This window comes from Pseudonocardia sp. OZ21, assembly GCF_059359135.1.
Map to the genome: position 1 here is coordinate 114,250 of NZ_JCADBN010000015.1, position 82,097 is coordinate 196,346.

Genomic DNA, 82,097 nt, shown 5'->3' on the forward strand with positions numbered 1-82,097 from the left:
CAGGAGGCGTGAGGGCTGCCGAAGCGGCCCGGTCACGGCTCAGTTGAGGAGCTTTTCCGAAGGCTCCCGGGAATCGCCCGTGCAGTGGGCAGTGGGCGGTTCCCGTTCTCCCCCCGCACGACACCGCACCCGATCATCGTCCAGTTCGTGGCGAGCGCCCCGAGCGCTGGTGCTGATGGCCTGGTCCGCTTTCGGCGGGTGCCGCTCGCATAGCTCCGGTGTTCCGGGACGGCGAGCGGCACAATGCCGGTAACGGTCGTACCGGCAGGGTTCGTGATGGGCCGACGGGATTCCCGGACCCGTTGTCTGTGGGTCGAACTCCGTCGCTCTCGCCGAGTCGCCGCGGAAAGCTCCGGAGCCACGACGAGCACGGCTGCGGTGCTGTCGGCTCCCGGGTGCTGACGATCCCTGCTCGAACGCCTGCTCCGCGGAGTGTCCCATCCACTCACGTCCCGGCGGTGCAGAACCGCCGGGCGTCGGTCGTCGGCACTGTCGACGGCGTCGCCGCCGGACGTCCGGACGGTGAAGATCCCGGAAACGGATCTCGTCAACCGCGTGTCGCTTCTGGTACCGTCGCGCCAGCTTCGATCTTCGGGTCGGGGTGGCAGAGGCAGTCATCGTCAGTTGCTGACGTTGCGCAACGGGCTGTGGCTCGCCACTGCGGAGGCTGCTGGGCGTGACGACAACCGTCCGGCTGCGGGTCGCTGCCTCAGGCGCGACGTGTCACCTCCCTGGCTTTTCTGCGCGTACTCGTGATCTCGTGATATCTGCGTTCGTGTTCCTCCCCGACGCACCCCCGTTCCTCTCCGCGATCTCCTGGAGTCGTATCCCATGCGCTGGCACCCTGTTCACGACGGTGAGGCCCCTGGCCTCGCCGTGCGTGTCGGTGCCTCCGTGCGGCTGCGGCTGTCGCCTCTGGAGCGGTTGTTCATCGTGCTGCGGTGGACGTTCGGATTGGCGGGCGCGGTCGTGGTGCTGTGGACGGGAGCCGCGTTCCTCGCGGCGTCGCCCGCGGCCGCCGCGGTGGCGGTTCCGGTGGTGGCTGCACAGCAGGGCGCGTCGAAGGGAGGCAGCAGCAAGCCCTCTGGCGGTAAGAACGGTTCGGATTCGTCGAGCGGTGAGAAGAAGAAGCCGGACGAGAAGAAGCCGGCGACGACGTCCGGTGGGAAGAAGACCGAGGCGGCATCAACCCCGAATGCGCAGAAGGCGTCCACGAAGAAGTCGGATGACGGGAAGCCTGCGACCGACGCGAAGACGTCGTCCGCGAAGGGTTCCGAGAAGAAGGCCGGTTCCGAGAAGCCGGCCAAGAAGGCGACCGTGACGGCTTCGAAGAAGAAGTCCGACGCCGAGAAGCCGGCCAAGAAGGCGACCGTGACGGACTCGGAGAAGAAGTCCGACGCCGAGAAGCCGGCCACGACAGCTGTCCCCACGACGAAGAAGGCGAAGCCCGCCGCTGAGAAGTCCGAGGCGAAGTCGGGCACGCAGCCGAAGAAGGCGCCGAAGAAGGCGAAGCCCGCGGTCGAGCCGGGGACGAAGTCCGGCACTGCGAAGAAGCCCGCGTCCCGGGCGACGAACGCCGACGCCGACAACGAGCGCGCGAAGACAGCCCCGGCGAAGGCAGGCAAGGTCGACGGCAAGGCGGGAAAGGCCGGCACCACGGCGCCGGCTCAGAAGGTCACCGATAAGGCAGGAAAGGTCAAGAAGGCCGGTGTCGCATCGGCTGACGGAGCCACGACCACGAAGCGCTCGGCGTCCGAGCAGCGCGCCGATCTCGCGGCGGCTGTCTCCGCCGCGCTCGGGGATCGCGCCGGCGCCAGCACCGGTCGGGCGGACGCACAGAAGGTTCGCGATCTCGTGGGCAAGGCGGTGCGGGAGCACCTCGGCGCAGCGGACGCACGGGCGCCGCGCACCGAGCAGAAGGCGGGCGTCCGGGGCCCGGCCGCCCGCGACGGGGAGGTCGCCCGTGCGGTGGGCAAGGCCGTGCAGGCCGCGGCGGGCAGGTCGGGTCTCTCCGAGGCCGAGATCCGCCGGGCGGCGCGGACCGTGGTGCAGCACGCCGTGGCGGCGCGCGACGGCAAGCGATCGGTCGGTACGGCAGCGGCCGACGCCGTGGTGCGCACGGCGCTGCTCGGCACCGCGGCGGCCGGCAAGCACCTCGCGGCGGACGTCGTGGTCCCGGAGCGGGCCGACTCGACGCTCTGCGCCGCCGGTGCCGGCCGCAGCTGTGTGACGAGCCTCCCGCGCTCCCGCGAGCTGTCGGCGGCCACGTCCCGTGGGCCGCCGAGTGGGCACGGGGCACAGCGGTACGACGGCCGGTGGCGCTCCGGTGGCGACTCCGCCGAGCAGACCGAGCGGGTGCTCGAGGGTCGGATCGAGCTGGACAAGAGCAAGTCCCGGCTGGCGGCCGAGGAGAAGAAGGTCACCGCAGGCACGGTGACGAAGGCCGCGCACGCGAAGAACGTCGCCGCGCACGAGAAGCTGGCCGAGCAGGTCGCGGCCGATCGGGACGAGCTGGACCCGGAGCGGGTCGAGCTGGTCGACGAGGTGGTCGACGGGCACCGGCAGCTCGACGAGCGCGAGAAGCAGCTGACGGCCGAGGAGAAGAAGGTCGCGGCAGGCACGGTCACGAAGAAGACGCACGACAAGAACGTCGCGAAGTTCGAGGCGCAGCGCGACGAGGTGTACGAAGCCACCGACGAGCTGATGGCGGCCACCGACCACGACGCCGGTCTCGTGCCGGAGGACGGGTTGCGGGGCGAGGGCTCCGTGTCCGGGTGCGGGTCGAGCGGGGTGTTCGTCGAGTGCGGCTCGGTGAGCGAGAACGCCGACGGGAAGCGGGACCAGGACCGGTGCGTGGCGCTGTCCGGGGTGTCGTCCGGGTGCGGCGTGCAGACGAAGTCCGGCGAGAACGAGGGTTCGGCGTCCTGCGTGCTGAGCGGGGCCGACCAGGGCTGCGGCAGCAGCGCCTCGAGCACGAACGCCGATGGCGAGAAGTCCACCGCCTCGGCACGGTGCTCGGGAGACGCGCGCGAGTGCGGTCAGCACAGCCTGGCGTCCCCCGACGGCGCCGCCACGGCGTGCCGTACGGGCGGCGGGGCGTGCCAGGGCGAGACCACCGGTCCGGAACGGGCCGGCGCGGGACCGACACCCGACAGAACCGCGGCGAAGGCCTCCTGCACCGGCCCGTGTGACCTCACCGGCTACGCCGACTCGTCCGGTGCGCGAGCCGACTGCCACACGGACGCGGGAGCGTGCGACAGCAGCAGCACCGGCAATGCCGACGACCGCAACACCCAGGCTCGTCTCGTCGCTGCCGACCGGACCACGGACGAGGGTGAGGGTCGCGGCCAGGGCAGCGGAACGGCGAAGTGCACGGCGGCGACCGGCGGCTGCGGCACGTCCACCGCGGTCGACGTCGGCGACCGCCGGACGGCGGGTCGGACCACGGCCGACGCCGAGGTCACCTGCGGCGACGACCCCACCGGGTGCACGGGCACCGCCACCACGAAGACCGACGCCGGGCACGAGGCGGCCGGCCAGGACACCGCTGCCGCGCCGGCGGCCGGCACGGCTGCGGCCGCCCGGCCCGCGACGGCCACGAACGCGACCGCGAACTGCGCCGTCGAGGCGGGCGGCTGCCGTGCCCACAGTGGCTCCGAGGCGGGCGGCGAGCACGGCATCCGGGGCGACAGCGAGGCCACCGCGGACGTCGACTGCGGCGCCACCGGATGCGCCGGCTCGGGTGCGGCCGGCACCGGTGGGAAGGCCACCGGCGTCCGGGCCGGCGCCGCTCGGGAGAGCAGCGGCTCGGCCACCTGTGAGTCCACCGGCGGGGCCTGCGAGGCCCGCAGCTCCACCGAGCTGGACAGCGGCGTGGATGTGCAGGAGCAGAACCGCTGGGCACGCCTGACGGGCGGCGCCGCCGACGTCGCGCCCGCCGTGCTGACCGACGGTGACTCGACGGCCTCCAGCTCGGCCGCGGCGAGCGTCGACTGCGCGGACGCCCCGGGCTGCACCGGCAAGGCCACCACGGCAACGAACGGGAAGGTCACCGGCGCCGCCGCCGCGGGCACCCCGGCGGCGGTGCGCACGACCAGCGCGTCCTCCTCCTGCGAGGCCACGGCCGGCCGGTGCGGCACCGAGGTCGGCTCCGAGGTCGGCGACCGCGCCGCCGACTCCGCGCCGTCGTTGCTCGCGGCCGGAACGACCGAGCCGGCGGCCCGGCAGCTCGCCGCGTCGAGCCGCGCCGGTGCGCAGGTCGACTGCGCGAGCGCCGAGTGCCGCGGTTCCGCCGCGAGCACCACCTCGGGTGCGGCGTCGGGAGACGTCACGGGCGTGCGGGAGAGCACGGGCTCCTCGAACTGCACCGCGCACGGGGCCGGTGGCACCTGCACCACGTCCACCGACACCACGGTCGCCGACCGCGACCCGGCGTCGGCCACCGCCCGCGCCGCCGGTGGTGCGGCAGCGGTGTCGGGCCCCGTGAGTGTCTCGAACGCCAGTGCCTCCGTGGAGTGCTCGGGCGGTACCGGGGCGTGCGGCGGCACCGCCGGCTCGTCGACGAGCGCGCGGGACACGGCGGTGTCCCCCCACGCCCGCGGCACGAAGGCCGCTGCCGACTGCACCGTGACCGGTGGGGGCTGCGCCGGAAGCACCAGCTCGGCCGCCTCCAGCGCCCCCGACTTCGTGGCCACCGACCCGGTCACCGGCCTGCCGCTGGCGGGCCAGCCGACCAGCGGGCCGTCGTCGATGTCGTCGTCCAGCGCGAGCCTGGACTGCGCGGCCGGGGCCACCTGCTCGGGCACCGTGCACACCAGCACCGGCGCCTGGGACGGCGCGGTCAACGGTGGAACGCCGCGCACGTCCACCGGCACGGCCGCCTGCACGGGTGGCACCGCCGGCTGTGAGGTGCGGTCGGTGTCGAACGCCTCCACCGGGCCGGGCGCCGCGCTCGCCCTCACCGGTGAGCCGCGGCAGCAGGCCGGCGTGGGGCGGACCGGCGAGGCGCAGCCGGTGGCCCGCAAGACCAACACGGCCCGGCTCCCGGCCGGCCCGTCGGCGGCCTCGGCCGCGGGCGCGGCCCTGTCGTGCGAGGGGCAGGACACCTGCACCGGGCGGGTGTCGAGTGCCGCCACCGCCACCGACCCGTCGGTGTCGCCGGATCCGCGTGGTTCGCACAGCGAGGGCTCCTGCGAGGGCGTCACGGGCGGCGTGTGCCAGGCGGTCACGAACTCCGGTGCCTCGTCCGGGCCGGACGCCAACGTCATCGCGCCGCTGGTGCAGGCCCGCTCCACGTCGAACGCCACCGTCAGCTCCGGCACCACCGGCCCGGCCGAGGAGCCGACCCCGGCCGACGACCGGCGGGGAAGCACGCCGGGCCGGGACCAGCCGGCCACCCCGCCCGCACCGACCGCCCCGGGCTCGAGCGCGAACTCCGGTGGTCCCACGGTGCCCGGCGCGTCCAGCTGGACGATGGCGTCGGCCACCCTCGACTGCGCCGGAAGCGCCACCGGCTGCACCGGCACCGCTCGCAGTTCCGCGTCCGGCAGCGACGGCCCCAGCATCCTGAACGGTGGCGGCGGGGCGCGTGGTCCTCCGGAGGGTGCGTCCAGCACCAGTGCGAGCTGTGCCGGCGGTCGGAGCGACTGCCAGGCGCGGACCAGCTCCACCGCGGGATCCGGCCAGGTCGTGGCCGACATCATCGCGGAACAGCAGAACAGCACCGCCGAGCAGATGGCCGGACAGGCCGAGCAGGCGGAGCAGGACGCCGCCGACGCCGCGCGCACCGCGAGGCAGGCGGGTGCCACCGACGAGCAGAAGAAGACCGCAGCCGACGCTGTGCAGGCAGCCGCCGAGGCGCGGAAGACCGCCACCGACGCAGCCGAACTGGCCGCGCGACCGGTGACGAACGCGCCGGCGACCCTGGCCCAGTCGTCCGCGGCCGCGCAGTGCGCAGGCCCTGGTTGCACGGCGAGGACCACCGGCGCCACGTCCGGTCTCGCAGGCGACTCGCGCACCGAGGCGAGCTGCTCCGCCGCTGAGGGCGGGTGCGCAGTGGCTAGTGACGCCGCAGCCGTGGTCGTCCGCAACGCCGGGCAGACGCAGGGCGCGAAGCCCCGGCCGATCCCCGGCTACACCGGCAACGGGCAGACCAACTCCATGGTCAGCTGCCCGGAGGCCGGCTGCACCGGCAGCGTGACCGGCACCACCGGCGCGACCGCCGGGCCGAGCGGCAGGCAGAGCCGCAGCACCGCAACCGGCACCACCCGCTGCGACGGCACCACGGCGTGCCAGGCGCAGATCACCGCGGGTTCGAGCGTCACAGCGGCCGCCGCCGAGGTGGACGGGGCGAGCCGCTTCGCCACCACCAGCGCGTTCGTGGCCGCCACGTGTGACAACGGCAGCGAGGCGGGCTGCGCGACCCGCACCTCGTCCACCACGGAGGCGACGGCAGCGGCCCGCGCCGCGGTGCGTGCCACCGCCACGGCGACGTGCGCGGCGGCGGGTGGCTGCCAGTCGGCCACCGGCGGGTTCGTCGCGAACGGCAGTGCCGAGGTCACCGGCACCTGCGCCGGCACCGGGTGCCGGACGCACACCGAGGGCGCCGCCACGGCAGCGGCTCCGGGTGGGACGAACCGCGCGGCGTCGCGCACCGACTGCACCGCGGGCGCGAACGGACAGTGCGCAGGGGCCAGCCAGGTCGGAGCGTCCGCGGCGGGGGCCCAGGCCTCGGCGACCTGCCAGGCCGGCGCGGGCTCCACCTGCCGGCGCACCTTCTCGGCGTCGAGCGACGCGTCGAGCTCCACCGGGGGCAACCGGGCCACCGCGAGTGCCGGCTGCGGGACGAGCGGCGGCACCGGCACCGGGTGGTGTGCCACGAGCGCCATGGCCCGGACCGCCGCAGGCAGCGCATTGGCCGCGGCGGAGTGCCAGGGGAGCGAGGGTACGGGGTGCTCCTACCGCTTCCGGGCGCGCAGCGTCGCCTCCGCCGGCGCTGCCGGGGCGAGCGCCCGGGCAACCGCCTCCGGATCGGGATCGGGGACCTTCGGTGGCGGATACGTCGCGACCAACGCGGCCGCCGCGGCGCGGCCCGGCAGCGCGCAGGCCTCGGCGTCCTGCACCGGCAGCGCCGGTGTCCGCTGTAGCCACTCCTACAGCGCGCGCGCCAGCGGATCCGCGGCGTATGGCGGCAACAGGGCGAGCGCGAGCGCGTCCGGCTCCGGGGTCGGTGGCAAGGGCACCGGTGGGGTGGCGGTGTCGGCGCACGCGTCGGCGGGGCCGGGGTACGCGTCGGCGAGCGCGTCGTGTGGCGGCGCGGCGAACTGCCGCTACTCCTACTCGGCCACCGCGTCGGGCTCGGCCTCGTACGACGACGGCACGCACCGCAGCTCGGCGCACGCCTACGCGCGCGGATCGGGCGGCGGCACCGGCTCGGGCGGCGGCGGAGTGTCGGTATACGCGCAGGCCCGAGCAGGCAAGGGGTACGCGAGCGCGGCAGCGGGCTGCAGTGGAGTGTCGAACTGCTCGGCCGGCTACTCCAGCCACGCGACGGCGTCGAAGACGGTGGGAGGCCAGCACGGCGAGGCATCGTCGCACTGCTCGGGCGGCGGTTCGGGCGGATCCTGCGGGTCGTACGCCACCGTCGAGGTCGACTCCGAGCACGCGGTGGCCCAGGCGGCCTGCTCGGGCACCGGGTCCTGTTCCACACACTTCGCGACGAGATCGGCGTCCTCCGGCTCCGGCCCCGGCATCAGCGGAGACGCCGGGGCGAACTGCTCCGGTGGCGGCGCATCGGGCGGGTACTGCGCGACGGGCTCCAAGGCCACCTACGACGAGGCGACCGGCACGCTCCAGCTGTCCTCGTACTGCGGTACCTCGAACGGCAGCTGCAGCAGGTACGCCAACCTGGACATCGACGAGTCCTCCCCGGACAGGTCGATGACCGGACAAGGACGGGTCCGCTGCTCCGGCGGGGAAGGCTCCTGCGGGATCGTCGGGGTGGCCAAGTACTACGAGGCGTCAAAGGACAAGGCCGGCAACGCGGTCCCGCCGACGCTGGTGATCGGCACCGGCTGCGAGACGGAGGGTGGTGGGTCGTGCACGCAGAACTCGCGCGCTGACGCGACGATCACCTCTCAGGACGGTGCGATCACCGGCACGGCGACCTCGGTGTGCGCGGGCACGACGGGATCGTGTTCCACGGTCGTGGCCGGCGGGTTCAACCCGAAGACCGGGCAGATCGACGCCTACTCCGACTGCCAGGCCAAGGGTGCCGGCGCGTGCAGCAGGTCCGAGGCGCACATCAAGGGCCGGGTGTCCGGGCCGGGCGTCGCCGAACCGGGCGCTCCCGAGCAGGGCACCGTCGACGGCAACGGCCACTCCGACTGCGTGAAAACCTCCGGTGTGTGCTCGGTGTCGGGCACCTTCACCTACCACGCCGCGCAGTGGAAGACGGACGAGAAGGGCAACCAGGAGTACCTCAAGGACAAGAACGGCGAGTTCGTCACCGACGCGGACGGCAAGAAGATCAAGGTTGCCGTCCCGGCCTTGGTGAACGTCCAGACCAGCTGTTACCCCGAGGGCTCGCACTGCAGCCAGCAGGCGCGTGTCTCCGGCCTCGTGGACCAGCGCAGCGACAACGAGACCCACAAGGGCACTGCCGTCGCCGAATGCTCCGGCACCTCGGGGGCGTGCAACCTCACCGGGTCGGTTGCCTACAACCCGGAGAACGGCCGGGTGGAGGCGTTCACCGACTGCACGGGCCGGGGGGCCGCCGCCTGCACCCGCTCGGAGACCCACACCTCGGCCTGGGCCGGGTCACCGGACGGCAAGCTGCGCGGCGACGGCAAGGGCGACTGCGCGCAGACCAGCGGGAGCTGCTCCTCGGTGGCGATCGCCAAGTACTACCCGGAGTTCACGAAGTACCCGCCGAAATGCACCAGCCCGCACGGATGTTTCCAGGCGCGTCCGACGACGATCCCGGAGCACGTGGTGTCCGGTGCCGGGTGCGACTTCGGTGCGAGCGATGCCGCCTCGGCATGCAGCTACAGCTTCTCGGCCAGCGGGAACAGGAAGGCCACCGGAGACGACGGCAGGCTGACTGCCGACGCGATGGGCAACTGCTCCGACTCCGGTTCCACGGGCTCCGGCTCGTGCACGCTGGCGGCGGCCGCCACGGTGGATGCCGAGCACCACAAGGCCGACGCCGTGGCCTGGTGCGAGGGCAGCGAGGGCGTGAGCTGCTCGTACTCCGCGAAGACCACAGCCGACCACGAGTCGGGCAAGAACAACGCCGAGTCGGAGAAGAGCTGCGGTAGCGCCACCTCCACGGGCACCTGCTTCCTCAGCGTGAGTGCGTTCACCGCGGGTGGGGACGACGAGCGGCAGGGCCAGGCGATCGCGTCCGGGTCCTGCACCGACTCCAACACGACATGCGCCGGAGAGTTCCGCACCCACGTCGACTCCAACCGCGACACCCTGTCGGACTGCCACTCCTCCGGCAACGGGCTGTGCTTCGGTTTCGCAACCGCGAAGTCCGCCAAGTCCGGAGGCGAGATCGAGGACGGCGGCACGCTCTCCCTGCACTCCAAGGCGCCTGGCCGGGAGGAGAACAAGGAGTGCTCCTCTACCTCGCCGTGTGGTGGCGAGCAGTGGGTCGAGGAGATGGACGGCAAGTACGTCGTCCTCGATCTCGAGACCGAGAAGTCTGCCGGGGGCTTCTTCAAGAACCTCGCCCGGGACGGCGGCTCCGTCGTCGTGCACGCGGTGCCTGGTTTCGTCTCGGCCGTCGGGACCGAGGTGAAGAGCTGGGTCACCCGCGAGGAGTTGGGAGACGGCCTTGCGGGGTATGCCGAGCACCGGCCGTTCACCGGTGGGATCGCCCAGGGCGCTGTCGGCTTCTACGACCGGTGGCTGAACGACGGCGGCAGCTGGGAGAAGATCGGCGACGACTACTACTTCACGCCGGTGTCGACGCTGCTGGAGGACGTCGGCACCGTGGCGCTGGTCGCCGCCGGGGCCGGGGCGATCATCAAGGGCGTCTCGTTGGGCGCCAAGGGCGCCGGTGCGGCCGCTGCCCGAGCGACGGCGACCTCCGGGATACGCGGTGCGCTGGCCTCCGTCGGGCGGTCGGCCGGACGCGCCGCGCCGGCCCTGAACACCGTCGGCACCGGAGTGCTCAAGGCTTCCCTGGTGGGCGGCAATGTCGCCATGGCCCCTCTGAAGCTGAACTTCATGGCCGGGCGATTCGTCGTCGGCCAGGTGGCGAGTCACGTACTCCCACGTCTCGGGAACCGGGCGGTGGCCGGTTCTGCCACCGCGCTGAGCCGAGGCGTCGCGGCGTTCGAGAGGGGCCGACCCGCTACCGGGATGAACTACCTGGGCGCCGCCGGCATGCTGGGTCGCGCGGGGAGCGTGCTCGAGACCGCCGCTTACGTCGGCGGCGTCATCCGACAAGGCGGCGTTCTCGGCCGGGGCACCCGGAAGGGGTACGTCCCCGGCCTGATCGGCACCGTGCGCGCCTACAACACTCTCGGCCTGCCCTTCGGTCGCGCCGTCACCGCCGCGGAACTGAGCACCGCCCGCAACAACGCATCTGTCAGCGCCGGGGCCGTCGACGCCTTCGGCCCGGCCGGCCCGCGGAGCCCGCTCGGCCGCGTCGTGGGCACCGAAGCGGCCAACGCTCTCCGGCAGAACGCCATCGACAAGGCCTACAACGTCGTCCAGTTCGACCGGCTCATGAGAGGCGGGAGCAGCGTCCGCTCCGGCGCGGACGCCACTCCGGCTCAACGAATCGGCAGCGGGCAGCCGATCGTCCGGTCCACCACCGTCGAGGAGCTGACCCCCGCGCAGCTGTCCCAGCGGTCCGGGGTGCCTCTCGATGAGATCACCGGCGCGGGCTGCCGTGGCTTGTGCGTCATCGAAACCGCCAACCGCGACATCGTCAATCGCGACGTCGCAGCCAAGGGCGGTCCGGCCGACCTGATCCTCTACACCCACAACGGGCGCATCTACGTCGACGCTCGGGTCCTGGCCGCGCTGCGCGAGGGCCGCCTGACCTCCGAGGCGTTCACCGGAGTGATCCGCAACCAGCTCGATGAGCTGAGCCGTGGCGACCGGTCCCACCAGGGTTTGCACCCCTTGCCCGACCTGACTCCGCTTGCCGGCGACGTCGCCGCGGCCGACCGGAGCGGTGCCCGGTCCGGGCAGCCCGGTCAGCAGGGCGGCGGGACCAACGGCCAGAACCCGGGGCCGCGCGGGCCCGACCAGAACCCGACCCAGCCGGTACCCCCGGCCCCCGTGCCCACCGGCGAGCGGGTCGGGGGCGGGACACGACCGAAGAGCTCCGGCGGCGGATCCGACCCACTTCCGGGAGAGCCGGGCACCAGCGGTGGGCCGCGACTGCCTCCGGACGAGTCGGCGTCCGCATCGACCCGAACTGGTCACCCCACGAAGCTCGACCCCGCTGCAGGCGAGCTGAACCTGCCACCGCCTGGGCAGGACGTGACGAAACCAGCGGACACCAACTCCGCCGGCACTGTCCGGAACACGTCCGGTCCTGAAGGTCCGCGAGGCGCGGCGGCGTCCGAGCGGCCCATCCAGGCGGGTGAGGGCACGTCGACACCGGTCCGTACGCAGGATGCGTTCACGCCCGAGGTCGCCGAGGTCCACACCTTCTGGGAGAGGTTCCGACGCGTCACGGACGAGCATCTGGCGGACATCTTCGGGCAGCTCGCCGACCAGGTTCGCAGCGGCAAGCGCACTGTCCGAGAGGCCGCCATCGAGTGCACGGCGCTGGCGTGTGAGGCCTCCCGTCGAAACGGAAAGGAGCCGCGTGACGACCAGGTAGCCGGAGCTCTCGCTCTCGTCCGCGAGGACGTCATCGAGATGCTCACCGGTGAGGGCAAGACACTTACCGGATCACTCGCGGTCATCGTCCGCAGCCTGGACGCACGCGATGCCCGAGGTCGTCCGGCCACGGGCAAGGGGGCGCAGTGGCTGACGCTGAACGAGAAACTCGTCACGGACGCTGTCGCCGAGGTCAAGCCGATCGCTGAGCGGCTCGGCCTGACCGTCGATGTCGTGGTGCCCAACCGCTCGCCCCTGGGCAAGGGGGAGGCGTACCGCGCCGACATCTCCGTCGGCATGGTCAGTGAGTACGTGTTCGACGCACTCCGGGGCCGCGACGGCCCGGGACGCCCGGTCCATCAGAACCGTGGCGGGTACCGGCTGCTCGACGAGGTCGACCAGGTTCTGCTCGACGAGGCGTTGACGCCGTACGTGCTCGCCACGGCGGCCAAGAACGGCAAGACGCCGGTGGCCGATCTGGCGTGGTCGGCCCATGTCGCCGCGAAGCTGCAGCCGCGCAGCGGAACCGTCCCCGGCCACTACGCCATCGGACGCAACGGGGTGCGGCTCACCGAGGAAGGCCTCAGGTTCGTCGGTTCCCTGCCCGAGGGCCGCGACCTGACCGCGCGGAGAAACAGGCCGCTCGTCCGGCGCATCGAGAACGCGCTGGCCTTCGACCTGATCGTCAAGCGCGACGTCCAGTACATCCGCGAGGGCGACCGCATCGTCATCGTCGACAAGCACGGCCAGCGGCTGGACGGGCGCCGCTGGAACAACGGGCTGCACGAGGCCATCGAGTACGCCGAGGGCGTCACGGTGGGCAGGCCCACCCGGGTGGCCGACTCGATGACCATCGTCGGCTTCCTCGGCAAGCGCCCGTTCGCCGGGATGACCGGTACCGCAGGTGGCATGCAGGGGCGCGCCGCTTTCGCCCAGCACTACGGCAAGGACGTGGTGCACATCGAGCCGCACAAGGGCATGAACCGGCTCAACTCGACGCTCGACTACCTGACCGCGAAGCAGAAGTGGGACGGCGTCTTCCAGGACGTCGTCGACACGGTCCAGACCGGGCGTCCGGTGCTGGTGGTGGCCGGATCGATCCTCGATGCCGTCCGGTTCTCGTGGCGGCTGCGGGATGCCGGTATCGCGCACGACCTGCTCACCGCCAAGACCTCAGCCGCGCGGGAGGGTCGGATCATCGCCGGCGCCGGACGCCGGGGCCAGGTGACGGTGGCCACGAACCGGGCCGGCCGGGGAATCGACATCAGGCTCGGTGGTGACGTCGAGTTCGTCGCCAGGGGGATCGTGCACCGGGAGCATCCTGGCCTCGCATCCAGTGACCCCGCGCTCTACAAGGCGCGGCTGAACGCGGCGCGCATCGAGGCAGCGGACCTGGTCAGGGCGGCGCACGCCGCGCTCGACGAGGCCGGCGGCCTCCACGTCGTGCTCACCGAGTTCCCCGAGTCGTACCGGATCGAGATGCAGGCCCGTGGCCGCGCCGGCCGCCAGGGCGACAAGGGCACCTCGCGGCTGCACCGCTCGCTGGAAGACCGGATCCTGCAGCAGCCCGGACGGGCTGAGTTCGCCCCTCGCCGTACGGTCGAGGAAGCCCCCGTGGCCCGGCTGGACGCCGCAGGCGTGAACGCGCTGTTCGCGCTGGCCCGCTACGAGGCCGAGCTGACCGCCCGCTACGTGCAGGGCGCCGGCCGGTCGAGCCGGGTGGCTGGGCAGTCCCTGTGGAACTGGGGGCGCCAGGGCAGCAAGCCTGCCAAGACGGTGCTCGCACCGACGGACGTCACCGGGTTGCCCGGGACGCCGGCCAACCCCGCCGGGATCGACCTGCCGTGGCTGGCCGCCGCGCGGCTCGGACACGACATCCCGGGGCTGACCGAGGGGCAGAACCAGCGGCTGCGCGATCTCGTCAACCGCTACGAGGTGGAGAACCACACCACCGGGCAGGAGCGCGTGTATGCCGCTGAGGTCGCGGACCTCATCCCCGCCCGCTCGTTCCAGCCCTACCGGTACACCGAGTCGGACCTGGCCAACCTGGCTGCGCAGCTGCGGACCCAGCGGGAGCTGAACCAGCAGGCACCCGCGAGCCACGGCGGTCCGGACAGGCAGGATGTGGCGGGGCAGGTGCTGGCCATCCTCGCGGGGACGGGTCAAGGCGAGACACCGGCGCGGGGTACCGCCGTCCCCGCCATACCAGGCGCCACCGAGCCCGCGCTGCGCCACGAGCTGGAGCGGTTGAGCGATGGCAGCGCGCCCGAGCAGGTGGTCCGGGACATCCTGGAGCTCGCGGCCCGCGGCGGGATCACCGCGGACGAGCTGCGCGGACTGCTCGCCGTGGGCCGATGGGACGGCCAGGCCCGCCCCGCACAGGCGATCGGCCAGTTCGCCGCGAAGCACGGTCTGGACTGGAGCAAGGGCACCAAGCAGCGGTTCCGGGCCGCCCTGCGAGACCTGCCGGAGGACGGTGCGCGGACACCGGTCCGGGCGGACGTCGGGGTTGCGGCGGGGTCGCTGGAAGTGCTGCTGCTCCGCGCGATGGCGGGACAGCAGCGGCGGCCGGTCGATGAGCTGACCGCCGAGCTCCCGTGGTGGCTGCCGGGCAGCTGGCGGGCCGCGGTGATCGAACGGATCAAGCACGGCGGCGTCGACGGTTTCCGCTACGGGGAGCGGACGGTCAGTGGCACGGTGACCGGGTACGTGCAGCGCACGGCGCCTGCAGCGCAGCAGCCCGGGCAGCGGGGCGAGGGCCGCGGATGGCTGCGCACCGCGCTGGTGACGGTGGCCGCCGCCGCACCTGCGGGTGGGGTGCTCGCGCTGCTCGGCGTCACGAGCGCGGCGGCGCTGACCGGCGGGGCTGCGGTCGCCGCGGTGGTCGCGGTCGCCGTCGGGGCCTACCGGTACGTCCGGGAGAGCCGTGGGCCCCCGCCGTTCACCACCACTCTCGTCAGCACGATGGTGGTGCTGACCACCGGCCTGGGTGTGGCTGGTGTGGGACCGGTCGCCGTCGGGACGGCGACGGCTGGAGCGATGCTGGGTAGCGCCGTGGTGCGGTGGCTGCCTGGTGTGGTCGCCGCGGTGCGGCAGCGGGGCTCGGTGCTCGGCGGGCTGGCCGCGGACGCGGCGCTGACCGGCGGTGGGCCGGTGTCCAGGGCCGCCGCGCGGCTCCGCGTGCTGCACGAAGTGCGTGGTGGTCTCGCGGCGGCGCAGGCGGCGGTCGCGGCGGCTCGGCAGCGGGTGGTGGACGACCGCGCGCTGGTGGCCGACTACGCGACGCAGCTCGACAGCGCGCTGCTCGGGGGCATCCGGTGGCTGCTCAACCCGCCGAACGGGACGGTGCGCGGCGCTCGGTACCGGGCGGCCGTCGCGACGGCGCTCGGTGTGCCGAGGGCGCTCGTGGACTCGATCGCGCTCGACCCCGCCATCCCGGTCGACACGCCGCCGGCGATCGGCGGGGAGGCCGACCGGTTCCAGAGCTTCCGGATCGACCTCGGCCTGGTGCGCACCGCGGTCCAGGGCAGGCGGTCGGCGCTCGAGAAGGCCGAGGTGCGGCTGACGGAGGGCATCGCTGCCGCGCGGGCTGCGGCAGAGGCCGGCCCGGCCGTCGCCGCGGCCACCGGGCAGCGCGCGCTGCGGGAGCTGGCCGTGATCGGCCGCGGTTCCGTCTCCCCATGGTCCGCGCGGCGCGTCGAGGGCCTGGTGGCGGCGGGCGGTGGCGGATCGGGTGGTGGTGGCACGCCGGGTGCGGCCGGTGTTCCGGCTGGCGGTCAGCAGGGCTCGGCGCTCGCCGCGGCAGGCACCGCTCGGCCGGCCACCGCGCCCGTGGTGCGCAGCGGGACCGAGGCGAACTCGATTCGCGGTCCTCCGTCGCTGGAGCGGCTGCGCCGGTTCGGCCCCGGCCGGACGCTGCGGAACGCGCTCGTCGCGCAGGAAGAGCTGCGGACACGACTCGCGACGGCGGACGGCAGGCTGCGGGACGTCCTGCGGGAGAACCGCGAGCTGCGGAGCGCGTTCGAGGAGCAGGCCGGAGGGTTGCGCGCCGTCGTGGACGGCTCGGCCGCGACCGTGCCCGCCGACCGGACGACGCGGCTGGCGCGGTCGAACGACGAGCTCGCCGCTGCGCTCGACGAGCGCAGGCATGCGGAGGCCGATCTCGCCGGGCAGCTGGCCGTCGCGGTGCGCACGGCGGGCGCCGCCGGGATGCAGCACGAGCTGCTGGTTGCCGTCACCGGGCTCGGTGGCGACACGATCTCGATGCTGACCGGTCCGTGGCGGGGCGACCCCGAGCGCTTCGCGCGGGTCGACGCCGTGAACAGCCGGTTGATGCGCTGGTTCAACCGGGGCGCCGAGTTCGGCCTGCCCGACGGGCGGTCCGTGACCGCCGGCTGGCTGCGCGAGCAGCTCGGCGACAAGGGCCGGTTCCTGGTGGTGATCGGCGACGACGGTGCCGTCACGCTGGTCGGACGCAACCGCACGGCGCACTACGACCTGTCCGACGGCCACTTCCACCCGGCGGGCTACGACCACTCCCGGCCGCCGCGTGTCGCGGGGTTGATGACGTGGCTGCGCGCGGCAGGGCACCAGGGCGTGGTGACGTTCCACTTCATCCCGCAGCACGGCAAGGGCTTCGCCCCGCTCGGCGCGACGTTCTACTACCTGGTCAACAGCGTGCTCAACGTCGCGCTGTGGGCGCGCACGCCGATGCTGCAGATGTGGGGCGTCTTCTCCGACGTCCGGCTGGCCCACGAGGTCAGGGCGCTGGCGCCCGAGGACCGCTGGCGAGCGGTCGTCGGGGCCACCGGCGCCCGGATGGACATCCCCGGCGCGCTGGCCTACATGCGGCTGTTCACGCTGCTCAACCCGGACGTCGCAGGGATGATCGGGGAGACCACGATCGCCAAGGAGGCGGTCACCCGGCTGCTGGGCCCGCAGGCGATCCACGCGGTCAACCCGGTGTGGCGGGCGCAGATCGACCGGCTCGTCGCCGCCGCGGGTCTCGTCCGCACCGCGGTCTCCGACGGCCGGGTCGCTGCCACCGACCTCCCGGCGGCGCTGCGGACGATGGTCACCGGCGGTGCCGAGCGGGATCCCGCGCACCTGCTGCCCGTGCTGCTGGGCAACGTCGACGCCGTCCGCTCCCTGCTGAACGCATCCGGGCAGGGCGACGCGGCCCGGGCGCTGCTGACCGCGCGGGAGCTGCGCAGGCTCGACGTCTACAACCCGCACCTGCGCGAGCTGTTCGAGGCCGTGCAGGAGCAGGGCCACGTGATCGTGGTGCACAACGACTTCGGCCTCGCCCGGATCCTGGAGGACTTCCGGTACGGGGCCGAGCGGCCCGACGGCCGGTACGGGATGCCGCTGCTGTCACTGCTGCGCGAGTACCCGGGCGCGACGGTGATCCTGGCCCATCTGGGCATGGGCAAGTTCACCCAGCCCACGCCCGGCTACATCCGGATGTGGCGGCGCATCCTCTCCGACCCGGGCCTGCGCCACGTCTCGACCGACATCTCGTGGAACGAGGTGGCGCGCCACCTGCGCAGCACGCGGGAGATCACCGACGCGTTCATCGACCTGGCCCGCCACCACCACGACCGGATCGTCTACGGCACCGACGCGGTGAAGCCGGAGTCGCTGGCCCAGTACTTCCGTCAGATCCACGACCTCGACCCGGTGCTCGACCGGATCCGCAAGGAGGTCGGTGTCGAGGCCTGGTCGAACATCCGGCACGCCAACTTGGAGCGCCTGCTGGCCGCGGCCCGCCGCGACGTGCAGCAGTGGGCCTACGTCCAGCTGCAGTCCGGGCTCTGGGACGAGGTGCTGGCGGAGGTCCCGGCCGGGCACCGGCGGACCATCGACGCCTGGAAGGTGCGTTACGCGCTCGAGCGTGACGAGAACATGCTCGCGCGGCCGGACTCCGCGGTGCGGGTGGTCGGTCCCGGTGCCTGGAGGAACCCGGCCGGCGAGGCCACCGGTCAGCTGCGCAACCTCCTGCGCTGGCACAACGCGGTCACCCCCGAGGCGGTCGACGGCACGAGACTGATCACCCGGAAGCTGCTGGTCGCGTCGCTGCAGGCGGCGGTGGAGGACCACCAGCGGGCCCGTGCGCGGCGGCTGGCGGAGCGGCTCGAGGGGCGCGGGTCGCCGCGGGCGCACGACACCGCGGCGCTCGGCCTGGTCGATGCGGCGGGCGCGCCGTACACGGTCGACGCGCTGGTGGCGGCCGACCAGGCCGGGCGGGCCCTCGACGATCCGGCGACGACGCGCCTGGTGCTGGACGAGGTACAGCGCACCCAGCTCGCCCAGGACATCGCCGACCGCGAGATGAGCAGGCAGCGCACGCGCTTCCTCGTCAAGGCCGCGGTCGGCGCCGTGGCGGTCGGCGCGGTGATCGCGGTCGGCCTCCCGCTGCTGCAGGTCACCGCGGTGGCCAGCTACGCGGCGTTCGCCCTTCGCGGTGCGCTGACCCTCTACCGCACGGCCTACTCCCAGCAGATCCGCGTCATGATCGAGTCGGTCCTGGAGCGTGACCAGTTCGACCCGAACACCATCGAGCAGCTGATCGCGAAGACCCGCAAGTACGCGGTGCTCAGTGGGACGGGCCCGGTCCGCATGAAGCGGCTCGACCGGACCACCGACGCGTTCCGCGCCGAGATCGCGCAGATCGCCGAGGAATGGGACGCCGTCACCCGCAGTGGAACGGGGTCGGCCGCGGACATCCAGCTCCTGCGCGACCGTGCGCTCGCGGCGTTCTCGGTGATGCTGGACCGGGTCGGGGTCCACTCCGGCATGCAGTACCAGTCGTACCCGTCGATCTCCGCGGACGCCGGGGTGCTCGGCCGGGTGGTCAACGTCGCCCTTGCCGCGACCTACGTCCTGCACTTCACGTGGCACTGGCAGTCGGCTGCCGCCGGCAACGGGCTGGACTTCTGGGTGAACGCCGTCTACGCGGTCACCGACCTGCTGTTCTTCCTCCCCGCGATCGCCTCGGTGGTCACCGGCTTCGCGGGCAAGGACGTCGCGAGCCACCACCCACTCGCGCGCAAGCTCGTCCATCTGCTCGGGCTGCCGATCATCACCGTGGCCAACGCCCTGCTGACCGTGCAGCTCGTCCTCGATCCGGACAAGCTGCTGCTGGTCGGCCCCGCGGTGGTGGTCACCGCCGCCACCGCCTACCTGACGAAGCTCGGTCTCGCCGTCGAGCTCGGCCTCGGCCGCATCGCCCCACGCAAGGGCGCATGGGCCAACGCCGCACTCGCCGGCGGGCTCGTCGGGTTCGGCCTGGTCGGCCTGCTGCCCGCCCACCTGCCTGCCGTGATGTTCGGGTTCGTCGGGGTCGGTGCTCTCCTCCTGGGCATGTCGAAGATCGACACCTGGCTCAGCAGGCGGGCGAGGGGACCGCCTGCGGTGTCGTCCCGACCGCAGCGGGCCGCGACGGCTGCTGACCTGGACCGCATCGCCGCCGAGGCGATCGTTCACCCCGACGGCATCGGGGTCGTGCTGGCGCCGCCCGGCGACCCGCTCCGGGCGTTCGCGCTCGAGCTGCGGGTCGGGACGGGTGACGTCGTCGTCGTTGTCCACGCCGATGCGCGCGGCGCCTACTACCCGGCTGGGGAGGCCGATCTGCGGTTGAGCCCGGCTCAGCTCGCCCAGCTCCTGGAGGGGCTCGACCCGCTCGTCCGGTGGCGCGCGCAACCCGACGGGCCGTCGCAGCTGGTGCTCTGCGCGTGCTCTGCCGCGTCCGCGCCGGACTCCGGGATGCCGGAGCTGTCGGTGCGGCTGGGGATGCCGGTGGTGGGACCGTCGACGACGGTGCTGGTGCACCGGGCGGGGCGGCACGGGGCGCGGGTGGAGACCGCGGGCGGCTGGCAGCGGGTCGACGGATCGGCCCCGATGGAACCCACAGCTGCCCCGCTCGCGCTCGTGCGGCCGAAGGCGGCACCGGGTGCCCGACGTCTCGGGCCGCCGGGTGTCCGGATACCGATCGCACCGCGGGCGCCGCCCGTATCAGCGGGCGACGCGGCGTCGCAGGCGCTGCAGGCTGTCGTCGGCGAGGCGATCGCCCGGCGGGGTGGCAAGGAGCTGAGCAGGGCAGACGGGCGGCAGGCGTTCCTCGCCGACCCCGCCGGCTATCTGGAGCGGACGGGTTGGGTCAAGGCGGCCGCCGGTGACGTCGTCGAGGTGCTCGCCGCTCCGATGCTGGCCGAGCTCGCCCACCGGGACGGCCACGAGCTGCTGAAGAACGTGCAGCTGGAGTACCGGAAGGCATCAGGTGCCAACGCGGGCCCAGTCGACGAGCTCGACTTCCTGGTCCTCGACGCGACGACCGGCCCGGTGCGTTCCATCAGTGCCAAGTCGAGCCCCGGCGCGTTCAACAGGCGCACGGAGTTCCGCAAGCTGGTGAACCTCACGCGCGCGATCCCGACCGGATCGCCGGAGCTGCTGCGCGAGTGGATCGGGAACCAGAAGGCGAAGCGCAGCGCGAGGTGGCTCGCCGAGGTCGTGGACGTCACCGTCCGGTGGGAGGGCTCGGGGGCGCCGATCACGCTGGAGGAGTTCCGCCGGAACCACGTCAGGGGCGCGGACGAGCGCCAGGTGGTGATCGAGGCCGTCACGCCGGCCGGCGCGGAAGCGCCGGGATACCGGCTCGCCCAGACCCGTGAGCAGATCCGGACCGAGATCGAGGCGGCGATCCGCAGGTTCGTCGCGCCGAGCGCCGACGGCGGCCCGCGCGGCGGCATGCTGGCCGTCGAGGACCTCGGCGAGGATGTGACTCGGGCCGTGCTGCACGTCCTGCGCCTGCTCGCGCCGCGGATGCGTCCGCTGGACCCGACGCGTTTCCCCCACCTGCCCCGCGGTCCTCCGGAGTCGGCGCCCGTCGTCCTGCTGGACGCCGACCCGGCCATGGTCGCGGCGCTGGTGGAGGCCGGGATCCCCGACCCCCGCCGGTCGTTCGTCGCCTTCGGCTGGGTGGAGCCCGCGGTCCCGGTCGCCGCCGATGGCGTGATCGTGGTGTTCCGCCACCGGCTCACGGAGCTCGACGCCCTCATCGGCCAGGGGCGCCTGCCCGCATCGTGGTACGCCCGGCTGCTCGCCTACGAGACCGGGTTCCGCATCCACGGCAACGCGGCCCTCGACGGCGAGAGCCGCTCCGTCGTCGCGTCCGGGCTCCTGCGCGACCTCGAGGACGCGCGCCGGGCGCAGCGGCCCGGATCCGCGACGGCCGCGAGCGCGGGTACCCGCCCGGACGGGTATTCGGCCGGCCCGGCAGCGCCCGCTCCCCGGACGGCCGCCACGCCGGCCGCGGCGGCCGACGCCCCACGGCTCGACCCGCCGGGCGTGCGGCTGCCGATCACCCCGCGCGCACCGCCCGCCCGCAGCACGGTCGAAGCGGACGCCGCCGCTGTCGAGGGACTGCTGACCGCCCGGCAGTGGGCGTTCGTCACCGCCCGGATCTCCGCGGCCGGGGGCGAGACCCTCGCGAAGTCGCGGAAGCAGCGTGCCGCGTTCGCAGCCGACCCCCGCGAGTTCGTGCGCACGAACAAGTGGGCAGGCGTGGTGCGCGGGGACGTGGTCGAGGAGCTGGCCCGTCCCGGCCTGGAGGAGCTGGCGGCGGCCAGCGGTGAGCGACTGCTGGCGAACGTCACGATCAACCCGGTCACGGCGAAGGGCGGGCGGCTCGGCGACCTCGACGAGCTCGACTTCGTGCTCGTCAGGGACGGGACACCGACCCGCTACATCAGCGCCAAGTCGAACCAGCGGAACTTCTCGAGGGGCGACGACCTCGAGAAGGTGTGGAAGCTCTTCCGCGACGTCCCGGCAGGCTCCCGGCCCGAGGAGCTCCGGGAGTACCTCGCGGGGACGAACTCGTACGGGAGGGACGCGATCGCCGGGGCCGTCGGCGTCGAGGTGTCGTGGCTGGAGGGCGGCGAGCGGAAGGTCGCCACGCTCGCCGCCTTCCGGGAGACGTTCAGCCCACCGGCCGATCTGGCGGACTTCGCGGTGGAGCTGCTCGCGCCGGCCGGGTCCACCCGCGCCACCCACCAGCTCCACCTGACGCTCGACCAGGTCAACGATGTGCTGGCGGGCGGGATCAGTCGCCATCTCGAGGCAGCCGGGCTCACCGGCCCGGACGACCGGACACGGGGTGCCCACGGGAACACCGCGCTGTCCGTCGCAGGCCTCGTGGGAGGCCTGTCAGGTCTGGTACTCGTACTCGGACGTCCGAGTACCGCTGCCGCCGCGTCCGTCCCGACCGGACCCTCGACGCTCTCCGCCGGAGCGGGCGATCACGCCTGGCTCGACGGCCTCGTCGGTTCGCCTGTGGTCACCGTGGCCGCCCTGGTCGGCGGTGCGGTGGTTGCCGGGGTCGTCGTCCGTGCGGTGCGCGAACGGATCCGGCGCGCCGCCGATGATCCCCGGCACGGGCTCGCGGCGATGCTCCACGACGTCGAGGAGGCGCGCCTGCGCCTCGCCGGCGGCGGCCCCGGTCAGGGAGCGATGGCGCTGGGACTGATGTCGGATGCGGAGCGCGGTCTCGTCCTGCTCGGCAGGCGGTTGTCGGGGCCGGCGGGTCGGGTGCAGTCCCCGCGATGGCGGCGCGCGCGGACCGCGGCGATCGGCGCTGCGCACCAGGAGATCGCGGCGGCCCGCCGCGCCGCGGCGTTGCCCGCCCTCGTGCAGCGCGCGGCCGAACCGGGAGCGGCGTTCTGGGAGCAGGCCTGGACGGTCGTCGGGGAGCAGGAGGTGCTGGCACGCGGGCCGGTCGGCGGGGCGCGGTGGCGTCGGCACCTGCTGGAGCTGCTGGCCCCCGCCTGGGCGCGCCCGACGGTGCCGACCGGGGACTGGTCCTTCCTCGACCGGCACGGACCGGCGGCAGCGGAGGTCGGCGACCGGCTGGCGGTGGCGCTCGCGACCGCGCTCATCGAGCCGGACCTCCCCGCACCTGCCGCCCAGCTGCGCCTGCTCGACGGGGTCGCCCATGGGCTCGCCGCCGCCGTCGTCGAGCTGGACAGCGCGCGCGATGGACGGGGGTACGACCGCGCGGCGGTGGGGCGGCTGGCCGTGGTCGAGCTCGGCGTGACGGCGCTGCGCGTACTGCACGAGCAGGGGGTGCCCCCGGGTGTGAGGGCAGTCGAGAGGGTCGCGGCAGCGCGGCAGGTGCTTGCCGACCCGCTGGTCCAGCAGGAGCTGAGGGACCAGCGTGTCGTCCTGCGGCCCCGGTACGACCGGCCTGCCCATCGGGAGGTGGCGGCCTGGACACGGGACGTGCTCGTCACGCTGGTGCCGGTGCCCACCGACCGGCCGGGACGCGCCGAGGGTGAGGCGGTGGAGAAGCCCAGTCGGCACGGCTTCGACGCCGGCACCGCCGGCCCCGTCGGCGGGCCGTGGTGGCCGGGGAGGCGCGCGGCGCTGGACGGGCTGCGCGCGGCGCTGCGCCGTGCCGAGGCGGTGCTGGCGGAGGCGGCGGCTGCCGAGTCGGAGGCACTGGTCGCGGGCCGGCATGCGGAGGCGGCGCTGCGGCAGTGGGAGCACGATGCCGCCCGGGCCGAGCAGGCCGAGCTGGTCCGGATGGCCGCTCTCGGTGCCCTCATGCCCGGCGGTGACGGCGGCGGGGGCGCGGTCGCGGTGGGTGGGATGGACGGCCCGACGCGCGACGTGGTGGCCGGGCGGTTGCCGGACGCGTTGCCGAACGCCCGTCCGTTGTCCGGGGAGGAGTACCCGAACCTGGCGCGGGGCCCGCCGGAGGCTGTGGCGTTGGTTCGGATCACAGAGGACGACCTCGGCGACGGCGGTGCCCTGATCGCCTTCGGCCTGCGCGACCGCACGCACGCCCCGGAGGGCGTGATCGTCGTGCTCAGCGCGGTCGCACGCGTCGTCGAGCGGCTGATCGGGGTCGACCCGGCGTTCGCGGACTGGTGGGCCAGGCTGTTACGCCACGAGCTCGGCTTCCACATCGACGGCGACGAGCACACCGGCCACCGCCACGACCGCGACGCCGCCGCGCTCGCCGGGGAGCTGCTGCGCACACTGGAGGGCGTGCTGGCCGGCCACCCGGTCCTCGCGGCACTGGGCCTCGGCCCCCTCCCGGTGGCGGCCGCTCACCCGGCCGTCCGGTACGGCGACCACTTCGGCAACCCCGGCTTCCGGGCGTCCGACGAGGACCGTCGCCGTTACCTGGCGGATCCGCCGATCCCGGCCCGGATGGACGCGCTGATCCATCGCGCGGTCGACGAGCTGGGCGAGGTCGTCGACAACATCCCGCGGGCAGAGGTGCACGCGATGCTCGTCTACCTCACGACCCGGTACGCCGAGCCCAACGCGGCGCTGCGGTCCGGCGACGTCGCGCAGCTCGCCCACTACGAGGCGTTCATCCGGGTGGCCGCGTCCGGCTTCAACCAGCTGCACGCCGCCGCGGACGTGACCAGCTACCGCGGAATCGCGCTCTCCCAGAGCGCCATCGCCGACCTGGCACGAACCCACCCGGTGGGTGGACTGGTCGTCGACCCCGGGTTCGTCAGCACCGAGCTGCCCGATCCCCGGCCAGGCTCGGGGTCGGTGGATCCGGCCAGCGGCCTGCGCACGAGCTACTACCTCGAGAGTCCGGTCACGATCGAGGTCCGGTCCCGTACCGGGCGGGACTCCTGGTGGTTGATGCGGGTCATCACCGGCACCCGGTTCCATGAGCTGACCTTCGTCCCCGGCTCCACGTTCCTGGTCCGCGACCTGCGGATCACCCGCGGGCCGGGCGGTGTCGCGCGGGCGCACATCGTCTGGGAGGACGTCAGCCACCTGCGTCCGGCGGGCGACGAGCAGCTGCACGATCTGCACGCCCGGCTGATCGGGGAGCTCACCGCGCTGCGGGACCTGATCGCACCCGGCGAGCGCCGGGAGGGTCGACCGGCGCGGACACCCGCGCTCGACATCGTCGAGGCCCTGCTCACCGCTCGCGCCACTGCTCCGCTCGGGAACCGACCGGACTGCACGGAGTGCGGAGAAACGGGCGACGTGGGCAGCCTGTTCTGCGAGAACTGCGGCGCGACGCTGCCCGATCCGGGCGGCGCGACCGTGATCGGGCCGCACGGGTAGAGCGTCCACCGCCCCCTGCGGTCGGGCCGCCGCATCGATGCCGGCGGCCCAACCGACAGGACCTGTTGCACGCCGCGGCCGCGAACGGCCGCTGCGGTGGCTCAGGCCTCGGCCGGCTCCAGCACGAAGACCGGGATCTGGCGGTCGGTCTTCTTCTGGTAGTCCGCGTAGTCGGGGTAGGCCTCGACGGAGCGCTCCCACCAGGTGGCCTTCTCGTCGCCGGTGACCTCGCGGGCGACGTAGTCCTTGGAGACGGTGCCGTCCTGCAGCTCGACGTGCGGGTCGGCCTTCACGTTGTAGTACCAGACCGGGTTCTTCGGGGCGCCGCCGAGCGAGGCCACGATCGCGTACCGGCCGTCGTGCTCGACGCGCATGAGCGGCACCTTGCGCAGCTTCCCGGACTTCGCCCCGCGGGTGGTCAGCAGGATGACCCGGCGGCCCTTGATGTCGACGCTCTCCGTGGTGCCGGTCTCGAAGATCTTCTGGGTCTGGTCCCGGACCCAGCCGACGGGGCTGATCTCGTACTCACCTGTCAATGGCATATCTGTGGGCAACCCGGGGGCGACCTTGAACATTCCGTGATCTCTGGCGCACCGGGCGTCGCCCAGGTTACGGTCGAGGTATCACGGGAGCTCGCAGCAGCGGGCTGAGAGGGCGGCTGGCGCCGCCGACCGCAGGAACCTGTCCGGGTAATGCCGGCGTAGGGAGGCAACATGGGAGAGCCGACGGTCGGCGTCACACCGCCGCGGGTGCTCACGATCGCGGGCACGGACTCGGGTGGGGGCGCCGGAGTCGCCGCCGACCTGCGTGCGTTCACCGGGTGCGGGGTGCACGGGTGCATCGCGGTCACCGCGGTCACCGTGCAGAACTCCGTGGGTGTCACGGGCGTGCACCCGATCCCGCCGGAGACGGTGGCCGCCCAGATCGAGTCCGTGGCCGGCGACATCGGGCTGGACGCGGCGAAGACCGGCATGCTCGCGAGCCGGCCGATCATCGAGGCCATCGTGGCCGCGTGCGACCGGGTGGGGATCGGCGGCACCGGCCCCATCCCGTTCGTGATCGACCCGGTCGCGGCGTCGATGCACGGCGACCAGCTGCTGGCCGACGAGGCGCTGGACGCCTACCGCACGCTGCTCTTCCCGCGCGCCACCGTCATCACCCCGAACCTCGACGAGGTGCGGCTCCTGGTCGGGATCGACGTCCACGACCGCAGCGGCCAGTACGACGCCGCGAAGGTGCTGCACGGCCTCGGGCCGCAGTACGTGCTGGTGAAGGGCGGCCACCTCGAGGAGGACGTCGACAGGTGCGTCGACCTCCTCTACGACGGTCACACCTTCACCGAGCTGCCCGGACCCCGCTTCGACACCGGCAACACCCACGGCGGCGGCGACAGCATGGGCGCGGCCATCGCGTCCGGGCTCGCCCGCGGCATGGCCGTGCCGGAGGCGGTCGTGTTCGGCAAGCGCTACGTCGTGGAGGCCGTCCGGCACTCCTACCCGCTCGGCGCCGGCCACGGGCCGGTGTCGCCGCTGTGGGCGGTTCGCCACTGGTGGGAGGAGCCCACCCCCTGATCTCCCGGTCGCTCGACCGGTGAGCACAACTCCAGATGACACGCGGGAGCTCGTGATCGAACGGGCTGAGAGGGCGGCTGATCATCGCCGCCGACCGCAGAACCTGTCCGGGTAATGCCGGCGTAGGAAGGACGATGCCATGACGGCACTCGAGGACCGTTCGGTCCGCCCCGAGGTCACCACCGGTCCCATCCGGGGCTCGCACAAGGTGTACCTGGACGGCCCGGACGACCTGCGGGTCCCGGTCCGCCGGGTGGAGCTCAGCACCGGCGAGCACCACGACGTCTACGACACATCAGGGCCGTACACGGACGGCGACGCCACGATCGACGTCCGCGCCGGCCTCCCGGCGCTGCGTGCCCCGTGGATCGCCGCCAGGGAGCCGGTCGGCGGCGCCGCCACCCAGCTGGCCTGGGCACGGGCCGGGGTGGTCACCCCGGAGATGCGGTTCATCGCGATCCGGGAGGGGGTGGACGCCGAGCTGGTGCGGTCCGAGGTCGCCCGCGGCCGGGCCGTGATCCCGGCGAACCGGTGCCACCCCGAGGCCGAGCCGATGATCATCGGCAAGTCGTTCCTGGTGAAGATCAACGCCAACCTCGGCAACTCGGCCGTGACCTCCTCGATCGAGGAGGAGGTGGAGAAGATGGTGTGGGCCACCCGCTGGGGCGCCGACACCGTCATGGACCTGTCGACCGGCAGGAACATCCACGAGACGCGCGAGTGGATCCTGCGCAACTCGCCCGTCCCGATCGGGACGGTGCCGATCTACCAGGCGCTGGAGAAGGTGGACGGCGACCCCGCGAAGCTGTCGTGGGAGGTCTACCGCGACACCGCGATCGAGCAGTGCGAGCAGGGCGTCGACTACATGACGGTGCACGCCGGCGTGCTGCTGCGCTACGTGCCGCTCACCGCGAAGCGCGTCACGGGCATCGTGTCGCGCGGCGGGTCGATCATGGCCGCGTGGTGCCTCGCGCACCACCGCGAGTCATTCCTCTACACGAAGTTCGAGGAGCTCTGCGAGATCCTCCGCGCCTACGACGTCACGTTCTCCCTCGGCGACGGGCTACGGCCCGGCTCGATCGCGGACGCCAACGACGAGGCCCAGCTCGCCGAGCTGCGCACCCTCGGCGAGCTCACGGCGATCGCCCGCGCCCGCGACGTGCAGGTGATGATCGAGGGACCCGGCCACGTCCCGCTGCACAAGATCGCGGAGAACGTGCGGCTGGAGGAGGAGTGGTGCGGCGAGGCGCCGTTCTACACCCTCGGCCCGCTGGCCACCGACATCGCGCCCGGCTACGACCACATCACCAGCGCGATCGGCGCCGCCACGATCGCGGCCCGCGGCACCGCGATGCTCTGCTACGTCACGCCGAAGGAGCACCTCGGCCTTCCGGACCGGGACGACGTGAAGACCGGCGTGATCACCTACAAGATCGCAGCGCATGCCGCCGACCTCGCGAAGGAGCACCCCAGGGCACAGGCGCGCGACGACGCGCTGTCCGCCGCCCGGTTCGAGTTCCGGTGGCTCGACCAGTTCCACCTCTCGCTCGACCCGGACACGGCGCTGTCCTTCCACGACGAGACGCTGCCTGCCGAGCCCGCCAAGACCGCGCACTTCTGCTCGATGTGCGGGCCGAAGTTCTGCTCGATGCGCATCACGCAGGACGTCCGCGAGTACGCGGAGGCGCACGGGCTGACGAGCGTGGAGGCGATCGAGGCCGGGATGTCGGAGAAGGCCGAGGAGTTCACCAGCAGTGGCGGCCGGGTCCAGCTGCCCATCGTGAACGGGTGAGGCCCGTGGCGCCCCGGGAGATCGTGTGACGCGCTGCGCCACGCGATCAGCGCAGCTCGGGACTACGCTCAGCTGCGATGAGCATCATGGGCACGCGCGTCGTCCGAACAGAGGATCCGGTGTTCCTCTCCCGGGGCGCCACCTACACCGATGACCTGACCGACGAGCGACTGAACGGTGCCCTGCACCTCACGCTCGTGCGGTCCCCGCTCGCGCACGCGCGGATCACCGCCGTCGACGTCGAGGCCGCCCGTGAGGCGCCCGGCGTCGTCGCGGTGTTCACCGGCGCCGACGTCGACCTGGCGCCGGCGCTGCTGTTCGCGGGCGCCAACTCCGGCATGGTCCGACCATGGCTGGCCACCGACAAAGTACGGTTCGTCGGTGAGCCGGTGGCCGCCGTGCTGACCGAGCTGGCCTACCAGGGCCAGGACGCCGCCGACCTGGTCGAGGTCGACTACGACCCGCTGCCTGCGGTGGTCGACCCCCGGGCGGCGCTCGCGGACGAGGTCCTGCTGTTCGAGGAGGTCGGCACCAACCTCGCCGGCGGCTTCGGGCACGACGAGGAGTTCGACGAGCACCTCTTCGACGACTGCGAGGTCGTCGTCACGCGGGACATCGTCAACCAGCGCCTCGCCGCCTCTCCTCTGGAGACGCGCGCCGCCGCCGCCGTGTGGGGCGACGACGGGCGCGTCACCCTCTGGGCGTCCACCCAGAACCCGCAGTCCGCCCGGGACGAGATCGCCGGCTGGCTGGGTATCGACGCCGGGCTGGTCCACCTGATCGCCCCGGACGTGGGCGGCGGTTTCGGTGCGAAGATCGGGGCCGACCCCGAGTTCGCGCTGGTGGTGTGGCTCGCCAAGGCCGTCAGCCGTCCGGTGCGCTGGACCGAGACCCGCTCGGAGAACCTCACCGGGATGCTGCAGGGCCGAGCGCAGCTGCAGACCATCACGATCGGCGGCAACCGCGACGGCGACGTGCTCGCCTACCGCCTCGACATCATCGCCGACGCCGGTGCCTACCCGCGTCTCGGCGTGTTCCTGCCGTTCTTCACCCGGCAGATGGCCCCCGGCGTCTACGACATCCCCAAGGTCGAGTCGCGGGCCCGCACCGTGGTCACCACCACCACGTCGACTGGTGCCTACCGCGGTGCCGGGCGTCCGGAGGCCACCGCGGCGATCGAGCGGGCCATGGACCTGTTCGCCGCCGAGATCGGCAAGGACCCGGCCGAGGTCCGCAAGCGGAACGTCGTGCCGCCGGACGCCTTCCCGTTCGAGACCAAGGGCGGCGCCGTCTACGACAGCGGCGAGTACGCGAAGGCCATCGACCGGGTGCTGGAGGGGTCGGGCTACGCGGAGCTGCGCGCCGAGCAGGCCGCCCGCCGCGAGCGTGGCGACGTCGTCCAGCTCGGGATCGGCGTCTCGGCCTACGTCGAGATCACCGGTGGCGGCGCGTTCAGCGAGGACGCGTCGGTCGAGGTGCACGCCGACGGCACGGTCACTGTCCTGACCGGAACCTCGCCGCACGGCCAGGGTCACGCCACCGCGTGGTCGATGCTGGCCAGCGAGCACCTGGGCATCCCCATCGAGAAGATCACGGTGAAGCACGGCGACACCGACCTCATCCCGCGGGGTGCAGGCACCATGGGCTCGCGCAGCCTGCAGACCGGCGGTGTCGCGGTCCACCAGGCGGCAGGCGAGCTCGTCGAGCTGGCGAAACGGCGCGCTGCCGACGTCCTGGAGGCGAGCGTCGACGACCTGGAGGTCGCCGACGGCGCCGTCACGGTCAGGGGCACCGACACGAGCGTCACGCTCGCCCAGCTCGCGGAGAAGGAACCGCTGAAGGTCGACACCGTGTTCGACAGCGGCGCCCCGACGTTCCCGTTCGGCGCGCACGTCGCGGTCGTGGAGGTCGACATCGAGTCGGGCAAGGCGGTGGTCGACCGGATCATCACCCTCGACGACGCCGGACCGATCGTCAACCCGCTGCTCGCCGAGGGCCAGCGCCACGGCGGTATCGCCCAGGGCATCTCCCAGGCGCTGCTCGAGGAGGTCGTCTACGACCCCGAGGGCAACCCGCTCACGGCCACCTTCGCCGACTACGCGTTCCCGTCGGCGGCCGAGCTGCCCAGCTTCACGTTGCTGGACATGGCCACACCCACCAATCTCAACCCGCTCGGCGCCAAGGGCATCGGCGAGGCGGGCACCATCGGTGCCACGCCCGCGGTGCAGAGCGCGGTGATCGACGCCGTCTCCTACCTCGGCGTCCGCCACATCGACATGCCCACCAGCCCGTTGCGGGTGTGGGAGGCCATCAATGCCGCCCGCGGCGCGAGCGGCGGTAGCGACAGCTCCGAGGGAGCGCAGCAGTGACGATCTCAGTGAACACATCCGTCAAGGTCGGCATCACCGTCAACGGCACGGAGACCTCCGCCGACGTCGAGCCGCGCCTGCTGCTCGTGCACTACCTGCGGGACGTGCTCGGGCTCAAGGCCACGAACGTCGGCTGCGACACGACCTCCTGCGGCGCCTGCACGGTGCTCGTGGACGGCGAGTCCGTGAAGTCGTGCACCGTGCTCGCGGTGCAGGCCGACGGGCAGTCGGTCACCACGATGGAGGGGCTCTCCCCGAACTCCACCGAGCTGCACCCGATGGCGGCGGCGTTCCGCGCCGAGCACGGCCTGCAGTGCGGGTTCTGCACGCCCGGCATGGTGATGGCCGCGGTGAGCCTCCTGGAGGAGAACCCGACCCCCACCGAGCGCGAGGTACGCGAGGGTCTCGAGGGCAACCTCTGCCGGTGCACGGGCTACCACAACATCGTGCGCGCCGTGCTCTCCGCCAGCGGGCAGAACCCCGACGCCGTACAGACCACCTCCGTCGACGCGGACGCCGACCAGTCACCGGCCGGCGGCGTCGAGTCCGCGCCGGGCTTCTCCACCGGGAGTGGTGCATGATCCCCGTTGCTTTCTCCTACGCGCGTCCGGACTCCGTGGACGGTGCGCTGGCGCTGCTCTCGGAGCACGGGGAGGACGCCACGATCCTCGCGGGCGGCCACTCGCTGCTGCCGGTGATGAAGCTGCGGCTCGGTGCACCCGAGGTGGTCATCGACATCGGGCGGCTGCCGGAGCTGCGCTACATCCGGGTCCAGGGCGACGAGGTCGCCATCGGCGCCGGCACCCGGCACCGCGACCTGGAGGCCTCCGACGTGCTCGGTTCCGACGTGCCGCTGCTCGCCGCGGTGGCACGCACCGTCGGCGACCCGCAGGTGCGCCACCGCGGAACCATCGGAGGGTCCCTCGCGCACGCCGACCCGGCGTCCGACCTCCCGGCCGCTGTTCTCGCGCTCGGGGCCACCATCGTGCTGCGCAGCCCGCGCGGGGAGCGTCAGGTCCCCGCCACGGGCTTCTACACCGGGATGTTCTCCTCGGTGAAGGAGCCCGACGAGCTGATCGTCGAGATCCGGGTGCCGCGCACGGGCTCGGCCGGGTGGGCGTACGAGAAGTTCACCCGCCGGGCCAACGACTGGGCGATCGTCGGGGTCGCGGTGGTCGACGGCCGCGTGGGCCTGGTCAACATGGGAGCGAGCCCGTTGCGGGCGTCGGCCACGGAGGCCGCGTTGGCCGACGGGGCGTCCATCGACGAGGCGGCGGCGCTGGCTGACCAGGGCACGGACCCGCAGACCGACGTGTCGGCCACGGCGGAGTACCGGCGGCACCTCGCCCGGCTTCTCACACGCCGCGCCCTCACCACCGCCGCCGGCTGACACTCCTGGGGCTGATTCCGCCATTTGCGCATGAATGAGGCGCAATGGGGGAACGGGGACGGCATGGCCCTCGACGAGTCCATGCCGTCCAGGGATCGGGCTGCTGAGCCCCGGGACGGGCGACGGCTCATCGCCGGTCGGTACGCGCTCGGCCGGGTGCTCGGCATCGGGTCGTCCGCGGTCGTCCACCGGGCCCGCGACCTGCGCAGCGGCGACGACGTGGCGGTGAAACGCTTCCACTCCGGGTCGTCGCCGCACGACCTGCGCCAGCAGCACCGGGAGATGACGGTGCTCGCGCGGCTCGACCACCCCGGCCTGGTCGGCCTGCACGACGGGGGCACCGAGGACGGCAGGCCCTTCGTGGTCACCGACCTCGTCGAAGGTCCGACGCTGGCCCAGCGGATCAGCGCGGGCCCGATCGCGCCCGGTGCCGTCCGGACGCTCGGCAGGCAGTTGGCCGAGGCGCTCGCCCACGTGCACAGCGGCGGGATCGTGCACCGTGACGTGAAGCCGGCGAACGTGCTGCTCGACGGCGTGCGGCCGCGGCTCGCCGACTTCGGCATCGCCCGCGCGCTCGACGGGACCGCGGCCACCGCCACCGGGTGCGTCGTCGGCACGGCCGCCTACCTCGCGCCCGAGCAGGTGCGCGGGGAAGCGGTAGGCCCCCCGGTGGACGTCTACGCGCTGGGGCTCGTGCTGCTCGAGGCCCTCACCGGACGCCGCGAGTATCCCGGCCTCGCCGTGGAGTCGGCGACGGCGAGGCTGCACCGCTGTCCGGTGGTGCCGCGCGGACTGTCCGGCGGTCTCAGCGAGCTCATCGCGGCCATGACGAGGGACGATCCCCGGAAACGGCCCACCGCCGCCGAGGTCGCCGCCGTCCTCGCCGCCGACCCGGCTCGTCGGACGCGGCGGGCGCCTGCCGGGCTGGAACACGGGCGGCACCGGGTGCCCGGTCGCGGGCAGCGCAGGCCCGCGAAGCCCCGGCTCGCACTGATGCTGCTCACCGGGGTGGTCGCGGTGCTCGCCGGAACCTCGCCGTCGGACCCGCCCGGCCACGGCACCGTTCCGGACGTCGATCAGAGCGCCGTGGTGCCGGGCATCCCGGGTGCGTCGCGCGGCACCGTGTCCGCGGGCCTGCTGAGCGAGTAGTACGGACGCGTCAGCGCGCGTCGATGATCCGGAGAGCGCGCCGCCAGCACACAGCCGGAGCGCCAGGCCGTCAGCCGACGAGGCCGGCGTCCTGCGCCGCGATGGCCGCCTGCAGCCGGGAACGCAGCCCGAGCTTCGTGAGCACCCGGGACACGTGCGTCTTCGTGGTCGCCTCCGTGATCACCAGCTCCGCGGCGATCTCCGCATTGGACAGGCCGCGCCCCAGGCAGGTGAGCACGTCGGTCTCCCGGGGCGTGAGATCGGCGAGGCCGGCAGGCGGCTGCGGACGGCGCGCCGGTGGGGCGAGGCGGGAGATCACCCGGCGGGTGATCTCCGGGGCGAGCACCCCGTCGCCGCGCGCCACCGCGCGCACGGCCGCGAGCAGCGACGGGGCGTCCACGGACTTGAGCAGGAAGCCGGCCGCCCCGGCGGCGAGCGCGGAGTCGACGTAGTCGTCGAGGTCGAAGGTCGTGAGCACGAGCACCTCGCACACCCGCTCCCGCGTGCCGGGATCCCCCACGAGCCTGCGCGTGGCCTCGATCCCGTCGATGCCGGGCATCCGGATGTCCATCAGCACGACGTCCGGGGCGGTCTCCCGCGCCAGCGCGACGGCCGCGAGCCCGTCGGCCGCCTCTCCGACGACGGTGATGTCCGGCGCGGAGTCGAGGATCATCGTCAGGCCGGTGCGGATCGCCGCCTGGTCGTCGGCCACCACCACCCGAACCGTCACCGCGGCACCCCGTCCGGGACGGGCACGGGCAGCGCGGCGCGGACACTCCAGGTCCGCTCCCGCGGGCCCGCCTCGACCGTGCCGCCCACCGCACCGGCCCGCTCGCCGAGCCCCACCAGGCCCGTACCGCTTCCGGGTGCTGCCGGGGCGTCGGGAACGAGGTCGTTGTCCACCTCGATCACCAGCTCAGCGTCCCGGTGCTGCAGTGTCAGGCGCACCGCGGCGCCGGGCGCGTGCTTGGCCGCGTTCGTCAACGACTCCTGCACGATCCGGTAGGCGGCGAGATCCACGGCGGCAGCGACCGGCTCCGACTCGCAGCGGCGGTCGTCCACGTCGATGCGCAGTCCGTTGGACCGGCCGGCGGCGAGCAGGTCGTCGAGCCGGTCGAGCCCGGCCGGGGAGGTCCGCGGTTCCGCGTCGGCCGAGCCTTCGGCGCGCAGCAGGCCGATCATGGTGCGCATCTCCGCGAGCGACGCCACGCTGTCGCGGCGCACGGCCGCGAGCACCCGGCGCAGTGTCGCGGGGTCGGCGTCGGGCAGCGTGAGCGCGGCCTCGGACTGGATCGCGATGGCCGACAGCTGGCCCGCGATCACGTCGTGCAGGTCCCGGGCCATCCGGGTGCGCTCCGCGGTGATCGCCGCAACCCGGTCCAGCTCGGCCATCCGGCGGGTCTGCTCGGTGCGCTCGCGCTCGGAGTCGGCCGCCTCGCGGTGCCGTCGGACCTCCTGGGCCCACAGCACGGGTATCGCGAGCAGCAGGCCGAGGTTGAGCACGGTGAGCAGGGCAGCCCGGCCGCCGTCGGAGACGAGGCTGGCCAGCCCGAGACCGGCTGCGACCAGCGCGGCGGTGGCCGCCACCGCCAGGCTCGCGCGCCGCGAGGTGAACAGGATGGCGCAGTAGAGCATGTCGCCGAACACCAGCACCGCTCCCAGCGGGCTGCTCCCGGTGGCCAGCATCCCGCCGACCACCGCGGCGCAGGCCACGGCCAGGCCGAGCACGGGCCGACCCCGCCGTTGCGTCTCGCCGAGGCACGCCACGGCGATCACGACCAGCCCGGTCCAGAGCGGCGGTTCTCCCGCGCCGGGACGCGCTGACACCGTGACCTCGGGCAGGACCAGCAGCAGGATTGCGCCGACCGCGAAGTAGCCGATGGCTTGGAACGCGTCCTCGCCCCGCTCCCGTCCCGACAGCCGCACGTGACCATCCCAGCACGGCCGCCCGGTGCGGCGCGTCGGTCGAAGGAGGTACGTCCGGGGCTGCGGAGATCGATCCGACGACGGACGACCGGGGCGGTCCCGGCGGCCAGAGTCTCCCGGCATGGGGGATTTCCTGTCCGAGAACCCGCTGGTGCTGCTCATCGGCGCCAGCGAGGTGGGCTTCTGGGTGCTGCTCGCCGCGGGCCTCGCCGCGCGCTACCTGCTGCGGGCCCGCCGGCTGAGCACCGTGCTGCTGCTGCTCGTGCCCGTCCTCGATGTGGTGCTGGTGTCGGCAGCACTCGTGGACGTGGCCGGTGGCTCGCCGCCGGATGCCACGCACGGTCTGGCCGCGGTCTATCTCGGCTGCACGGTCGCGTTCGGGCACTCGCTGATCCGCTGGGCGGACGCGCGGTTCGCGCACCGCTTCGCCGGAGGGCCGCCACCGCCTCAGCCACCCCGCTACGGCGCCGCGAAGGTGGCGTACGAGTGGCGGGAGTGGGGCAAGATCGTGCTGGCGTGGGGGATCGCGCTCGCCGTGATGCTGCTGACGGCGACCGTCGCCGGCACCGGTGTGCCCGCGCCGCTCGAGTGGTCGGTCGACCCGATGTGGAGTTGGGGTGCCCGGCTCGTGCCGGTCGTGCTGATCTGGTTCGTCGGCTGGCCGCTGTGGACCACGCTCTCCCCGCCCCGCGCACCGGAGACCACCGATGTCCGTGGCTGAGCAGGCGCCGGCCACCGGCCGGATCGCGTCGCTCGACGTCCTGCGCGGCGTCGCGATCCTCGGCACGTTCGCCTCCAACGCGTGGCTGTTCGCCGTTCCGGGGGGCGCCACCGTGTGGCTGTCGGGAGGGCTGCTGGCGAACGACCCGGTGGAGGCGGGGCTGCGGCTGCTGTCCAACGGCAAGTTCCTCGCGCTGCTGACGTTGCTGTTCGGGGTGGGGATCGAGCTGCAGTACCGGGCCGCGCTCCGCCGGGGCACGCCGTGGCCGGGCCGGTATCCGGTACGGGCGCTGGTCCTGTTCGTGGAGGGCGTGCTGCACTACGTGCTCGTCTTCGAGTTCGACGTGCTCATGGGCTACGCGGTCGCCGCGCTGCTCGTGGCGTATCTGGTGGGGCGCAGCGACCGTGCCGTGCTGGCGTGGACGGTGGCCGTCGGCGGTGTCTACGTCGTCGTGCTGCTCGGGCTGACCGCGCTGCTGCTCGCCGTGCCGGACGACGCACCGGCCACGCCGGTGGCGGATCCCGCGGCCACCGCGAGCTGGCCCGCGCAGGTGGCCGACCGCTCGCAGTACCTCCCGCTGTTCCGCATCGAGATCCTGCTGGTCGTCCCGTCGGCCACCGTGCTGTTCCTGCTCGGCGCGCGGCTGCAGCGGTCGGGCACCTTCGCCGGGTCCCCGGCAGGCGCGCGGATCCGTCGCCGGTTGATGGTCGGGGGGTTCGGGGTGGCGCTGCCGCTCAACGCGCTCACGGCGTTCGGCGGGGAGGATTGGTTCCTGGTCGACCGCTACCTGCTGCCGACGCTCGTCGCGCTCGGCCTGCTCGGCCTGGTGACGAGCATCGTGCTGCGGTCTCGGGAAGCACCCGGGCCGCTGCGTCGGGGGCTCGCCGCCGTCGGCCGGACGGCCCTGTCCAGCTACGTGCTGCAGAACGTGCTGGGCAGCGTGCTCTGCTACGGCTGGGGGCTCGGCCTGGCCGTCCGCCTCGCCGATGCGCGGCCGTGGTGGGTGGTGGGGCTGTGGGCCGCGGTCTGCGCGGTCCTGATGGTGGCCGCGTCGCTGTGGCTGCGACGCTTCGACCGGGGGCCGTTGGAACTGCTCGCGCACCGCGTGCAGGGCATCGGCCGGGTGCCGGTCCAGCCCGGAAGGGAGTGACGGAGATCTGTCACGGGCTGCCCGGCTTCCACCCGCTCACCTGCATCGTCGCCCCGTCGACGACGTCGAACGGGGCGGGGCCCTCCCCGAGCGGGACGTCGCCGGGGGCCGCGGTTCCCGGCAGCGTGACGTTCATGGTCTGCGGGGTGTCGTGGTCCGCCGCGGCGCCGTACCCCTTCCAGAACAGGGTGAAGGACGCCGTGCCACCGGGGGCGACGCCGACCCGCTGGGCGGTCGGTGCCTTACCGGATCCGCTCATCGACCCCGGGACGACGTCGAGGCGGAGCGGCCGGCCGCCCTGCGCCAGCGTGACGCCGGCGAACCCGTCGAGATGGCAGGGGTGGGGGCCGTGCTGGGTGGCCACCACGGTGACGGCCCGGGAGCCCATGGTGGCGTCCCAGCCGGCGACGCTCCACGTGAGGTCGCCGGGCAGGCACGGGGTTGCCGCATCGACCGGAGCGGGCGGTGGGGCGGGCGCCGTGGTGCGTCGCGCCGGCTCGGGAGGGAGCGTCGGGAGCACGGCAGCCGGCGGCGGCCCGGCAGTGCCGGGTTCCTCGGCGGAGTCCGGCCACGGCACCGCCAGTGCCACGATGGACGCGACGCCGAGGGCAGCGATGACGGTCCCGGCGACGTTCCGCACCGGCCCTGTCCCGGTCGACTGCTCGCCTCGTGCGGGCAGGACGCGGCCCAGGAGGACGACCGCGGCGAGCGTTCCGGCGTCGGCGATCAGGATCGGCCCGGTGGCCGGCGGGCCACCGTCGATCAGCCACAGCGTCACCCCCACCGTCACGGCGAGGGCCACGGCGCTGCCGACCAGCGCGATCAGCCACTCGACGCGCGCCGAGCGGCGTGGGGGTCCGGTCGCGCGGGCGACGTCGGTCACCAGGCGCGCCTGGAGGAGCCAGAAGATGCAGAGGGCGGCCGGGATGGCCTGCTCGGCGCCGAAGGCGGCTGCCAGCAGGAGGGGTCCGGCCACCGCGCAGAACACCAGCCCGACCAGCGCGACGGCCCCGGCCTGGCCCCACGGGGGCAGCGGGGACCTGGCGGAGGAGCGCGGACCCCGCGGCAGCTGACGCCACGTCAGGACGCGGCCGGCCAGCACCACCAGGAACCCGGCGCCCACCACCCACCACATGGCCCGCAGCATGTGCGCCGCCTCGGGGGTGTCACATGGATCGAGGGGCGGGCATCCCTGGTCGGGGTCGAGCGACCAGGGCGAGTAGCGCCGGGCCACCACGGCGGCGGCGACCATCACGAGCACGCCCGCCGCGGTCACCACCCGGCCCGTCCAGGGTGGGTGGGCAGGCGGGAGGCAGTCAGCGGGCGACACGGATCGGCACTCCCTCGTCTCACGCGGAGCCGGGGCCGTCCGCCGGGCCCGGACTCTAGTGCCGTGCCGGGGGCCGGGACCGCACTGTGCCCACCAGCCGGGTGCCGAGCCGCTGCGGAGTATGTCGCCGATGGTCGTTCTCCCGGCATTCCACCCGCTGGTGACGCGTAACAATTCGGTAAGTGGCACAGCCGATGATCGACGGTTGGCAACCTGCTTGACTCAGTATGTTCAGGGGGTGACGAGGAAGTCGGCGGCGGACGAGAGCGCTGGCCGTAGTGTGGTCCGCGGTGTATTCGCGGTTTTGCGTGAGTTGCAGAACGAGACGGGGCCGCTCGGTGTCAGCGCATTGTCGCGACGTGTCGGGCTGCCGAAGTCGACCGTTCAGCGCCTGCTGGTGCAGATGGCCGCGGAGGGTGCTGTCGAACGTGTGGGGCGGGCTTGGACCATCGGCCTCTCGATGAGGCAGTCCCCGCTGGATACGCGAGCGGTGTCCGGATTGAGGATCGTCACCAGGCCACGCTTGCGGAGGATCGCGCTGGCCACCGGTGCATCCACGTTCCTCTCCGTCGGCGACGCCGCGGGCCCGGTGACCTTGGACCAGGTCAGCGGGGCGCTGATCGACCCGCGGATCTCTCCGGAGCAGCAGATGAGCGCGGCTGCGCACCCCGCGTCGGCCGCGTCGCTCTCCATGACGGCCGGCGGCCCGGCGATCGAGCGTGGTGCGGTGGTGCCGGCGTACGAATGTCTCGCGACGATTTTCCAGCTTCCCGGGGGCGGGGCCGGTGTGCTGACTATGACGCTGCCGCGCGGCCGCAACATCGAGCAGTTCGTGAAATCGTTGCATCGCGTGAGCGAGACCATCGGCGGCGACGTCGAGAATGTCGATCGGGAGGGCGGTTGGTGATCGTTGTGCCGCTGGGTGGCACCGCGCCGAGGGTGCCACGGAAAAGGTGTGCACGCTGGAGACCGGGGTAGTTCCGAGTCATCCGAAGGGCGTGGGAAATGGCCTCCTCGACATCTGTTCACGATTTCGTCATCGTCGGCGGAGGCAGCGCCGGTTGTGTGTTGGCCGCCCGCCTCTCGGAGGACGAGAACGTGCGCGTCCTCCTGCTGGAGGCCGGCGCCGGGCAGCCTCTGGACGCCGCGGTGGTACCGCCGGCCTGGCCCACCCTCCTGGGCTCGTCGATGGACTGGTGCACGAGCACCGTCGAGTTGGCTGCCACCGGGTCGCCGATGCCCTGGCCCCGGGGGCGAGGACTCGGCGGCTCCTCTGCCCTGAACGGCATGGTCTTCACCCGCGGGCATTCCTCCAGCTACGACGCGTGGGCCGAGGCGGGGGCGAAGGGATGGGGTTTCGCCGACCTGCTCCCGTACTTCCGGCGCACCGAGAACGTCGAGGGCCGCGACCCCGCCCTGCGCGGCGTCGGCGGACCGCTGACCGTCCGGCCGGCGGAGCCGAACCCCGCGGTGCGGGCGCTTCTGGACGCTGCTGCCGAGGCCGGCCACCCGGTGGCCACCGACATCAGCGGCGGCCGGGAGGAGGGGTTCGGGCTTCCCGACCTCAACATCCTCGACGGAGCCCGGCAGAGCGCCGCTGACGCCTACCTCCGGCCGGCGCTGCGCCGACCCAACCTCGACGTGGTGACCGATGCACCGGTCCACCGGATCCTCGTCGGGGGCGGCCGCTGCACGGGTGTGGAGTACCGCGTGGGCACCGAGGTGGTCACGGCGGCGTGCACGCGGGAGGTGGTGCTGACCGCGGGTGTCGTCGGGTCGGCGCAACTGCTCCTGCTGTCGGGCATCGGCCCCCGGGCCCACCTCCGCGAGGTCGGTGTCGAGGTGACGCTCGATCTCCCCGGCGTCGGCGCGAACCTGCAGGACCACCCCATGACGACCGTCGTCTACACCGCGAAACAGCCGATGGCCGCCAGCGCGAACAACCACGGTGAGGCGATCGGTCTCGTCCGCAGCGGTCCCGAGACCGATGTCCCTGACCTGCAGATCCTGTTCGTCGCCACGCCCTACTATGACGTCATGACGCTGCCGGGTCCCCGGGAGGGCTACACGATCGCGGTCTCGCTGATGAACCCGCGCAGCCGCGGGACGGTGCGGCTGGCCACGGCCGACCCGACCGCGGCGCCCCTGCTCGACCCCGCGTACCTCACGGACGAGCGGGACCTGCACGTGATGGCCACCGGTGTGCGGATGGCGCGGGAGATCGGCGACGCGCCGGCGTTGGACCGCCGGCGTGCCGTCGAGGCGCTGCCCGGCCTCGACGTGTCCGGCACCGACCGGGTGCGGGAGTACATCCGGAGAAGCCTGTTGCCGTACTTCCACGGGGTGGGCACGTGCCGGATCGGCTCCGACGACACGGCCGTCGTCGACAGCGACCTGAGGGTGCACGGGATCGAGGGGCTCCGCGTGGCCGATGCCTCCGTGATGCCCTCGATCGTCTCCGCCAACACCAACGCCACCGTCTGCGCCATCGCCGAGCGCGCAGCCGTCCTGCTCACCGGGTGACGGGGCTAGCCGCGGCCGCCGCGGTCACGGCGTGAGCCGGGCCGACCAGGAGCGCGCGACCTCGGTGAAGCCGCGGCGCGTGTACCAGTGCCTGGTCCAGTCGTCGATGGCCGCGTTGAGGACGACGAGGTCGCAGCCGGCCCGTGCCGCCATGGCCATCGCCGTGCGGAGCAGGGCGTCGCCGTGCCCGTGCCTGCGATGCTCTGGCTCGGTGCTCACGGCGTCGAGCAGAGCGGTGCCGCCGTCGATCGCGAGGACCGCCGAGGCGACGAGCTCGCGACCGGTGGGGACGGCGAGGTAGCGGACGTCGACGACGGCCTCCTCGAGACGCCTGCCGTCGACGGCCTGGGCGATCTCCTCGTCGCGGATACCGGGCAGGTCGCGTCGCCAGGAGGCGTTGATCAACGGGCGCAACGCGTCGGCGTCGACCTGCTCGACGCGCGCGACCGGTTCCCCGCCCGCCGGCGCCGCCATCCCGACCATCTCCTGCACCTCCCAGCCGCGGCCGGCGAGCCCGGCGGCGGTGTCCGCCAGGTGCGCTCCGGAGAGCAGGGCCCAGCGTTGCGCCCCCGAGTGGTCGAGGACGCGGTCGGCGTCGGCGTCCACCTGCGCGGCGTCCGCCCGGCCGCTCACCAGCAGCTGGTTGTGCGCCGGCGAGGCGGGGACCGCCGCGGTGCGGACGGCGACCCCGCCCGTGACGGGCACCTCGGCGGTGGCCGTCCGCCGCAGCACCGACGGTTCCAGGATGTCGTGGCGCCAGCCGGGGTCGACGGGCCCGAGCTCGGGAGCGTCGAACCCGCCGTCCGGCCGCGGTCGGTACGGCAGCACGGCGAGCACGGCCGCGGCGGGCACGGGGCCGTAGGCGTGCGGGAAGCGCATCGAGGGCGGATCGGTCGGCAGTCCGGGTTCGAAGCGCACCGGGACGACGATCCGGTCGGGGTCGAGCACGAGCAGCACCAGGTCGGTGCGACCGGTGAAGAGCCGCCCGGCCGGTAGCGCCACCTGCTCCGGCGTGGACAGGTGGACGAACCCGACGTCGGCGAGCGAGGGCGGCGCGATCACGCCGGCAGCGAGGGCGGAGCGCCATTCGGCGGGCGTGGTGAGGTGCAGGAGGGGACCGGGCACGGTAGGCAGCATGCCGCCTCCCCGGCGCTGGAGCGGGATCGCCGTGCCGGAATTCGGGACGGGATGCCGTCGAGTCTTGTCATTGGCACCGGGTGCCAATTAACGTTCGGCGGACCACCCCCGTCGACGGCAGGAGGCCTTCCATGCCCCCGATCGAGCAGTCCGAGTCCGCGACCGAGGAGCCCGTCGTCGAGGAGATGCTCGTCGAGGAGGTCTCGATCGACGGCATGTGCGGTGTCTACTGACCACGCTCCGAGCGAGCCGTTCGACCCGGACCGCGGCTATCGCTGCAGCCCGCGGGTGGCGCTGCGCCCCGAGCCGTTCGGGGCGCTCGTCTACCACTTCGGCACGCGCAGGCTTTCGTTCCTGAAGACGCCGCAGCTGGTCGCGGTCGTGTCCGGCCTGGAGCAGCACCACTCCGTGCACGCCGCGATCGACGCGGCCGACGTGGCGGACGCGCAGCGCCCGGCGTACCTGCGGGCCCTGGCCGGCCTGGCCGCCAACGGCACCATCGAGCAGCGGTCGTAGAGACGTCCTAGAGACGGAGTCGCAGTGAAACTGGTCGAGCACTTCCAGTACGGCCTGAACTCACCGATCTGCCTCACCTGGGAGCTCACCTACGCCTGCAACCTGGCGTGCGTGCACTGCCTGTCGTCCTCGGGGCGCCGGGACCCTCGGGAGCTGAGCACCGCCGAGGCCAAGGGCGTGATCGACGAGCTGCAGCGGATGCAGGTCTTCTACGTCAACATCGGCGGTGGCGAGCCGACCGTGCGCTCCGACTTCTGGGAGCTGCTCGACTACGCGGTCGGCCACGACGTCGGCGTCAAGTTCTCGACCAACGGGATCAAGCTCGACGAGAAGCGGGCCCGGCAGCTGGCGGCCACCGACTACGTCGACGTCCAGATCTCCCTCGACGGCGCCACCGCCGACGTCAACGACCACGTGCGGGGCCCCGGCTCGTACGCCACGGCGATCCGGGCTCTGGAGAACCTCGCGGCGGCCGGGTTCGCCCAACCGAAGATCAGCGTGGTCATGACACGGCAGAACGTCGACCAGCTCGACGCGTTCACTACGATCGCCGACGAGTTCGGGGCGCAGCTGCGGATCACCCGGCTGCGGCCGTCCGGGCGCGGTGCCGACGTCTGGGACGAGCTGCACCCCACCGCGGGGCAGCAGCGTCAGCTCTACGACTGGCTCGTCGCGCACGGCGAGGGTGTGCTGACCGGCGACTCCTTCTTCCACCTCTCCGCGTACGGCGAGTCCCTCCCCGGGCTCAACCTCTGCGGCGCGGGGCGCGTGGTCTGCCTGATCGACCCGGTCGGGGACGTCTACGCGTGCCCGTTCGCCATCCACGAGAACTTCCTCGCGGGCAACGTCCGGGCGCCGGGCGGGTTCCAGCAGGTCTGGCAGCACTCGGAGCTGTTCGCGCAGCTGCGTCAGCCGCAGACCGGCGGCGCGTGCCGAAGCTGCGGCTTCTACGACTCCTGCCAGGGCGGCTGCATGGCGGCCAAGTTCTTCACCGGCCTGCCGCTGGACGGTCCGGACCCGGAGTGCGTGCGCGGGTTCGGCGAGGAGGCGCTCGCCGCGCGCGATGAGGGCACCCTGGTCCCGCGGTCGGACGTCGACCACTCCCGCTCGGCGCCGCGCAACACCCGTGGTCCGGTGCCGGTGCAGATCGGCATGCCGAGCCGGGCAGGCGCCACCGCGGGTCCCACGGCGCAGCCGGACCGGGCCTGCGAGACGAGCCCGCTGGCCGGGATGCCCGGCGATGCCTCCGACTCGCGCCTGCGGGTGCCGGTGGCCGGGAGCTGACCTCGAGCCGGCCCACGTCGGAGGCGCACGTGCCACGGCTGGCCGGACCGGTCGTGCTGCGCGGACGCACGGCGCCCAGCCGGGTGCTGTTCGGGCCGCACGAGACGAACCTGGCGTGGCGCCGGGAGCTCTCCGATCGGCACGTCGCCTACTACGCGCGGCGGGCCGCCGGCGGGGCCGGGGTGATCGTCACCGAGGTGGCGAGCGTGCACGGGTCGGACTGGCCCTACGAGCGGGCGCCGCTCGCGGCCGACGCCGGGCCCGGCTGGGCGGCGGTCGCGCAGGCCTGCCGCCCGTACGGCCCGCTGGTGCTCGCCGGTCTCGGGCACGCGGGCGGGCAGGGCAGCTCCGCGTACGGGCAAGAGGCGCTCTGGGGGCCGTCCGGGGTGGCCGACCCCGGCACCCGCGAGGTGCCGATGGAGGTCGGGCAGCCCGAGATCGACGCGCTGGTCGCCGGGTTCGCCGCAGCGGCAGCCTCCGCCGTGTCCGCGGGACTGGACGGAGTGGAGGTCGCCGCCGGCCAGCACTCGATCCTGCGCCAGTTCCTGTCCGGGCTCACCAACCACCGCTGCGACACCTACGGCGCCGACCGCGTCCGCCTGCTCCGGGAGGTGCTCACGGCGGTGCGGGCCGGCCTCGGCGCGGACGGCGTGCTGGGGCTGCGGCTGTGCTGCGACGAGCTGGCCCCGTGGGCCGGGGTCACCCCTGAGCAGGGGACCGCGGTGGCGGCGGCGGTCGCCGGGCTCGTCGACTACCTGGTGCCCGTGCGCGGGTCGGGCCTGTCGGTCTGGGCGACCCGCCCCGACATGCACGAGGAGCCCGGCTTCAACCACGGGCTCTGCGCGCGGGTGCGCGCCGCCCTGGCCGTTCCCGTCGTCCTGCAGGGGAGCGTGGTGGACCCGGAGTTCGCACAGCGGGCCCTCGACCAGGGCGTCGCCGATCTCGTCGAGATGACGAGAGCGCAGATCGCCGAGCCGGACCTGGTGGCGCACGTCCGGGCCGGGACGGCGGAGCGGATCCGCCCGTGCACGCTCTCCAACGCGCGCACCGCGGTCCGTGACCCGCGCAACCCGGTCGTCTCCGACGACGCCGAGCCCCGTGCCGGGCACGAGACCGAGGACCCGGCCGTCGAGGGCGCCGACGTCGTGAGCCGCGCCGTCGTGGTGGTCGGTGGGGGACCGGCCGGGCTGGAGGCGGCGCGCGTGCTGGCGCTGCGCGGCCACCGGGTGCGTCTCCTCGAGCGGGACGGCCGGCTCGGCGGCGCGCTGCGACTCGCCGCCGCGGTGCCCGGCCGCGCGCGGCTGGGCCTGCTCGTGCCGTGGTGGGAGCGGGAGCTGGCGCGCCTCGGGGTGGCCGTGGAGCGGGGCGTCGAGGCCGATCCGGCGATGCTCGACGCGGCCGCGTGCGCAGGAGAGGCAGTGCTGCTCGCCACCGGTTCGCGCCCGGCGCAGCCGCCGGACGGGGAGTCGGCCGTCCTCGACGCGGGGTCCTTCGAGGCCGCCGTGCTGGCGGCCGGGTCGACCGCGGCGGTGCTGGCGCGCTGGGCCGCCGGGACCGTGGTCGTGCACGACCCGGTCGGGGACGCGACCGGCGTCGGGATCGCCGAGCAGGTCGCGGCAGCGGGACGGGCCGCGGTCCTCGTCACGCCGGACCAGGTGGCCGGGGTCCAGCTGGCCCGCACCGGCGACCTCGTCCCGGCGAACATCCGGTTGCAGCGCGCGGGGGTGGCGCGGGAGCTGCGCACGCGGCTGCTCGACGTGCGCGCCGGGCGCGCGGTGCTGGAGCACGTCTGGACCGGCGCGCGCCGCGAGATCGACTGCGCGGCGGTGATCGACTGCGGCCACCGGCTGCCCGCCGACGAGCTGTGGCGGGCCCGGCCGCAGCTGCGGCGGGCCGGGGACTGCGTCGCGCCCCGCACGGTGCACGAGGCCGTGCTCGAAGGGCGCCGCGCCGCGTTCACCGTGGGGGCGTCCGGATGATGCTCTTCTCCCCGCTGCGGGTCGGGCCGCTGACGCTGCCCAACCGGATCGTGTTCTGCGCACACCTGACGGGCACCGCGGTCGACGGGCTGCCCACCGAGCAGCACGCCGCCTACTACGCGGCACGCGCCGCGGGCGGGGCCGGGTTGGTCGTCACCGAGGAGCACTCGGTGCACCCGGACGACCGGCCGTACGAGAAGCTGCTGCGCGGGCACGATCCGGCCGCCGTGCCGGGCTACCGGCGGCTCACCGCGGCCGTCCACGCCCACGGCGTCCCGGTGCTCGCGCAGCTCAACCACAACGGCGGCCAGTCGTCGGGCCTGTACTCGCGACGGCCGCTGTGGGCACCCTCGCCGGTGGCCGACCCGCTGTTCCGTGAGGTCCCGGCGGAGATCACGGAAGCGGAGATCGGCGAGGTCGTGGCGGGGTACGCGCGCACCGCAGGCCACTGCGTCGTGGGCGGCTTCGACGGGGTCGAGATCCAGTGCTCGCAGGCGTCGCTGCTGCGGCAGTTCCTCTCCCCGCTCACCAACCGGCGCACCGACCGCTACGGCGGTGACCTGGAGAGTCGGGCACGGATCGTGCGGGAGGTGCTCGCCGCGGTGCGCGAGGCGATCGGACCGCGCAGGGCGCTCGGGGTGCGGCTCTGCGGTGACGAGGGGGTTCCCGGCGGCACGTCGCTCGCCGAGGCCGTGGCCACGGCCCGGCTGCTGGCCGCAGGCGGCCTGATCGACTACCTGAACACCTCGGTCGGCGTCGCGACCGCCACGCTGCACCTGGTCGAGCCACCGATGCCGGTGCGTGCCGGGTACGCGCTGCCCGTCGCGGCCGCGATCCGGGGGGCCGTCGCGCTGCCGGTGGTCGGCGTCGGCCGGTTCACCGACCCCGCCGACGCCGACCGCGCCCTCGCCGAGGGCCACTGCGACCTGGTGGGGGTCGTCCGCGGGCAGATCGCCGACCCGGAGTTCGCCGCGCACGCCCGCACCGGACGGCGCGGCCGCACGTGTGTGGGGTGCAACCAGGAGTGCGCCGGTCGGGTGGGACTCAACCAGCGGCTGGGCTGCGTGGTGAACCCGCGGGCGGGCCGGGAGGCGGTGGCGCTCCCACCTCCCCACCCACCCCGCGAGTCGCCCGTTTCCGGTGCGCGAGTCGCCGATTTCGCGTGGGCGAGTCGCCCGTTCCGGGGCGGCCGGGCCGTCCTCGTGGTCGGTGGGGGTCCCGCCGGGCTGAGCGCCGCGGCCACCGCGGCCGCCCGCGGGCACCGGGTGACGTTGTGCGAGCGCGACCAGCGCACCGGCGGGCAGGTGGCGGTGGCCGCCTCGGCGCCGGGCCGCGCCGGGTTCGCTGCGGTGGTGGGTGACCTGCTCGCCGAGTGCGACGGCGTCGACATCCGCACCGGCGTGACCGTGGACGCCTCGTTCGTCGAGCGCGAGCAGCCCGACGCCGTGGTGCTCGCGACCGGCGCCCGCCCGGCCCGCCCCGGCTGGGCCGGGTCGCTCGCGCGCATCGCCGACGTGCGAGACGTGCTGACCGGTCGCGTGGCACCGACGGGCTCCGTGCTCGTGTACGACGAACTGGGCTTCCACCCGGCGACCTCCGTTGCCGAGCACCTCACGGCAGCAGGCTGCACGGTGGAGATCACCACTCCGGGGATGGTCGTCGGCCAGGACCTCGGCCTGACGCTCGACATGGAGCTGTTCCACGGCCGCGCGCACGCCGCCGGGATCACGATGACCACCGACCGGGTCGTGCTCGCCGCGGCGCCCGCCCGGTCCGGCGTGGTGCTCACCGTGCTGGACCACGCCGTCGATGCCGTCTCCGAGATCGGGTACGACTGGGTCGTGACCGCCGTACCACCGGAACCGGAGGACGCGCTGTGGCGGGCGCTGCGCGAGCAGGACGTTCCGGTGCACCGGATCGGTGACTGCCTCGCCCCGCGCCGGGCCGACGCCGCCGTCCGTGAGGGTTACCGCATCGGAGCCGCGCTGTGACCACTTCCGCCCGCTCGCTGGGCAGCCGCACCTGGACCGAGCTGGAGGGGTGGCACACGCTTCTCGTCCCGGTCGGGGCGCTGGAGCAGCACGGCCCGCACCTGCCACTGGACACCGACGCCCGCGTCGCCACCGCCGTCGCCCGCCGCGCTGCCGATGCCGCGCCGGGTGTGCTGGTGGCGCCAGCACTGGCCTTCGGCGCGTCGGGTGAGCACGAGGCATTCCCCGGCACGCTCTCGATCGGGCACGAGGCGCTGCGCGCAGTGTTGGTCGAGCTGGGCCGCTCGGCCGCGCGGTGGGCCGCTCGGCTGGTGTTCGTCAACGGCCACGGCGGCAACTTCCCCACCGTCGCCGACGCGGTGGTGCAGTTGCGTGCCGAAGGCCGGGATGCGACGTGGTTCGGCTGCGGCGTGCCCGGCGGCGACGCCCACGCGGGCCGCACCGAGACGTCACTGCTGCTCGCACTGGCTCCCGAGCTCGTCCGGCTCGACGCGGCCGGACCGGGCAACACCGCCCCGCTCGCCGAACTGCTCGCCGACCTGCGCAGCGGAGGGATCGTCGCCGTGAGCCCGAACGGCGTGCTGGGCGACCCGGCCGGCGCCACCGCCGAGAAGGGCGAGCAGCTGCTGACGGCGATGGCCGACCGCCTCCGCACCGCCGTCGAGACCTGGACCCCGAACTCCCGAGGCGCGCTGGGGTGACCCGGGTTGCAGCAAAGCCACTTTGACGCAACCTGGCTGCATGAAAGTGGCTTTGCTGCAACGGGCGGCGCGCGCTGCGGCGGGGCGCGGCCGCGGCCGCGGTGCGATGCTGGACGTCGTGACCGACCCCGTCCTGCCCGTGTACGGGCACCGTTCCCTCGCCGAGGTGCTGCCCGCTCTGCTCACCGCGCTCGACGTGCCCGGCGAGACACCCGGGCAGCCGGGCCTGGAGCTCGCCCCGGCCCCGGCCGTCGCGTTGCTCCTGATCGACGGGCTCGGCAGCGAGCTCCTACGCGCGCACGCCGCCGACGCGCCGTTCCTCGCGGGCCTGGCCGACGCCGGCCCGCTCACGGTCGGCTTCCCGTCCAGCACGTCGATCAGCCTCACCTCGCTGGGCACCGGCCTGCCGCCGGGCGCGCACGGCATGCTCGGCATCTCCTTCCGCACCGCCCCCGACGAACTGCTCGACACCCTGCAGTGGCGGTCGGTCGGGCCGCCGGACCCCGTCGACCTGCGGGAGCGCCGCCCGCCCGAGGAGATCCAGCCGAGCACCACGGCGTTCGAGCGGGCGCAGGCCGCCGGCGTCGAGGTCACGGTGGTGTCGAAGGCCGAGTTCGGCGGTTCGGGCCTCACCCGCGCTGCGCTGCGCGGCGGCCGGTACGCGGGCACGTACGCGCTCGGCGACCTCGCCGCCGAGATGATCGGCGCGCTCGCGGGCCAGGGCAGGCGGCTGGTCTACGGTTACCACGCCGATCTCGACGCCCTGGGCCACCTGTACGGCCCGGGGACGCTGCCGTGGCGGCTGCAGCTGAGCCAGGTCGACCGGCTGGTCTCGCTGGTCGCCGAGCACCTCCCGCCCGACGGGGTGCTCGTGGTGACCGGTGACCACGGGATGGTCCGGGTCGACCGGGTCGTCGACGCCGACACCGACCCGGCGTTGCGCTCCGGCGTCGAGCTGCTGGGTGGCGACCCCCGGTCGCGGCACGTCTACGTGCAGCCCGGCGCCCAGGACGACGTGCTGGCCGCGTGGCGAGCGGTCCTCGGCGACGGCGCCTGGGTGGTGCCGGGCGAGCAGGCGGTCGCCGACGGCTGGTTCGGGCGGGTCGACGAGCGCATGCGCAACCGGATCGGGGACGTCGTGGTCGCCGCCCGCGGCGGCACGGCCGTCGTCCGCTCGGCGGCCGAGCCCGTGCTCGCGGGACTGCCGGGGCAGCACGGCTCCCTCACCGCGGCCGAGCAGCTCGTGCCGCTGCTGGTCGTGCGCCCCACCTGATCGCTCGCTGCCCGGGCCACCGGGGTCCGGGCCGTGACACGATCGGCTCCGTGATCGAGGTACCCGCGGGCCCGGACCGGACGCGCCTCCCCGCGGGGTTCCGGATCGCCCTCGACCGGAGGGTGTGGACGGTCGACGACGGCGAGGTCATGTTCGGGGGCGCGCCGCCCCGCATGCTGCGCCTCGCGCGGGCGGCCAGGGGCCTGCTCGCCGCGGACGGCACCTGCACCGTCGCCGACGAGGCCTCGGCGCGGCTGGCCCGGGCACTGGTGGACGCCGGGATGGCCCACCCGGTGGCCGCCCCCGACGGCGACGTGCCGTCCGCCTGCGACGTCACCGTGGTGGTGCCGGTGAAGGACCGCGCCGACGGCCTGCGCCGGCTCCTCGCCGCTCTGCCCGACGGCCTGGGTGGCGTGCTCGTCGTGGACGACGGCTCGGTGGACGCGGACGGGGTCGGCAGGGTCGCCGACGCCGCCGGCGTGCGGGTACTCCGCAACGAGCAGTCCGGGGGCCCGGCTGCTGCCCGCAACACGGGGCTCGCCGCGTCGACCACTCCGCTGGTGGCGTTCCTCGACTCCGATGTGGTGCCCGAGCCCGGCTGGCTGGAGCCGCTGCTGGCGGTCTTCGCCGATCCCGCGGTCGGGCTCGCGGCGCCCCGGATCATCGCCCTGCCCGCGGGCACCCTGTCGCGGACCGGTGGGCTGCTGGCCCGGTACGAGGCCGTCCGGTCCTCGTTGGACCTGGGTCCGGACCCGGCCCTGGTGGTGCCGCGCTCCCGCGTCGCGTACGTGCCGAGCGCCGCCGTGCTCGTGCGCCGCACCGCGGTCGGGCCGGGCTTCGACGACCGGATGCGGGTGGCCGAGGACGTCGACCTGGTGCTGCGCCTGCACGAGGCAGGCTGGCGGCTGCGCTACGAGCCGGCCTCCCGGGTTGCGCACGACCACCGGACCACCCCGGGAGCGTGGTGGCTGCGCAAGGCCTACTACGGCACGGGAGCGGCGCCGCTCGCCCTACGGCACCCCGGTTCCGTGCCACCGATGGTGCTCAGCCCGTGGTCGGCGGCGGTCGGGGCGCTGATGCTGGTGGGCACCCCGAAGGCGGCGGCTGCTGCGGTGGCGGTGAGTGCGGTGGCTGCTGAGCGGCTGGCGCGCAGGCTGCCGGTGCGCCGTCCACGCGCCACGGCGGCCCGGCTGATCGCGATGGGCGCCGTGGGCGCGGTGGCGCAGACGGCCGCCGGCGTCACGCGGCACTACTGGCCCGTGTCGCTGGCCGCGTGCCTGCTGTCGCGGCGGGTGCGGCGCACGGTGGCGGCCGTGGCGGTGGCGGAGGGCGTCGTCGACTGGTGGCGCCACCGCGGTCGCGACGCGTCCGTGCGACCGGGGCTGCTCGGGCACCTGGTGGCGCACCGGCTCGACGATCTGGCGTACGGCACCGGCCTGTGGTGGGGCGCTGTGCGGCACCGCACGACGGAGCCGCTCCGGCCGGTCGGGACCGGGTCGTAGCGGGCGTCGGAGTCCACGATGGATCACCGCTGTCGGTGGATGCCGATCGATGCCGATGGATACAGCCGTCCGTCCGGATTAGTCCGGATGGGTGAGACGAGTCGCTCATCAAGTCTGTCGATGCGTCTCTGTATCCGATTTAGCGCCGCACCTGCGGAGAGAATTCCTTCTCCTTGATTTGTTCGCCCCGAGGTCATCCGCGGGTGGGTATACCGGTCGGGAGAGGATCGGTTGCACCGCCGGATCAACAGGGGTGTGATGTGGTCGCCGCCACAACGGCGTGGCGGCCCGGATGGTGGTGCGACCACATCGGCCGGCCCTCCGGAAGACATGCTGGCGCGATACGACACCGTGGTCGCGGTTGAGGAGAAGATCTCATGGCACAGGTCCGGGTCACGGTCGACGGCGTGGAGTACGCCGACGACGTCGAGCCCCGCACATTGCTGGTCCACTACCTGCGGGAGCGCCTCGGCAAGACAGGCACCCTCGTCGGGTGCGACACCAGCAACTGCGGGGCCTGCACCGTCCACCTGAACGGGCAGAGTGTGAAGTCCTGCTCCGTTCTGGCCGTCCAGGTCGATGGTGCCGAGGTCACGACGATCGAGGGCATCGCGCGTGACGGCAAGCTGCACCCGGTGCAGGAAGCCTTCAACGAGTGCCACGCGTTGCAGTGCGGGTTCTGCACGCCGGGCATGATCATGCAGTCGATCGACCTGCTCGGGGACAACCCCGACCCCAATGAGCACGAGGTCCGGGAAGGCATCGAGGGCAACCTCTGCCGTTGCACCGGGTACCAGAACATCGTCCGCGCCGTGCAGAGCGCCGCGCAGAAGATGAAGCCAGGGGTCGAGTCGTCGGACGTGCAGTCACCCGTGTCCGTTGCCGGAGGGGGCGAGTAGATGACCGCGACCGCCGAACCCATCGTCGAGTTCGGAAAGGCCAGAACCCGCAAGGAGGACGCCCGTCTCATCACGGGCCGCAGCCGCTACACCGACGCCATCACGCCGGCGGGCACGCTGCACATCTCCGTGGTCCGCTCGCCGCTCGCGCACGCCACGGTCACGGGCGTCGACACGTCCGCCGCCGTGCGGTCGCCGGGTGTCGTGGGCGTCTACACGGCGGCCGACCTGGGCGTCGAGAGTGTCGGCCTGCCGTGCGCGTGGCCGATCACCCCGGACCAGAAGGCCCCGCAGCGCCCGCTGCTCGCGAGCCGCACCGTGCACTTCGCCGGGGAGGGCGTCGCCGTCGTCGTGGCGCGCTCGGCCGCCGAGGCGCGTGACGCCGCCGACCTCGTCGAGGTCGACTACGACCCGCTCGACCCGGTGCTCGACATGGAGGCCGCGCTCGCCGACGGTGCCACGCTCGTGCACCCCGACCTGGAGACGAACGAGAGCGCCACCTGGGTGTTCGACTCCGGGGAGGCCGGCACCGGCGCGAGCGTCACCGACGCGGTGGCCGCCGCCGAGTCCGACCCCGACCAGGTGGTCGTCAAGCGGCGCTTCCGTCAGCAGCGGCTGATCCCCGCGTTCATGGAGCCGCGCTCCGCCGTGGTGGACCCGACCGGTGAGCAGATCACCTTCTACTCGTCCACCCAGATCCCGCACATCCTGCGGACGATGACCACGGTGACGCTGGGTGTGCCCGAGAGCAAGCTGCGGGTCATCGCCCCGGACGTGGGCGGCGGCTTCGGCGGCAAGATCGGCGTGGTGCCGGAGGAGATGCTCTGCGTGGTGCTCGCGCAGAAGCTCGGCAAGCCGGTCAAGTGGACCGAGACGCGGTCGGAGTCGCTGGTCACGGCCCATCACGGCCGCGACCAGATCCAGGACATCACGATCACGGCGAAGAAGGACGGCACGGTCACCGGCCTGGACGTGAAGCTCCTGGCCGATATGGGTGCCTATCTCGGCCTGGTCGGTCCGGGCGTCCCGATCCTGGGCGCGTTCATGTTCAATGCGATCTACAAGATCCCGGCCTACAGGTTCACCTGCACCAACGTCTTCACCACGAAGACGCTCACCGACGCCTACCGCGGTGCGGGGCGGCCGGAGGCCACCTTCGCGGTCGAGCGGATCATGGACGAGCTCGCGGTCGAGCTCGGGCGCGACCCGATGGAGCTGCGCGAGCAGAACTGGATCAAGCACGAGGAGTTCCCGTTCACCACGGTGTGCGGGCTCACCTACGACACCGGCAACTACGAGCAGGCCACGCAGCAGGCGATGGAGCTGTTCGACTACGCCGGGCTGCGCCTCGAGCAGGAGGAGCGGCGCCGTAACAACGACCCGGTGCAGCTCGGGATCGGCATCTCGACCTTCACCGAGATGTGCGGGCTCGCCCCGTCGCGAGTGCTCGGCTCGCTCGCCTACGGCGCCGGCGGCTGGGAGGCCGCCAGCATCCGGATGCTCGCCACCGGCAAGGTCGAGGTGATCACCGGAGCGTCGGGGCACGGCCAGGGGCACGAGACGGCGTTCAGCCAGATCGTCGCCGACCAGCTGGGCGTCCCGTTCGAGGACGTCGAAGTCCTGCACGGTGACACCCAGATCTCGCCGAAGGGCCTCGACACCTACGGGTCGCGGTCGCTCACCGTCGGTGGCATCGCGATCGTCAAGGCCGCGGAGAAGGTGGTGGGCAAGGCCAGGAAGATCGCGGCCCACCTGCTCGAGGCGTCGGAGGACGACCTCGAGTTCGCGGGCGGCACCTTCACGGTCCGCGGCACCGACAAGGGCAAGTCGATCCAGGAGATCGCGTTCGCCGCGTTCATGGCGCACGACTACCCGGACGACATGGAGCCCTCGCTCGACTCCGACGCCGTCTACGACCCGGAGAACTTCTCGTTCCCGCACGGCACGCACCTCGCGGCGATCGAGATCGACACCGAGACCGGCCACGTCACCCTGCGCAAGTACGTCTGCGTCGACGACGTCGGCAACGTGGTCAACCCCCTCATCGTCGAGGGGCAGGTGCACGGTGGCCTGGTCCAGGGCATCGCGCAGGCCTTGTTCGAGGAGGCCAACTACGACGACCAGGGCACGCTGGTCACCGGCACGTTCGTCGACTACACGCTGCCGTCGGCTGCCGACCTGCCCAGCTTCGACACCCGCACGGTCAGCACCCCGGCCACGTCCAACCCGCTCGGCGTCAAGGGTGTCGGCGAGGCGGGCACCATCGCCTCCACACCCGCGATCGTCAACGGCGTGATCGACGCGGTGCGCCACCTCGGCGTCCGCGACGTCGAGATGCCGTGCACGTCGCAGCGCGTGTGGCGGGCACTCCAGGACGCACAGGGGCGTTCCACCCAGGAGACCCCGGTCGACACCCACTCGCCGGGTGCCGGTCTGGGCTCGATCGACCCGAACAACCCTCAGGGAGAGGTCCAGTGATCCCGTCCAAGTTCGACTACGTCAAGCCGTCGTCGGTGGCCGACGCCATCACGGCGCTGCGGGACGGCGGCGACGACGCCAAGATCCTGGCAGGCGGCCAGAGCCTGATCCCGGTGCTGCGGCTGCGGCTCGCCACGCCGTCGGTGCTGATCGACCTCGGGGGGATCCCGGAGCTGCGGGGCATCCGTGAGGACGGCGACCGCATCGCGATCGGTGCGATGACCGCCTACCACGACGTCATCCGGGACGACCTGGTGAAGCAGCACGTCACGCTGCTCGCCCAGGCCACGGAGACGGTGGCCGACAACCAGGTGCGCCACCGGGGCACCCTCGGCGGCTCGCTGGCCCACGCCGACCCCGCCGGTGACCTGGGCGCCGTGGCGCTGGCGCTGGACGCCGAACTGGTGATCGCCGGTGCGGACGGCACGCGCACGGTGCCGGCGAGCGAGTTCTTCGTGGACTACTTCACCACGGCGATCGGGGAGGGCGAGATCCTCACCGAGATCCGGTTCCCGAAGTACACGGGCTGGGGCAGCCACTACGAGAAGTTCAACCGGACCGCGCAGGCCTGGTCGATGGTCGCCATCGCGGCGGCCATCCGGGTCGAGGGTGGCACCATCGCGGAGGCCCGGGTCGGGCTGACCAACATGGGCACCACGCCGATCCGCGCCACCGGCGTGGAGCAGGCGCTCGTCGGGCAGTCCGCCACCGCCGACGCGGTGCGCTCCGCCGCCGACCACGTCACGGAAGGCACATCCGCTCCAAGTGACGCGGATGCGGCCGCCGACTACCGTGAACACCTGGCCAAGGTGCTCACCGGCCGGGCGGTGCTGGCAGCCGCGGGCTGACGTTCATCGTTCCACCGTGGACGCCTGCTCCGAGCACCCGGGAGCAGGCGTCCACGGCTTTCACGCCCCTGCGCGGTTCGCCGGTCAGGGGTCCGAGAAGGAGACGACTCATGCAGTTGGAGAACAAGTTCACGATCGAAGCGCCGATCGAGAAGGCGTGGGAGGCGCTGAACACACCCGAGACGGTGGCTCCATGTTTCCCGGGTGCCACGCTCCAGGAGTACGAGGGCGACTCGTTCACCGGCACCGTCAAGGTGAAGCTCGGGCCCATCTCGCTGACCTACAAGGGCAAGGGCACCTACATCAGCCGCGACGACGAGAACCACGTCGTGGTCATCGAGGCCAACGGGCGTGACTCGCGCGGGAACGGCACGGCGAAGGCCACCGTCACCGGCACGATGACGGCCGACGGCCCCACCCGGACCGCGGTCACGATGGCCACCGACATGACGATCACCGGTCGCCCGGCGCAGTTCGGGCGCGGCGTCATCTCCGACGTGGCCGACAAGATCATCGGCCAGTTCTCGTCGTGCGTGGCCAGCAAGCTCGCGCCCGAGGCCGAGGGGTCGTCCGCGCCGGCGTCCGCTGGTGCCGAGACCGCAGCCGCGGGCAGTGGCAGCACCAACGGCTCCACGGCGCCTGCCACGGCCACCGCCACGGCGGCCAAGGGCCCGGTGCTGGCGTCCGCGCCCACCACTCCCGCGCAGTCCACCCCGGCGCCGAAGGCCCCTGCGCAGTCCCTGCGCAGCGAGGTGGACGCGATCGACCTGCTCGACACGGCGGGCGCCCCGGTGCTGAAGCGGGTCGCCCCGGTGGCGGGCGGTCTCCTGCTGCTGCTGATCATCTTCCTGATCCGGCGCAGCCGCTCCAGCTGACCGCGTTCCACGACGAAGGGCAGGCGACCTGGTCGCCTGCCCTCGTCAGCGTGCAGCTCAGGCCGTGACCGGCCGGCCTACCTCCAGGTCAGTCGTCCCACCGGTCGTCATCCTGCCGGTCGTCCCCCCGGTCGTCGTCCTGCCCGATGTCGTCCCGCTGGTCGTCGTCGCGCCGGTCGTCGTCACCGCGCAAGTCGTCACCGCGCCGGTCGTCGTCACCGCGCCGGTCGTCGTCCCCCCGGTCGTCATCGTCATCGACGTCCGTGCGGGTGATCGCGCCTGACGCCGCGTCGACGCGCACATCGTGCTCCCGCAGTCCCTCCACGATCTCGACCTTCCACTCGCGCCTGCCGTGCCCGAACTCGCGCTCGACCTCGGTGACCCGTCCGCTGCCGATGTGCGCCAGCGCGGCGGCGGCCGCGTCGTCGCGGGTGAGCTCGCCCGGCACGGTGCGCTGAGCAGGCGCGGGGCTCGTGGGGGTCGGGGTCGGGACTGCCGTGCTGCCGGGCCCGTCCGCGGCGAGCCGCACGGTTGTCGGGGTGTCCGTGCTCGCGAGGGCGAACGCGGTACCGCCGATCAGCAGTGTGGCGACGACGGCGGCCGTACCGATCACGATGCGGGGCGTGGACATTTCTGCTCCTCCGGGTCGTGGTGCTTGTCGACCTCACGGTGTCGATCACCGGCCTAGAGGCGCGCTGCCTCAGCCCTAACACCGCCTTAGGCCGACGTGCCCTGGAGCCCGCCGAGCTCGAGCACGACCTCCAGCCCGCCCCGGGCGGAGCGACCCAGCACGAGCCGGCCGCCTGCCTGCTCCGCGCTGCGGCGGGCGATGTCGAGCCCGAGACCCGTGGATCGGCCGCCGCTGGCACCGCGCCGCACGGTCGTCCCGTCGGGGAGCCCCGGTCCGGCGTCGGAGACCACGAAGACGGCGCCGCCTCCGGGGCGGGGCGCGAGTCGCACCGCGAAGGACGTGCCGTCCGGGGTGTGGGCGAAGATGTTGCCCAGCAGCGCGTCGACGCAGGCGCCGAGGTCGGCCGCGCCCAGCGCCACCGGCAGCGGTCCCGGAGTGATCTCGACCGATGTCTCCCGGTCGGTGTCCTCGGCCAGCACCGCCCAGAACGCCACCCGCTCCCGCACCACGGCTGCGGCGTCGCTGCCGGTGCGTCCCGCGCCCGGCCCGCTGCCGCGCCGCCTGGCCTGCTCGATCGCCTGCGTGACCGCGCGCTGCACCGCGTCGACCCCGGCGCCGATCCGGGCCGCGTCCTGCTGCCCCGGAAGGGCTTCGGCGTCCAGTCGCAATGCGGTGAGTGGGGTGCGCACGCGGTGGGCGAGATCGGCCACGGTCTCGCGCTCCTCCCGCAGCAGCTCCGCGATGCGGCCGGCGAGGCCGTTCAGTGCCTCGGCAACCACACCGAGCTCGCCGGGTGCGGTGGAGTCGGCGCGCGCGGCCAGATCGCCGCCTGCGAGGCGGTGCGAGACCGCGGCGAGGTCGGTGGTGGACCGGACCAGGGAGCGGGCCAGCCGGTCGGCGACGGCGAGGCTGAGGCCGAGCAGACCCACCCCGAGCGCTCCGAGCAGCAACCATGCCCCTGGCACGCCGCGGCTGAGCTCGGCGTCGGGCACGAAGGAGCGGATCACCCCGGCGGCTCCCGCCTGGTCGCGCACGGCGAAGACGATCTCCCGGCCCCCGCCCACCACCGCGGACCCACTGGTGCCCAGTGCCCCGAGCTCGACCAACGGTGTCCGCTCGGCCGGGGTGCCGAGGACGGTGCCGTCGGCCAGGAACACGGTGATGGCGTCGGGCGACGGGGCGTCGAGGTGCTGGACGGTGAGCGCGAGGGAGGCCCGGTCGGCCGTGCCCACGAGCGAGCTGAGTGACTGCGCCTCGACGGTGGCGGCCTGCACCGCCCGATCGGCGGCGACGGTGCGCAGCAACAGGGCGAGCGGCACGAGGAAGGCGATCAGTACCAGCGACGTCGTCGCCCCGACGAGGGTGAGGATGCGGCGGCGCACGTCGCTCAGCCCTGCGGTGCGGAGATCCGCACCCCGACGCCGCGCACGGCATGCAGGTAGCGCGGCTGCTGTGCGGTCTCGCCGAGTTTGCGGCGCAGCCAGGACAGGTGGACGTCGACGGTCTTGTCGGCGCCCCCGTAGGGCAGCTGCCAGACCTCGGTGAGCAGCTCACGTTTGCTGACGACCTGGCCGGAGCGGGCGGCGAGGTAGTGCAGGAGCGAGAACTCGCGGGGCGTGAGGTCGAGCGCGACGCCGTCGAGGCTCGCCTCGCGCGCCAGCGGGTCCACCCGCAGCCCACCCACCACGACCGCCGGGTCGGCCGCGGTGTCCGCGCCGCGGCGCAGCACGGCTCGGATGCGGGCGTCGAGCTGCGCGGCACTGAACGGCTTGACCAGGTAGTCGTCGGCGCCGGCATCGAGCACGGCCACGATCTCGGACTCGTCGTCGCGGGCGGTCGCCACGATCACGGGAACCGCGCTCACGCCACGCAGCATCCGGAGCACGGTGGTGCCGTCGAGGTCGGGAAGGCCGAGATCGAGCACGACCAGGTCGGGCCGGTTCGTCACCGCCGACTCGAGACCGGGCAGCGCGGCGGCGGCCGAGTCGACGGCGTGTCCGCGCTCGGTCAGCCCGCGGATCAGCGCGCCGCGGATCGCCGGATCGTCCTCGATGAGAAGTACCTGGGCCACCGGCCGAACCGTAGAACAAACGCGATCATCGCAGTACGGTCCGGCGGCCCGGCAGCTCATCCCTAGTGCGGGCTTAGGAACGTCTTAACCCGAACCCCGGCAGGCTTGATCGCATGAGAAGTCCCCGCGCGCGCACCGCCCTCGTCGCGCTCGCGTGGGCGGCGGCCGTGGTGGTCGCGACGCTGGTGGGGATGAGCGCGGTCGGCGCCATCGGCACCGGCATCCTCGGCAGCGGGCGGCAGCCGCTCACACCGACCCAGGTGGACCAGGCGCTCGCGGCCGCCCGTGCGGTGCCGGCCCCGGCACCGGTTGCACCGGCGGCCCCACCCTCCCCGCCGTCCGTCTCGAACGCAGCCGGCGCCGACGTCGTCACGAGCCCGGGTGGCACGATCGTCGCCCGGTGCACGGGGAACGCCGTCGAGATCGTCTCGGCCAGTCCGGCTCAGGGCTTCCGGCTCGACGACGATCGCGAAGGATCGCGCGTGCAGTTCGAGTCCGAGGACGCGACGGTCGAGGTGCAGCTGAGCTGCCAGGACGGCAGGCCGGTCGGTGCGGTCGCGGTCGAGGACGACGACGATGACGGTGACGACTGACCCGCGGAATTCGCTGGCAGCGGGCGCGCCCGCTCGTGCACAGTGACGCCGTGCATGGGCTGACCGACGAACAGATCGACCGCTTCGTGAACGACGGCCTCGTGCACGTCGAGGGTGCGTTTCCGCGGGAGCTGGCCGACGCCGGCCGGGCCGTGCTGTGGAAGGCCACCGGCTGCGATCCGGACGACGCCACCACGTGGACACGTCCGGTGATCCGGCTCGACCACTTCACCCAGGAGCCGTTCCGTGCCGCCGCCAACACGCCGCTGCTGCACGCCGCGTTCGACCAGCTGGTGGGCGCCGGGCGCTGGCTTCCGCAGGGGGGCCTCGGCACCTTCCCCGTCCGGTTCCCGCACCCCGACCCGCCGGGCGACGACGGCTGGCACGTGGAGGGGAGCTTCGCCGACCCGGCAGGCGGCTACCGGCTGAACGTCCGGTCGCGCGGCCGCGCGTTGCTGATGCTGTTCCTGCTCTCCGACGTCGGCCCCGACGACGCTCCCACCCGGGTGCGGACCGGGTCGCACCACGACGCCGCCCGGTTGCTCGCGCCGCACGGCGACGACGGTGCGGAGTTCTTCGCCTTCGCGCGCGAGGTGGTGCCGGCCACCGAGCACCGGCCGGAGGTCGCGGCCACCGGGGCCGCGGGTGACGTCTACCTGTGCCACCCGTTCCTCGTGCACTCCGCGCAGCCCCACCGCGGCGCGACGCCGCGGTTCATGGCCCAGCCACCGCTCCTGCCGAGGGGCGAGCTCGACCTCGAGCACCCGGTGTCCCCCGTGGAACGGGCCGTGCACCACGCGCTGGCGTGAACGTCAGGCCAGGCCCGACACGCGCAGGGTGATGTTGAGCCGGCCTGCGGCGAGCCCGGTGTCGGGCAGGTCGGACGCGGGGAGCAGCTTCGGCACACCGTGGTAGGCCAGCCTGCTCTCGTTGCCGAAGACGACCAGGTCGCCGGAGTGCAGCTCGACATCGGTCCACGGCCGCCCGCGGTTCTCGGTGTTGCCGAAGCGGAACAGGCAGGGCGCGCCGATGCTCAACGAGACGACGGGATCGAGCGACTGCTCGTCGCCGTCGCGGTGCAGCCCCATCTTCGCGCCTGCGTCGTAGTGGTTGATCAGCGCGATGTCCGGCTGGTACCCGCGGGCGCGCTCGGGATCGCCGTACGCGTCGGCGACGGCGGCGCGGCCGAGGTCGCCGAGCCACTCGGGGAACGGCGCCACCGGGGAGCCGTCCTGGTCGTCGCGGGTGCGGGAGTAGCGGTAGGGGTACCAGTGCCAGCCGAGGCAGACGCTGCGCACCGACATCTGCCCGCCGTTCGGCATCACGGCCGCGCGGATGCCCGGCCCCTCAGTCGCCCACTCCCGGCACGCACGGACCAGCTCACGCTGCCGCTCGAGGTCGAGCCAGTCGGGCACGTGCACCGCGCCCGGGGCGAGCACCCGCCGCTCCCGGGGGATCAGCGCGGCGGACACGATGACTCCCACTCCCGCCGCGCGCTCGCCGTGGTCATCACAGACCCCGTGGACCCTGCGAGGACCACACCCGGCGAGCGGAACACGCCCACCAGTGTGCCGCGCCGGCCGTCAGCGCGCGTTGTGGAAGATGATGCCCAGCACGTGCCGGTTCCCGCTGTGCACGGCGCTCACGCCGTGCCGCATCTGCACGCGGTGGTGGCCCCGCGAGCCGAGCTTCGGCCGGTTCCGTACCGGGAAGATCACCGCCTCGCCCTGCCGGGGTCGCAGCACCACCGGGCGGGACTGCTGCCGGGGCCGCTGCTCGACGAACACGCTCTCGCCGCCGGTGAAGTCCTCGTCGGGCCGGCTGAGCATCACCAGGAACTGCAGCGGGAACGTCAGGTCGCCGTAGACGTCCTGGTGCAGGCAGTTGTAGCCGCCCGGGCCGTAGCGCAGCACCAGCGGGGTGGGCCGGTGCTGGCCCAGCGCCGCGCACTCGCCCAGCAGGTCGTCCAGCCCGGTGGGGAACGTGCGCTCGCCGAGGAGCTCGGCCCACCGGTTGGCGACGGCGGCCAGCGATGGGTAGAGGTGCTCGCGCAGCGCCTGCACCAGCGGTGGGAGCGGATCGGCGAAGTAGCGGTAGCTGCCCTCGCCGAACGCGTGCCGGGCCATCACGACAGTGCTGCGGAACCGCTCGTCCTCGTCGAACATCGCGACCACCTCGCCGCACTGCTCGGGTGACAGCAGCGGCGGGGTGGTGGCGACGCCGTCGACGTCGAGGCGCTCCTGCAGCGCCCTCCAGTCCAGGCTGTCCAGCCGGTCCCGGGTGCCTTCCGGTGCAGCGGTACTCATGGTTCCACTGTCGGCGATCCGCGGACACCGTGCTGGCGGGAAACGGCCACGGGGATCAGGATGACCGCTCATGCGCACCGGACCGCTCAACGCACTGACCGACGTGCCGGGTCTGCGGGTCGGACACGCCTCCGCGACCGGGCCGGAGGCGCGAAGCGGCGTCACGGTCGTGGTCGCCCCGCCGGACGGGGCCGTCGCCGGTATCGACGTCCGCGGCGCCCCGCCGGGGACGCGCGAGACCGACCTGCTCGATCCGGTCCGGACCGTGCAACGGGTGCACGCCGTCGTGCTCACCGGCGGTGGGGCATACGGGCTGGCCGCGGTGGACGGCGTGATGCGGCGGCTGGAAGCGGCGGCCGCGGGGTTCGCGGTGCCCGGCGGGGTGGTGCCGATCGTGCCGGCCGCGGCCGTGCCCGACCTGGGGCGCGGTGGTGACCACGGGTCCCGGCCGGACGGAGCTACCGGCACTGCCGCGTTCGACGACGCGAGCGCCGGGGCGGTCGCCCAGGGGTCCGTCGGAGCGGGGACGGGCGCGGTCGCCGGCAGCCTGAAGGGCGGTGTGGGCACTGCCAGCGCGGTGCTCGACGACGGCTCCGTGGTGGCCGCGCTCGTCGTCGTCGACTCCGTGGGGTCGGCCGTCGACCCGGTGTCGGGGACGCTCCACGGCGCGCGGGCCGGGCTGCCGGGCGAGTTCGCCGACCCCGTCGTCGATCCGGCCGGGCCCGCGGCGTCGTCGCCGGGCCCGGCGACGACGCTCGTGGTGGTGGCCACCGACGTCACGCTCGACAAGGCGGGCTGCACCCGGCTGGCCACGATGGGCCACGACGGGCTCACGCGCGCACTCGCCCCTCCGGAGACCGGCTCCGACGATGCCGTGGTCTTCGGGCTCTCCGTCGCCACCGGCCCACCCCCCGCGCCGCTCGCGTTCCTCACGCTGCACGCCGCGGCGGCCGACGTGGTCTCCCGCGCGGTCGCCCACGCGCTGCTCGCCGCGCACACCGCCCCGGCGGTCGGCGGTGCCGTGTCAGATTGAGACGGCGAGCCCACCGGAGCGGCCTAGCGTCGGTGAGCGCCGTCACAGCCGTGACGGGGCTCCGTCGCGAGGAGAAGCCGATGAAGGCGCTCGTCTACCACGGTCCCGGTCAGAAGTCCTGGGACACCGTCGCCGATCCGAAGCCCGTGGACCCGACCGACGTCGTCGTGCAGATCGACACGACGACGATCTGCGGGACGGACCTGCACATCCTCAAAGGTGACGTGCCCACCGTGGAGCAGGGCCGCATCCTCGGCCACGAGGCGGTGGGCACGATCGTCGCCGTCGGCACGGCGGTGAGCGGCCTCAAGGTCGACGACCGCGTGATCGTCCCCGCCATCACGTCCTGCGGCCGATGCGCCTACTGCAAGCGCGGGACACCGAGCCACTGCCAGGCCACCGGCGGCATCGGCTGGATCTTCGGCCACCTGATCGACGGCACGCAGGCCGAGTACGCGCGGGTGCCCTTCGCCGAGACGAGCGTGCACAAGGTGCCCGACGGCGTGACCGACGAGCAGGTGCTGTTCCTCACCGACATCCTGCCCACCGGCTACGAGGTGGGCGTCCGCAACGGCCGGGTGAAGCCGGGAGACGTGGTGGTGGTCGTCGGAGCGGGGCCGGTCGGCCTGGCCGCGATCCAGACCGCCCAGCTCGCGGGCGCCGCCACGGTGGTGGCCGTCGACGTCGCCGACTCACGGCTGGACCACGCCACCCGGTTCGGTGCCGACCACGTCCTCAACTCCCGCGGTGCCGACGTCGAGGCGCTGATCGGCTCCCTGACCGACGACGGGCTCGGAGCCGACGTCGCGATCGAGGCCGTCGGGATCCCCGAGACCTTCGACCTCTGCACCCGCGTGGTCCGGCCCGGGGGCGTGGTCGCCAACGTGGGCGTGCACGGCGCACCCACCACGCTGCACCTCGAGGACCTGTGGATCAAGAACATCACGATCACGACCGGGCTCGTCGACGGCACCACCGTGCCGATGCTCATGAAGCTCGTGCAGTCCGGGAAGATCGCGGGCGAGCTGTTCGGCACCCACGAGTTCGCGCTGGGCGACATGCTGTCGGCCTACGACACCTTCGCGGACGCGGGCGCGAACAACGCGCTCAAGGTGGTGATCAGGAAGTAAGGGCCGGCACCCCGAGGAGCCTCAGCGGATCTGCACCTCGTCGCCGACCTCCAGGGTGTCGAACCACGCCACCGCGTCGTCGTGCGACAGGTGCACGCAGCCCGCCGACTGCTCGCCAAGCTGCCCTCGTGGAACGCGATCCCGCCGGGGGCGAAGAACACGGAGTACGGCATCGGGGCGTTGTTGTACTCCGCGCTGCGGTGGTCCTGGTCCTTGCGCTGCACGGTGAACGTGCCGGGAGGGGTCTCCTGGCCCGGGGCGCCGTGGGTGATCTGCACCGGCCCCCGCACGACGTGGCCGTCCTGGATGAGCCACGCCTGGTTGTGGGCCAGGTCGACACACGCCTCGGCCGTGACGGTGCAGGGCGTGCCGTCCACGAGTTCCGCCGCGTCGCCGGCCGGGGTGGTCCCCTCGGTGGCCGCGGCGGAACCCGGGGTGGCGGCCGTGGCGAGGCCGGTCATGGGCGAGGACGCCAGCCCGAGCACCCCCACGCCCACCGCTCCGGTCAGTACCGCGACCCGGCCTGCGCCCGTCCACGGACGAACCTTCTGCCTGCTGTGTCTACCCATGTACGACGACGCCCGCCTCTCCCCGATATCACCCGCTCAACTGCGGATCTCGGGACGAGGTGACGGCCGATAAACGTGATCAACATGACAGTGCGCGGCGGCCACCGCGGCGGGTTCAGCCCCCGGCGAACGGGGGCAGGACGTCGAGCGTGGCGCCGTCGGACAGGGGCGTGGAGCGGTCGCGCACAGCGACCTCGTCGAGCAGGAAGCTGCAGCGTTCGAGCACCCGTGCGAGCTCGGCGCCGTGCCGGTCCCGGAGGGCGGTGACCACGTCGTCGACGGTGGCGTCGCCAGGCAGCTCCACCGGTTCGGTCTCCGTGCCGGCGGCTGCGCGGGCCGCGGCGAAGTAGCGGACGGTGACGCGCGTGGTTGTCGTCGTGGTGGTGGCGTACACCCCGGCCATCCTCCTCACCCGCCGATCGCGCTCATGGGGCGGTCCGGCTGCAGGAAGCCGGGGTCGTCGATGCCGTGTCCGGCGAGCTTGCCCCACATGGCCTGCCGCCAGACGTCGGCGATCTCGGCGTCGGTGGTGCCGCCGCGGAGCATCGCCCGCAGGTCGGTCTCGGTGCGCGCGAACAGGCACGACCGGATCTGGCCGTCGGCGGTGAGCCGGGTGCGGTCGCAGGCCCCGCAGAACGGGCGGGTGACGGAGGCGATGACGCCGACCACGGCCGGTCCGCCGTCCACCAGCCAGCGCTCGGCGGGGGCGCCGCCGCGCTCGGTGGGGTCGGGGGTGAGCTCGAAGCCCTCGCGGAGGCGCTCCATGATCTCGCCCGCCGTGATCATCTCCGTGCGTGTCCAGCCGTGCTGCGCGTCGAGCGGCATCTGCTCGATGAACCGCAGCTCGTAGCCGTGGTCGACGGCGAAGCGCAGGAGCGGGACCGCCTCGTCGTCGTTCATGCCGCGCAGCAGCACGGTGTTGATCTTGACGGGGCCGAGGCCCGCGGCGCGTGCCGCGGCGAGGCCGTCGAGGACGTCGGAGAGCCGGTCGCGCCGCGTGATCGTGGCGAACCGCTCCTGCTGCAGCGTGTCCATCGAGACGTTCAACCGGTTGACCCCGGCCGCGGCCAGCGACTCCGCCCGGCGCGCCAGGCCGATGCCGTTGGTGGTGAGCGAGATGTCCGGGCGCGGTTCCAGCGCTGCCGATGCCGCGATGAGGCCCTCGAGCCCCCGGCGCAGCAGTGGCTCGCCGCCGGTGAAACGCAGTTCCTCGACGCCGAGGTCGCGCACCGCGATGGCGATCAACCGCATCAGCTCGTCGTCGGTGAGCTGCTCCTCGCGCGGCATCCAGTCGAGGCCCTCTGCCGGCATGCAGTAGGAGCAGCGCAGGTTGCAGCGGTCGGTCAGTGAGATCCGCAGGTCGGTGGCGACCCTGCCGAACGTGTCGACGAGGCGCGGATCGGCAGGGCGGGCCGGGTCTCGGGAGACGGGCCGCCGCACTGCGGGGAGGCCTAGCTCGGATGCCGTCACACGACAAGCGTAACCGTCTCAGAGGGGCCGAAACGGGGCCGTGATCTGGGCTTTTGCGGGAATCCGCAGTTGCGGATCAGATCAGCGATCAGCTCCGTACCTGCTGGTGACCCGGGCCGGTGCGCTGCCCGAAAGGTGAGCCTTGCCGGGTCCGCCGGTCCGGGGTCAGTCGTGCCGTCCGAGCTCCTGGCGGGCGACGGTGCGCATGTGCACCTCGTCGGGGCCGTCGGCGAGCCGCAGTGCCCGCGCCCACGTGTAGAAGTACGCGAGCGGAAGATCGTCGCTCATCCCGGCCCCGCCGTGGATCTGGATCGCGCGGTCGATCACGTCGCACGCGATCTGCGGGCACACCACCTTGATCGCGGCGATCTCGGTGGCCGCGCCCTTGGAGCCGTACCTGTCGATCAGCCAGGCGGTCTTGAGCACCAGCAGCCGGGCCTGCTCCACCTCGATCCGCGACCGAGCGATCTGCTCACGGACGACGCCCTGGTCGGCCAGCGGGCGTCCGAACGCGACGCGGGACCGGGCGCGGCGCACCATGAGGTCGATGGCGCGCTCGGCCATCCCGATCAGGCGCATGCAGTGGTGGATCCGGCCAGGGCCCAGCCGCGCCTGCGCGATCGCGAAGCCGCCGCCCTCCTCGCCGAGCAGGTTCGTGACCGGCACGCGCACGTCGCGGAGCAGCAGTTCGGAGTGGCCGTGCTGGTCCTGGTAGCCGAACGTCGGCAGGTGCCGCACGATCTCCAGGCCCGGGGTGTCGCGGGGCACCAGCACCATCGACTGCTGGCGGTGGGCGGCGGCGTCGGGGTCGGTCTTGCCCATCACGATGAAGATCCGGCAGCGCTCGTCGGCCGACCCGGAGATCCACCACTTCCGGCCGGAGATCACGTACTCGTCGCCGTCGCGCCGGATGCTGGTCTGCACGTTCCTCGCGTCGGAGGAGGCGACGTCGGGCTCGGTCATCGCGAACGCCGAGCGGATCTCGCCCTCCAGCAGCGGTGCGAGCCACTGCTCCTTCTGCTCCGGCGTGCCGAACAGGTGCAGGGTCTCCATGTTCCCGGTGTCGGGGGCCTGGCAGTTGATCGCCTCGGGCGCGATCACCGGCGACCAGCCGGAGACCTCGGCCACCGCGGCGTAGTCGACGTTGGACAGGCCGGAGACGCTCGGCAGGAAGAGGTTCCACAGACCCCGGCTGCGGGCCTCCGTCTTCAGCTCCTCGACCACGGGCGGCAGGTCCCACTCCTGCGGGGTGCCACGGCGCTCGGCGCGGAACGCCTCGTACCCGGCCTCCGCCGGCAGCACCTTCTCGTCGAGGAACGCGCGCATGCGCTTCGTGAGGTCGGCAGCGACGGCGCTGGGTTCGAAGTCCACGGCCTGGAGCCAACCACAGCACGACCCCACAGTGGGCAATGTCGCATTCGCGGATCTAGGATCTGCCATGTGCCGCAGTTCAGGATTTCCGACGCCGCCCGACTGCTGGGGGTCAGCGACGACACAGTCCGTCGCTGGGTCGATGCAGGGACCCTTCCCGTCCAGCCGGACGCGTCGAACCGCAAGGTGATCGACGGAGCGGCGCTCGCCGCGTTCGCCCGCGACCACGCGCACACCCCGCCCGACCCGTCGGGTGTGCAGAGCTCGGCGCGCAACCGGCTGGTCGGGCTGGTGACGGCGGTGATCACGGACCGGGTGATGGCCCAGGTGGAGATGCAGTGCGGGCCGCACCGGGTCGTGTCCCTGATGTCCACGGAGGCGGTGCGGGAGCTGGGTCTCGAGCCGGGTGCCCTGGCCGTGGCGGTGATCAAGTCGACGACCGTCGTCATCGAGACCCCCGGGGGAAGCTCATGAGAACGCGGCTGCTCATCGTCGCGGCGGCAGCGGGGCTGGTGCTGCTGGCCGGGTGCGGCGGCGAGCCGAGCGGTACGGACGCCGGGGCGCCCGCCGCGCCGGAGCAGCGCACCCTCACCGTCTTCGCCGCGGCGTCGCTGACCGAGTCGTTCGGCGAGCTGGAGAAGCAGTTCGAGACCGACAACCCCGGCGTGGACGTCGTGCTCAGCTACGGCGGCTCGTCCGACCTCGCGCAGCAGATCGTCAACGGGGCACCTGCCGACGTGTTCGCCTCGGCGAGTGATGCCACGATGAAGACGGTCACCGACGCCGGGCTCGCGGACGGGTCGCCCACGGTCTTCGCCACCAACGTCCTGGAGATCGCGACCGTGCCGGGCAACCCGAAGGGCATCACGTCCTTCGCCGACCTCACGAAGCCCGACCTCAAGGTCGTCGTCTGCGCCCCGCAGGTGCCCTGCGGCGCCGCCGCCCAGAAGGTGGAGACCGCCACCGGCGTGGACATCAAGCCGGTGAGTGAGGAGACCGACGTCAAGAACGTCCTCGGCAAGGTCACCACCGGCAACGCCGACGCGGGCCTCGTCTACGTCACCGACGTCGCCTCCGCGGGGTCCGCGGTCCAGGGCGTGACGTTCCCGGAGGCCACGCAGGCCACCACCGACTACCCGATCGCCGTGATCGAGAACGCCCCGCAGGCCGAGCTCGCGCGGTCGTTCGTGAGCACGGTGACCGGTGAGCAGGGCCGGAAGGCGCTGCAGGCGGCGGGCTTCGGGACGCCGTGATCACAGTTCCCGGCGAGGCGTCCGCGAGGCGTCGCCCCGACGACCACGAGTCCGGCGTCGGGGTGCCCCGCCTGCTGTGGGTGCCCGCCGGGCTGGCCTTCGCGCTGATCGCACTGCCCGTGCTCGGGCTCGCGCTCAAGGCCGACTGGCCGAAGCTGCCGGAGCAGCTGGTCACCGCCGCCTCGCTCGACGCGCTGCGGCTCTCGCTGACGACGGCGGGGATCTCGACGGTCCTCTGCATCGTGTTCGGTGGCCCGCTCGCGGTGGTGCTGGCGAGGGGCAGGCTGCGTGGCCTCCGGCTGGTGCGTTCGGTGGTGCTGCTGCCGCTGGTGCTGCCCCCCGTCGTGGGTGGACTGGCGCTGCTGTATCTGCTCGGGCGCACCGGGCTGGTGGGGCGCGGGCTGGACGTGGCGTTCGGCGTGACGATCCCGTTCACCACGGCGGCGGTGGTGCTGGCGCAGACGTTCGTCGCGCTGCCGTTCCTCGTCGTCAGCCTGGAGGGGTCGCTGCGCACCGCAGGCCGGCGTTACGAGGCGGTGGCGGCCACCCTCGGCGCGTCGCCCGGGCTGGCCTTCCGGCGGGTGACGGTGCCACTGGTGCTGCCCGGCCTCGCCTCGGGTGCGGTGCTGGCCTTCGCCCGGTGCCTGGGTGAGTTCGGGGCGACGGTCGCCTTCGCCGGAAGCCTCCAGGGCACCACGCAGACGTTGCCGTTGCTGGTCTACCAGCTGCGGGAGACCGACGTGGAAGCCGCGGTGGCGCTGTCCCTGCTGCTGGTCGTGGTGACCGTCGGGGTGATCGCGGTGGCGGCGCCGCGGGCCGGTCAGGGTGTCCGGTGAGTGAGTTTGCGAGTGAACCGGTGTCGCAGCGTCTGCGTGAAGCGTCGTCCGAGGGCAGCGAGGGCGTGCGGTGAGTGAGCTTGCGAGTGAACCGGTGTCGCAGCGTCTGCGCGAAGCGTCGTCCGAGGGCAGCGAGGGCGTGCGGTGAGTGAGCTTGCGAGTGAACCGGTGTCGCAGCGTCTGCGCGAAGCGTCGTCCGAGGGCAGCGAGGGCGTGCGGTGAGTGAGCTTGCGAGTGAACCGGTGTCGCAGCGTCTGCGCGAAGCGTCGTCCGAGCGCAGCGAGGGCGTGCGATGAGTGGGCTGGAGGCGCGGGTGGTGGTGCGGCGTCCGGCGTTCACCCTCGACGTGACGCTGGGTGCCGATCCGGGCGAGGTGCTGGCCGTGCTCGGGCCGAACGGTTCGGGCAAGTCGACGCTGCTCGGGGTGCTGGCGGGGCTGCTCCGTCCGGATGCGGGGTATGTGCGGGTCGGCGCCGAACTGGTGACCGACGCCGCCGCGCGGGTGCACGTGCCCCCGCACCGGCGCGGGGTGGGGTTGCTGGCGCAGCAGGCACTGCTCTTCCCGCACCTGTCGGCCGTCGGGAACGTGGCCTTCGGGCCGCGTGCCCGGGGGGTGCCCCGGCGCGAGGCGGAACGTCGGGCTCGCGACCTGCTCGCCGCGGTCGGTGTGGCGGAGCTGGCCGACCGGCGGCCTGCCCGGATGTCCGGCGGCCAGCAGCAGCGGGTGGCACTGGCCCGCGCGCTCGCGCCGGGTCCCGGCCTGCTGCTGCTCGACGAGCCGTTGGCGGCGCTCGACGTCGACGCGACCCCCGCGATGCGCTCGCTGCTGGGCCGGGTGCTGCGTGGGGACCGGGGTGCCGATCGCGACGGCGGGGCGAAGCAGACCGCTGTGCTGGTCACCCACTCGGCGCTCGATGCGCTCGTGCTGGCCGACCGGGTCGTGGTCCTGACCGAGGGCCGGGTGGTGGAGCACGGCCCCGTCCGCGAGGTGCTGGCCCGTCCGCGCAGTGCGTTCACCGCGCGGATCGCCGGGCTGGACCTCGTCCCGGGCACCGCCTGCCCCGAGGGACTGCTGACGGCCGACGGCGTCGTCGTGGTGGGCCGCTCCGAGAGTGGGGACTCCGGTCCCGCGGTCGGTGAGCCCGCGGTCGCGGTGTTCCCGCCGTCGGCCGTGGCGGTCTTCGTGGAGCGGCCGCACGGCAGCCCGCGCAACGTGGTCCCGGTGCTGCTGGCGGCGATCGAGCCGCGCGGTGACGTGGTGCGGCTCCGGGCCGCCGCGGTGCCGGGCGGTCCGGCGTGGGTGGACGGGCTGGCCGCCGACGTGACTCCTGCTGCGGTGGCCGACCTGGCCGTCGAGCCGGGTGCGCGGCTGTGGTTCGCGGTGAAGGCCACCGAGGTCGGGATCCACGCCGCCAACTGATCTCCGGATGCGCTGAACCCTCTCGCCCCCTGATCCGTAACTTGTTATAGTTGTTTGCAAACAAGTTATGAGGAGGGGCAATCATGACTGATCAGCTCGGAGGCATGCGCCGGCGCGCGGTGGTCACGTTCGTGCCGCCCGTCGTGGCCGGCGCGGTGACGGCGGGGCTGTACGCCGCGCTCGTCCATCGGCTGCCGGACCAGGCGTACGGCATGGGCGGGTTCGACGACTCGATGTCCTGGGCCAGGGTGGTCGGGCTGGGGATCGGCTGGTCGGTGGCCGCTCTGATCTGGGGCGCCGCCTGGCTGTATGCGCGCCGCCGGATCCCGACGGCGCAACGCTGGATCGGTGCGAGCACCTGGGTCGGGTCGGTCCTGATCGCGGGCTACGAGATCCAGCTCGTCCTGCGTCACCTGGATCTCGCCGGGCCGCCCGTCCGGCCCGATCTGTGGTGGACGTCCGCGCCGGTCGTCCTGCCCGTACTGGCTCTCGTCGCGCTCGCCGGGTGGTGGGCGATGGGTCCCCGCCCGGAACAGCCCGACGCGCTGGAAGGTCCCGGGGCGACGGCACCGCGCCTGCAGCTCGCGGCAGGCGAGCGCGCCTTGTGGACCCGCTCGGTGTTCTCCCGTCGCAAGCTCGTCTTCGCGGTCGTCTGGGTCGTGCTGGCGGTCTGGTTCGCCGTCACCGGGTACGGCTACCTGGCCGTCACGTTCAGCGCGCTCGCGGCGGTCGCGGCTGCCGCGCAGTCGTGGGCTCGGGTCCGCATCGACGAGCAGGGCGTTCAGGTCGTCCAGCCGCTGCTCCGGCAGGCGCTCGTCGGTGTGGAGCTCCGGCACGTCGTCGAGGCGACGGCAGGCACGTTCGATCGGTCCACCCTGCCGCGGGCGACCTACGGCGTGTTCCACACGCCTGCGCTCTCCGGCTACCGCGCGACCGCAGGCGGGGAGGTGCTGCGGCTGAGGACGCCGAACGGGCATCGGATCCTCATCACCGTCCCCGGTGCGGCCACGGCCGCGGCGCTGGTGAACACCCAGCTCGACCGGCGGCGCACCCCGGCGGGCGACAACCGTTGCTGATCCGCATCGATGCGACGTCCGCCGTGCCGCTGGGCGACCAGGTGGCCGCCTCGGTGCGACGGGCGATCGCGGAAGGGCAGGTGGCGGCGGGGGAGAAGCTGCCGCCTGCCCGGGAGGTCGCCGAGTCGCTGGGGATCAACCTGCACACGGTGCTCCGCGGCTACCAGCGTCTCCGTGACGAGGGGCTGGTGGACCTGCGACGGGGCCGCGGCGCGGTGCTCACCGACGCGGCCACCCGCGGTCAGGCCGCTGTGGCGGAACGGGTCGCGGAGCTGGTGGCGCTGGCGCGCAGCATGGGTCTGGGCGAGCAGGACGTGCTGAGCCTGGTCAGCGCAGCGTTCCAACCCGGTCAGTGACCGACCCGGAGGGTCATCGCGCTGGGTTCGCCACAACTGCCACATCCATCACATCTGACCCAATCGTGTCTCTGTCATCATGCGTTTCAGGCCCGTACCGTCGCTCCACGTGACACGCCTCCCCATGTGGATCGCCGTAGTGGTAGCCGCCATCCAGCCCCTCGCTGCCGCCACGATCCCGGGCAGCGCGGCCGCCCAGCCCGTGCCGGCCCGAACGACCGACTACGTGGTGCACACCCGCAGCAGTGCCGATGCGGGGGCGGCGGCCAAGGAGCTCGCCGTCCGGCCGACCATCACCTTCGACCGCGCGTTCGCTGGCTTCGCCGCCCGCCTCGACCCGCTGCAGGTCGACCGGCTGCGCCGGCTGCCCGGAGTGATCGGCGTCGAGGAGGACCGGCGGGTGAGTGCGCTCGAGCCGCGGGCGATCCCCTACCGCGACCTGACCGAGGGCACCCAGCCCGACCCGCCCAACTGGGGGCTCGACCGCATCGACCAGCGAGGCCTCCCGCTCGACGGCCGCTACACCACCCGGGCCACCGGAGCGGGAGTGACCATCTACGTGCTCGACACCGGCATCGACACCACCCACCCGCAGTTCGGGGGCCGGGCGACCGACGGGGTGAACACGGTCGACAACGTGCGCGGTGACTGCGACGGGCACGGCACCGTGGTGGCCGGGATCGCTGCGTCCCGCGACTACGGGGTGGCCAAGCAGGCGTCCCTGCGCTCGGTCAAGGTGCTCGACTGTGGCGGCTCCGGCACCTTGTCGTCGCTGCTCGCGGGCATCGACTACGTGGCCAGGGACCAGCGGGGCCCGTCCGTCGCCGTCATGTCGTGGAGCTACCCCCGGTCGGACGTGCTCACGGCCGCGGTGACGGAACTGGTGAACAGGGGCGTCTTCGTGACCTCGTCCGCAGGCAATTCGGGCGGGAACGACTGCCAGGCCTCACCACGCGCATCGAGCGGCGTGCTGGTGGTGGCCAACTCGACGATCGACGACCGCGGGGGCCCGGGCTCGTCCACCGGTAGCTGTGTGGACCTCTACGCGCCGGGCACGCGCATCGTCTCGACCTTTCCCGGCGGCGGCAGCGCGTCCTACACGGGCACCTCGATGGCCGCGCCGCACGCCGCCGGGGTGGCGGCGCTGGTGAAGCAGACGTACGGCGACGCCCCCAGCCGCACCGTGGAGCAGTGGATCGTCGCCAACGCGACGCCGGGCGTCATCGCCGGCGGTGGCGTCGACGGCACCCCGAACCTGCTGCTCTGGACGGCCGGCCTCTGACCGGGGGCGTCGCTCAGACGTCGTGACCGCTCAGTACTTGCTCATGACGTGCTTGATCCGGGTGTAGTCCTCCAGCGAGTAGCCCGAGAGGTCCTTGCCGTATCCGGACTCCTTGAAGCCCCCGTGCGGCATCTCCGCGACCAGCGGGATGTGGCAGTTGACCCAGACGCAACCGAAGTCGAGGGCGCGCGAGAGCCGGATCGTCCGGGAGTGGTCGCGCGTCCAGACACTCGACGCGAGGCCGTAGGGCGTGCCGTTGGCGTACGCCACGGCCTCGTCCTCGTCGGTGAACGTCTGCACGGTGATCACCGGCCCGAAGACCTCGGTCTGCACGATCTCGTCGTCCTGCACCACGCCGCTCACCACGGTCGGCGGGTAGAACCAGCCGGGGCCTTCCGCCGGGGTGCCGCCCGTGAGCACCCGCGCGTGCGACGGCAGCCGCTCGAGCAGCCCCGAGACCTTCGAGAGCTGGTCGGGATTGTTGAGCGGCGGGATGAAGAGGTCTTCGGCGCCGGGCTGCTCGTCGCGCGAGAACAGGACACCGCCCGCCTCCGCGGCCAGCGCCTCCGCCAGCGCGTCGGCCACGTCGGCGTGGGCGATGACGCGGGTGGCGGCCGTGCAGTCCTGGCCGGCGTTGAAGAACCCGGCGACGGCGATGTCGGCAGCGGCCGCGGCCACGTCGGCGTCGTCGAACACGATGACCGGCGCGTTGCCGCCCAGCTCGAGGTGCACGCGGGTGACGCGGGACGCCGCGGCGGCGGCCACGGACTTCCCGGCCGGGATGCTGCCGGTGATCGCGAGCATCGCCGGGATCGGGTTCTCGGTCATCGCGACGCCGGTGGACCGGTCGCCGCACACGACGTTGAGCACGCCGGGCGGCAGCACCTCGGCGAAGATCTCACCGAGCCGCACGGTGCCGGCCGGTGTGGTGTCCGACGGCTTGAGCACCATGGTGTTGCCCGCCGCGAGTGCCGGGCCGATCTTCCAGATCGCCATCATCATCGGGTAGTTCCACGGCGTGATGGAGCCGACCACGCCGAGGGGCTCGCGCCGGATCGACGAGGAGTGGCCCGCCATGTACTCGCCGGAGGCGCGGCCCTCCAGCTGCCGCGCGGCCCCGGCGAAGAACCGGAGCTGGTCGGCCATGGGGCCGATCTCCTCCGACAGCGTCAGCCCGGTGGGCTTGCCCGTGTCCCGCGCCTCGATCTCGACGAGCTCGTCGCCGTGGGCCTCGAGTGCGTCGGCCATCTTGAGCAGCGCGCTCATCCGCTCGCCCGGCGTGGTGTCGCGCCAGCCCTCGTCGAACGCGCGCCGCGCGCTCCGGTACGCCGCGTCGACGTCGGCGGGCCCCGAGAGCGGGGAGGTGGCGTACACCTCGCCCGTCTTGGGGTCGGAGATGTCGAGGGTACGACCGTCGGCCGCGGGCACCGGCTTGCCGTCGACGATGTTGTGGAACGTCTGCATGACGGGGCCTCTCAGTTCAGGGGCAGGTAATGGCCGTTACTTGGTCACTGCGCCGGCGGAGTCACCGGACAGTCGGTTGGCCAGGTAGACCGGGAGTACCGAGATCACGACGAGCACTGCGGCCGCGACGTTGACCACGGGCAGCTGGTTGGGGCGGAACAGGTTCTGGAAGATCCACAGGGGCAGGGTCTGGATGCCCGGCCCGGCGGTGAACGTGGTGACGATGATCTCGTCGAAGGAGAGCGCGAACGCCAGCAGCGCACCGGCTACGAGTGCGCCGCGCAGCGCCGGGAAGGTGACGAGCCGCCAGGTGGTCCACGGGGTGGCGCCGAGGTCCATCGACGCCTCCTCCACGGTGCCCGACATCCGGCGCAGTCGCGCGGAGGCATTGTTCACCACGATCACGATGCAGAACGTGGCGTGACCCACCACGAGGGTGAGGAAGGTGAGCCCGCCCAGCACCTGGGTGAACAGCGTGTTGAGCGCGATGCCCGTGACGATGCCCGGCAGCGCGATCGGCAGCACGACGAGCAGCGACACGGCCTCGCGGCCGAAGAACTCGTAGCGGGTGAGCGCCATCGACGCCAGGGTGCCGAGCACGACGGCGATCAGCGCGGCCAGTACCGCCACCTCCACCGACGTGATCAGGGCCGTGCGCACGCCGTCGTTGGTGACGGCGACCTGCCACCAGTGCAGCGTGAGGCCCGGTGGGGGCCAGGCGTAGGCCCTGCTCGTGGAGAAGGAGTTGAGCAGTACCAGCAGCAGCGGTACGTAGATGAACGTCAGGACGCCGACGGCGGCGGCACGCAGCAGCCAGCGGGCCGTGGTGGAGAGGATCACGGGTGCTGCACTCCTCGTGTCAGAGCTGGGACAGGGCGCCGGTGCGCCGGATCGTCAGCAGGTAGGCCGCCATCACCAGCAGCGGCAGCATGGCGACGGCCGCGGCGAACGGGAGGTCGACCGAGAACGTCTGGTAGACCAGGTTGCCCAGCATCTGGTGGGTGCCGCCGACCAACTGCACGGTGATGTAGTCGCCGAGCGACAGCGAGAACGTGAACACCGAGCCGGCGGCGATCGACGGCGCGAGCATGGGCAGCACCACTGTGCGGAACGACGTCCAGGGGCGGGCGCCGAGATCGGCGGTGGCCTCCAGGAACGAGCCGCGCATCGAGCTGATCCCCGCGTACACCGGCAGGACCATGTAGGGCAGCCAGAGGTAGGTGAGCGTCAGCACGACGGCGATCCACCCGTAGCCCGGGCTCGCGGAGCCGAGCAGCCCGCCTTCCGGCACCAGCAACACTCGCCACGCGTAGACCTTGACCAGGTAGGACGCCCACAGCGGGGTGAGCACCAGCGCCAGCAGCACCGGCCGCGAGCGCGGGCGCGCCACGAGGGCCATGTAGGCCGCCAGCGGCAGCGCGAGCAGGGCGCAGAGCAGCGTGACGCTCGCGGCCACCCCGACGGTCCGCACGGCGTTGAGCAGGTACTCCGGGGTGGTCAGGACGTCGACGACGTTGTCGGTGGAGAACTTGTAGGTGATGCGCCCTGTGAAGCTGTTGGTGGTGAAGAACGCGGTGGCCAGCAGCAGGGCCAGCGGCGCGATGTAGAAGAGGCCGAGCCAGACCAACGCGGGCGTGAGCAGGCCGGTGAGCCGTAGGCCGGGCCGGCGGTGCAGCACTGCCTGCAGGCGCCGCGTCAGGGCGGGGGACGCGGGGGTGCTCGTCACGCTGGACAGGGTCGTTCCTCCTCGGGTGCGAGGTGCGGCCGGGCGTGCCCATGTTGATGGGGGCGCGCCCGGCCGCGGTGGTCGATCGCCGGCGCCGGATCGAGACCCGGCGCCGGTGGTGCTATGCGTTGATCAGCTGTTCTGGAGCTCGGTCCAGGCCCGGACCCACTCGTCGTAGCCGATGCACTCCACGTCCCGGCGACCGTCGAGGCACTGCTCGATCGGAGTGGTCCAGTAGTAGACGTTGTCCCAGAAGCCCGTCTCCTGCGCGTGGTACTGGGTGCAGTGGTCGGGGTTCTTGGTCAGCGCGCAGGACTTCGTGTTGGCCGGGGCCTCACCGAAGTACTCCGCAACCTGCGCGTTCGCCTCGGGGGAGACGATGTGGTTGAGCCACTGGTACGCGCAGTTGATGTGCGGGGTGTCCTTCTTGACCATCCACGTGTCCGACCAGCCGGTCGCACCCTCGATGGGCTTGGTGGTGCCCACCGAGGTGGCGTCGGTGTTGGCGAAGTTCGCGGTGAGCTGCCAGCCCTGCGCCTCCGTCAGTGTGCCGGACGCAAGGCCCTGGCCCTGCGCCACGTAGTCGCCCCAGTACTGCCCCACCATCGGCTTCTGCTGGCGCAGCAGCGCGATCGCGGCGTCGAACTGCGTCTGGTCCAGCGCGTACGGGTTGGTGATCCCCAGCTCCGGGCGCTTGGCCATGAGGTAGACCGCGGCGTCGGCGATGTAGATCGCGTCGTTGTACGGGCTGATCTTGCCCGCCTCCGGGGAGCCCGGCTCCCACATGTCCGCCCACGAGGTGGGCGGGGTGGGGTGGGTGGCGAGGTTGTACAGGAGCAGGTTCGCCCCACGGCCGTGGGGGATGCCGTAGGTCTTCCCGCCGACCGTGTTCCAGGGCTTGTTCTTCAGGTCGGGGAGGATGTCGGCGTAGTTGGGCACGAGGTCGGTGTTGACCGGCTGCACGCGGTCGCCGTAGACGAGGCGCAGCGACGCGTCGCCGGACGCCGAGACCACGTCGTACTCACCGGTGGAGAACAGCTGGACGGCCTCGGCCGAGGTGGCGAACGCCTTGACCGTCACCTGGCAGCCGGTGGCCTGCTCGAACGGGGTGACCCAGTCGACGGCCGGGTCGGTGGACCCGTCCTCGGCGTAGCCCGGCCAGGCCAGCACGGACAGCGCGCCCTCGCCCTGCCCGACCGGACCGGCGTAGGCGCTGGCCTCCGGCGGGGAGTCGTCCAGAACCGGAGCCGTGTCGTCACTGCCGCCGCACGCGGCGAGTGCCAGCCCGATGGCTCCGACCAGCGCAACGGAACGCACCGCTGTCTGACATCTCATATGGATCTCTCTCTCCCGTTCTCTCGCAGCGCGGTCGGGCGACGGCGCGACTCTTGATCCCCCGGTGGGCAGGCGCCCCCCGAGGTGGCTCACATGAGGGGGATCTCGTGCTCGGGCTGCCACGAGAGCCGGACCGTCTGCCCACGGCCGAGCGGCGGCGCACCGTCGCCGCTTCCGTTGAGCAGCAGCGCGGAGAGCACTCCGCCCGCCTCGACCGCGACGACGCAGCGTGTGGTGGCGCCGGTGTAGACCAGCTCCTCGACCACGCCGACCGTGCTCGTCCACCCGGCGGCGGCCTCCCGGTCGACCGCGGTGACGGTGATCTTCTCCGGCCGGATGCTCCAGATGCCCTCACGGCCGAGGACGGTGCTCGCGGTCTCTCCGGCCAGCACGTTCGAGGTGCCGACGAACCCGGCGACGAACGCCGAAGCTGGCCGCTCGTAGACCTCCTGGGGTGACCCGGCCTGCTCCACCCGTCCCTCGGAGAACACCACTGTCCGGTCGGCCAGCGTCAGGGCCTCGTCCTGGTCGTGGGTGACGAAGACGAAGGTGATGCCCGAGCTCCGCTGGATCTCCTTGAGCTCGATCTGCATCTGCTCGCGCAGCTTGAGGTCGAGCGCGCCGAGCGGCTCGTCGAGCAGCAGCACCGCCGGCCGGTTCACGAGCGCGCGGGCGAGCGCGACACGCTGCCGCTGGCCGCCCGAGAGCGCCGTGGTGCTCCGGTCGGCCAGTCCCTCCAGGCGCACCGTGGCCAGCGCGGCGAGTGCACGCTCCCGGCGTTCGGTGCGCGGGACCTTCGCGATCCTCAGCGGGTACTCGACGTTGCGCAGCACCGACAGGTGCGGGAACAGCGCGTAGTCCTGGAACACGGTGTGCACGTCGCGGTCGAACGGCGGCGCCGTGGTGACGTCACGGTCGCGGAGCAGCACGGTGCCGGCAGTGGGCTGCTCGAAGCCTGCGATGAGGCGCAGCACCGTGGTCTTCCCCGAGCCCGACGGGCCCAGGAGGGTGACGAACTCGCCCTCGGCGATGTCGAGGTCCAGGTCATGGACGGCGACCACGCCACCGGAGAACTCCTTGCGTACGCCGCGTAGGGAGATCGCCGGAATCTCGCCGGCTTGCTGCGGCGGCGTGACCGGGACGGTTCGAGCAGCTGACGGCACGCACCCCTCCGAGTGATTATCGAGGATAACTTATGAGTTTATATGTTTTTAGTCAAATGCCGTGGCAGTCTGACCTCTGGGCGTACAGAGGGGAACGGTCAGGTGCGCAGGGACAGACCCACGCCGACTGCTGGAGGTAAAGCCGGGGTCTTCGCCCCCCTTGAGGTGAGTAAGCGCGCCGACGCGGTCGTGCGACGGCTGTCGGAGGGTATCCGGCTGGGTCTGCTCGTCGCCGACGAGCACCTGCCCAGCGAGAGCGACCTCGCCGAATCCTTCGGCGTCTCCCCGGTGACCATTCGAGAGGCGCTCACCACACTGCGCGAGCAAGGTCTCGTGGTCACCCGGCGGGGCCGCAACGGCGGCAGCTTCGTGCGGGACGTCCGTGGTGGGGCGTCCGAGCTCCTCCGCGAGCGGCTGCGGGAGGTGAGCCCGTCGGAGCTGCGTGACCTGGCCGATCACTATGCGGCGATCAGCGGCACCAGCGCCCTGCTCGCCGCCCACCGTGCCGGCGAGCAGGACGTCGCCCTGATCACCGACAGCGTGGCCGAGTTGCACCGCGCCACCGACGCCGCCGGGCGGCGCCGGGCCGTGTCGCGCTTCCAGGTCGAGCTCGCGGCGGCAGCGCAGTCCCCGCGCCTCACCCGGGCGGTGATCGGCATGCAGGCCGAGGTGGGGCCCCTGCTGTGGCTCGCCACCACCGGCGACGCCGACCGCGTCGAGGTGCTGCGGCGCCACCATGAGATCCACACCGCCGTGGTCGCAGGCGACGCCACGCGCGCCCGGGCCCAGGCCGTCGCCCACGTCTACGGCGCGCTGGCCAGGGCCACTGCCCTCCAGCTCACGCTCCGGGCGGAGGACGAGGACAACAGCCCGGCCGGTGGGACGGCGGCCGAGGTGCGTCTGTGGTGACGACGCGGGTGGTGCCGGTCACAGCGCCTCGCCTGCGGAGTCGCGGTAGCGCCCATCTGCCACGCCCGACTGCCCAGCGCCCCACCACCGACCATCGGTCCGCCGTGATGGACCCGAGATCGCTGCACGGGCGATGCCTGCGAGCCGGGCCGGAGGGTTTCTCGGTACCGCGATGCGCTCCGCCGGCGGCAGCGCAGGGACTGCCCCGGCTGCACCCCGTGCCGGAGTGCGGCGCCCACCTGGCTCGTGGTGCCGTGACGCACGGCACGGCACGTCACCGGCCCGTGCGTCGTGCTGCACCGGGCGGAGCAGCCGGCCGCGCTGGTGGACGCCGGGGGACCGCGCTCGGCCCGTGGCTGCACACCGGACCGGGCGGGGCTGCGGGGACGGCCGGCTCCTGGGCTTGCCCTGAGTGTTCTCGTATTGTCCGGACACCGGGTTCCTCATAGCATTCCATTGCCCTGGGGTCGGGATTCCCGCCGAGCTTTCTTGGTCCGGCAGAGATCGAGAGCAGATACCTGTGAGGAACCCGATCCTGCGTTATCTCAGCTCGTCCGGGAATTGTTTCCTGACGGATCCCGTCGTGTGGAACGAACACCTAGTGCGTCGCGTCACTACATAGCGACATGTCGACACGGCGAGTTGTTTCCGGTGATCATCGCACCTCCGGTGGCCGGTACCCCCGCGCCGAAGTGACCACAGTGGACGCGTCGGGCGGTGCCCCGGGTCCTCGTGGCGTGCGCGGGCGGGCGGGTGTCGCATCGGGTCCCCCGGTGGGTGGAACGGCCGTGCTGCGCCGGATGGAGGAACCGGGTAGCTCTGTTCGGTCCCGCGCCGACACCCGATTAGGCCAATTGGCAGGCTTGTCCCTACCGGCTGGTACGAGCGGAGAATCCGCTTTGATGGCATATGCCTGCTCGCCTGGCACGCCAGGTCGCGAGCCGCCCCGGGTGACCGGTCGGCGCGCCTCGGCTGTCGCGCGTCCACGGCCGGGCGCTGGGATCGGTGTCGGACGCTCGACGACGGGCCCCGTCTGATCCGCCCGCCCGACGTGCCCCGGCTACTCGTTCTGCCGATCTCGGCGAGGTCACGGCCACATCGGCCGAACGTCGGTACGTCTCGGACGGTCGTGAAGTCGGCCGTGGGTCGCAGTGCAGAGTCGCTGCGCGCTCAGAAGGGCGGTGGCTCGTCGGCGATGGTGGCTGTGGCCTCCTTCCGGGGGCGGGGTTCGGTGAGTGGTGGTGGGTCGACGCGGTAGGTGTGGCCGCTGGGTGTGGTCCAGAGGATCGATCCGTCGGGGTACTGGCTGACGCTCCAGCCCGGCATGGCTTTGAGTCGGTGGTGGGGCCGGCACTTCGGGCCCAGGTTGGCCGCGGACGTGGACCCCTGGTTGCTGTCGGGGTCGAAGGGGACGTTGTGGTCGAGGTCGCAGCGGTCGGCGGGCACCCGGCAGCCGGGGGCTTGGCAGTACTGGTGGCGCGCGGTGACGTGGTCGGTGAGGTGGGGTGGGGTGGGGGTCGGTAGCGGGTGGTGCCGTAGTCCAGTAATGCGCCGGTGAGCGGGTCGGTGACCAGCCGTCGCCAGACGCTGTCGGGGTCGGCGGCGAGTTCGCGGGCGGTCTCGGCGGGGATGGGGCCGTAGCCGGCGAGCTCTCCGGGTTCCTCGGAGGTGCCGCGGAGTGTGTCGAGGGGGACGGTGACCCGGATCTGGATCGACACCGTGTTGGTGACGGTGGGGACCCCGGCCTGGGGTGCGAC

At 73.1% G+C, this 82,097-nt stretch carries 57 protein-coding genes and 1 riboswitch (1 of these 58 running past the window's edge); of the genes, 36 read left to right on the plus strand and 21 right to left on the minus strand.

Annotated elements, in window-relative coordinates:
- Window positions 1-12, plus strand: partial view of an FtsX-like permease family protein gene (locus AC5L35_RS28930; RefSeq protein ID WP_495062879.1) — the 3' end only. Its footprint begins 2,169 nt before the window's first position; 12 of the gene's 2,181 nt are visible here — the last part of the coding sequence; its start codon lies off the left edge, out of view; it ends in the stop codon at window positions 10-12.
- 836 nt (window positions 13-848) lie between these two features.
- Here the strand turns inward: AC5L35_RS28930 and AC5L35_RS28935 are convergent.
- Complete coding sequence (locus AC5L35_RS28935) at window positions 849-1,361, minus strand: hypothetical protein (RefSeq protein WP_495062880.1); 513 nt, start codon at window positions 1,359-1,361, stop codon at window positions 849-851.
- Between AC5L35_RS28935 and AC5L35_RS28940 the strand changes: the two genes are divergently transcribed.
- Entirely contained in the window at window positions 1,318-24,942 is a 23,625-nt protein-coding gene (locus AC5L35_RS28940; RefSeq protein WP_495062881.1) for a preprotein translocase subunit SecA, read from the plus strand. The two genes, AC5L35_RS28935 and AC5L35_RS28940, sit on opposite strands and share 44 nt — an antisense overlap.
- Window positions 24,943-25,043: 101 nt before the next feature.
- Here AC5L35_RS28940 and AC5L35_RS28945 read toward each other — a convergent pair whose 3' ends face one another.
- Window positions 25,044-25,484 carry a nitroreductase family deazaflavin-dependent oxidoreductase gene (locus tag AC5L35_RS28945; protein WP_495062882.1) on the minus strand — a complete coding sequence of 147 codons (441 nt, stop codon included), beginning with the start codon at window positions 25,482-25,484 and terminating at the stop codon, window positions 25,044-25,046.
- Between the two features lie 73 nt (window positions 25,485-25,557).
- Window positions 25,558-25,666: riboswitch (TPP riboswitch) on the plus strand.
- Here AC5L35_RS28945 and thiD point away from each other — a divergent pair.
- From thiD to AC5L35_RS28975, 6 genes are all read left to right on the plus strand, one after another.
- Window positions 25,656-26,513, plus strand: coding sequence for a bifunctional hydroxymethylpyrimidine kinase/phosphomethylpyrimidine kinase (gene thiD, locus AC5L35_RS28950; protein WP_495062883.1), 858 nt, complete (start codon window positions 25,656-25,658; stop codon window positions 26,511-26,513). (Overlaps the previous riboswitch by 11 nt.)
- A gap of 139 nt (window positions 26,514-26,652) precedes the next feature.
- Entirely contained in the window at window positions 26,653-28,305 is a 1,653-nt protein-coding gene (gene thiC, locus AC5L35_RS28955; protein WP_495062884.1) for a phosphomethylpyrimidine synthase ThiC, read from the plus strand.
- A gap of 77 nt (window positions 28,306-28,382) precedes the next feature.
- Window positions 28,383-30,674: a xanthine dehydrogenase family protein molybdopterin-binding subunit gene (locus AC5L35_RS28960; RefSeq protein WP_495062885.1), complete on the plus strand. Its 2,292-nt coding sequence runs from the start codon at window positions 28,383-28,385 to the stop codon at window positions 30,672-30,674.
- An 8-nt stretch (window positions 30,675-30,682) separates the two neighbouring features.
- Complete coding sequence (locus tag AC5L35_RS28965) at window positions 30,683-31,255, plus strand: (2Fe-2S)-binding protein (RefSeq protein ID WP_495062936.1); 573 nt, start codon at window positions 30,683-30,685, stop codon at window positions 31,253-31,255.
- Complete coding sequence (locus AC5L35_RS28970; protein ID WP_495062886.1) at window positions 31,252-32,064, plus strand: FAD binding domain-containing protein; 813 nt, start codon at window positions 31,252-31,254, stop codon at window positions 32,062-32,064. The genes AC5L35_RS28965 and AC5L35_RS28970 overlap by 4 nt, the downstream gene beginning before the upstream one ends.
- A gap of 30 nt (window positions 32,065-32,094) precedes the next feature.
- Complete coding sequence (locus AC5L35_RS28975; protein WP_495062887.1) at window positions 32,095-33,213, plus strand: serine/threonine-protein kinase; 1,119 nt, start codon at window positions 32,095-32,097, stop codon at window positions 33,211-33,213.
- Between the two features lie 70 nt (window positions 33,214-33,283).
- Here AC5L35_RS28975 and AC5L35_RS28980 read toward each other — a convergent pair whose 3' ends face one another.
- Both AC5L35_RS28980 and AC5L35_RS28985 read right to left on the minus strand, forming a co-directional pair.
- Window positions 33,284-33,943 carry a response regulator transcription factor gene (locus tag AC5L35_RS28980; protein WP_495062888.1) on the minus strand — a complete coding sequence of 220 codons (660 nt, stop codon included), beginning with the start codon at window positions 33,941-33,943 and terminating at the stop codon, window positions 33,284-33,286.
- Entirely contained in the window at window positions 33,940-35,139 is a 1,200-nt protein-coding gene (locus AC5L35_RS28985) for a sensor histidine kinase (protein WP_495062889.1), read from the minus strand. The genes AC5L35_RS28980 and AC5L35_RS28985 overlap by 4 nt, the downstream gene beginning before the upstream one ends.
- A 121-nt stretch (window positions 35,140-35,260) precedes the next feature.
- On the opposite strand from AC5L35_RS28985, the gene AC5L35_RS28990 reads away from it, so the two are divergent.
- Entirely contained in the window at window positions 35,261-35,860 is a 600-nt protein-coding gene (locus AC5L35_RS28990; RefSeq protein WP_495062890.1) for a hypothetical protein, read from the plus strand.
- On the plus strand, window positions 35,847-37,010 hold the full coding sequence (locus AC5L35_RS28995; protein ID WP_495062891.1) for a DUF418 domain-containing protein: 1,164 nt from the start codon (window positions 35,847-35,849) through the stop codon (window positions 37,008-37,010). The genes AC5L35_RS28990 and AC5L35_RS28995 overlap by 14 nt, the downstream gene beginning before the upstream one ends.
- Window positions 37,011-37,020: 10 nt before the next feature.
- On the opposite strand, the gene AC5L35_RS29000 is transcribed toward AC5L35_RS28995, so the two are convergent.
- Window positions 37,021-38,340, minus strand: coding sequence for a DUF4232 domain-containing protein (locus AC5L35_RS29000; protein WP_495062892.1), 1,320 nt, complete (start codon window positions 38,338-38,340; stop codon window positions 37,021-37,023).
- A 238-nt stretch (window positions 38,341-38,578) separates the two neighbouring features.
- Here AC5L35_RS29000 and AC5L35_RS29005 point away from each other — a divergent pair, with 238 nt between their 5' ends.
- Together AC5L35_RS29005 and AC5L35_RS29010 are read left to right on the plus strand one after the other, a co-directional pair.
- Window positions 38,579-39,247: a helix-turn-helix domain-containing protein gene (locus tag AC5L35_RS29005; RefSeq protein ID WP_495062893.1), complete on the plus strand. Its 669-nt coding sequence runs from the start codon at window positions 38,579-38,581 to the stop codon at window positions 39,245-39,247.
- Between the two features lie 98 nt (window positions 39,248-39,345).
- Entirely contained in the window at window positions 39,346-40,863 is a 1,518-nt protein-coding gene (locus AC5L35_RS29010; protein WP_495062894.1) for a GMC family oxidoreductase, read from the plus strand.
- A 24-nt stretch (window positions 40,864-40,887) separates the two neighbouring features.
- On the opposite strand, the gene AC5L35_RS29015 is transcribed toward AC5L35_RS29010, so the two are convergent.
- On the minus strand, window positions 40,888-41,988 hold the full coding sequence (locus AC5L35_RS29015) for a GNAT family N-acetyltransferase (protein WP_495062895.1): 1,101 nt from the start codon (window positions 41,986-41,988) through the stop codon (window positions 40,888-40,890).
- 143 nt (window positions 41,989-42,131) lie between these two features.
- Here AC5L35_RS29015 and mftA point away from each other — a divergent pair, with 143 nt between their 5' ends.
- The 12 genes from mftA to AC5L35_RS29075 all read left to right on the plus strand — a co-directional run bounded on the left by mftA (window position 42,132) and on the right by AC5L35_RS29075 (window position 56,346).
- Window positions 42,132-42,233, plus strand: coding sequence for a mycofactocin precursor MftA (gene mftA / locus AC5L35_RS29020; RefSeq protein WP_169395464.1), 102 nt, complete (start codon window positions 42,132-42,134; stop codon window positions 42,231-42,233).
- Window positions 42,223-42,516 (plus strand): mycofactocin biosynthesis chaperone MftB, encoded by a 294-nt coding sequence (gene mftB / locus AC5L35_RS29025; RefSeq protein WP_495062896.1) that lies wholly within the window; start codon window positions 42,223-42,225, stop codon window positions 42,514-42,516. Before mftA ends, mftB begins: the two co-directional genes overlap by 11 nt.
- A 24-nt stretch (window positions 42,517-42,540) precedes the next feature.
- Window positions 42,541-43,800 (plus strand): mycofactocin radical SAM maturase, encoded by a 1,260-nt coding sequence (gene mftC / locus AC5L35_RS29030; RefSeq protein WP_495062897.1) that lies wholly within the window; start codon window positions 42,541-42,543, stop codon window positions 43,798-43,800.
- Window positions 43,801-43,829: 29 nt separating this feature from the next.
- Complete coding sequence (locus AC5L35_RS29035; RefSeq protein WP_495062898.1) at window positions 43,830-45,779, plus strand: mycofactocin system FadH/OYE family oxidoreductase 1; 1,950 nt, start codon at window positions 43,830-43,832, stop codon at window positions 45,777-45,779.
- The gene (locus AC5L35_RS29040; RefSeq protein WP_495062899.1) at window positions 45,776-47,770 is read left to right on the plus strand and encodes an oxidoreductase; all 1,995 of its coding nucleotides are present in this window, start codon (window positions 45,776-45,778) and stop codon (window positions 47,768-47,770) included. The genes AC5L35_RS29035 and AC5L35_RS29040 overlap by 4 nt, the downstream gene beginning before the upstream one ends.
- Window positions 47,767-48,471, plus strand: coding sequence for a mycofactocin biosynthesis peptidyl-dipeptidase MftE (mftE, locus tag AC5L35_RS29045; RefSeq protein WP_495062900.1), 705 nt, complete (start codon window positions 47,767-47,769; stop codon window positions 48,469-48,471). Before AC5L35_RS29040 ends, mftE begins: the two co-directional genes overlap by 4 nt.
- Before the next feature lie 40 nt (window positions 48,472-48,511).
- Window positions 48,512-49,744, plus strand: a complete 1,233-nt coding sequence (locus AC5L35_RS29050) for an alkaline phosphatase family protein (protein WP_495062901.1) — start codon at window positions 48,512-48,514, stop codon at window positions 49,742-49,744.
- 50 nt (window positions 49,745-49,794) lie between these two features.
- A complete protein-coding gene (gene mftF / locus AC5L35_RS29055; protein ID WP_495062902.1) occupies window positions 49,795-51,246 on the plus strand; it encodes a mycofactocin biosynthesis glycosyltransferase MftF in 1,452 nt (483 codons plus the stop codon).
- A gap of 377 nt (window positions 51,247-51,623) precedes the next feature.
- Window positions 51,624-52,145 carry a (2Fe-2S)-binding protein gene (locus tag AC5L35_RS29060; RefSeq protein ID WP_495062903.1) on the plus strand — a complete coding sequence of 174 codons (522 nt, stop codon included), beginning with the start codon at window positions 51,624-51,626 and terminating at the stop codon, window positions 52,143-52,145.
- A complete protein-coding gene (locus AC5L35_RS29065) occupies window positions 52,146-54,623 on the plus strand; it encodes a xanthine dehydrogenase family protein molybdopterin-binding subunit (RefSeq protein ID WP_495062904.1) in 2,478 nt (825 codons plus the stop codon).
- The gene (locus tag AC5L35_RS29070; protein WP_495062905.1) at window positions 54,620-55,471 is read left to right on the plus strand and encodes an FAD binding domain-containing protein; all 852 of its coding nucleotides are present in this window, start codon (window positions 54,620-54,622) and stop codon (window positions 55,469-55,471) included. Before AC5L35_RS29065 ends, AC5L35_RS29070 begins: the two co-directional genes overlap by 4 nt.
- 110 nt (window positions 55,472-55,581) lie before the next feature.
- Complete coding sequence (locus AC5L35_RS29075; RefSeq protein ID WP_495062906.1) at window positions 55,582-56,346, plus strand: SRPBCC family protein; 765 nt, start codon at window positions 55,582-55,584, stop codon at window positions 56,344-56,346.
- Window positions 56,347-56,434: 88 nt separating this feature from the next.
- Here the strand turns inward: AC5L35_RS29075 and AC5L35_RS29080 are convergent, their stop codons facing one another.
- The 3 genes from AC5L35_RS29080 to AC5L35_RS29090 form a co-directional block, all read right to left on the minus strand.
- On the minus strand, window positions 56,435-56,977 hold the full coding sequence (locus tag AC5L35_RS29080) for a PepSY domain-containing protein (RefSeq protein WP_495062907.1): 543 nt from the start codon (window positions 56,975-56,977) through the stop codon (window positions 56,435-56,437).
- A gap of 86 nt (window positions 56,978-57,063) precedes the next feature.
- A complete protein-coding gene (locus AC5L35_RS29085) occupies window positions 57,064-58,359 on the minus strand; it encodes a sensor histidine kinase (protein WP_495062908.1) in 1,296 nt (431 codons plus the stop codon).
- A 5-nt stretch (window positions 58,360-58,364) separates the two neighbouring features.
- Window positions 58,365-59,048: a response regulator transcription factor gene (locus AC5L35_RS29090; RefSeq protein WP_495062909.1), complete on the minus strand. Its 684-nt coding sequence runs from the start codon at window positions 59,046-59,048 to the stop codon at window positions 58,365-58,367.
- 113 nt (window positions 59,049-59,161) lie between these two features.
- Here AC5L35_RS29090 and AC5L35_RS29095 point away from each other — a divergent pair, with 113 nt between their 5' ends.
- Complete coding sequence (locus AC5L35_RS29095) at window positions 59,162-59,641, plus strand: hypothetical protein (RefSeq protein WP_495062910.1); 480 nt, start codon at window positions 59,162-59,164, stop codon at window positions 59,639-59,641.
- Between the two features lie 50 nt (window positions 59,642-59,691).
- A complete protein-coding gene (locus AC5L35_RS29100; RefSeq protein ID WP_495062911.1) occupies window positions 59,692-60,450 on the plus strand; it encodes a phytanoyl-CoA dioxygenase family protein in 759 nt (252 codons plus the stop codon).
- Window positions 60,451-60,453: 3 nt separating this feature from the next.
- Here AC5L35_RS29100 and AC5L35_RS29105 read toward each other — a convergent pair whose 3' ends face one another.
- Window positions 60,454-61,113: an alpha-ketoglutarate-dependent dioxygenase AlkB family protein gene (locus AC5L35_RS29105; protein ID WP_495062912.1), complete on the minus strand. Its 660-nt coding sequence runs from the start codon at window positions 61,111-61,113 to the stop codon at window positions 60,454-60,456.
- A gap of 111 nt (window positions 61,114-61,224) precedes the next feature.
- Entirely contained in the window at window positions 61,225-61,947 is a 723-nt protein-coding gene (locus tag AC5L35_RS29110; RefSeq protein ID WP_495062913.1) for a 2OG-Fe(II) oxygenase, read from the minus strand.
- Window positions 61,948-62,017: 70 nt separating this feature from the next.
- On the opposite strand from AC5L35_RS29110, the gene AC5L35_RS29115 reads away from it, so the two are divergent.
- Together AC5L35_RS29115 and AC5L35_RS29120 are read left to right on the plus strand one after the other, a co-directional pair.
- Complete coding sequence (locus AC5L35_RS29115) at window positions 62,018-62,980, plus strand: P1 family peptidase (protein ID WP_495062914.1); 963 nt, start codon at window positions 62,018-62,020, stop codon at window positions 62,978-62,980.
- A 32-nt stretch (window positions 62,981-63,012) separates the two neighbouring features.
- Window positions 63,013-64,110: a zinc-binding dehydrogenase gene (locus AC5L35_RS29120; RefSeq protein WP_495062915.1), complete on the plus strand. Its 1,098-nt coding sequence runs from the start codon at window positions 63,013-63,015 to the stop codon at window positions 64,108-64,110.
- On the opposite strand, the gene AC5L35_RS29125 is transcribed toward AC5L35_RS29120, so the two are convergent.
- The 4 genes from AC5L35_RS29125 to AC5L35_RS29140 all read right to left on the minus strand — a co-directional run bounded on the left by AC5L35_RS29125 (window position 64,050) and on the right by AC5L35_RS29140 (window position 67,520).
- Window positions 64,050-64,679: a L,D-transpeptidase gene (locus AC5L35_RS29125; protein WP_495062916.1), complete on the minus strand. Its 630-nt coding sequence runs from the start codon at window positions 64,677-64,679 to the stop codon at window positions 64,050-64,052. The genes AC5L35_RS29120 and AC5L35_RS29125 overlap by 61 nt on opposite strands.
- A gap of 115 nt (window positions 64,680-64,794) precedes the next feature.
- Window positions 64,795-65,082 carry a MoaD/ThiS family protein gene (locus tag AC5L35_RS29130; RefSeq protein ID WP_495062917.1) on the minus strand — a complete coding sequence of 96 codons (288 nt, stop codon included), beginning with the start codon at window positions 65,080-65,082 and terminating at the stop codon, window positions 64,795-64,797.
- Between the two features lie 5 nt (window positions 65,083-65,087).
- Complete coding sequence (gene moaA, locus AC5L35_RS29135) at window positions 65,088-66,149, minus strand: GTP 3',8-cyclase MoaA (protein WP_495062918.1); 1,062 nt, start codon at window positions 66,147-66,149, stop codon at window positions 65,088-65,090.
- Between the two features lie 165 nt (window positions 66,150-66,314).
- Window positions 66,315-67,520, minus strand: coding sequence for an acyl-CoA dehydrogenase family protein (locus AC5L35_RS29140; RefSeq protein ID WP_495062919.1), 1,206 nt, complete (start codon window positions 67,518-67,520; stop codon window positions 66,315-66,317).
- 69 nt (window positions 67,521-67,589) lie between these two features.
- Here AC5L35_RS29140 and AC5L35_RS29145 point away from each other — a divergent pair, with 69 nt between their 5' ends.
- From AC5L35_RS29145 to AC5L35_RS29175, 7 genes are all read left to right on the plus strand, one after another.
- The gene (locus tag AC5L35_RS29145) at window positions 67,590-67,994 is read left to right on the plus strand and encodes a TOBE domain-containing protein (RefSeq protein ID WP_495062920.1); all 405 of its coding nucleotides are present in this window, start codon (window positions 67,590-67,592) and stop codon (window positions 67,992-67,994) included.
- A complete protein-coding gene (gene modA, locus AC5L35_RS29150) occupies window positions 67,991-68,773 on the plus strand; it encodes a molybdate ABC transporter substrate-binding protein (protein ID WP_495062921.1) in 783 nt (260 codons plus the stop codon). The genes AC5L35_RS29145 and modA overlap by 4 nt, the downstream gene beginning before the upstream one ends.
- The gene (locus AC5L35_RS29155) at window positions 68,773-69,609 is read left to right on the plus strand and encodes an ABC transporter permease (protein ID WP_495062937.1); all 837 of its coding nucleotides are present in this window, start codon (window positions 68,773-68,775) and stop codon (window positions 69,607-69,609) included. The genes modA and AC5L35_RS29155 overlap by 1 nt, the downstream gene beginning before the upstream one ends.
- Window positions 69,610-69,901: 292 nt before the next feature.
- Entirely contained in the window at window positions 69,902-71,029 is a 1,128-nt protein-coding gene (locus tag AC5L35_RS29160; protein WP_495062922.1) for a sulfate/molybdate ABC transporter ATP-binding protein, read from the plus strand.
- An 83-nt stretch (window positions 71,030-71,112) separates the two neighbouring features.
- Window positions 71,113-72,105 (plus strand): hypothetical protein, encoded by a 993-nt coding sequence (locus AC5L35_RS29165; RefSeq protein WP_495062923.1) that lies wholly within the window; start codon window positions 71,113-71,115, stop codon window positions 72,103-72,105.
- Complete coding sequence (locus tag AC5L35_RS29170) at window positions 72,099-72,461, plus strand: GntR family transcriptional regulator (protein WP_495062924.1); 363 nt, start codon at window positions 72,099-72,101, stop codon at window positions 72,459-72,461. Before AC5L35_RS29165 ends, AC5L35_RS29170 begins: the two co-directional genes overlap by 7 nt.
- Window positions 72,462-72,570: 109 nt before the next feature.
- Window positions 72,571-73,743: a S8 family peptidase gene (locus tag AC5L35_RS29175; RefSeq protein ID WP_495062925.1), complete on the plus strand. Its 1,173-nt coding sequence runs from the start codon at window positions 72,571-72,573 to the stop codon at window positions 73,741-73,743.
- Window positions 73,744-73,773: 30 nt separating this feature from the next.
- Here the strand turns inward: AC5L35_RS29175 and AC5L35_RS29180 are convergent, their stop codons facing one another.
- From AC5L35_RS29180 to AC5L35_RS29200, 5 genes are all read right to left on the minus strand, one after another.
- Window positions 73,774-75,207 carry an aminobutyraldehyde dehydrogenase gene (locus AC5L35_RS29180; RefSeq protein ID WP_495062926.1) on the minus strand — a complete coding sequence of 478 codons (1,434 nt, stop codon included), beginning with the start codon at window positions 75,205-75,207 and terminating at the stop codon, window positions 73,774-73,776.
- 36 nt (window positions 75,208-75,243) lie between these two features.
- Window positions 75,244-76,047, minus strand: a complete 804-nt coding sequence (locus tag AC5L35_RS29185) for an ABC transporter permease (RefSeq protein ID WP_495062927.1) — start codon at window positions 76,045-76,047, stop codon at window positions 75,244-75,246.
- Window positions 76,048-76,066: 19 nt separating this feature from the next.
- The gene (locus AC5L35_RS29190) at window positions 76,067-76,933 is read right to left on the minus strand and encodes an ABC transporter permease (protein ID WP_495062928.1); all 867 of its coding nucleotides are present in this window, start codon (window positions 76,931-76,933) and stop codon (window positions 76,067-76,069) included.
- A 132-nt stretch (window positions 76,934-77,065) separates the two neighbouring features.
- A complete protein-coding gene (locus AC5L35_RS29195; RefSeq protein WP_495062929.1) occupies window positions 77,066-78,250 on the minus strand; it encodes an extracellular solute-binding protein in 1,185 nt (394 codons plus the stop codon).
- 107 nt (window positions 78,251-78,357) lie between these two features.
- The gene (locus AC5L35_RS29200) at window positions 78,358-79,431 is read right to left on the minus strand and encodes an ABC transporter ATP-binding protein (protein WP_495062930.1); all 1,074 of its coding nucleotides are present in this window, start codon (window positions 79,429-79,431) and stop codon (window positions 78,358-78,360) included.
- Between the two features lie 165 nt (window positions 79,432-79,596).
- On the opposite strand from AC5L35_RS29200, the gene AC5L35_RS29205 reads away from it, so the two are divergent.
- On the plus strand, window positions 79,597-80,340 hold the full coding sequence (locus AC5L35_RS29205; protein ID WP_495062931.1) for a FadR/GntR family transcriptional regulator: 744 nt from the start codon (window positions 79,597-79,599) through the stop codon (window positions 80,338-80,340).
- Window positions 80,341-81,510: 1,170 nt separating this feature from the next.
- Here the strand turns inward: AC5L35_RS29205 and AC5L35_RS29210 are convergent.
- Window positions 81,511-81,786 carry an HNH endonuclease signature motif containing protein gene (locus tag AC5L35_RS29210; RefSeq protein ID WP_495062932.1) on the minus strand — a complete coding sequence of 92 codons (276 nt, stop codon included), beginning with the start codon at window positions 81,784-81,786 and terminating at the stop codon, window positions 81,511-81,513.
- Between the last annotated feature and the right edge of the window lie 311 nt (window positions 81,787-82,097).

Excerpts from the sequence above, each read along its gene's own strand:
- AC5L35_RS29095 (WP_495062910.1), top strand. The coding sequence starts at position 59,162 with ATGAGAAGTCCCCGCGCGCGCACCGCCCTCGTCGCGCTCGCGTGGGCG.
- AC5L35_RS28960 (WP_495062885.1), top strand. The coding sequence starts at position 28,383 with ATGAGCATCATGGGCACGCGCGTCGTCCGAACAGAGGATCCGGTGTTC.
- AC5L35_RS29115 (WP_495062914.1), top strand. The coding sequence starts at position 62,018 with ATGCGCACCGGACCGCTCAACGCACTGACCGACGTGCCGGGTCTGCGG.
- AC5L35_RS29130 (WP_495062917.1), bottom strand. The coding sequence starts at position 65,082 with ATGGCCGGGGTGTACGCCACCACCACGACGACAACCACGCGCGTCACC.
- AC5L35_RS29160 (WP_495062922.1), top strand. The coding sequence starts at position 69,902 with ATGAGTGGGCTGGAGGCGCGGGTGGTGGTGCGGCGTCCGGCGTTCACC.
- thiC (WP_495062884.1), top strand. The coding sequence starts at position 26,653 with ATGACGGCACTCGAGGACCGTTCGGTCCGCCCCGAGGTCACCACCGGT.
- AC5L35_RS29065 (WP_495062904.1), top strand. The coding sequence starts at position 52,146 with ATGACCGCGACCGCCGAACCCATCGTCGAGTTCGGAAAGGCCAGAACC.
- thiD (WP_495062883.1), top strand. The coding sequence starts at position 25,656 with ATGGGAGAGCCGACGGTCGGCGTCACACCGCCGCGGGTGCTCACGATC.
- AC5L35_RS29110 (WP_495062913.1), bottom strand. The coding sequence starts at position 61,947 with ATGAGTACCGCTGCACCGGAAGGCACCCGGGACCGGCTGGACAGCCTG.
- AC5L35_RS28990 (WP_495062890.1), top strand. The coding sequence starts at position 35,261 with ATGGGGGATTTCCTGTCCGAGAACCCGCTGGTGCTGCTCATCGGCGCC.
- AC5L35_RS29075 (WP_495062906.1), top strand. The coding sequence starts at position 55,582 with ATGCAGTTGGAGAACAAGTTCACGATCGAAGCGCCGATCGAGAAGGCG.
- AC5L35_RS29080 (WP_495062907.1), bottom strand. The coding sequence starts at position 56,977 with ATGTCCACGCCCCGCATCGTGATCGGTACGGCCGCCGTCGTCGCCACA.
- AC5L35_RS29180 (WP_495062926.1), bottom strand. The coding sequence starts at position 75,207 with ATGCAGACGTTCCACAACATCGTCGACGGCAAGCCGGTGCCCGCGGCC.
- AC5L35_RS28945 (WP_495062882.1), bottom strand. The coding sequence starts at position 25,484 with ATGCCATTGACAGGTGAGTACGAGATCAGCCCCGTCGGCTGGGTCCGG.
- AC5L35_RS28975 (WP_495062887.1), top strand. The coding sequence starts at position 32,095 with ATGAATGAGGCGCAATGGGGGAACGGGGACGGCATGGCCCTCGACGAG.
- modA (WP_495062921.1), top strand. The coding sequence starts at position 67,991 with ATGAGAACGCGGCTGCTCATCGTCGCGGCGGCAGCGGGGCTGGTGCTG.
- AC5L35_RS29040 (WP_495062899.1), top strand. The coding sequence starts at position 45,776 with ATGATGCTCTTCTCCCCGCTGCGGGTCGGGCCGCTGACGCTGCCCAAC.
- AC5L35_RS29060 (WP_495062903.1), top strand. The coding sequence starts at position 51,624 with ATGGCACAGGTCCGGGTCACGGTCGACGGCGTGGAGTACGCCGACGAC.
- AC5L35_RS29125 (WP_495062916.1), bottom strand. The coding sequence starts at position 64,679 with ATGGGTAGACACAGCAGGCAGAAGGTTCGTCCGTGGACGGGCGCAGGC.
- AC5L35_RS28995 (WP_495062891.1), top strand. The coding sequence starts at position 35,847 with ATGTCCGTGGCTGAGCAGGCGCCGGCCACCGGCCGGATCGCGTCGCTC.
- AC5L35_RS28970 (WP_495062886.1), top strand. The coding sequence starts at position 31,252 with ATGATCCCCGTTGCTTTCTCCTACGCGCGTCCGGACTCCGTGGACGGT.
- AC5L35_RS29165 (WP_495062923.1), top strand. The coding sequence starts at position 71,113 with ATGACTGATCAGCTCGGAGGCATGCGCCGGCGCGCGGTGGTCACGTTC.
- AC5L35_RS29050 (WP_495062901.1), top strand. The coding sequence starts at position 48,512 with ATGAAAGTGGCTTTGCTGCAACGGGCGGCGCGCGCTGCGGCGGGGCGC.
- AC5L35_RS29010 (WP_495062894.1), top strand. The coding sequence starts at position 39,346 with ATGGCCTCCTCGACATCTGTTCACGATTTCGTCATCGTCGGCGGAGGC.
- mftA (WP_169395464.1), top strand. The coding sequence starts at position 42,132 with ATGCCCCCGATCGAGCAGTCCGAGTCCGCGACCGAGGAGCCCGTCGTC.